The sequence below is a fragment of the Sphingobacterium zeae genome (assembly GCF_030818895.1).
Lineage (GTDB): Bacteria > Bacteroidota > Bacteroidia > Sphingobacteriales > Sphingobacteriaceae > Sphingobacterium > Sphingobacterium zeae.
In genome coordinates, this window is the sequence record NZ_JAUTBA010000001.1 from 5,075,089 (window position 1) to 5,190,431 (window position 115,343).

Here is a 115,343-nt window from a genome sequence, read left to right on the forward strand (position 1 = left end):
AAACCACTTTGGCGTATTACCAGGGAAAACTTGGTGCACGATCCCCATTTAATCAAACACATTTTCAAAAAAAAATAGAGGAACTAAAAGCGGGGCAGGGAGAAACCTATTTTGACATCGTTGCCGAAATCATCCGGTCTCACCACAAGATCACCTGGATCTATAAAGGACATCCCCATCACCAATCGGTCTATTTATAAAATCTAAACTTAACATGATGAAGCATCTGATCAAAATAACTTTTCTGCTTATTCTATTATCTCATCAGGTCACAGAGGCCAGTGAACGCCTTAAAGTAGCTGTTGCAGGACTCAACCACGACCATGTATTCTTGCTTCTAAATTTATATAAGGATAAGCAAGTGGATATTATTGGTATTGCTGAACCGAATGAAATCTTGTCCAACACAATACGGACGCAGTATAATCTGCCAAAGACTATCTTTTATAAGGATTTGCCCAGTTTATTGAAGCATATCAAGCCAGAAGCCGTGCTGGCTTACAATCCCACCGATGAGCATATCTATGTGGCAGAGGCCTGCCTCCCGCTTAAAATCCCTGTTATGGTGGAAAAACCTCTCGCAACCACTTTATACGATGCAAAACGGATCGCACACCTATCCAAACAGTTTGATACGCCCTTTTTGGTAAATTATGAAACGACGTGGTATAAAAGCAATCAGAAACTGAAGGATTTGGTGGACAAAGGTGAAGTTGGACAAATCACACGTATGCTTGTAAAAGACGGACATGAAGGTCCCAAGGAAATCGGATGCAGCGATTACTTTTTGGATTGGCTCACTGATCCGAAAAAAAATGGTGGGGGTGCAATCATGGATTTTGGCTGCTATGGTGCTAATCTCATGACCTGGCTCAAAAATGGGGAAAAACCAATTTCCGTCACAGCATTCACACAACAATTAAAACCGAAAGTCTATCCTAAGGTCGACGACAACGCCACTATTATTCTTAACTATCGAGATGGCAGTACAGGCATTATCCAAGCTTCCTGGGCTTGGCCATATAGTGTTAAAGACCTGCAGATCTTTGGTACAAAAGCCCAGCTCTACGCCAAAAACGATAAGGAGCTTCTAAAATACAAACAACAGAATGATCCACCGATGATGGTGCCGACAACAATTCCTTACTTTGAGCACCACATTGCTTACCTTGAACAGGTCTTAAAACATAAAATAATCCCGGAAAATGATCTCGGATCAATTCATAATAATGTCGTCGTAGTCGAGATTCTGGAAGCTGCAAAACGATCGGCCACAGAAGGAAAGACCATCGTTCTAAACTAAGCAAGGTCAGTAGACAGCTCATCTACCGACCTTGTGTGTACTATTCAATTAATAACCTGGGTTTTGATACATACGTGCCGGATCCAGCTTATATTCATCAAAAGGAATTGGATAGTATCGGTCTTTTGTGGATATATTGGAGATTTTAGCATTCCCGTAGTCAGCCTGGCTTTTGGTCTTAAAATAAGTCACCAGTTCCTGTGCATTGTAATTACGGATGAGATCAAACCAACGTTGGTTTTCAAATGCCAGTTCCACACGGCGTTCATGCAAGATGGCCTCTTTTAACGTTGGATATTTACTACGGTAGCTCGTATTCAGCATAGCCGTTGCATAAGATGGCAACCCCGCACGTTCACGTACTTGATCCAAAAGCGCGATAGCTTCGGCATCCTTACCCAGGTGATACTTCGCCTCGGCCAATAAGAGCATCACATCCGCGTAACGGATCAAGATCCAGTCGTTTCCGCCCCAACCATTGGTACCGGCAGCGTCACTATTATCTCTAAATTTGGTTACAAACCAATCGTTAACCTGGGTATTCGCGGCAAACTTTACCGAGAAGGCTTTTCGTATATCGTCTTGCTCATAGTCTTTAATCAAATCTAGTTTTGCTACCTCACCAGCACCTGTAGAATTGTAACGTGAATTGATCGTCTCCCCCCGCGCCTGGTAGTTACGGGCAATACTTGAACTATAGTTTTGATCTCCTTGTTTGTACTGAATCTGAAAAACAAGTTCTTTACAACTATTTTTCTTGGTCACATCGAAAACATCCGCATAGGGGATTTCGTTCAGTTTACCAAAAGTTCGCATTTGGTAGGCCGCATTGAGGTACTGCTCTGCTTTCGCAAAATTTTCTGCACTCCCCGACGTCTGCGTAGCGCCCAAAGTGAGGTATACTTGTCCCAAAATTGCATTCACGGCCGCTTTAGATGCTCTGCCGATAACGTAATCTTTTTGTGTATTGGGAAGATTGCTGGACAAAGCCTCGGTCAAATCTTTAATGATCTGCTCGTACACAATTGATTCTTTCTGCCGAACAGCCAATTCATTTGCTTGTTCTTTACTGGTCACCTGTACAGTAGATAATGGAATATCTCCGAATTTACGTACCAGATGGAAATATAATAATGCACGAACGAATTTCGCTTCCGCAATATAACGTCCTTTTAATTCTTCACTAGTAAAGGTCACATCGTCGACATGTGACAGAACCACATTACAGCGACTTATTGCCGCATACATAGCCGACCAATGTGTCTTGAGGTAGGTATTGCTAGGCAGCAACGAAAAGTCATTGAATTGGAAAGGCTCCCCGGCATTGGATTGATTGTCATTACGTCCTGAATTATCCGAACGTTCTTCGTTATATAATGTACTCGATTCCCCAAGTGTACTTCCCGAACGAAGGGACTGGTAAAGACCGTTAACCGCCAAGAGCACATCATTTTCTGACTTGAAATAATCATCGATTGTGACAGCATTGGGATTTTTCTGATTTAAGAAATCTTTGGTACATGAAGACAATGCCAACAAAACAAAGGGTAATATATATCTTTTTTTCATCCTGTTATTTTTTTATTTTTTACCAGTCCATGTAACCCAAGGGTGTTCATGGGACTGCATTTTACTATAATGAAGCTATTGCCATAGGTTTTTACTTAATATTTCCGCTGCACAAATAGCTCCTACACACTGCTATTAGAACGTTACTTTCACACCAAGGTTATACGATCGCACCAATGGATAAAGTCCATAATCCACACCTGGAGTTAAGTTGCCGCGTTGGTTATAATCCGGTTCCGGATTGTAGCCTTTATATTTAGAAATCGTAAATGGATTGTCCACTGTAGCGTAGACCCTTACACCAGAAAGTGTTAGTTTTTCTGCTAGGCTTTTGGGAAGATTATAACCCAAAGCAATATTTGTCATACGCAAGAATGAACCGTCCTGCAAATAAAAATCGGAAAGACGTGTACTGTTACTTTGCGTACCACCACGCGATGCACGGTATACTTTACCATTTCCCGGATTTTGCGCTGAACGATAACGTTGTGCCACATCTGCATATTGATTGCCGGAGCCTTCCATATTGTAGAGGTAATAATCATAGCCATCCAGCACTTTATTACCCTGAGAGCCATTAAATGATGCCCGTAGATCAAATGCCTTATAGCGTGCGTTAACGGCAAAGCCATAGGTGAAATTAGGATGCGGATTGCCGATCACCCGTTTATCGGCATCATTGACGATACCATTGCCGTCAACATCTTCAAAATAAAGATCTCCAGGTTGTAGCGGAGTTGTTGAAGCTGCGGAAGGTGCGACAGTTTTATAGTTTTCCTCCGTGGCAACACCCAAAACTTTAAAGCCGTAGAACATACCAATTGGACTTCCTTCTTGTGTAATATGCGTTAAGTAAGAGCGTTCAGCACCATTGGTCAAGATGGTAGAAGCTCCACCCAAATCCAACACTTTATTACGATTGACATTGATATTTCCGCTCAATCCCAATTCAAATTCATTTTTACGAATCAGTGTCGCATCAATCTGTAGATCAAAACCTTTATTCTGCACCTTCGAATTTGGCAGATTGGTCAAGATCGTCGTTGATCCAGATACAGCGGAGAGTGGCTGGTTGAATAATAAATTGAAGGAACGGCTCAGGTAGAAGTTGGTCATAATGTTGAGGCGGCCTTTTAACAAACCGAGATCCACGCCTGCGTTGTATTGCGAGGTTGATTCCCAGCCCAATTTTGGATCGAACAGATCACTTGCTGTATAGGAAGTCTCCACTTTATCGCCAAGAATAACTCCTGCTGGCGAGTTGACAACGGATAACGCGCGATAATCACCAATATTATTATTTCCACTACGTCCCCAGCTCGCTCTTAGTTTGACCGTTGACTGTTGTCCTAACCAATCTGTATAAAACTCCTCCTTGGATAGGGTCCAACCACCTGAAACCGATGGGAAGGTTCCCCATTTGTTATTTGGCCCGAAACGTGATGATCCATCGGTACGAATGGAAGCTGAAAGGAAATATTTGGAATCAAAGCTATAGCTTACACGGCTAAAATAAGACTGGAGCGTGGTGATGCGTTTGAACGTATCGTCTTTTAGCAATTGGAAATTAGAAGGGTCAGCCCCTTTATCCGTAATTTCCCCAATCGCATTATTATTAAAACCGTTGGCTCTCACACCTTGATAATCGTAATCTGTTCGTTGAGCTGAATAACCTAACAATGCGGATACCTGGTGTTTGCCGCCAAAGGTCTTGTTATAGTTCAACGTTGTTTCCAGCAATTTGTCCAATTCATTTTTTGTCTTGGCATCTGCATAGGCAGCAGAAATTGCCTGTGGTGAAAATGGTTTGTTGTTTCCGTCGGATATACTTGTCGGACGGAAATAATCATACTTCTCGTCGTAGGTAGACAATCCACCGTTCACCTTGAGATTTAGGCCATCCATAATGGAAAAATCAGCAAAAGCATTGTATAAACCCCGCTTTCCACGGCGATTGTTTTTAATCTCAGTGACATAAGCCAGTGGGTTTTCAGGATTCTGGATACCGTAATTGTTCGCCGAAAGATCAGCCATCAGATATTTAGCATAAGTCCCATCTTCATTATAAACCGGCAAAGTCGGCAGATAGATCAAAGCCGCCATGGATGGACTTCTATCGTAACGTCCGGTAGTTACCTCATTATTGTCGTTATACGTGAACGATACATTAGCGCCAACGGTCAGTCTTTTACTCACTTTGCTATCGATATTGGCGCGGAAATTAAAGACTTTCTGATCCGTTCCGAGCATGATCCCTTGTTGATTCTGATAAGACCCGCTTAGGAAATAGCGATTTTTTTCGTTACCGCCATAGGTAGATAGATTATGACGTTGGAAAGGTGCATTACGGTATAAGGCGTCCTGCCAATCCGTATCATATTTTGCTTTTTTTGCTGTGCCAGACGCAAAGTCATAGTAGTCTTCAGGAATACTTACTGAGCCGGCATTTCCAACATTGGCAATACGTGTTTTATTATCATCAAAGCGTCTACTGTCGCTCCAGGCGATCCCTTTCGTAGCCAGAAGGTCTTTATACGAATTGTTACGACCATCAATCAGGAGATCAATAAACTGTTCCGAATTTAGAACATCGATTTTCTTGGAAAGCTGACCAAAGCCCCCCAATACTTCGTAGTCCACATTACTTTTACCTTCCTTGCCACGCTTGGTCGTAATCAATACAACACCACCAGCGCCACGGGAACCATAGATCGCTGCAGAAGCGGCATCCTTTAAAACATCGATAGACTCAATATCATTGGGGTTGATATTGAGATTGTTCCCTGCTGGATAACCATCAATAACGTACAATGGATCCGAACCAGCATTAATCGATCCCATACCGCGAACACGCATTTTGGTGCCATCGTATGGGGCACCACTTGTCTGCATGACTTGTACGCCTGCTACCTTACCAACCAACGCCTGGGATAACTTTGGTGCGCTCAAATTGAGTTCTTCGGCCTTAACGCTGGCGATTGCGCCCGTGACATCCGACTTTCTGATCCGCTGATATCCGATAGAGATGGTCACCTCTTCCAGTGTGTTCTCGTCGGTATGTAAGGAAAAGATCTGCCCACTGGATTGGGTAACAGCTTGCACAAGTCTGCTATACCCAATAAAAGAAATACTGAGGTTATCACCCATTTCGGCCTCGATCTGAAAATTCCCTTTTTCGTCAGACTGAACAGATTTTTTACTTTTCGAATTTTGAACGGTTGCTCCTGCGACAGCATTTCCTTGGGCGTCGACGACACGGCCTTTAACGATCCCCTGTGCATACGTAAATTGTGACGTGGTTAGTGTGAGCGATTTGGCTTGAACAGCGGGTGAGCTCGCTGCAATGGCACATAACAACCAAAAGACATTGTTGGCTTTAAATTTCATAAGTAGCGCATTTGATTTATGGGTACAAGATTACAAATGCTATATGAAGGCAGGGTCAATAAAACATTAACAGTTTTTAACTAAACCGGGTTAGCACGCTATAAAAACTTAACAAAAGGATAACAAAAAACCTAAGATTTATTGCTTAGGCTTCCCACTAAAAGCACTATAAATCCATAAAATCAGAAGATATAAAGTAGCCGCAAAAAGAATATTGCCGATCAATTTTAGAGGTTCAAACTCATGGTATCCGACTTGCTCATTAAGATCAAGGCTATAGCCGCTTCCCTCTCTATAGAATATCCATGGAAATCCTACCGTTAAATTGCCATCGACATCCAGCTCATTGTGATAGAAACAAACTGTCATAATAGCAAAAATACCAATAGTACCAACAAGCACTTTGAATAATGCTGGCACTATTGATGTTTTACGTTGTTCAGGTTTTGCATGCATGATTAAATATAGCAATTCATTTTGATTGCATGTTATAATCACTATAGGTACCTTGGCATTGACTAGCTCGTTCTACACATTTTGATCGTCGTATTTTACAAGGTTGATCAAACTTAACATAGATTTATGCTGTATCCTTCCCATCATCTCCTTTCATGATAAGATGGATGCGGTCCTCTAAAACTCTTTTATGCCAAGCATCCAATAGCGATCTTGTTTTTCCGACAAGGTCTCCCCCCTCATTCGTCTCCATCATTTTCACCCACTCTTCTGCAAATTCCCCATATTCAACGATACTATTTTCGGACTGCGTATATTGGATCAAATATTCCATCGCAAATACATTAGCCCAACGGTCGGGGTGTATTGGATCACACATATACTCAGCAATGTCAATCTTATCAAATAGATTGTATGCTACCCCGCCAAGATATCTTTTATGGATGGCATCCATAACAATGAATTCGCCTATACATTACTATTATTCATATATATTGCTATTGGTATTCATTGCCCAGATTCTGTATATACAAGAGTCCAGATTCTGTATATCCCACGTGCTATTTACTGGCGAACTTTGGTATAAAATGATTGAGAAAAGTAAAAGCCTGTTAAGGTGAACCATTAATCGCAGCAGATAAATTGTCAATAACATGAGAGGAGATAAAATATACTATTGGACTTATAAAATCATACGATGCGGAATGATCCTATTCTGGCTCTATGTTGGCATGGACAAGATATGGATCCATGAAGCATTTGAGCTCTCTTTAGTTCAACAACCACTTATCGGTGACTTTGCTCCAATCCTTTCCTGGCTGATGCCACTGCTTGAGATCTTGCTGGCAATCTTGCTTTTCATGCCAAATAGGAAATTGGAATCTCTGGGCTGGAAACTTTCACTTCTATTGATTCTACTGTTTAGCATCTATATCGCATTGGGCGTAAATGGTATACTCAAAAATGCACCTTGCATGTGCAGCAGTTTTCTGACAAACGTTAATCGGATCACACATTTATGGATCAATGGTATTCTATTTATCGTGTCGCTTATTGCATTTTTTATCCGTACAAAGATTCTAAATAAAGGTATGCAATCAACTAAAAATAAATATTATATAAATAATCAGACTGTAGTTTCAGGAAAAAACTATGGTTAATTATAAACCCAAATTGTCGCAGACCAAGAAGTATTTAAAAAAGAAAAATAAAAGCGGTCTGCTGTACAGAAAGGAGGATAGTCATATGACTAGTATCTTCAATCGCAAAGGCTACATGATGTTAGCGATAGCCTTCGCAGTATGTTTCAATGGTGCAAAAGCTGTTGAAAAATTATCCGGCAAATCTTTTGCCAGCGTGATGCTTTACTTCCATGGCGATTCTTCGGATCCGTCACAAGTACAGGACGAGTCGAATTGGACCACTACACCCAACGGTCAAGATTGTAATGGAAACAGTAAAGCTTGTGCGCAAGAGGTCGATTCCAGTGATTTAACATCTACTGGACAATTGGATCCTGCCAAAATACAACTTGGTGCGCAAGAAAGCAGTCCTTCTTCCAACGATTATATTCCGACCAGGACAGGAGGTAGTAGCACAACGGCATTTAATCCGATCAACAGGGATTAATTTCTGATCTGCACATATTTTCACATTGAACGGCCCCATTTAGGGGCCGTATTGGTTATTTCGGATTCTGCGGCATGCCAGTTTCCAGTATAACATCATAAGGTAAAGGTAGGGCAAAACGATTTTCGTTGGGTTTGAGGGTATAAACCTGTCCGGCAACACTGCGTACAATCGAGATATTCCGCTCCTCGAGGTTCAGCCGCTTGATATCCATCCAGCGCAGCCCCCTAAACAGGAGTTCCTTCCGCCGCTCATTCAATACCAGCTCCAACGCACTCTTTGGGTCGCTAACCTCATAAGGTTGGAAACTGCCGCTTTTATATCGTGTCGATAGTAGTTTATTCAGCAACGCGATGCCATCTTTCACTTGCCCCGACCTTACAAGACTTTCTGCCTGCATCAGCATGACCTCATCCGTAGCAATGCCAGCAAAAAGTGCTTCTGCCGGATTGTAATTCCCCTTGAAGTTGATTATTCCGGCTCCATTATTCTTAAAATACAACACTTTTCGCAGATCGTTCCCAGCATAGGAATTGTATACCGTTGGATCCACAAATGCGCGCGATACAGCCAAATAGTTTACACTTAACTCTTGGTAGAAGTCAATTTCCTTATTGAATTTTTCAAATGGATAGGTGGCGTTTTGATTTACCTGTTTGTCGTCATTGAAGTCAATCAGCTCACTTCGGTTTTCCAGATAAAGCCTACTGTACTGACCGACCATTACATAACTTCTTTTGGACAGAAAATAACGGGCAAGCATACCGTAGACACTTGATTTTGCAGGTCTGTTCACATGTATAGTTTTGTTAGGTAATAGCTCCGCGGCTTGCAATAGGTCGGCTTCTACCCTTTCATAACATTGTTTAACGGAACTACGGACAGACTTTTTATTAAAGTCTGCCGATTCCCGAAGCACAATACCAAGGTCAGCGTCCGCGGTGGACTCATTATACGCTTTGGCGTATGTCCATAGTAAATTCAAATATTGGCTCGCCCGGAAGAACAATGCAGACCCCAGTACCTGATCGTATTGCTGGGCATTGTCGGCGGTACGGCCGATTTTCTTCAGTAAATCGATCACAAGATTGCTATTGTAAACGACTGTATACCCTTTTGCCCAGTCATTGTTGTAATAGTATTCGTCATTGTCCCAAATATAGTTTCGTCTGTATACTTCCTGCAGACTGTTGAACTGTGTTTCCGTGAGTGCGTAGTTGTCGGATGCCGCTTCGCTCATGGAGGATAAGCCGGCGTTCATACTTTGGGCGTTGTCCAATATACGTTGTAGATCTTCTAGGGTACGTGGTACCACCATAGAAGCATTCGCCTTTTCTTCCAGAAACTTTTTACAGGACGACGCCATGATAACCATCATAAGTCCTAGTAAAAACACATAGTATTTTATCTTTTTCATCGCTGATCGTTTAATAATCTAATTTTAATCCCAGTGCGTAATTTCTTGTAGGTGCTATGCGATAGGGAAATTCCGGATCAATGCGTTCCTTGTTTGCCCGCCATAAAATACCCAGGTTGGACACATTACCATATATCTGTAGCTGCACTGCTCTGTTGTTTATCTTTAGCGAATTCCGCCAGGAGAAGTTTATATATTCCAAACGGATATGGTCAGCTTTGACCACGTTGATATCCGCGCTGGCATAGAAACTGTCCGCACTGGATATGACCGGATAAAACAAGGCCGGTACGGCGGTTGTCAACTCGTCACCTTGCTTTTGCCACCTACGCTCAAAATCCGGATAAGCCGTACCTGTGGAAAATAAGGTCGTATAAGAGGTGACAGGTTTTCGAAAATAATAGTCGCCCGCATAACTGATATTAACCGAAAGGTCAAAAGAGCGCCATGCAAAAGTATTTGCGAGATTGCCAAATACCTGTGGTTTTGACGATCCGATAAAGGCCATACTTTCCGAATGCAGTGGATTCTTTGCAATACTGGCGCGGATTGCGCTATAATTTGCCGACGGTTCACCATCCAGTAGGCCCAAACCCTGGCCCTTACCGTCTACACCCATCCACTTATAAGCCGAAAGACCATTAAGCGGAAAGCCTTCCATCGGCGTGATCCCGTAACCATTACTAATGAATGTATTTAGCGTATTTGGAGTGGTTGAGTAATACTTTGTGGTTTTATTCTTATTAAAGCTGAGGGTCAGCCGTGATTTCCATTGGATCGCTCCATCAAGGTTAACCGTATTTAACGATAAATCCAAACCACGGCCATTCATGGCGGCGATATTTTTAGTAATTGTACTTTGGTATCCCCATGAGGTATAATCGTAATTGGATAAACCATATAAATCCCTTCCATTTTTATTATACCAGTCGATTGAGCCCGATATGCGGCGATTAAAAAACGCGTAATCCAGTCCGATGTTTAATGTACCTATTTTCTCCCAACGGAGCGACGGATCGTTTAGAGAAGTGATCATGATGATGGGCAGGTTTGAATTTCGATCGACCGACACGCTGCCCACGGGATCTTTCGTCTTACGGAGATCCACATTGCCACTGTAGCCGTAGGTGGCGCGCAATTTTAAGTGATCGATAAAATTCCTTTCAAGAAACTTCTCCTTACCCAGTTCCCAAAATAGTCCCATGGACCAGAGTGGCGACCATTTGTCATTGGTCGTAGCACCAAAAACATTGGCACCGTCTTTCCGGAACGAACCCGACACCCCATACTTATCGTGCCAGATATAACTTAGATTTGCATACTGCGAAACAAAGCGATTTACCTGTTTGAGAAAAGAAGGCGCGCCGACCACATTCATATTGATACTGGTCGGGTTGATGGGATAGGTATTGACATAGTCGACAGGAACTGTCAATAAAGGGTCTTCCGTATACCCATAGGCCGTTTGGCTATTTTCCTTGTATAAACGCTCGCGCATTTCAGCACCGATTACGCCGATTACCCGATGCTCCGGCCACGATTTATTCAGGTTCAGCTGCCCTCTTAATGTATAGGACGATCCTGTCCCATTGTTTGTGCGCAATATGCCTCCTTTAGGCACATTATATTTCACTGCTCCGGTATTCTTATCTACCTGCATATACTGATTGACCGTACGCCTTGCTATATAGCTGTCGCTATTATCCGATCCTGCGACCAACACTTGCTGCTGTTGGTACTGACCGGAGAAAGAAGCTGACAGGTACGAGGTCAGTTTATAGTTCAACGCCAGATTGCTATAGAGCTCCCGCAGTTTATTTGATGTCTGCGAGTTTGTATGGTCGGACAAGGGATAATAATTCCAGTCGAGAAAACCATTCGAATAGTTATTATCCAGATACAGTTTACGATATTCTCTTTCAAAAGGGATTTGCTCTCCTTCAGGCCCAAAGAAACTCAGGTAGGGCACTGCTTTGTTTGAATTAACAAAAGAGTTGAATGCCGGTTTGCCCGATCGCAATAACTGATCTGTAAACAACACCGACAGGTCTATCTGTAACTTCTCTGTCGGCCTAAAACTATTGTTGAGCTGTAGGTTGAGCTTTCTCGTCTTTGCTGCCAGTTCGGTACCTGCACGCGTATAGCCTAACCCAAAATTATACGAATTGCTTAAGCCGCCGCCACTGATATTTAAGGCATACTGTTGGGTAACCGCATCGGAAACAAAATTATCCATATAATTTTGAGCTCCATTTTGTGTTCTGTAGAAATTATCCCATTTCGTCGAATCCGCTATAGAAATCAAGCCTTTTGCCCTCCTATCCAACAGATCCACAAACGGTGTCATGGCCACATATTTCAAGGTATTGATATTAAAATTGTAATATCCCTTATCGTACAGCATCTTTTCAATATCCATGAAGGTACCATTGTCCACCCTATAAAGATTGGTATAGGCCGACCTTTCCTGCAACATGAAGGTGGAATTAAAAGATATACGCGCACTTTCGTTGATCCGTCCTTTTTTGGATGTGATGACAATGACTCCGTTGCCAGCACGTGCACCCCAAATCGCCGAGGCTGCTGCATCCTTTAAAATCGAAACCTGTTCGATGCTATTCGGATCGATATTGGCCATGTCGCCCTCGTAGATAAATCCGTCCAGCACAATGAGTGGATCGAGATTTCCATTGATCGTACTCAATCCCCGGATCGAAATGTTCAATTTATTGAGGTCCGTATTTTTAACAGGATTATTGTCATAGCGGAATGCAGGTACCACATTGCGCAAACGCTGCAGGATGTTTGTCCCTGTCTGTTCGTTCAAGGTCTTGTTGGAAACGACATCTACCGCTCCCGTTATTTCATTTGGTTTCAGTACCTGATAACCCGTATTGACAGTCGCCTCTTCCAGATAATTTTCCTGTTGCGCCAATAGGATGATCTGTTGTGTTAGAAGCTGCTTGGTTGCGACAATGGCCGTCTTATAGCCTACGTAGCTAAAGACCAATGAATCGGTGTCATCACTTACCTGTATAGAAAATTTCCCGCCAATCGAACTCGCTGCCTGGTTGTTTCTGCGCTGTTCTTTTATGGTAGCGCCCACAATGGGCGATTTATCCCGCTTAGCGAGAATGGTGCCCTTTACCCAAACTTTTTGCTGTGGTTTTGCTATGCCCATTAATAAAAAGGATAACAAAACCGATATTATATATTTTAACATGGTCGTTTATTCAATAGGTTTATAGAAAAATGGATACTCGAGCAGGTTTCTACTTTTACTGAGGATAAGTCCCTTCTCGGCCAACAGTGCTATCTTGCTGTCGGTATCCAAGTCATAGAAATTTGACGGCAGTAAAAGGTCCACTTTTGGAAGATCCTTTCCTTCGACCAAGACGGGTCTATCCAAAGTTGTACGCAAGAAATTCGCGATGCCAATGAGGTCTGCATTCTGCATGATCAGCGCAGAGCTTCCCTCTTCGATCGACTGCATTCGCATACCACCTTTGGACAAAATGCTTTTATTGGAAGGGTCAATTTTTAGGATATAGACATCCTGAAAATCAAATTTCAGTTTGACATCCACCCCAAAGTTATCGACCAATGCACGTCGAAACGCCTGGTTGATGCTGTAGTTGTCTACCGAGTCCCTGTTGAAATACTGATACCAGAAATAGGTATGCGGATCGTTCAGCAGTTTTTTAAATTTGTATGGCACCGAACTATGGAAGACATAGGTACCGTACACTTTATCTTTGAACACCTCCGGGAAAGCATGTTGATACATGGCTCTTACGGTAGTGTTTCCAGTCTGCAATAATGTCTGCCCGTTCTTATAGTGAACATTCGGATAAATGCTGTTGTAATTCACTTTATATCGCGCTATTGTCGAAGTGTAGGTCAACCCTACTGTATCGATCAATAAGGGCATTTCGACATGGTCGATCACCTTATTGAGGATATTTCTTTCACTTTCGAAAGGTAGTTTATCCGTCTTGAGCATAGCGCTAATATGCTGTTCGGACAGGCTCGCTGATGAGCTGGTTCCTATAAAAACACCGGCCTTGTTGATGATGGCTATACGCGGCAGTGTATTGTGCTCTATCAAAGCGGTAAAGACCGTATCATCCAGTATCGTTGGTAAGATCGGCGTATAGTTAAAATCAAACCTGTATTTTTCAAATCTCGTTTTTATACGCTTCGCTGTATCTTTATTACGCTTGCTATTTACGAGCAGAACGACGATATCATCTTTAAAGCGTTGCTGATAGAGCTCCATTTTGGGTATTCCCTCAATACAGGACGCGCACCCTGTGGACCAAAAATCCAATACAATCAGCTTGTTTTTATAGTCAGCAAGCTTTACAATATTTTTCTTTCCATCAAAATAATTAAGTTCTAATGGCATTTTCCATACAGCTTCGGGAATAGGATCACCGGGATTGAGCGCTGTGAGTCCATTGAGCCCATCGGCCCCGCTGTCCTTGCGGGGCGTCTGAGCTGATAAACTAAACATATGAAATACAGCAATGCAGGTAAAAAGCATTGTTGTATTCTTTAATACCTTTAATGAACAAATAATAGAATTAAAAAACATAAGAGCTAATACAATAAAAGCTCTTATGTTCTTCAATGCCTTTAAAAAACAAGATAAATAGGATTGAAAAACTAAGAGGAACACGATTACAAGAAATGTAATCTGTTTAACTGGAATATTGACTACCTTATCCAATAAGGCAGCGCAAAGATTGGCTCTTTTTGTCATCTGCTTATGGATTAGGTACTATTCTGCAATTCGGTTAAAAAAACTGTGGATCCTTAGCTTGGCTTCCAGATCGGCCGTAATGGCATCGGTAGGCTCTGCAAAGGTAAATGGCACCGCATCGATACCGATCTTGCGGAAATGCACCAGGAAATAAGCCATCAGCACACGGCACAGTTTCATCAAAACGGTATGCATTTGCTTTACGTCGGCAGCATCTGCCTGTGTGATGCCCTTTCTATAGTTTTCAAAGAGTTCCCACAGCCTTTCCTGACAATCATTTATTGTATGTTGGGACCAGAACTCCCGAATGGTATGTAATGGATCGTATCCATTGTCGTATATTTCATAACATGCTAGCTCAAAGGGCAGCAGATTGTTTGCGTGTTGGTTCATAATTTAGTTTCATCGAGTACGACAAACCTTTGGATGCTCGCTGAGATAAGGGCATAGCTTTCCCCTTCGCGATTTTTTCACGTTCAAAAGGCTTGTCATTGCACAGATCAAATGCGACCTATGCGAAATGGACAAATAAGATTAAAAGTCCGAAAAGCGCCGAGATACAATTTCAAGGCATAAATAGGGTTCATTATGGCGCTCCCTGTCGGAAAGAAGTAAATACCGACCTAACACAATATTGGATTGCAATTAAAACTGCAGGTAAAAAGTTTGGACTCAACGAAAATTTGCTTAATTTTAAGGTGCGAATTTTAAATCAAGCTGTAACATTGGCCAATATTACCTTTTAATGCAATTATATAAGTGTATAGGTCGGTGACAGGCGTATCAAGAGGGAAATTAACTGAACTGGGTTCAGCCGTCTTTTCATTTTAAGGAAAGTCAACACCTCCCCTTTTTATTGCTCTTTATAGCCTGTTTTTGATGGGGCGCAACCTATTCTGGTGCGCGGAATATGTTCTTTAAATGTGATTTGCGAGAATACCTCGACATCCTGTCTCTGATCGAATGCGGGCGATGGGTGGTGTTTGTTCGTTTCGTTCTCATAATCGTTTTGGTTTTTATGTGAACGAGTTCCAGAATAACGAAGGAATGAAACCTTGCCTTTCCCCACTCTTTCGCTAAAGCCCGTAAGCATTAGCTAGGCCTTAAGTAAACTTAAGGTGGTACCCGGAAGCGGCTACTCAGCAAGGCTCATTCCCGCGCGTATGCAAAGATACAATATTCGCAGGTAATGAGCTAACCTTACCGCCTCCTTCCCAGGTACCAAGTGGAAAGTTGGAGACTCGTCAATAATATCAAAGTGCTTAAAACACTTAATATTTTCAAGTTAACTCGATGCCCAATAATTAAAGGCATCAATAAAAAATCAGATAGCACATCAAAACTTAGCTATCACTAAGCAAATATAATTACTTAGTGATAGCTATGCAAATAATTTTAAAAAATTATGGGTGAAAAAATACCGAAAACTAAAATCGAGTGGGAAATTGTGAAATTGGTTAGAGAAATAAGGAATGCGAAAAACGTAAGTCAAGCGAAAGTTGCTAAAATGCTTGGAGTAACTTCAGGATATATAGGCCAAATCGAAATAGAAAACTCTCCCAGTATGTATACCTACGATCAATTAAACAAACTGGCAACAGGATTAGAATGTAGCCTAAAGGATTTTATGCCTGAAAAGCCTGTCATTATCTAGTAAGATAATAGCATCAAGATTGAGCAACGTCAGTAAAGTTTTTTCAGGACGAGAGAGTAAACGGAAATAAATAAAATGCTACCTTTTTCATAGTATAGCTAATCTAGTTTGATACTTAAATAGCTTATTAAATTAAATAAAAAAGTATAAGTGAAAAATATTTAAAGGCGTTGGTGATATATTTGTTTATCACCCCGACTACTTTAGTCGAGGCGATTCTATTTAGCCACTTTTTTTAGCCGAAAAATTTCTATATTTTCATTTCTCAATTAGAATTAACCGTGATAAAAGACGAAAGAATAAATAAGATATTTTTAATAGGAAATGGATTTGATTTAGCCCATAGATTGCCAACAAGATACATTGATTTTATAACCTGGTATTTAAAAGATTGTTGCTTTAAAGCAATTGAAAAAGGCTATTATAAAGATGACTGCTTGACAGTTAAGATCAATTTGGGAATTTTTCATAATGGAATACTGTCCGTGGAGAGGGAATTAGACAGATGTTTTGAATCAAAAGAAATCTGGGAATTTATAACAGTACATTCTCCTGGGTTAATTACATTTACTGGTGAGCATCGAGGTAGGTACGATCATAGTTGGACGATCAAGATCGATCCAGTTAATGAATTCAGCTCAAATTTATTCTTTAATTGCCGAAATGCCGACTGGAGTGGCATTGAGTATGAAATTAATAGAATAATGCTTAAGCAACAAGCGACTTTGGCTAAGTCTAGAACATTGATAATGATTGATAGAAAAACGGATGCCAGATATGTTGAAGCACTTAAAGAAATCAAACAATTAAATCTTTCGGTTTACCACTTAAAAGCGAAACTAATAGAATATTTAAAGCTCAATAATGAACCAGAAGAAAGTAAACATGAACTAATGTCAAATAAAAATCGGGTTGATTGGGGAAAAAAATATTATAAAAACGCTAATGGCCAAGTGTTTTGTGCCGACGTTCAATATTTTGGGAACAAGTGGGAGCTCAATAGAAATGTGCTATTTTTAAATTTTAATTATACTACTTATTTCGAAGACAAAATTGTCAAAAATTTAAAATCCGAGTTCAAGGACAATTTTACCTATTTTCAAACCATCTATATTCATGGCGATCTGAATCAACCAACCGATGAGATTGTATTTGGTGTAGGTGATGAGAACAAAGAAATCTATTCAGAAATAGAGTCCTTATATGATGATGACTGGCTCGTCCCGCTTAAATCATTTCATTATTTTAGAAATACAAAATATCAAGAATTGTTGGGATTCATTGGTAAGGGGGACTATGAAATTTATGTAATTGGTCATTCTTGTAGCACGACTGACAGAACCTTGTTAAATATGCTGTTTGAAAGTGACGCGTGTAAAAGAATCCATGTTTATCATTATAGTGGTATAGATTCCTATCTTACTTCAGCGTACAATATCGCACGTAATTTCAACGATAAGGTTAGGTTAAGAAGAGTATTACAACCATTTAACGAAAAATTATCAACAAAAAGCTAATAAGAGCGGTTAATCGTTTTTATTAGCTCTCTTCGCTTCTTTTACCCCTAAATGAAAGAGATGGATTAGTTAATCGGCCAATTTTATTTCATTCAGATTAAGCCGGTTCAGCCCAGGACGAAATGGTGAAGATTAAGGCTGAGAGTGGTAATGAGAGCGAGGAGACTATTGTGAAATTGAAAGGCGCTGGTTAGTCAGCGCCTTTACTCTGTATATGCAATATTTTTTAATAATTTAGTAATTACGATTTCTTTTCTTTTATTATTACTACTGTGTAATGGCCTTTCTCTTTAAAACAGACTTTCTCCATATCGATTTTTCTAACAGGTTTTTCCACCTTTGGTAAAATCGAATCTACGCGGGAAAGCGTCTTAGGGTTATATTTTACGACTTTAAATTTCACAGCTTCAATGCATGCTTTATTTTAGATAGAACGTTCGACTTCGTTAAATTGTTGTGGCAATAGCTTTTCTGCTTTACAGTTTTATCTTTTTTGATATCCGTTCTAGTTGTAAACATACTAATATTATTAGTATTCCCCAAATTTACTTCTATTTTATATAAATATTTATCAGAAATACGCTTCCATGTTAATATTTTATTATTTTCGGTGTATATCCAATCTAAATTATCTTCTACTGATCCTAAATCATTTAATAGGCTAAGTACAGAATCATGTCTATCTTCGATATTAACACTCATTGCCTTATTTACAAAGCCCCTCAGCTTTTGAGGAATATGCGGAAGGTATTTTGTTCTATCAGGAAATTTTCCAGATTCAATAGCGTTTTGTCGCTCTTCACTAGTTTTGTAAGAATAGAATTGATCGTTAAAAATTTTCTCTCCATTTAACAATCTATACAATGTAACCCCCGCAGAATATATGTCATAATGATAGGTTTTGTCAGCCATCTCATAAAACTCAGGCGGGATATGCTTTGAATATGCGCTATCTGGATTGGCATGTCCTAAGATGTTCATTGCCTTCGCTAACCCAAAGTCAGAAAGGTGTGCCTCATTAGAATTTGAAATGAGTACATTATCGGGTTTAACATCAAAATGTATAAGCCCTTTAGAATGAATATTATGAAGCCCCGATAGAAATTGTATTGAATAACGAATAATATCCCTAATCGAAAGATGTTCATGTTCACATAAACTTTTTAGCGATCCCTTTTCATAAAGAGGCATTGCTAAATAAACATACTGATCATCTGAACAACCGTAGAAGATTTTTACCACGTTCGCATGTGCTGAAGCGAATAGTATCTTGGTTTCTCTATAAAATTCTTTTTCATCAGTAAAATCTAATTTATTTATGCGCTTTATAACAATTTGTTCATCAAATTGATTATCGTGCGCAATAAATACCTGTGAATTCCTTCCTTCCTGACCAATCTCTTTCTTTAGTTCAAAGCTTAAATTGGTAGTATATTGTCCCAAAGCCATATTAGATACTTAGTGCACTTATTGCTGCCATTATACTTTCTCTATGCTCTAACTTAAGATCTTTCCAATCATCAATTCCTTCGAAATCCACATCTCCTTCGGCATAAGGCTTAAACTCATTTCTTGAAATTCCAAGATGAGATGCGATGTTGGATATTTGACCTATATAATATTTTTCAATAGTTGAGCTCGCAAATAATTCCTGTATTACACCTTCTATATATACACGCGGTATACTAACCTTTCTAGCATTTGATTCTGTGATTCTTATGCATGCGTAATTTACTTGGTACTCATTTATGATATCACTTAGTGTATTTCTAATAAATTTTAGTTGCTCAGGTGTTTGCATTGACTTCGGAGACTTTACAATATCAATCGTTTTTACTTCTACGCCATCATTCTCTAAGCTAACAATAGAAAAAAAAATTGTTGCTGGGGTAACTCTGATCCCAATTGATTTCTTTGCTTTCATATTAATAAGGTTAATTATCCGAATTTATGAAATAAAATTTAATAACAAATACGGTTTCCCTTATTCTTTATCTCTTGAGATGTTTCGCTCGATTACATAAAAAACGGTGGAAAGATCGGTTGTAATTCTAATGGCCTCATTGTTATATGTATAAAGGGGTTACTTAAAATAAAACGTGCAAAATCGAAAGGAATAAGTAAAAATACAGTCATCCATTCTCACCCGGAAATGAACGAAGAATTTCCTAGTGCCCAGGTAGCCCAGTTGGGTTCAAAAATTGGATTATCAGTAATTATAAGGTGCCTTCCTATCAAGGCAGAGGGGTTGGGAGATTGATTATAGATAAAATGCAAGAGATTTATATGGGCTTTCACATGCAGATGTTCATATAATAAAAAGTCATTTGTAAGGTTCGCAAGATTATATACACGACAATTTAGTCGAGGGAATGGACTGTCAGATACGAAAAATCATTAAGTCCAAAGGGACCTTAAGCTCCGAACAGGCACTAATGAAATTGATGTATCTGATCATAAACGATATCGCAAAAAAATGGACGATGCCAATGCATAACTGGGCTTTGACCATATCCCAACTTTACATTAGATTTGGGGATACATTCAAGCTGGAAAGAGGCTTTTAAGTTTTTAATCCAATGACAAAGTTGGTGTCACATTCCCCTTTATTTTACAACTTGGCATTATTATGCAGCTAAATTCCTACAAAATAATGATCCCACAGGAATATTATTTTTTAAGTTTTGTTCCTTTAGGAATATTTTATATATTTGCACTATAGTTCTTTGAAAGGCTTTTATAAGCAACGGTAATTAGCATCCAAACGTCTAAAGTATATACGACATATACAACCCTAACGGGAATTTGGGGAGCATCAGCTCATCATCACAAGAAGACACCAAGTTAAGGAAAGCACCCAGGACAGTCCTGCACACAATTCTTTTCGGAAGTTATTCTAATGAATTCTAAAAAAAATCAATAATACACTATGTATACGATAGGTAAATAGAAGCCTACCGCACTAGTTATTAGACCACGAGAGTAATCGAGTCGGTAGATGACAAGCCCATACTAAAGCATAGATCTGGCTCTATAAGCCTTTAAACTTTATGTAATAATGATTCAATCATGTTTTTATTTGATTGGAGCAGGATATTGTAGGAATGGAACAAACGAACAACGTTTATGGATTTAATTACCCCATTATAGATGAGCAGGCATAATGGTTTGCCGTATTTAAATTCTAACATAATGAGAAAAAACTGCTTTAAAAGCACAGATGATCTTGTACTAGGTATAAGAACCATCCTATCAAAGAACCGTTGTTCGTTTTCAGTTGAAGAACAAGTTCTTTTAGAAGATTGCATCACCAGATTAGAAGAGACAAAAGATACACCTTCTTCCGATCCGCAGGTCAAACTCGAAAATTTAAACGTGTTAATAACACTGATGAGAGTTTTTGCTGCAGCAAAACATTTAATTGATTTATTTTTCAACTAACATTCCTACATTTTTCACAAATTTTTACTACGATGGATATTGGTAATACTATAAGAGAACTAAGAAAAAAGAAGGGACTTAAACAAAATGAGCTCGCACAAAAAGCTCATTTAACTCAAGCGTACCTTTCTAAGATCGAAAACAATTCAAAGGAAGCTACTATCAGTTCACTTAAATCTATAGCTGAAAGCTTAGATATTCCTTTACCTATCCTCTTCTTCCGTTCAATGACTATTGAAGATATAGACCCGAATAAAAGAGAAGCTTTCGAAATATTACTACCTTCTATAAAAGGTATGGTGGACTCATTTATTTAAGATTATACAGGATGCTAGACGTTAAAATACTATTAAGGATATTAAATACGGATAACAATTCTATAGATTCCATACTTAGGAATATCGACCGTTATTATTATTTGAATTCGACTCCAAAGTTGGATAAACAAGGTAATCAATTATATGACAAATATAATCGCCCAAGATCAAGAGATATATACCCAGCGATTGGTAAATTAAAGGTAATTCAAAAATCTATACTGACTAAACTGTTATCTTGTATTAAACTACCTGACTACGCATTTGGCGGAGTAAAGAATAGAGATAATATTTTGAATGCAAAACGACATCAAGGCAATAAATTTTTCTTCAATACTGATTTAAGAGGATATTACCCTGGAATAACAAACAAACAGGTTTTTAATATGTTTGTTAAGTACAAATTCGCACCTTCCGTGGCACACAATTTGACAAAATTGACCACCTATAAAGGCATGTTGCCTCAAGGAACACATACGTCTCCCTACATTGCTAACCTTGTTTTTGCGGAGGCTGGTTCTAAATTACAAGAGTTTGCTAAAAACAATGGTTTGACCTTTACCACTTTTGTAGATGATTTGACCTTTTCTTCAAAGCAGGATTTTAAGCATCTTATACCAGAAATAATTGAAATTATCACTTCTAGCGGATTTAGAATCAGTCATAACAAAACGTTTTACCAAACAAATAACCCTAAGGTGACCCAAGTGATTGTAAAAAATAATTGCCTATGTCTTGATTCTTACTATCAAAAAAAAATAGACGGTTTCAATGAAACGGAGTTAATGACACCAAAAGCACTTGGTACTATCAATTATTTTGAACGCGTAAAAAAGATTGGGCGTACGAAAAAGAAGAAGATTTTTAATTTATAGAAACCGCGAGCTGTTACAATTTATGAGACTGTAACATGAACTGTGTCAATGGAATAATTCAATAAGATTATTTATATTCAATTATTCAAACGACACGGTCATGAAAGAAAAAGAATAAAATCATTACAGGCCGCACAGCGCACTAGATGATTTAATTCCCTAAGAGTTTGTTAACTTACAACTCACAAAGCCCGGAACTCCACTTTTGACTGTCTGAACAGCGGGCAGGACGTCAAGTGTCCATTTTATCGTCGCACTTCCAGTAAAAATAATATATTATTTACTTGAGAAATTTTATTACCTTAAGACAAGTCTATTGACTTAACAAAGTCATATATTTACTAAAAAAACATGCTATTACAGTTTTTATTTATTCTTGTAGCACTTTGCAGTTTAATTTTGATCTACTTCGGAAGTGGAAAAAATAAAGAAATAATCATATTCTTTATATGGCAAATCATCGTTGGTATTGCTGTTTTCAATGGCTACTTCCTTAAACATCCCATCTATTTTCCCATTTTAATGCTTATTACCCTGATAATTTCTTTTTGGACAATTAACAAACAGGATACCAACAAGATAAACAGCAACTATCTATTACTTATTAATGTACTTAGAATACCAGTGGAATATTTCCTTTTGCTACTCTATTTTAAAAAGAAGATTCCTGTTGAAATGACTTTTCTTGGGTGGAACTATGATATCTTTATAGGCTTTACCGCCTTGATTATTTTGCTGTATCTGTGGATTCTAAAAGGAAAACTACCTCGGAATATATTAATTTCATGGAATATCATAGGACTTTCATTTTTATTATTTATTGTATTTATTGCAGTTTTATCTTCTCCAATCCCTATCCAACAGTTTGGATTTGACGCACCCAATGTAGCAGTTTTAGAATTTCCATTTTATTTACTTCCAACTTGCATTGTGCCAATAGTTATGATGTCACATATTATTTTTATTAAAAAATTGTATAAAGAAAACCACCTTAATACCACACAAATGAACCCTAAAAAGTAAACTTTGATATTACGGTTTCCAAAAATATTTTATCATTAGACGATTTAACTGCCATTGTGAAAATATAATCATTTTCGATAAAGCAATCCTTAAATAAAAAACAGTCATTGTCCAGCTCTATATTATTGAAATTAGTCAATAATATATCGGTAATATATTTACCGCTAACTTTGTATAGTGCTTCTGTTCTGGTCCACTGTTGATGGAAGTGACGGTTCCAGTTTTCATTAATTAATATAGCATTAGCAACTTGGTGTGAATATATCATGTTGATCGAATCTTCATGAATAACTGCAGTGTATTGCAGGTCAATACCTATTGGATTATCTGACAGTGCAACGATCGTAATATTTTTCGAATGCGATATACTCAAATATAAATTACACCCACCTTTGTAAAGAACATGAAGCCTTTTACTGGAGGAAAACCTAATCAAATTTGCATCAAGATTATATTTATCAAACAATTTGAAACACAACACCTTACCGGATGCAGAGAGCAAAGTATCAGTCGGATTCTTGAAAGAGAAAATATCTAATTCCATCGGAAAAAAATCCTCAAATTTCTTGTACTCTTCCAAAATCAGATGGGAACTCTGTTCTCTGATGTCTAAATACATAATTGAGATCATATACACTTACATAGAACAAAAAGTTTCGTAGTCAATATATGGTGGATATTTGCTTTGATCAGTGCAGTTACAATAAAGACAATTTGGATCTTTTTTAATATTCAATTGCGAGAAGCTTATTGGTTTAGAATTCACTACCATAAGCTTCGAGGTCATGTTATCAAAACCAAGTATAATATTAATGGCTTCTGTCGCACAAAGTAAGCCTATTAACCCTGGTAATACTCCCATTACACCAGCTTCGGCACAGTTCGGTGCAAGTTCCTTGGGAGGAGGCGAAGGGAATAGACATCTATAACATGGTGCTGAATGATTATATGCAGGCCAATACGTAGTGAACTGACCTTCAAATAGAAAAACCGATCCATGAATATTTGGCTTTTTAAACTTTACACATGCATCATTAATTAAATATCTCGTTGTAAAATTGTCAGTTCCATCAATCAAAATGTCATATTCCGTAATTATTTCTTCGATATTTTCAGAATTTAACCTTTCATTATATGCATTAATTTTTATAGTCGGATTTAATTCTAATAATCTTGATTTAGCAGACTCCACCTTGGAACTGCCAACAGCAGCATCTGTATGAATAATTTGTCTTTGAAGGTTGGTTCTATCAACAACATCACTGTCGATTATTCCGATATTTCCAACACCAGCTGCTGCGAGATAAAATAATAAAGAAGATCCAATTCCACCTGCACCTACAACAAGCACACTGGATTTTAATAATTTTGCTTGCCCCTTTTCTCCTATTTCTGGAATAAGCATATTTCTCATATACCTTTGGCGGGCATCTTCGCTTAAAAAATGAGGAATTTCAAATGGGAAACCTGAATTCTTCCACTTCGCAAAACCTCCCTCAACTGATTTTACATTGGTATATCCAATATCAATGAGGTTTTTTGCTGCAAGCAATGAACGCTTCCCCGATTGGCACATAAGGAAAATCGAGCTGTTGATATCAGGCACAATATTACCAATTTTCATTTCTAACATTCCCTTGGTAATATGCATGGCTTGAGAAGGCAAGCCCGACTTCACTTCGTCGATTTCTCTAATATCTATTAATACGGCCCCCTTACTAAGCTCATCGATAACTTCCCTCACCTCAATTTCCGCTACCACGGATTTTAAAGAATCTAAATACTGATTTACTTGACTCATAATTATTTCATATTTGAATTAGCATGACACGAATAACATTGGTATGCCTTTTTGAATAATACTGAATTAATACCATGCTTAAGTTCAGGTTTAGGATAAGTGTTGATATTATTTCTGTATATCCTTATTTCATCAAGCATCTCTTTCCTCTTTTGATAAGAAGCTCGATAAGGCCACGCATTAAGAAGTTTTGACTTTTGTAATTCTAAATAATTTGTGATCATGTTCATCGTTTTTAAATTTTCGTCAAATTTCTCAAGCTCCTCAGCTGACCATTCCCCTTTCTGTTGTTCAATAGTCCAATCAATTTTTTTTAAATTGACATCAAATTTATAAATAGGACCCAGAATTTCTGGAAATTTGCCACCGATATCTGGAAGTGTTCCCGGGACAACCAATCTTTTGTCATAGGTCCTTAATATAGTTTCCATTTCCCTATTTGTAAAAGTGTTTAAAGGATCCTTATAATTTGTAAAAACAACCATTGGCATAAGTAGATTCCATACGGGGATAACCTTTAAATCTTGCAAATTATAGGATACAAAATCAGATGCTAACTTATGGGCAATTGGATCATTTAAATTGTCACCTCTTTTAAATCTTTTTTCAATCTGATTTACCAAAACAAAAAAGCCGTAAGCACGATCGTTATATCCATTTATTGTGTAAGCATCCCTAGCAATCCGATACGCTTCCGTTATCATGGCATTCAATTCTTTATTTTCAAAATCTTTTTCACCGTCTTCAATTCTAGAGAAAAGACCTATCCTATTATCTCCGTTGATCGTTTTAAAGTCAAAATTCTGGTCTAAATAATTGCTTACCAATGCTGTTATATAAAATGAATAGTATTGCATTAACAACCTGTAATTTTCAAGATCGTTAGACGATTTAAACTTTCCATTTTTATATGATTCCTCTGAACTATCAAAAGTTTTTTTAAAAATTTGAAGATAAATAGGAATACTATCTGTGATTTCCTTTGAATCAAAATTCAGTTTACGAAAATAGTCGGGTCTTATTCCACTTAAAAAATAGGATTGAACGTTAACATCTGATAATTCCTGTTCATCAGTTTTATTGCAATTTGAAAATCCAAGTGCAAGAAAAAATATACCTACATAAACAATTACTTTTTTCATCATATTACAATCTATAGATTAATCCAGTCATAATTTGGTTTTTGACCAGTCTTCCGAAATCTGTTTTTGTATTGCGTGTTGGATTAAACAGTACTGTGGTAAATAATTCCAGCCGATTTGAAAGATTGTATTCTATTAGGGCAGATAACTGCTGTGATTTATCATCTAAACAGTTAAGATAACGAACGAAAAAATTAAGCTTTCCAAATAGGTCATTTTGTCCAAATTGACTGAAAATGTAATTTTTTCTAATGAACTGCATTCCCGGATTAATTGCTCTTCCCATGTTGCGATTAGATAATTGCTCACTTATATCAAAATTATAATCTGACGCTTGATAAATCATTGTCCAATAACGATCTAACTGTGAGCGATTGTATCCTATACCGTTATGATAATATTCCAAATTTAATGTAGGACCAAAGTTGAATGTATAGGACATTCCAAATAACCCTTGCACATAAACGTGACTATTTTCCTCACCATTTACCATTTCGTAATTAATAATGTCTCTAATTTCAGGTGCCATCGGAATCTGCGAATAGAAGCGGTTTGGTTTATATTTCAAATTGGCATCTATCCAAAAAACAAGTGAATTTCCGACTGTCTTTTGACCATAGGTTCCAACTCCCCATCTCTTAGACTCATCTATTGAAAATATCAATCCATTTTGAAAAGAGCCTGAATAAAAGTCTACCTGTACACCGTATTGTCTTTTAAAATCGAAGTAAGGTGCCACATAGTACTTATCCTCACCTTTCCCCAAATTTGCGATTAAATTTATATTCAGATCTTTAGTTGCACTAAAAGCTATTTCGAAAAAATCTTTTGGAGCAATTTCCAGTTTTGGATTAATTGGATTAGTCTCTATAAAGAATAAATTACTAGGATTTGTAATCAATGAAGTTCCTATTGTCTTAAAATACCTACCTCCACTCAACTTGACTTTAGTTCCTAATTGAACGTCTGCTTTAAACTTTTGAAAGAAAAAATTATCGAGTACATATTCTTTGTTGATCTGATCATATTCTGTATTTAATCGCGGCTGAATATCTAATTTAATATTATCAATTTCAAATGAGATTAGCGGCCTGAAGTAAGCACCAAAATCTCCCCTGTCCAATTTGGCAACTCTATTTTCAAAATTAACAGTATGCTCATTTTCTCGAAATCTAAGATTTCGAGAAAATGTTAATACGTCCATTGAAAAGGAGGTCTTTACTTTACCAAAAATGGAGCGATTATTACCAACACTATCAATTTCCGGTTTTACTTCATCCTTTAAAACACCCTGTGAGTAAACAGTTGAACTCCCAAAATAAATTGAGACAAATATTAGAAAAAAAAGAACTTTACTCATAATTTCTATTTTTCAAACTTAGAAAAACTGATAGCCTTAAATTCAAAATCTGTGGACTCTAGAGTAGTAAAGTCATTCATATTTATATTATCTTTTATAATCGTCTTACTCACCATTTTCGTTGGAACACCACCCATTGAGACTGTTGAATACTCAAATGTTGCAACCTTGATTAATTTATCCGTTTTCCCATAATACTCAGCTTTTAAAGCGGTATGATCCACCTTATTAATCCAATACTTTATCTTAAAATACGACACAAAATTATTATTCGCCTCAAGATCAAATAGATAACAACTGATACCCTCCAACTTTGTCTCCTGTACATTAACAATCTTATAATCTATTGAGTAATTGGCATTCGCCACATCAGCGTTAGAAGCCGAACCTGAAAGTCTCTGTCTGCCAGATATAGCAATTGGCCTGTCTAGTCCCTTCTTGGTAAACCACATATTGTTATTCCTAATAAGCAGACGCTGGCCTTCAAATTTTTTGGGTGCCAGAAATGAAACCAGAACCAGCTGGTCTTTTGCAGTTGTCTTCGCATCTACATTTATTGCAATTTCATTCTCAAGCTTATTTTGTTTAAAATTTAAAACTTTGAGCTTCCAACTCACATTTTCCAGTTGGCCCGCCCTATGCAGATCTGCATCTTTTAGGATCTTTACATTGTCAATTTGTCCAAATACGATCTTTGAAAGAACGGAGATTGATAGTATTAATAATAGCTTTTTCATAATTGATTAATTAAACATGTTCAGACCCAATATTGAAGCAATCAATCCAGATATTAAGGTTATATATGCTCTGAATATATATCCTTCATATCGTTCAGTTGCTTCCTCATCTAATGATAGCTGCAATTTTGACCAGGTTCCAAAGGTTCCATACATGGTTAGACCAGTCATTGTCATAAGTAATAAAACCTTTAGTACAAGCATAATCTTAGCTGGGCCTACTAAGGGAGGGCCTAAAATGGTTAAGCCGATACCTGATATCCATAATAATGAAATGCCTGTATAAACACTATAAAAAACGCGAGTTCCTTGACCGATGATAAAGCGGAATGGAAACTGGCCTTTTTTTACACTGTCCCGCGCCGCTGGCCAATCAATTACAGCGCCCATATACACAGCCCCTACCCAAAGAATTGTTGCAATAAGATGGATATTTAGAAAGGCTATCCGCAGCACTTTAAACTTTTCATTAATTTCCATCATCCCCCTGCTCTAGATAAGAGTAATCGAACTGTATCATTGTTTTCCAACTTCGTATACAAACCATCTAAAACTCTAATATTCTCTTCTCCAATGAAGAAATTTAGATAGGGTCTTACATTTCCATTTTCATCCAGAATTCTGGATGAAAATGTTGGATATTTTGAATCTAAATAATCAACCAAATCACTAAGTCGATTCCCCTGAAATTGTATTAATTTTTCATTACCAACATAATGCGCTAATTGTGCTGGAAAATTTAAGGTCACAGTTGTAGTTTCCATACTAAGTAGTCTTTTAATTATTATACCTTAATGAATCTATTACCTTTTGTTTTACAATCCTTCTAGAAGCAATAAATGAAGACAATACACTGACAACCAAAAATATGACGAACGTAATAATCATTTGAGGTGGAGAAGGTAAAATTGCTATGGGAACTTCAATCGAAGCCACCGGAGGAATAAATGTTATATTCAGAACTAACAAAATAACTTTTACCACCATTAAAGCAATAACACCTAAAATCCCGCCGATAATCCCCATCATTAGGCCTTCTATACAAAATAATTTTACCACATTATTTTTTGTCATCCCAATGGCCCTTATGGTACCAATTTCTTTGGTCCTTTCATTTACGTTCATTTGCATCGTGTTTAACACTGTAAGCAGCACAATAACAGAAATAATTACTGTTAAAACTCTGAAAATTACACCAAACATGGTTTTAACCTTTTCATAAGAAGCCGACATTTTGTTCCAGGTTTGAGATTCAACTTTATATCCCTTTTTATCCAGCGCTTCTATAAGTCTTGATTGGACACTTTCAATATTATTTAAATCATCAATGGTTACCGCTATCCTCATAGCCCCGTCAGTATCATACAGCCGCTGTAAAAGGGATAGATTTGATAGCAAAAATTTGTCATTTGTTGCTGGATTACCTGTATTGAATATTTCTCCAATAACAATATCATTTGCATTAGCAATTCCGTCTTTGGTAGTAGTTAATAACGTCATTTGATCTCCTTTTTTAACCTTGAGATTTTTGGCCAATTGTTCTGAAATAGAAACTATCTCATCATTTTTTTCAGAAAGCTCAGCCAAATTAGGGTGATTCAAACGGCCATCAATATCCGTCTTGAAAAGAATTTTCTCATCTGCAGGAATAACACCTTCTGACAAAAATATAGTGGAAGACGTCCCATTACTTATCATTCCATTTATCGAAATTCTCGGAGTTGCGAGAGTCACACTGTTATCCGATCTAATGGTTTTTAAAATATCTTCCAATTCAGATTTGCTCCAAAGAAATTTCTCCGGATTCATTTTACCATCCGACTGGAATCCCACTTTTTCTATGCTGAAATGCCCCAATCTCTCATTTACTACAGCCTGTTCTTTTAACCGTGAAAAGATATTGGCCAACATTCCACCTATTGTGCCGAGTGCTGTAAATCCCAACGTGATAATCAATATCGTAACAATAGATCTTTTTCTATTTCTTTTTAAATTCCTAGATGCTAATTTTAAATAGTTCATATTTTAAGCTTTAAGTTCTCCGTCCTTTAATTCGATGGTGTAATCAACTTCCTTTATAATATTGGTATCATGTGTAGAAAAAATAAATGTGATCTTCTTCTCAACATTTAATCTTTTCATTAGTCCTATTATTTCCAGTGCAGTTGTACTATCCAAGGCAGAAGTTGGTTCATCTGCAATAATTATTTCTGGATCAGTAATCAATGCCCTAGCAATTGCCACTCGCTGTTTCTGCCCACCACTCAGTTCATTTGGTTTGTGGTCCATATAGTTGCCGAGCCCCAATTCTGTAAGAAGATTTTTAGCTTTAGAAATAACTACTCCTTTGTCATATGCTTTTCCTTGGATTTCTAATGGGAACATCACATTTTCCAATGCACTCAATACAGGTATTAAATTGAAATTTTGAAATATTATTCCAATTTTATTGGATCTAAAATGACTAATATCAGTGTCAGATAAATCACTGACTTCCCTACCGTTGTATTGAATCTTTCCTGAAGAAGGAAAATCAACAAATGAAAGGAGATTTAACAAAGAACTTTTCCCACTACCAGAGGGCCCAATAATGGCAATAAATTCGTCAGAATTAACAGTCCAATTAATATTCTTTAATGCGTGGACCGAATTTTTTCCGACAGCGTATGTTTTAGAAACATTTTGTAGATCGATGAGTTTTTTCTTCTCCATATTAATTATTGATTACATTGATTAGATCGTCATAACTTCCAAGTCCTCCTTGAACAGAAATTATACGCTTTACCTTTAAATTGTATTTTTTTATACTTTTATCCAGAAATTGAGCACGGCGCTTAAGCTCTTGCTTTGATGCGTCGGAATAAGAGTTAGCGGCCTGTCCTACAAAAACTCTTTTAAAAGGTCCATTCCACATTAATTCAGATTGTATAACAGTTTGATAAGAAGGAATATACGCAATAACCATATCATTTGCGTGGCGCCCCAGGTCCGCAGTATCGCCCCCCAAATAATAAATCTCCAGCTCCCCTTCTGCTAGGATGGTTTTACCACCAACTTCATTGACATTTATAGGTATTGGGTTTAGTGCTAAAGCATCAGGATTCAAATGGTGTTCGTTGGCCAAAGCTTCATCGATGACAGATTTCCCATTCTTACCAATTATTACATTTTGTGTTTCATACGCAGCTTCTCTAACTCCTGAGGCAATTGCAGAATGGGTATGACTTACAATAACACCAGAAATTTTTTGGCCTGGAAATTTTGATTTTGTGGCGTTCAACACACTCCTCGTCCAGAAATTGTTCAGCGTTGGTTCGAAGAGAAATATTCCTTTAGAGGTTTTAATCGCTACACTATATAAGCTATGATCCGGCCTGCCAATAATTTTGATATGTTCACCAACTGTCTGATTGGGAAGTCCATATGGTGTCAAATCATGATCTTCAAGTATCCAAGCACCATTGTTCAATGGCTGATCAAATAACAGTCCTTTATCAAACCATCTGTTATACCATTGTGAGTATATAAAGCCCATCCATCCATTTGGCGTATCATAGGGGACCGGGGACTGAATTCCTGAGATCTTAAAAATATCCTTAGGGAATATTGGATTTATTGAAATATCTGAAATTTGCTCCGATCTGAACATTCGACCACCTAAATAATAATGGAATTTCGTAGGAACGTTGAACCCATCTATGTCCCGCCAGTCAGAATATTGAATCTTATATTCAATATCACCTTTTAAAAAATCAGATTCCTTGATTGTACAATTTAATGGCAAATTAGATATTGGATCGAACTCGACAACATAGTATAGTCCTTGCACTATTGTGGGAATCGAAATCCTATTATCCTTAATTTCTTTGACGTTATTTTGCAATGCTAGCTTAGCCAGAAATAAAGGATTCGTCATTTGACAATTTTTTATCATTGCTTCAATTCTACTGGCATTCAGGGATTGAGGATATCTCATATTAAGAAAATAGGATTTAAAATCATATTCTCCGGAAATCATTCCTTCTTTATCATTAATAACTATATTAATACCTCCCGTCTGATAGCTGAAGGGCTGCTTAATTTCGAACTGAGTAAATTGGGCAGAAACCTGCCTATTATCCAGATTCGATTTTACCAAATAAGTGTAATTATTTGTGTTTATAGGATTTACATACAGTACAGATGGTTCATCCCATTCATAGGCTGCTCCGACAACTTTATAAGACATTGTAGTGACATCATTAACCATACGTTTCGATGACAGAGCCTTTAAAAAACTATCTAAATTTTCGACTTTCAGGGTTTCATTGTCCGCTTTTTTACAGCCAAAGGATAGAAAGCACATTATAATATTGAGGATAAGAAACCTGTAAGTCTTCATAAATAAATTAAATATTAAATTCTTCAAAAACTCTAAAGATGGATTTTGGGTATTCCACAGGGGTCAGTCTGTCGTTCATAAGACGCATAGCCATTGTACTTTGAGCCCCCCTAGCCACCAATTCATAGTCACCCGCAATATTTATTTTATAATATTCAAAACGCATTAATAATCGGCTGCTGCTTTTCGCTTCAAGAAACATCTTAATCACAACCCGGTCAAATGCAAATAGCTGAGAAATGTACTCAATCGAAAGATCCAAAGTGATCAAGGCCAATCCGGAATTTACTTCATCAATTATCTCGGGACAGTAATCATAGAGGAAATGTTCTCGACACTTCCCCTGCCATACAGCATAGTTAGCAAAGTAAATATTACCCACCACATTTGTTTCCTCAAAGGTGGTTATAAATTCATATTGATAATAACTCCTATCTGGAGAATAGATCATCGGCATAGCTATAATAACTTAATAAATGGATATTGAATTTGATTATGTTGGATCACCACCTGGACCGCTGTGTCATCTACCGCAGTTAAGTAGGAGCTTTTATCGACAAGCTCCTTTTCATCGGTTTCACCTGAATAAACCGAAAGAATATTATTATCCAATTTGAATTCGAGATCTTTATTTTGGAAATTTTTGATTAATTGCTCTTTATTCTCGGTACTGCAGATCAAGTTCCCATGCTTCGTCCCTCTCAGTTTATATTCAAGATCTGGCAACAAAAGGTTTACATCCCACAGTTTTTCGAATTGATGACCTTTAACTCTGGTAAGAACTAATTCTTTCCAATATTGAAGAATTTCATTCCTTTCGTTTGTCAAAACAACATCAATTACTGTATTTAATCCATCTTCATAAATTTCTCTAGTCTGAATGCGTACTTTGCCACTGATGAAAGGCTCTATAATATAAATTGATCTAACACCTGTCGGCAGTAATCTTTGCGATGGTCTGCAAGCTTGATGGCAATGTATGATAGCATCGTTTATTCCAGGATTGCCAAGTAAAAATTCCTGAGGGTATTTTTCATCAAACCAGAATTCATTTGTAAGTTCTGTAACTTCAGCAATAGAGTCCTTTGAATCAATATAACAGAACTCATTAATTTTTCGAAAAGGTCCAGTGTGAAAGAGCAGCGTGTCATAGAAGGCTTTTGAAACATTAAAGTTTAAAATATTTTTTCTTTCCTCCTCATACCACTTTTCATTTATTGCAATTGGTTCTTTATTACTTAAAATAACCTGAAAATTTTCAATTTCAAAATTAGAATCCTCTGAAAGGATAGTAACTAGGATCTGACCATGCGCAATTCTTGTTCCAACCACAGTCAATGAAAGACTTTTATCCGAGGGTATAAAAATTGGCTTATTTATCTTCAAATTTTCGAAACTCCATATGTTCTGGTCTTGATGAAGACATTTACCAATCTGTGCCATAGCCTCTAACGCCATCACAGTTGGAAAAATATATTGACCGTCTAAAACATGGTTTTTGAGATATGGATCCGACTGTAAATCTATCTTAATATTTGAGATAATTTCAACACTTGGCAAATGGTGTATAATATCATTAACAAATCTTCCTAAGAAAAGAGTCTTTCGTTTAAAGTTTAAAGTAGGCAAATTTCCATATCTACTGGATACAATGTAGCGTCCATTCTTTATTGATGTGTCAGAAATTAAGTTATCCAATATTCTCAAACCATTGCTAACCGGTATAGGCCATATACCTTTCTTTTTTAAATGACCGATACTATTTAGATCAACCCCCATTCCCACTTCATCCCAAATCGACCATTGAATGACCAAAGCCTTACATTTTTTGTGTTTTTCAGAAAATCCGTCTATCACTTTTGCAAATTGATCATTTGCCCAGGCATAATCAGCATTGCCTTCCATTCCGCTTTCCGAAATAATAGATCCAAAGCCTATCACAAGCTTAAGGTGTTTTGGATCCTTGATTCCAGAAATGATATTCTGGATGCCCTTTGTTTTTATTTCAGTCGTTCGATTGAAGTCTTCAAATGAAAGATCTTTTAATATTTTTGGCTTATTGATGCCAGCACCGAACAAGATTCCAACAGGATGTCCCCATTGCGTGTTTACATCTTCAAGTACATTTATTATTTTTTCCTTATCTAGAATATCCGCACTATAATATTTAAAAATAGTACCCATCGAACGCAGAGTTTCCAAATTGTCAAATAATTTAGAATCATTTGACGGATCACTTCGGCCAATGATAGCAAGTCTTAATTTATATTTATGAGAAAGAAACTTAGCTGACTCGAATGTTATTCCCTTACCTCCCCCTGCAATGATAATAATATCATTTACTTTTAAGAGATCAACATCTTGATTGGCAAATATTGGTTTATACTCAATTTCTGATTCAAATCTCTTAATACCCTCATATCGTACTTCTTTATATTTTGTACGAAAAATTATCTCGCTATATATTAACGAAAAGGCTTTTTCAGAATTTCCATTCTCAACCTCAATATCTATCGAGAAAACAGTCACCAAAGGAAATTCCTGTTTAAATGTTCTTAAAATTGGTTTCAGATCAAATTCTTTATAATCAAACTGAACCAAGGCTAAAAAGTCCCCTCTTTGAACCTGCGAAGTTTTCAGAAAGTCCAAAAATAAATTCATGTCCTGCACGGACTTATTATCGGACATAAATATTGATCCAATGCCAAGATTCTGTTTAAGACCGGCGACGAAAAATTTAAATCCTGCAATATGTTCCGAATTGCCTGTTACCATAACTTCATTTGAATTATGAGACACCGCGCTTCTCATAAGGCTCTTTTCAATTTGTATTCTATGAAATACATGTGTCCAGTTCGGGAGGCTTTCAAAATTAATCATGGAATGACTGGAAGAATACTTGGAATCTTTTCCCATGAGAATACAATTTACAAGGTCTTCAAGACAACCATCTTCATTTGCAATTAACGAAGCAGTTGTATATGTAGTTTGATCTTTTTCAAATGCTTTAACAGTCAAACTTATTATTTCGGAAATAGCCAATGAATTTATATGAAGGTCGGAAAGAATGCGGTCCTCATCCAAAATAGATTCCACAGGAATTTCTGATTTTATACTTATTTGTGATCTTAAGAAGGATTTTACGTCCAAGTTGCTTTTAATTAATTCAACTATTCCCTCGTTAGCATCGATTTCACTATTATTTAAAGTTGCCTTATTGCTCAATTCCAAAATATTATTGGAAATGCTGAAAAGTTCACAAGGATTTTTTAGAACATCTAACTCCCATTTATCTAAATCGAATTCTTTGTGAAATCTATTTGAAAATAGTTTCTCCAAATTTGGATTTTTGTTAGCTATAAATGTCACTGCTAAAATTTGTAAAAGGCCGCTGATAGAGTCAGCTCCGTAATCCATTGATAGAATATTTATGTGCTCTCCTTTCAAGGCAGAAGACAATGTTGATCCAGTTCCTACTTCGATGAAATAGTCAACCCGTTTACCTACTTCTAGAAAGGTTTGATAAAAACGGACTGGACTTATTATATGATCTTCTAAATATTCAACCAGATCGGTTTGTTCAGTGACCATCTCTCCAGTGACAGTTGAACACATTTTCCTTTTTGCCTTTTCCAATCTAACTTTCGCTACTGAATCCGCAAACTTTTTGGCAGCAAAACGCATACTTGGTGTATGGAAGGCGAAATTGGCTTTTACATATGTACATGCTAATCCATAACCTGATAAATATTGATGCACTTCATGGATCGCTTCTTCGCTGCCTGCCAGTACAAAGTTATCTATTCCATTATATCCGGAAATATAAACATTATATAAATGGGTACATTTGAGTATGTCTTCATAATTACCCCGAACGGCAAGCATTTTCCCTTTCGCCTCGGGACAGTTTGACATAATTTTACCCCGTATATAAGCGAGGCTAACTGCATCACTTTGACTTAAAACTCCTGTCCATGAAAGGCAGGCAATTTCACCCAAACTGTGACCGATTCCTATATCTGCCGATATGTTGAAAGACTCAAGGAATTTTGTGGATTCAATTATCTTTTGGACAATGACATGCTGGCTTGTTGAAACTTTATCCGCAAGTTCTTTATTAATGTTATTTTCAGCGATAGAGTCTTCGAAATGCTTAAAAATACCGTAGCTATCTCTAATTGGACTTCCCTGTCCCGGAAATAGAAATGCATTTGATAGTTTAGTCTTTGACCCATTGTAGAAAATATTTTGTTTATTATCAATAATCGTTTCATTAGCTGTTATATGTTTACTAATAAAGCTATCAATCTTATAAATCAAACTATCTACAGTATTTGCAACTATCGCTATTTTGCAATTTGATGAATAAGGTAGATTTTTAATTAACGAAGCTGAAAAATCAATAAATTCCGATCTCGACAATTGAGCTATTTTTAATTTATAACTTTCCAATTTTATTTTAAGTTCACGAATATTTGCGCCAGTAAAGCAAAATATTTCATCCGATAAACGTTGAGGCACATTGAATATATCCTTTTGGCTTGGATTTACTTTCAGATCATGATTAACATAGTCTTCCAAGGTAATATGAACATTTATTCCACCAAATCCGAAAGAAGAAACACCCGCTTTAAAAGTCTGATTTGGATCAAGGGTAATCGGTTGCTCCTTTATTAAAAGTGTGTCCTGGTTTTCTTCAAGAACAGGATGGTACCTATCGTATTTTTTAGAGGGTGGTATAATTTTCTTTTCAATCGAAAGGACGGTTTTTATCAAACCTGCAATTCCTGCTGCAGCCTTGGTATGCCCAATCAACTGTTTAATCGAACCTACACAAGCTGGATTGGGTGCATTATTTTCACGTAATTGATCAATAATTGCTTTTAGCTCTACATCATCACCTACTGATGTCCCTGTTCCATGGGCTTCAAACATGGACACCTCATTTATAGAATAACCGGCCATTGAATAAGCCCTTTTTAAAGCCAAAGATTGTGCTTCAACCTTAGGACGAGTAATCCCCCCCATTCCATCTGAAGAAATACCCCAACCTTTAATGGTAGCATAAACTTTGTATCCCATTTTCTTGGCGTATGATTCCCGCATTAAAACGATCATACCGCAGCCCTCCCCTGGCCAGAATCCTTGCGACTTTGACGAAAATACTTCCATCTCATTGGACGCTAACGCTCCATTTCTTGCGAACCCAATTAGTTCGAAAGCATCAATGCTTAAATCAACTCCGCCAGCAATTGCCACATCCAATCTACCATTTACTAATGCTTCGGAAGCATTCGCAACAGCTAGAAGCGAAGAAGAACAAGCTCCATCAATTGTATATCCCCCTCCTCTAAAATCATAATAATTACAGATTCTACCAGCTATTGTATTACTTAATCCACCAGCAAGCATATCGGCATCAGGAACTGGAAATGGAGATTTGTAATTTTCCTCAGTTTTCTCAAGGATCTCAATTATGCTCTGATTATCAAACGACAAGTCGCTTAGTGTTGAAGATAATACCTTTTTCAAATAAGGCCATCTTAATCTTAAAACATTTGCTCTTGTAAATTCTCCTGTGAGAGAATTGCCAATTATAACGCCTGTATGTTTGCGTGTTTCTTCGCAATTAAGATCTATTCCAGCATCCTTTAAAGCGCCAGTGGCAACATCTAAAGCCATCCAATGCGTCATATCAGTCTGATCGAATGTTGATTTAGCAATTTTATAGCCGAGTCTGTCAAAATTATACCCTTGAAGCACAGCTGCCATTGTAGAATAAGTGTAATCGTTTGCCGATTTATCGGCAGCATAATAATAATCGAGATCTAACCTATCCTTTGGAATTCTTCTGAATTGTTGTCTAAGATTTATTATGTTATCCCAAAACTCATTGATATTATTGGCGCCTGGATATCTACAGTCCATTCCAACAATTGCCACACCTTCGTTCTCTTTCATATATCTTTAGGTTGAACTTTAACTAATAATAGCCGCTTGGTTGAGCGCTACCCATTCTCTTATTTCTTCTAAGAATACCTGTAATGAGTGTTTTCCGTTAATAGTTGATTGGTTATTTAATTTTTGGTTTGCATTACACGCAAATTCCTGGCATTCTGCTGCGCTTTTCCCAGTGAGCAACCTCTCAGTTAAATCCAATTCATGTTTATTACCTGCAACGTCTCTGGTATGTGTTGCCAGAACAGAACCTTCTCCTAATCGGGGAGCGTGTTTACCTGCCAAGGCTATTAACTTTTCAATTTTATTTTTGTCAACGCCGCCTGCATAAGTTGCTGCCAGTCCCACACCGGCCCATATCGATCCTTGCCGCTCAGGGGAGAACTCAAAAATCATGTTTGCAATTAAATCAGGATTTCCCCCATTAACAAACCAGAAAGCTCTTCCCATTCCATTATCATAACATTCAATATAAAAGTCGTCAAATGTTAAGTCTTTTGGGATGAACTGTCTTTCAATCCCTTTTTGAGGTTTAAAATATGCGTAGTAAAATCCAATACCGTTCAAAATTAACAAGCCGCTCGTTGGGGATGCTCTTAATCTGAACGTCTCTATCGGACGATGATTAAACACTCCGCAAGCAATACCAGCTCCAATGTAAGACATGTATCGGTGATTTGCCCCCTCAGACTCCACAAATCTCCAAAACGAATTGCTTCGTAAAGGTGATAATAAATCCAACGTATATAACCCCATACCGATTCCTTCAGTAAAAAAACCTTGTAGTTCCCTACTGATCATGCTTTGGTGGATCAAGAGATCTGGATTATAGCCCGTTTCCAACGCTAAATTGTAGCCTGCTACAACCACTTTTGCTACGAGTTCTAACCTATCTTGACCCTGCTCACCAATAGCAAACTTTCTAGTTGAAAAATTTGCATCCTTTAACGGAAGAGCAAAGAGTGACTTCCGAATTATTTTTAGTTTTTCCTTCATAATTCAATTTTATGCTACATTCGCTTCATTCGAAATTTCTTTTGGTAATTCAGTTATCTGACCCTTTTGATAAGATTTTTTCTTTAAATCAATCATCCAGAAATAAATTCCCCTACAAATACATACAGCAAACAAGGAAAAGAAAAGGTTATAAACTATATGCAATTCAACGGTTATACCATATAAAATAGCCACTGCCATCCCAAAAATAATCTGATTTTTAACTTTAAAAGGAGTTGTACCTGGATCACTGATCATGTAAAATGTGAATAATAGAAATGCTACTCCTGACATTACACCCAATGCAGCTAAAGTAGAGGTATTGAAAATATAAGTTCGTACAACAGCCTGTAATGCGAAAGTGCCTAACCAAGCAAGAATTAATGGTAACTTTTTGGTAAACTTATAATTTAGAAAAGAACCCAAACATAGAATAATTGCAACAACAATCCAATCCCCATAACCACTTGTAATTTCGGTAAACTGATAAGGGGGGGCTGGTCCTACTTGTGGGAATACCAAAAATAGAATGGCGATACCCGTATTGGAAGGATTCAAAAAATGTTTATTTTTGCCATTAATATTAACCCTGAAAAGGTATTTAGAAAGAATTCCTACACATACACCGAAGATCAGAAAACCGAAATTAGCATTTGTAAATGTGAGCATTGAAACTGCCATTGCGGTAATATGTGCGGGGAGTAAAAAGATTATAAAATTTTTCATACCACCATAAAATGCAGGAACTTTTCCTTCTAGTTTCGCTGAAATATATTCAAAAATCAGGTCCAAAATATAAGCCGTTCCCAAAGCGATAAAAACATGTGCGTAAGACTGCTCAAAACCTAAATATAGATGTCCAAAAATATTAAGAACTGTAATGGCACTTGCGAACCTGATCAAAGCAGGTACTCTCAAATCAATTTTCTTTTTCATAGCTTTTAATAATTTAAGTATAATGTATGCCAGCCTTTTGTCAGATCCATTTTGGCATTTCGTTTTTGCCCCTTTGAGTCTCTCCAACTAAAGTCCACGGCATAAAGTTCATTCTGTGTGCCGCTTTTACCCAGCCCAAAATGGATTTCTGGACTATTTCTCGATGAATGACCATTCCCCCCATCAACAACTCGAATCATCTCGGTTCCATCTTTAAACTTAAGCCTAGCAATAGCTCCTATAGCCGGCATCGACTTATTTATAAGCCCTTCATTTGAGATTATTCTTTCATTTCCTTCTTGGAAATTTAGACGTAATGAAACAGCAAGAAAATCATTTTGATTTTTTGACCTATTCAAATTAAAATGGGAATCTTCCCATTGATTTACAGAGACAAAGTCTAACAATCCGTCTCGATTAGCATCTACTATACCAATACCTCGGGTAATTTCATTTTGGCCCATGCCAATTTCCTTAGCAAGATCGAAATATCTACCACTCTTTGACTTTACGAAAAATGGTATGTGAGCATCACCAGAAAGATCATCTCCAGGCTGAAGTACTGGCCAAAATTTTGGATTTGATAATAACTCATCATTAAGAGTTGCCGCCTCCTGCAGCTGTGGCCATCTATTAACTTTTCCTTTGACAAACCCAGTTGCTTGAATAGCTTCGGGAATACCGTCGTTGTTAAAATCGGCAAATCTCGAATCCCACCCCCAAGAGCTTCTGGACAATCCCAAAGATTCGCTACGATTTTCATAGGGAGCAATCCCTTTCTTCATTTTTTCGTTATCCTTATCATGGACAAAAACGAAATGACTCTCTTGCAATGCGAATTCATCTGCGATGTTACTTATATAGATATCAAAAAAACCATCATTGTTCATATCATAGAATTCAGCCCCCATGCCTTTGAAAGAATCATGACCCAAAGCGGCTGATTTTAAGGTAGTAAAATGCCTCTTCCCAAAAAGTTGGACAAATCTCACTTTTCCTTTTTCTGATTTATTCAACAAAAGCTTGTCTGGACCGAAGTCATTTGCAACATACAACTCAGGTAAGAGGTCTCCATTAATATCGCAAGCAGCTACTGCCAATGTCCAGTCATCTTGATTTGTCAATCCTGATAGTGCATCTTTGTCTTCAACAAAAATTGCATTACCATTTTCTGTTCCTTGCCATAGTAAAAAGCGGTTTTTTGCCCCATTTGATGCATTTGACATTCCGTGCTGCATAGTCTGATTATTGTCTTTTGAGTTAGCATCATATAAAGATGACCAATCAGGAAAATAATTACCAATTAAAACATCCATATGACCGTCTCCATCAAAATCAGCGATAGTTCCGGTGGTACTATTCCATTTTGTACGTTCAGCTAGTAGTTCAACTTCTCTAAATCCATCTAGTGTTCTATAAAGAATCATTGGCGAACGTCCCAAAAATAATACGAGAAGATCTTGCTTTCCATCTTCATTAAAATCATGCGATAAAACACCTGAAAAAATCATAGTCTCATCTAAATAAAGATCCTTTACTTTATATTCAAAGGGTAGATAAGGTGATTTATCCGCGACAGAAGTAATCATCAACTTATTAAATCTAGGGTCTATATAAGCAAGATCGTCGAATAATCCACTATTGGTAAAGTCGAAAAATGCGGATGATGCACCAACAGAAGATATCCATGTAGAAATTTTCTCATATTGAGGATGAACCTTTTGGACAAACACTTTTTCTCCATCTGGCACATGTAGTTTTGTCCTATCAAACGAAAATTGCTTGATCATCTCATTTTTTTCAGTAACTGCAAGAGTTGTCGGTTTAACAAATCCATAAATAGCGGCAATTACTGCTATAGCAAGGATTTTAGGCAAAAAATAGCTTTTATTCATAAATTTAAGTTAATGGTAATTATTAGGTGTATTATCAAATTTGGTAATAGAATAAATAATTTAAAGGTTAACATAGTCAGAATAGCTAATCAAGTGAACAGCTAATAAGACTTATAATGTTAAATTATTTACGATCTTAAACAAACTTTAACGGCTTAAAAGAAAATTCCAAAACAAACAGTTTGTGTATGGAAAGGGTACTAGCATGGATTGAACAATAAAATATTTAAAAAGGTTAATTATTGATTTATATTTTATATTACCCAAAGAGAAAAAAATAAAACCACATAATCAAATTTTAAGAGGTAACAAATCAGTTACAAAAAAATGAGAATATAAATTTATTGAATATGATTAGACTCACTTACAATATTTATATAACTAATCACACGATCATTAATTTGATAAAAATAAACATATATACATATTTTACAAGATATTATGAAGATATTTAAAATATCTAATATTTTCATAAACAATTATAACTTAGCAGATGAAAGAAAGAAATGTCTAATATAAATCCAAATCTGCAACATTTAGTAAATTTATGGCAAGAGCAAATTTGGACTTACAAAAAAAATATAATTTTTTTTGTTAAAAAATTTGAGAAAAATAAGCTTAAAAGCAATAAAAAGAGTTGAATTGATACAAAAAACAAAATAAAAACAGGCCCAAATTTTTCCCGTAAAAATATTAATGTAACTTATTATATTCCCTTATTCATCGGCGATAAATTGAGCTATCTATTCCAAGTCTTATCAACTTCGCCAATAAAGAAAAAATAAAAGCATTAGAAAACAGAAATATATTCAAAAATAACTGATTATGAATAATTTAAAAAAAAATGCCTTATAAAATATTGCTAACTACATATCTTTCTTAAATTACCGACACTGCATAGCATGATATTATTATTTTCAAAAACGCCTTCGATAAAAACTTCTAAAGTTGATTATATTTAAATGAGAAATTTAATTTTTTTTCAACTTTTCCGAAATTTTAGAATTTTAATTTCTATATTAGCTTCAACGATAAGCTAGGCTTCTTAATCTGAGGTGAAATTACTTTATTTTTTAACCTAAGAATTTTAATATAAAATTATCTCTAAAGAATAGCTTTTTATTGCAAAAATTAACATTTTTTTATGTACTTGATCTAGTAACCTTCGAGGTTCTGATTTCCAAACTAATTTTTACCATTTTTAGCCGTAATCCTTTTTATTAAAATATGACAATCGCCAACAATCAATTTGGATGGCATAGTAAATTTATTATTACCATAAGTGATTGCTGATTTAACAGATTGTATTGCAAGATTTATTAAGCAGCATTAAGCATAAACTTTAAATATGACTAAATTCAAGAAAATAAACTTGTCCAAATTTTTTCTATAAATTTTGAAAATCTACGTATCTAATAACACATATCTCGAAATTTGTAAGCTTTTATTATGAAAGAAAAACAGCTATTACTTCCAATAAGTTCATTTGCCGGTTTTTTTGCAATATGGCAAATACTTATTTACTTTAACGTTTTCCCAGAATATGCACTTCCCTCGCCTGCAACAGTTCTCGGAAGATTCAAGATGGAGTTTTCCTCCTTCAGGATATTTAATGATATTATTGTATCTCTTTGGAGAGTTGCGATAGGATTCTCCTTTTCAGCAATTTTAGCCATACCTTTAGGACTATGGATTGGAGAAAATAAAAAGTTGAAGATGGCTTTTATTCCATTCTTTAATTTTTTTAGATTTTTATCTCCCCTATCTTGGATTCCCTTTGCCATCCTTTGGTTTCATATAGGAGATAAACCAGCAATTTTTCTAATTTTCCTTTCTACATTTTTTCCTTTAATAATTTCAGTTATATCCGCACTTGCTACAATCCCTGACATTTATTTCCGTGTCGCCTCAGAGTACACTTTCAAAAAGAAAGAGGTGTTGTATAAAATTACACTTCCAGCTATAATGCCTCAATTAATTACCTCTTTAAGAGTTTGCTTTGGAATCAGCTGGGTTGTAATTATTGCAGCTGAGATGGTCGGATGCCAAGATGGTTTGGGGTACGGAATATGGGACGCCAGGAACGGATTAAGCTTAGACACGGCAATATGCTATATGATTGTTATTGGATTATTGGGCTTAGTTATGGACAGAGCGTTTGTATTGATAGCTAAAGCAAAATATTTAAAATGGGGCTATGGTAACAGATATGAATAAAATTCGAGTACAGCTTTCTAATGTATCACTAAAATACAATGAAATAGAAACTTTGATTAATTTCAATTTACAAGTTATTGATGGGGAATTTTTAGTTATACTTGGACCATCTGGCTGTGGAAAGACATCTATACTTAATCTAATTAGTGGATATTTAACCTATTCCTCTGGCTCGGTTGTAAAAAATGGGGCTGTGAAAACTGTGTTTCAACAAGGCAGTTTATTCCCTTGGTTAACGGTGTCTGAGAATATCGCTATAGCATTAAAGGAGAGGAAAGTTACTGCGGAAAACAAAGAACACCTAAATCAGATAATTGAGATGGTTAATTTGGGTCAATTTAAAGAACACTATCCTCATCAACTATCTGGCGGTATGAAACAAAGAGCTGAATTAGCAAGAGTTTTAATAGGTCATTCTGATATATTGTTGATGGACGAACCCTTTTCTTCTTTAGATTATCTGACTAGATTGGGGTTAAGAAGGGATCTACTCAATTTATTACAAAAGAGACCGAAGACGGTAATACTAGTCACTCATGATATTGAAGAAGCTGTGCATTTGGCAGATCGCATAATTATCCTATCGAAGCATCCAAGCAATATATTAAAAGAAATAAGGCTTAATTGCAAACATCCAAGAAAAAGTACTGACCCAAAAATGATTGATACAGTAGCAGACATTATGGAAATTCTGGGTATTAATAATTAGTTCTTCTTAAAGATCGTTGTAACATGAAAACAAAAGCTATAATATGGGGTATTGCCTTACTAACAATACTAACCATTCTAAGATTCTCTACTATTATGTTATCTGGCAAAAATTTACCATCTATGGGAGCTTCAGAAAAAAATGAAGTTATAAAAGTAGGTCACCTTCCAGTAACATGCCATTTAACTTGTCCTGTTTTGGATTATACCACGGAAACATCAAATTCTACCATAAGATTCAAATCCACAAAATTCTCAGATTTTCCAACAATCGCAAGCGCAATTCAAAGCAAGAATCTATTAGCTACCTTTATGGTTGCGCCGCTTGCGTTAAAATTAAAGGAAGATGGAGTGCCCATTAAGATATGCTATCTAGGACACAGAGATGGCTCGCAACTTGTAGTAAGTAAAGATTCAAAGTACTCAAATTTAAAGGATTTAAAAGGAAAAAAAATAGCGATTCCAAGTATGTATAGTAATCAACACTTTGTTTTAGTTGAGTTAATCCAGCAATTAGGTATGTCTAAAGACGATATTAATTTCGTGGCGTTACCTCCTCCCGATATGCCGACATCTTTAGCATCAGGCGCAATTGATGGTTTTTTTGTTGGCGAACCTTTTTGTGCAAAGGCGGAGATGGAAAAGATAGGTAGAGTACTATACATGGCAAGCGATATATGGCCACAATTTATATCGTGCGTATTAGTTGTTCACGAAGATTTAATAAATAGCAATCCGGAGGCTGTCAAGGAATTGGTAAGGGGAATTGCTGAATCTGGTGCTTGGGCAGAAACCCATCGGAAAGAAGCTTCTCAATTAGCTTCTCAATACTTTAAACAAGACGCTAAACTTTTAGAATATATATTAACATCCCGTCCTCAAAGAGTAAGTTATGTAAGGTTAAAACCCACAGAAGAAGAAGTACAAAAAATTTACGATATAGGACTTAAAATAGGTTTATTAAAAAAGAAAATTCCAATTTCAAGTGTATTAGACACCAAATTTATTCCAGAACAAGTTTTACCAGCTGATATAAAATATTCAGTAAAAAACTAAGACTATATGATTTCAATTACCTCATAACTGATGCATACTCGAGAAAAATTATCGGCTATTGCCCTCATCCCCAGCTGACTGCTCAAGGGGCAACTAAAGCTCTGCAAATGGCACTGAAGAAAAAACCGACTCTCAATATTCTCATTCAACATTGGGATCGAGGTATGCAGTACTGTTCCTTCGACTATATACTAAGGTTGAAAAAAGCGGGTGTAAAAATCAGCATGACAGAAATCGGAGATACCTATGAAAACGCTATTGCAGAAAGAATTAATGGTATATTAAAAACAGAATTTAAACTCAAAAGGGTATCTTCTTCAAGGAGTGAAGCCTTGTTGGAAGTGACTAAAAGTATAGAATCATATAATCATTTGCGTCCGCATATGAGTTGTGATTTTCTAGCACCTGCGGTAGCACATATAACAGATGTACCATTAATTAAGCGTTGGAAAAACTGTAGGAAAAAATACAAAAGTTTACAAAAAAACAATTAAATTCATAATATCAATTCACCCACCAAAACTGTAAAGTAAGAACCGTATTAGACCTAGTGTAAAGCTATTTCAGGACAAGACATATATGCTTTAAGATTTATTAACCTTAAAGGAATACTGAGTTATTAGCTTTGTCCAACTAAAACTGATTTTGTGAGCGAATTATTAATAGCATCATTGAAGCAGGGTGATCACTTTGCCATGGAACAGATTTTTAATCTGTATTGGGAAGCCATATTTGATGCAGCTTTTAAGAAAATAGGTGACGAAAATATTGCTCAGGACATTACCCAGGAAATCTTCATTTCGCTGTGGGAAAATCGCGAACAGGTCATCATATCTGGCGGTTTGGCAGCCTACCTACATGGTGCAGTGAAATTTAAAGTCATCAACCATTTTCGGAGTACAACGGTTAAAGATGGTCGTAAAGCCGAATTAGCATCTTTAATGAAGCAGCAATATGCAGATTCAGCGGATGACCCGCTGATCCTTAAAGATGCACAGCAAAAAGTTGAAGAAGCTTTAACGCAACTTCCTGAACGTATGCGACTGGTCGTTACCATGCGCCGAAAGCAAGAAAAATCGATCAAAGAAATTGCCAGCGAGCTGGATGTCTCCGTACAAACTGTCAAGAACCAAATTACCTCGGCGATGAAACTTCTCAAAAAAAGCCTTTCTTAGCCACTTATCCCATTTTTTCTGCGTGTTAACGATAAATTAATATACTCCTAACATTTCTCGCTAGTACCATTTCCCATTTGAAGTGACATGTATTCAAATGATGGAAGAAAAAGCAAAGCAGCTACTGCAAAAATATTTAAACGGCGAGGCTAACGACAATGAAATCAAACAAATTGAGGATTGGTATGCTCGACTGGATAATGCGGACAAAAAAATCCCACAGGAACGCAAAGCTGCGCTGCGCGAACAATTATTGACCAATATCCAGTCCGGTATTTCAAAAAAGGAAAGTAAACGACCTTCCCGGCTGTATTCACCTGTATTCAAAATAGCAGCCGCTATTTTAATGATTGCTTTCATAGGACTTCTTTATTGGAAAGTAAATAATCAACCTATCACAGCATCTGCGCAGATCGTCACAACAACCCTTGCAGGGGAACATAAAAAGATTGTCTTGGCAGATGGTTCGGAAATTATCCTCGAACCATCTTCAAAAATCAGCTATCCAAGTAAATTCAAGGGCAATATCCGTGAAATAGTGCTTACTGAGGGGGAAGCCTTCTTTGACATTGCCCACGACGAGAAGCATCCATTTCAGGTACAGCTTGCATCGAAGCTAGCAGTTAAAGTATTAGGAACCTCTTTTCGGATAAAAGCTTATCAGGCTTCCGATCAAGTCGAAGTCACCGTCGCTACGGGTAAGGTTGCTGTGGAGCAAAATGATAAGATCCTCGGCATATTAACCAAAAACCAAAGTCTACGCTACGATAAAGAGACCAAACAATCATCGCGCAACCTAGTAGAAAAAAATACAGCCGTAGCCATTGCGTTTGATGGAACACCACTTAAGGAGGTGGTAGAAAGACTGGAATATGTCTACAACATCGAAATTATCTTAAAAGACACTTCACTTTCGCCTTTAAAAACAACAGCCACATTCAATAGCACACAAAATCCGGCAGAAATACTGGATATCATCTGCAGCCTACATCACCTCAAGTACAGTACGATTGAAAAGGATAAAATATTTAAAGTCCACAAATAATGTCTAAAAATTTACCTAAAACATCTTAGTCACCATGCGTAATTCATTACCTAATCATTACAAAAAAATGAAAACACCTGCATTCAAAAGAGAATTCTCTTTTTATCGGATCATGAAGTATCCCTGCATCGCATTTTCGATTACTTCGGTATTCTGCAGTTCATTGATGGCCTCCCCAAGCATGGCCCAACGTTTGGACAAAAGCAGCGTAAACATCAACATAAGCAAGGGCGAAAAACTCGATGTGATCCTTCACAAAATCGAGCGTCTCTCGGGTCTTCACTTTGTTTACAATCCCGATCTATTGCAAGAACGTAACACAGTCTTAAGCGGCAATTTTAAAACCGAACCCGTTCGTTCTCTCCTGAATAAACTTGGAATCAGTGCGGTGGAAAAAGAGGACTATGTGATCCTGAACACGCAATCGAATATTAAGGCAGATCGTATCGTTACAGGTTTTGTAAGAGATACACTGGGAGCTGCCATCGCAGGTGTATCTGTAAAAGTAGTGGGTACGCAGGTTGGGACCACAACAGATATAAAAGGTGCATTCCGAATCGAAGCAGGACAGCAAGCTGTACTTTCCTTTTCGATGGTCGGATTCCATTCCAAGGAAGTCGCAATTGGCGAAAATGAAGTTATTAATGTAACGCTAAGCGAAGAACGTTCGACCTTATCCGAAGTTGTTGTCGTAGGCTATGGAACGCAGAAAAAAGAGACATTAACAGGTGCTGTCAGCTTGGTATCACTCGATAAATTATCGTCCAGATCTGTTAACAGTGTTGGCGAAGTATTGGCCGGTAAATCGCCAGGTGTTATTGTTACGAATGAAGGTGGTGACCCAACTGCTTCACCCCGTATCAATATCCGCGGTGCTGGTGGTATCAATGGTGAAAGTGTACTCTATGTTATTGATGGTTCCATTTTCCTAGGCACCCCACAGCTCAATCCGAACGATATCGAATCCATTTCGGTCCTCAAAGATGCATCGGCAGCAATCTATGGAGCGAGAGCTTCTGGTGGTGTGGTATTGATCACCACTAAAAAAGGGAAAAAAGGACAGATGCAAATTAGCGTTGATGCCAAGTTAGGGCAACAAAGTGCTTGGCGAAAATTACAGCCGCTAAATGCCGAACAACGGGCACAAGTGGCTGCAACAGCGGCCAAAAATGGCGGAACGACCATCCTACCTGCTTTTGATCCGACCAAATATCCCGAGGGCCTAGTGACCAAAACAAACTGGATGGATGAAGTTTTTAGAAATGCGACACTACAGGATTACAATGCTGCAATTAATGGCGGTAGCGAAAAGTCTAACTTTTACCTGAGTTTTAATTACCGCAACGCCGAGGGTATTGTATTGAATACCAAAACCAAACGCTATAATTTCCGGATAAATTCAGAACATCAACTTACGCCTTGGTTGAAAGTTGGTGAAAACTTATCCTACAGCAGTACCAATGGAAATGGCGCGAACACCAGCAGCGACTATACAGGAGCGTTATTGTCTGCCATCTATTATCCAACCAATGGAACTCCTTACAATGCCGATGGGAGCTTTGCTGGTCTACCGGGTCCTTTCCCGGGCGATTACGGTGATATCATTAATCCTGTTGCCGAACTCATGCGCATCGACATCAACAATCCCATCAATGTTCTTGTTGTCAACCCTTATGCGAGCATCCAATTGGCAAAAGGCCTAACATTCAGATCCAACTTAAGTATTACTAAATCAAATGCTCGATACAAAAGTTTTACACCACGACGTCCTGAAATAGGTAAACCGGTTTTGAGCAATAGTCTAGTTGAACGAGCAGATGATGCAAATGATATTCTTGCAGAACAAGTTTTAAATTACAAAACGTCATTTGACAAACATCAACTTGACCTCACCGGCGGATATACCTTTCAAAAGACAAAAAGTACCAGCCTATACGCTTCAGGATCCGGATTTGATGATGAATCTAAACAATACCGCTATTTAGGAAATGCCAATACCTCCCAACCTTCGGAAAGCGGATTGAATGCCACAGCAATATCCTCGCTATTCTTACGAGCAAACTACAGTTATAACGACAAGTATTTACTATCGTTGATTGGTAGACGAGATGGTTCATCCATGTTGACAAAAGAAAATAGATTTAAAAACTACGCTTCTGCATCAGCAGGATGGGTGATCAGCAAAGAAGAGTTTTTAAAATCAGCAACTTGGTTAGATCAATTAAAATTACGCGGTAGTTATGGTATTTTAGGTAATCTTGCCAGCCTGTCGCCGGCGGCTGTAAACCCGCTACTCGCCATTACCCAAAGCTATTTTGGTCAAACACCCACCTTACAAAAAGGATATGTTCAAACTATTCTAGCGAACAAGAATCTGACTTGGGCTGAAAGTAAACAGACGAATATAGGTTTAGATCTGGGAATCTTCAACCATTTTAACTTGGTAGCCGATTACTTTATTAAAGAAACAAATAAAATGATCTTGACGAGATCGCTTCCAGGCACAGCGGGCCTAAATAGTCAAACGATCAACGCGGGTTTAGTCAATGACAGGGGAATTGAGCTGGGATTGACGTACAATAGCTCAAAAAACGCTGACTTTAGCTATTCCATCAATGCGACCTTGACCAAATTGAACAATAAAGTTAAAGAATTGGATGCGGGTTTATCCACAATAGCGGTGCCTACAAATTTCAGGAATGAATTGGCTCCGCTCTCTATTACCGTCGGTCAACCGCTCTACAGCTACTATGTGCTCAAAACAGATGGTATCTTCCAGAGCCAGGCCGAAGCTGATAATTACAAAAATGCCAATGGACAAAAAATTCAGCCGAATGCAAAAGCAGGTGATTTTAAATTTGTAGACATCGATGGCAATGGTTCAATCGGCTCTGAAGATCGTTATTTTGCGGGCAGTGCATACCCGGATTTCTCCTATGGATTGAGCTTTAATGCAAATTATAAGGATTTTGATTTCAATATTTTTGCTCAGGGCGTTCAAGGCAACAAGCTTTTCAACGCGATCAAAAGAACAACATATAGTGCAAGTGGCCCTTCTTACAATAAGTTAACGGGTATTTTGGACGCTTGGTCTCCAGAAAATCCAAATGGTAAAGTGCCCATCATCTCCACTTCAGATGCAAATGGCAATTTCAATGCGTCCGATTTTTACATCGAAAATGGTTCTTACCTCCGCATTCGTAACGTTACACTAGGCTATACCTTACCAAAATCAATTGCGAACAAATTTAAGATGGGCAACGTACGCGTTTATGCAACGGCCAACAACCTATTTACGATTACGAAATATACAGGTTTTGACCCCGAAATTGGAATGGATAACAATGGTCTTGACGTGGGACGTTACCCACAAGCCAGAAGCTTTATTGTTGGTTTAAATGTCAATTTTTAATCTTAAAAAATGCCGATGATGTATACTCATCAGCTATTAAAAAAATAAAACGATGAAAACAAATATCAAATACCTTGCAATAGCTGCATTAGCATTTTTTGCATCGTGCAACAAACAGTTAGATATAATGCCAGAGGGCTCCCCGTCTGCACAGAATTTCTGGAAAACGGAACAAGACGCGATCAAAGCAGAAGCCGGGATGTACGAAAAGTATAATGAAGAGGATTATTACGGTCGTGGGATGTTTTGGTTTATTAATGCCAGTGACGACATGGTGACGGGACGTAACAAGCCCGAAGCCGACAATATCAAAAACTTCAACCGCAATTACATCGGCGGTGGTTATACCGAATCGCAATGGAGCATGCGTTATGCGATTATAAAAAGGGCCAACGATATTATTATCCATGTTCCCAATATCAGCATGGATGAAGCGCGAAAAAAACAGATCATTGGCGATGCCTATTTCAATGCAGGTCTGGTTTATTTTCAATTGGCGGCAAACTATGGTAACGACAAGGCAGGTGTGCCTATTGTTACACCTGAAACAGATGCTTCCGTTCCGGTAGCCAGAGCCAACAACGTTAACGAAAACTACGATTACATCATTTCACTGTTATTAAAAGCGGCCGACAACCTTCCTTATTTTTCTGAAATGAAGGATACCGATTACGGTAAAGCCCACAAAACAGCAGCATGGGCCTATTTATCAAAAGTATATCTGTACAAAAAGGATTATACCAATGCAGCGAAGTACGCGGATATGGTGATCAGTTCGGGCAAACATGAATTATTGACCAACTTTGTGGATGTGTTTAAAGCTGCCAACAACTGGTCCAAAGAATATATCTGGTCGGTGGTCTGTACGCCAAATGGTGGCGGTACTGGCTGGGGAAGCAAACTTCCCGGTGTGATGTTGACCAATAAAGCCTGGGGAATCTACAATGGCTGGGGCTACTATCTACCGACAAAAGAACTTTACGATTCTTTTGAATCTGGAGATCTACGCCGTGAAGCAACCATCTTAAAACCGGGGGACAAATTCCAGTTTTTTGGCGCAGAACGTACATTTGCAAAAGATGGTGGCGCGACTTCAAACTATCAGTTTAAAAAGTACATGGAACCGTTTTCATACGCTAACCCAATTCCAACACACGTCAATCCAAATGGTGACAACGGAACTACAGACCTCAATGTACCCTTGATGCGTTATGCCGAAGTATTATTAATTAAAGCTGAGGCCGCCATTAATTTAAATGGGGCTGGCGCAGGGGATACCGAATTAAATAAAATCCGGAAAAGAGCAGGCTTGCTGGCAAAAAGCGGAATGACCCTTGTAGACCTTAAACGCGAGCGCCGCAATGAGCTTGCGGGGGAATGGGCAGACCGTCACCGCGATTTGGTGAGATGGGGCGATGCGCAAGCGACCTATGCCAAACCTTTACACGATTTCGACGGTGCTGTCATTTGGCCGGCTAGAAATTTCAATCCGCAAGTACATGATGTATGGGCAGTTCCACAACGCGAGATCGACAACAGTGCTGGTGTCATTAAACAAAATGCAGGATGGTAAAAAACACTAAATTCATGTGGCTGCTATTTGCAGGCCTAAGCATTCAGTCGGTTTCTGCCCAGCAGAAACTGACTGCCAATGCAGGACATAGTCATAATGATTACAAACAGCAAATCCCGCTATTGGAGGCTTACTATGCAGGAATGGGATCAATAGAAGCAGACGTCTTCTATCGCGACGGAGAGCTTTACGTTGCCCATGAAAGCAGCGAAATCAAAGCAGGGAAAACATTAAAAAAATTATACATCGATCCCTTGGTTACTTTCTTCAAGGAAAATGGCAATAGGCCCTATGCTAAGCCTGAGCAAACATTACAGCTGGTAATCGATATCAAGGAAAACTACGAACAGGTATTGGCTAAATTATTGGCAGATTTGAAGGGCAACGAATCTATATTCGACCAGCAGAAAAATCCTTCCGCCATTAAAATTGTCGTCAGCGGTGAAATCCCGCCGCCGGAAAAGTTCGACAATTATCCATCGATGATTTATTTTGATGGCCGGCCGGAAAAAGATTATACGCCGGCACAGCTCAAACATATTGGGATGATCAGCCAGGATATAAAACAGTATTCTGTTTGGAATGGTAAAGGTACGCCTACCCCACCCGACCTTGAAAAGATGAAATCTGTGATAGACAAAGCGCATAAATTGGGCAAACCCTTTCGTTTCTGGGCAACCAAAGACAGTCCCAACAGCTGGAAGGAGCTTGGCCACATGGGGGTAGACTGGATCAATACAGACCATCCTACGGCGCTAAAGAGTTTCTATTTAAACAGCGCTAAAGTCGAATACGCAAATCCAAATGCCTACGTTCCCTATCAGCCAACCTATAAAAATGATGGTGCAACGAGCAAGGTCAAGAACGTTATTTTACTCATTGGTGATGGCATGGGCTTGGCCCAAATACAAGCTGGTTTAAGTGCCAATTTTGGTCAGTCCAATATCATCAACATGAAACATATTGGTCTTTCACGCACCGAAGCATCCAATTCGGATTTTACCGACTCCGCTGCGGGCGGGACAGCTTTGGCGACAGGGCACAAAACAAATAATAGGTACATCGGTGTGGACGCCAATGGCCAACCAATCAGTTCGATTCCAGACACACTGGCTCAGCATGGGATCAAAAGCGGTATAATCAGTGCCGGAGATATTACCGATGCTACCCCTGCGGCATTTTATGCGCACCAGATCGACCGGACTATGTCGGAGGAAATTGCAGCAGATTTCAAAAATAGTCATGTGGATATTTTAGTGGGTTCGCGTCGCGAAAGCTTTATTAAAAACAAGGATAACACGCTGATGAAGCAACTGGCGGCAAAAGGTTATCAGCTTCAGCAAAATTTAGATGATTTCGAAAAAGCGACATCGGGCAAGCAGCTGGTGCTCCTGGCGGATTCTGCGACACGAAGAATACTCGATGGACGAGGAGAAATGTTAAAAACTTCGCTCTCAAAAACGATTGAGCTTTTGTCTAAAAATGATAAGGGCTTCTTTATCATGGCCGAGGGTGCACAAATTGACTATGGAGCCCATGCCAACGATCTCCCCTATGTTGTTACCGAGCAGCATGACTTTGATCGGCTTGTCGGGGAAGCCCTAAAATTTGCTGACCAAGATGGTGAAACACTCGTCATTGTCACTGCAGATCACGAAACTGGTGGACTTTCCCTATTGGATGCCAATTATAAAAAAGGAACGATAAGAGGAAATTTCAGCAGCGATGACCACACCAACATTATGGTACCTGTCTTTGCTTATGGTCCAGGCGCACAGCATTTTATTGGTATCTACAACAATACAGCAGTTTTTAAAAAGATTATCCAGGCCTATCAGTTGAAATAATCAATTTGAAGCCTTCATACAACGCAAAACCCCTCGGTATAAACACCGAGGGGTTTCATTTTTATAGTTGATCAATTTAAATCTTCGCCTCGCCCCGGATCGCATGCTTAGAACAGCGACTTTGAAAGCTATTGCGCTTTAATGTTCAGTTTATGGTGATTAAATTGCTTGGCACTTATCTGCCAACCAGTTCTTTTCCTCCGCATTAAGATGCGTTGATAACTGATCAAAAACCCATTGATTATAATTATTCAACCAGGCAATATGTTTCTTATCCAATAAGGATTTCTCGATCAAATCAGTTGCGATATAACATATCGTTAATGTCTCAAAGTCCAAGAAGTCTCCAAATTCGGAAGAACCTGCTTTACGGGTCAATACTAAGTTTTCAATACGGATCCCATGTTTGCCTACACGGTACAATCCAGGCTCTATTGAAGTAATCATGCCAGGTTCAACCGCAACATCGATTGCCGCCGGGTTAAACACCTGAGGCCCTTCATGCACATTCAGAAAAAAGCCTACCCCATGTCCGGTACCATGCCCATAGTTGCGTAACGTTTCCCACAATGGGCGACGGGTAATTGCATCGATCTGATAGCCGCGCGTTCCAGTCGGAAAAATGGCCTGAGAGCCTTCTATCGTTCCTTTGAGCACCAATGTATAATCTCCTTTCTCCTCTTGGGTCGCAGCACCCAGGGTTACTACCCGTGTAATATCGGTTGTGCCCGTTTGATATTGCCCTCCAGAATCCACCAATAGCAAACCCTTAGGCTGTAAGATATAGTTTGATTTTTCATTCGCCGAATAGTGCGGTAGCGCACCATGGTCCAAATATCCTGCAATTGTGGTAAAAGAGACGTCAACAAAGCCCTCTTGACTTTCGCGCAACTCGCGCAATTTATCTGCGATAGATAATTCGGAAAGTTCACCGGAAGAAACATTTTCTTCCAGCCACTTAAAGAAACGCGTCAGCGCTACCCCGTCTTTTACAAACGTATGTCGATTATTTTCAATTTCAACTGTATTCTTAATAGCTTTTAAACTCGTCGAAGGATTCGTTTTCTCAACAATTTTAACCTGTTTAGGTACGCTGTCGAAAACGGCAAAACAGGTACGTTTGGGATCAATAAGAATTGAAGCCACATCCAATGCTGAAATCGCTTTAAAGACATCTTCATAGGGCGCCACACGCACACCATAACCTTTCAGTTGCTCCGTCGCCTGAGCGCTTAGCTTCGATGGTTCGATATAAAGTATAGTATCTTCGGTTGTGATCAGTACAAAGCCCAAAACAACAGGGTTACAGGGCACATCCTGACCACGGATGTTTAATAACCAGGCCAGGTCATCCAAAGATGAGATCAGATGAGCTTCCGTTCTATTCTTTTTCATCTCCGCACGAACAGCTTCAATTTTAGAAACCGTTGATTGTCCCGTAATATTTTCATCCAGCAGGTAGGCCTGTGCCTTAGGCAGCGCTGGACGTCCTTCCCATAAGGAAGACAGCAGATCAACATGACCATCTACTGTAATCTCCAAAGGCTCCAAAGTATGCTGAACAGATTGGGCCACCAATAAAGAAGCGAGATTGCCGTCAAAAGCAACTTTAGCGCCAGCACCCAGCTGCTCGCCCAACCAATCAGCGTACTCCGCGGCTCCCTGTGCTTTCAATTTCACCAGTTCAAAACCTGTTCCTGCCAACTGCTCTGCCGCCTGAACAAAGTAGCGCGAATCTGTCCATAGACCAGCAAAATCCTGCGTGATAGCCAAAGTGCCTGCGGATCCTGTAAACCCCGATGCCCACGCTATACATTTGTAACGTTCTGGTAAATATTCACTAATATGAGGGTCTGATGACGGGATAATATAGCCGTCGATTCCCTGAACCTTCATCGCCTCACGAATAGCAGCTAATTTTTCGATATGCTTCATGTCGTTTATACAATTTTACGCAAGTTAGGATTTTTTAGGGGCGAATGCCTAACTTTAAGCCAAATAAAACAAACGAATGCAGCGAACGTTTTCCCCTAAAAATAAGGCAGCGTTCAAGTCATCATGATAAATCCGACGAAATATCCATGATTGCCAGCACGAATGTAGATAACCGTGTTTGGTCGAATCTAATTCAGGATATGAGGATATACCATAGGACAATAAAAAAATAGGATATATGAACCAATTTGTGCTAAGTACGATAGCTTTTTCCACTTACGCGTTAACGACCGTTACCACTCCACTATTTGCACAGGATCTTCGCAGTAAAGTCCAGGATGCTTTTACACAGTTTCAAAATCAGGAAAGCCTCAGGAATGGTTTGAGCTCATTGATCGTTTTCGATGGAAAAACAGGACAAACGGTATTCGCAGCAAATGAAAATATCGGATTGGCAACCGCCTCCACTATGAAGGTAATCACTTCGGCCACGGCATTGGACTTCCTGGGCAAGAATTTTCAGTTCAAAACAACCCTATATTATACCGGTGAAATCGACGAAAACGGAGTGTTAAACGGAAATATTATTGTGACAGGCACGGGTGACCCCACCCTTGGCAGCGCCCGCTACCCAGAGACTCAAGCAACAACAATACTGAACAAGTGGCTTGCAGCAATCCAAAATGCCTGTATCAAAAGTATAAATGGCGCCATCATCGCAGATGACAGGCTTTATAATGGGAACCAGCTTCCGGGCGGATGGATATGGACCGATATGGGGAACTATTACGGTGCAGGAATTTCGTCACTCAATTGGTGTGAAAACGCTTTTGGCGTAAATTTCAGTCCAAGCAATAAGATTGGCGCCAAAGCGGAGATCCTGAGCTATACTAAGCATGTTCCCTACCTGGAAATTATCAACGAAACAACTACGGGTAAAGCTGGAAGTGGCGACAATGTATACGCCTATGCCGCTCCCTATTCAACCAAGATATTTGTGCGCGGCACCTATGGACAGGACCTCAAGAAAACTATCGAGCTCTCTTCGCCCGATCCTGCTTATGATCTCGCTTATCAATTAAATGAAGTACTAAGTAACAACGGTATTCCCGCCAGCGAACTACCAGCTACCGGAACCAAAATGGATTCAGTCGATGTTTCAAAAAAACAAACCCTGGATATCCACCTTTCCCCAACCTTAGACAAAATTGTCTACTGGTTTAACCAAAAGAGCATCAACCTCTACGGAGAAGCCTTATTAAAGGCAATCGCGTATACGACAGCGGGTAAAACCGGGACTGATGAAGGGGCGTATTATATACAGAAATATTGGAATGCCAAACTAGGCATAAAATCCAGTGAACTCAATAACATGGATGGCTCTGGTTTATCACCTCAAAATAGGGTGACCACATCTGCCATGAATAAGATCATGCAGTATGCCCAAAAGCAAAGTTGGTATCCTGCTTTTTACGAAAGTCTTCCCACCTATAACAATATGAAGATGAAAAGCGGAACAATCGGCGGCGTACTTGGTTATACAGGTGTGCATACCAATAAGTCAGGACAGTCGTTTACTTATACATTGCTGGTCAACAACTATTCGGGATCGGCTTCTGTTATGCGGCAGCAGATGTTTAAATTACTGGATGTCCTGAAGTAACATATTATTGTCTAATAATAATAAGATATTGGTAAAAATTTTCAATTATCAAAAAGAATGATAGATTTGTAGCCTTAAATTAATAAAATCGTAATGAGTAACACTAATCGTAAACAGGCAGCATTAAATTACCACTCCATGGGTAGACCTGGTAAAATAGCTGTTGTTCCGACCAAACCAACAAATTCGCAAAGAGACTTATCGTTAGCATATTCTCCTGGTGTAGCGGAGCCATGTTTGGCTATTGCTGAGAACAAAGAAGATGCATATAAATATACCGCAAAAGGAAACCTTGTTGCCGTTATCAGTAATGGTACAGCAGTATTGGGTTTAGGCGATATCGGTGCCCAAGCTGGTAAACCAGTTATGGAAGGTAAAGGTTTATTATTCAAAATTTTTGCCGACATTGATGTATTTGACATTGAAGTGGACACCAAAAATGTGGATGAGTTCGTCAACATTGTCAAAGCATTGGAACCTACTTTTGGAGGTATCAACCTGGAAGATATCAAAGCACCGGAGTGTTTTGAAATCGAACGCCGTTTAAAAGAAGAAATGAACATCCCTGTGATGCACGATGATCAACATGGTACGGCAATCATCTCAGGTGCAGCATTGATCAACGCCTGTGAAATTATCGGTAAAGATATTTCAAAAGTAAAAATCGTCGTCAATGGTGCTGGAGCAGCTGCAATGTCATGTACGGCAATGTATATTTCAGTTGGTGCTAGCAAAGAAAATATCGTCATGCTGGATAGCAAAGGTGTCATCCGTAAAGATAGGGAAAATCTGGATGGTATGAAGGCACAATATGCAACAGATCGCGATATCCGTACGCTGGCAGATGCTGTAAAAGATTCGGATGTATTTATCGGTCTATCGGCAGCAGACGTCATGTCGGCAGAAATGTTGTTATCGATGGCTCCAAACCCAATTGTATTGGCGATGGCAAATCCAAATCCTGAGATTGCTTACGATTTGGCCATGGCGACACGCAACGATATCATCATGGGTACGGGTCGTTCAGACTATCCTAACCAAGTAAACAATGTATTGGGGTTCCCATATATCTTCCGAGGTGCGTTGGACGTACGTGCAACTTCTATCAATGAAGAAATGAAAATTGCGGCAGTACGTGCGATTGCTGATTTGGCGAAACAACCCGTTCCGGAAGAAGTTAATCAGGCTTACAACACCAATAACTTAAAATTCTCAGAAGAGTATATTATTCCAAAACCTACAGATCCACGTTTGATCACGGAAGTTTCTATGGCTGTTGCGAAAGCCGCTATCGCATCAGGTGTAGCAAAGACCGTAATAGAAGATTGGGATCAATACAGCGATGCGCTACGTAAACGCCTGGGTAAGGACGATGCCATCATGCGTAACCTGACCATGGCAGCGAAAAGGGATCCGAAGCGCGTTGTTTTTGCGGAAGCAGACAATTACAAAACACTGCGCGCGGCACAGATTGTCAAAGAAGAGGGCATCGCGGTTCCTATTCTTTTGGGCCGAAAAGATAAAATCGAACGCCTAATTAAAGAATATGCTTTTGAATTGGATGGTCTCGAAATCATCGACCCCGTTGCTGAAGTAGATGGTGAAACAGAGCGTTCCAAGAAATTTATCGAGCATCTGTACATCAAAAGACAACGCCGTGGTATATCGAAATATGATGCCCGTAAGTTGATGTATGACCGCAACTATTTTGGAGCCTCTTTAGTGGAATTTGGCGAAGCTGATACATTAATTTCTGGGATGACCAAAAATTACGCGAATACGATTCGTCCGGCATTGCATGTGATCGGGGCTAAACCAGGAAGTCGCGTAGCAGGAATGTATATGATGTTGACCAAAAAAGGGCCAATTTTTATGGGAGATACGACGGTGAATGAAGATCCAACTGCACAAGAATTGGCCGACATTACGCTGTTACTGGATAAAGCCGTAAAGCGCATGAATATCCAACCACGTATCGCTTTATTGTCGTATTCTAACTTTGGCTCGAGTGAAGGAAAAACGCCTACAAAAGTGAGAGCTGCAGCACAGATTCTACACGATCAGTATCCTGATATCATTGCTGAGGGTGATTTACAAGCAAACTTCGCGTTAAATAGTGAAATGCTGACAGCAAACTTCCCGTTCAGCTATTTAAATGGGAAATCAGCAAATACACTTGTGTTCCCTAATCTAGAATCGGGCAATATTGCGTATAAATTATTGCAAGAAGTTGGTGAAGCGGAAGCTGTAGGCCCGATTCTTTTGGGTATGAACAAACCAATCCACGTATTACAATTGGATAGCTCTGTACGCGAAATCGTCAATATGGTCACCATTGCCGTCGTAGACGTACAGACACATCTTAAAAATTTATAGAATAGCTTAAAATCTTCCTATATTCGTATACTATGTACGAATATTTCAATGGAAAATTAACATATAAAGCCCCCACTCACGTTGTTATCGATGTGAGTGGGATTGGTTATTATGTCCACATCTCTCTTTATACCTTTTCTCAAATCAAAGATCAGGAAAACTGCAAATTATTCATTTCACTTCAAGTTCGGGAAGATTCTCATACACTTTATGGCTTTGCAACTGAAGGTGAGAAAAAACTATTTGAAAATTTGATCTCTGTTTCCGGTATTGGTCCCAATACAGGCCGTATGATCCTCTCGTCAAACACACCGGATGAGATCCAGTCTGCCATTGTTAATGGGCAGGTCGCACTGATTCAAAAGATTAAGGGAATTGGTCCTAAGACAGCACAACGTCTTATCTTGGAACTTCAGGATAAATTAAAGAAACAGGGATTCGAAGCTTTGGCAACATCTATTCAGTCCCAATCCATACCGGACGAAGCGCTATCCGCACTTGTTATGCTCGGGTTCAACAAAGCCGCGGCAGAGAAAGTATTAAATACCATTCTAAAAACAGACAGCAATCTTTCTGTAGAGGATATGATCAAATTAGCACTGAAACGACTTTAAACAATGGAATTTTGCGTTCAAGGACAAGAAATATTAACATTTGCCTGATGCGAAAGCGCTAATATTCTCTTAACTTTGAACAGCGTATTAGTGCTTTTTCATTTCATGCAGGTTGAGACATGACATGTACTGTAGCTTTCTGGGCAAGCAAAGCATGTTTGGAAGTATAGTCCTCATAGCAAATGCATGATTATTTTTTTACACAGATTTTTATGGCAGAGGATTTACAAATAGCTAAAGGTAGCAAAGAAGAACAATATCAAAATTTACTTCCTCAGATTGAAGGATTATTGACTGGCGAATCCAATCAAATCGCCAATCTGGCCAACATAGCCGCCGCGCTGAAGGAACAGTTCAATTTTTTCTGGGTTGGATTCTATCTTATAGATGCAGATGAGCTGGTATTAGGTCCATTTCAGGGACCCGTTGCATGCACGCGTATCAAGAAAGGTCGTGGTGTGTGCGGGGGAGCTTGGGCACAAGAAAAAACATTGATTGTTCCTGATGTGGAGCAATTTCCGGGACACATTGCCTGTAGCTCACTATCGCGATCCGAAATCGTGCTACCCGTTTTTAAACAGGGACAGATTATCGGTGTGCTGGACGTTGACAGCAGTGAATTAAATAGTTTTGATGAAGTCGATAAGAAATATCTCACGCAGATTCTCGAACTTTTAGACAGTAAATAGATAAACGCCACAACCAACGAATGAAATAGCATAAGTATCGGAGTAGATTTGAAAAACAAACCGTATACTTACGCTATTTTTTTACAATTTAAGCAATCGACACCTGTTAATAAAAAAAAACATCTGATCGATACCTAAAAACCAAATCCGAGCTGTAAAGTAAAACGGTGCAGGTCATATTTTTTATCTATTTGTGTTCTTCCATACCAGATATCAATTTCTGGTAAGCTTGCTGAGGGTTGTGTATACGTGTCCTTTCGGCTATAGTGTTGATACCGATATCCTGTTGCCAATGACCAATATTTCGCCGAATTATTAAATTTAAAGCGCCAACCCAGCTGTGGGTTTATCAGCAAGCCGCCCTGATATTCATATTTTAAATTGTTCTCGACTGCATTTTTATTCAAGGAAGTAAAACTATAGCCTAAATCCAATCCTGCGAAAAAACTACGCTTTCTGTCAGGAAATTCTACATAATTTACTTTGGCTGAGAGTGGTAAAAACCATTTTGATCCTTCATTGTTTACAGGATACCTATCCACCCCTGTATTTAAACCCAGAGCGATATTTTCATGGAGCTGCACCCCATGGAATGTATGTAGGCCAAATCCAGATTCGAGAAAAGCAGGGCCATAAGTAATAACCGAAAATTCATTATGATTTGTATATTTTTTTGTTTGGGCATCAACAGTTAAATACCCGAGAAGAGCCAAAATGGCAATCGAAAGTCTTTTCATATCAGAATAATGAAGCTCTTGAAATCGTTTTTTATTTGGAACCAATAATAGGAATAATGCTCAATTCCTTCAGTTTGGCTTTATTGCTATAATCATATTGATGTACACCTTTTTCTGCAACAACGATTAGTGATTTTGATCCGGCGATCACATCTATGCTCGTCAGTTCTTTTTTAGTTTCGAGAAGCTTATTGCCTATTTGGCTGACATCACTGGCATCGAATGACTTCAATCCGAATTTTCCTTCACAAACATATAAGGTTTGGTCTGAGAGCGCCAAGCCATGGGGATTCTCCAACGTGAAGGTATTTTTTAACATCGGTTTTGTCAGGTCTTGGATGTCGATAACTTCCAATAGATTCTGCTGTCCACCACATACTACGCCAGCCCGCAAAGTTACAAAGGCATATTTCTCGTTAACTACCACAGGATCACAAGCACGAATATGCGAATAACGCGACAGCTCTACGGGAGCCGATGCTGTGGTGATATCATAAATCACCATGCCTGTATTGGACCCTATAAATAGGCTGTTTTTAAAAGGAAAAATTGTTTCGATACCAGGGCCTATCTTTATGTCCTTTACATAGGCAGGTTGACTTGCATTCTGTACATTAAAAAGGTGTAATGTCGTTTGATCTACAGCATATAAATGTTTATTAGCAATGGTAAATCGCGCCATAGATCCGCCCTGCCCCGATCCCGAATTGGTCTCGTAATAAACATTATCTTTTCGGTCATAGGGTGAATATTTATCTTTTTGGCTATAGCTTACAAGACTATCTCGGTATCCTGTAATGATGCGATCTGTAGTATTATTGATGTAATCCATTTCAAGCAAGACCTTAAACACATCCTTATTTCGTGTCAATAACTTGGGTGACGCTGGATTTTCCAGATCGAAGGTCAACAGATCTGTAAAACTATCAGCATACAGCTTTCCATCCAGAACCGCAAGATCCACATTTCCAGGAATACTTAAGAACGCCACCGCCAGAGGTTTTGACGGATCTACATTATTAAAGATATGGATACCTTTCCCTGGTTCATTGATTAACAAATAATCTTGATAAAGATAGATCTTTCCAGCTTGAACAATAGCGGTAGGGCCGCTTACGGGATTCGCTTTAGCCCGTATACTTTCCATTGTTTCAAATATTGGCACGCGAGCCAGATACATTCCCTTACTTTCGATCTTATCACAGCTCGCAAGCGCTATACAACTCAATAAGATAATCCAAATTCTTTTCATAAAATATAACTATGAGGTCAATTAAGTTTATAATCTCTATAGTTAACGATATACTTATGAATTCGCTACAAACAATCTATATTTTTTTTCTACCTGGATAGTTTGCTTTTCCGGATCAATCTTCTATAAATGACATTCCCAGACTTTAACGAGTTTGTCATCGCTCACACTAAAGAAATATTTCCCATCTTCAGACCATACTCCCGCATTTACAGATAAATGATGGCCATCCTGCATTTTCTCTCGACTCATATTTTTCAATAAGGCAAAGTCATCTGCTGACCAGAATTTTAACGATTTATCCCGACTGACGGTTGTAAAAATCGGCGCTTTAGGATGGGGATATATACCGTATACGGTAAAAAGATGAGGTACAAAGGAAAAATTACTCGTCAATTGATTTGGGTCTGAAATCACCAATTGTGCATCCCGTCCACCACTTAGCAATTTATTATCGATAAAAGCCAAAGACGTGGCGGGCATACTATGCAATTTTGAATTAGTAATCATATGAAAGTCGGCACTGTCCAATAGATAAACTTGTCCATCTTTATCGGCCAAAGCTATTCTTCCAAGTCCTTCATCGATTGCAATTGCCCGAATTGTTGTCGGGGATATACGTTTTTCGTAAATATTTTTATAGGTCTCCAAATTAACGACATACAATGTCCCTTCTTCACCCGCTGCCAGCAGTTCATTTTTCCAAGGCATATGGACCAATGAAAAGATCGCTTTGGCGCTTAGTTGTATGCTTGCGACAAGCTTTTGCTCCTCTACATGTACAAAAAGCAGCTTACCTTCGCGCAACGCGATGGCCAGAATCGGTGTTCCCGCTATCATCCGTAAAGCGTAAACCGATGAACTAACCGCACATAGAATGCGTTTAAACGCATTACTCTCCACGTCCCATTCAACAACGCCTTTATCGTTACCACCTGTAAAAAAGGTATTTGCATCATAACCTTTCTCAACACAGAAAATAGGGTTCTGATGTCCTGGTAACGTCGATTTCAATGTAATATCCATAGTTATTTCGCTAAAACTCCTTCTCTATCCAGATCGCATAGTTCATATCCATTTTATATGCAATAGGATTAAATTTTCCGCCGACCGAACTGTGGATCCAGTAAAGATCAATACAGCAATACGTATTGTTAGCCCGTAGAAACAAGAAGTGCAGTATATCCACAAATATACTGCACTTCTGAGATTCTTTTGTCATCTTAGCTTAAAGCCTGCTGACCACTTTTGATTTTGTTCAACGGCAATCCCATTGCCCAAACACCTATTGATGTCTGCTTTCTAGGTTTTTCGCAATTGTTTCTAAAGAAAATCCTTTTTCCCGCAACAATACGATCAAATGAAACAATAAGTCTGAAGTCTCGTTGATAAAATCAGTATCAGTTTCGGTCAAAGCTGCAATGACTGTTTCAACCGCTTCCTCACCCACCTTTTGGGCAATCTTATTGATCCCACGAGAACGCAGACGGTTAACATAAGATTCGTCTGACGGATGCGCATACCGATTGTTAACAATGCGCTCTAGCTCCAACAGAAAATTTTGATTAAAATCTGTACTGAAACAACTTCTGCTCCCAGTGTGACAAGTAGGCCCCATTGGGTCTGCTTTAATTAAAACGGTATCTTTATCGCAATCAATATGAATGCTTTTTACATTCAAAAAGTTACCACTGTCTTCACCCTTTGTCCAAAGGCGATTTTTGCTTCGGGAGAAAAACGTGACACGTTTCTCTGCTTGAGTCTTCTGCCAAGCTTCCTCATTCATATAGCCCAACATCAAGACTTCCAACGTTTGGAAGTCCTGCACAATCACTGGAACAAGGCCGTCACTTTTTGCAAAATCTAACATGATTTTAGTATTTCAATTTTTAATTATTTTCGAAGAGCCATGAGCTCTCGTTTAATTTCTCAGGACTTTATTCAGCAAGTCTATGACGTACTGCTCTTTGATTATTAGTCTTCAATCCTGTTTTCTATCGTACGACAATTCCATTTTGCTGCAACGTAGCTTTAAGATCCGGAATCAATATTTCGCCATAGTGGAAGACAGAAGCCGCCAAAGCAGCATCTACATTAGCGTGTTGAAAAACATCCACAAAATGCTGTTGATTACCGGCACCGCCAGAAGCTATAAGCGGAATATGAATCTGATCATTTATGGTTTTTAAGAAGCCATTATCAAAGCCATTTTTTGTACCATCATGATCCATCGATGTGAGCAAAATCTCTCCTGCCCCTCGCTCCTGTGCCTCCATGATCCATTCCGATGTATTCAACTCGGTCTTTATACGTCCACCGCTCAAGTACACAAAATTTTGTCCTTCAATAGATCGGGTATCTACTGCTACTACGACGAATTGTGCGCCAAAAGCAGCTGCCATTTCATTAATCAAAGCCGGATTACGTACCGCGGCTGAATTGATGGAAATCTTATCAGCACCCGCATTTAATAAAATTTCCGCATCTTTAATTTCATTGATCCCCCCCCCGATTGTAAAAGGAATATTGACTTGACGTGCGACTGCTTTGACTAAATCAATCGTTGTTTTACGTCTTTCATGGGTCGCTGTAATATCCAGGAAAACGAGTTCATCAGCTCCCTGTTGAGAATACTCATAGGCTAGCTCAACAGGATCACCCGCATCACGCAAGTCTACGAAATTGACGCCTTTTACAGTTCGCCCATCTTTAACATCTAAACACGGAATAATACGTTTTGCAAGCATGCTAAAATCTGATTAACGATTTTAAATTCCAATCTTTGATTTCATCGATCGAGATTCTATTTTCATAGATTGCCTTTCCAACAACTACAGATTCTACTCCACCCAATTCCTGAAGTTTCTGAATATCATCCATTGAACTGATTCCACCAGAAGCAATGAGCTTGATAATTGGAGAATGGCTCAACAACTTTTGGTACAATTCAACACCAGCACCGCCCAATTTACCATCTTTACTAATATCGGTACATAAGAACCTAAAGAATCCCAATACCAAACATTTATCGATATACTCGATCAGTTTAATTGGCGAGCTTTCCAACCAGCCCGAATATTTAATAACCTCATCCAATACGTCAATTGCTATTACAATGTGATCCGCATACTTCACTTTCCCTTCGTTCAAGGTAGCCAGTTCCTCCAGGAAAGAAGGATTTGTAATCGCCTGTGTTCCCACAATGACACGGTAAACACCCGCATCGACCAGTTCCTTTACCTTTTCTATACTTCTAACACCACCTCCATATTGAATTTTCATTTCTGTTTTCTGGATGATATCAAATAGGTAGGCCTGATTGCTGAAGTCTCCTTTTGCTCCGTTTAAATCAATGATATGAACCAACTCAGTACCATTTGCATGATAGTTTTCGATCTGCTCTTCTAAGCTGATTGCATACGTTGTGACGTCGTCATAGTTGCCTTCTCTCAGGCGGACAACCTTTTTGTCCAAAACGTCTATTGCTGGAATGATATACATAGTTGAATGTTTTTAGTCAATTTAAATAGTTGAAAAATTGAGCAATAATTGCTCACCTGCTTTCCCGGATTTCTCGGGGTGAAATTGTACACCAAAGAAATTGTCTTTGGAAATTGCCGCTGAAAAGGGCTGCCCATAGACACATTTTGCAGCGGTATACCTGTCATCGAATTCAATGAAATACGAGTGGACAAAATAAAAATAAGTCTGATTTTGAATGTGCGCAAATAAAGGATTATTTGCTTGTACAGCAACGCTATTCCACCCCATATGTGGGACTTTGCCAGCCATTTTGCTATCAAAATGAAGAGTTTTCAAAGGAATTAACTTTAACATTTCTGCATTTCCCTCTTCTGAAAAGTCAGTTAGCAATTGCATTCCTACACAAATACCCAACACCGGCTTACGAAGCGCTTTGATAGCTGGTACGAGTCCCGACTCCTGCAATTTATCCATCGCTGCCCCCGCATGCCCGACTCCTGGGATGATAATCCGATCGTACTGATCGATCTCCTCCGCCGTATTGATCATCCCATAGGAGAGTCCTACCCGATCTAACGCCGCTGTTAAGGAAAAAATATTCCCTGCACCATAATTAATAATTCCTATCATTTTACAATACTCCCTTCGTACTTGGCAACTGCATGTGATCAGCATCGCGTCTCACTGCTTTCTTGATGGATTTAGCAAATGCTTTAAAGATTGCTTCGATCTTGTGATGCTCATTTTCGCCTTCTGCTTTTATATTTAAATTCGATCGCGAAGCGTCCGAAAACGATTTAAAGAAATGGAAAAACATCTCTGTAGGCATATCTCCAATTTTTTCCCGTTTAAATGCGGCATCCCATACAATCCAGTTTCGACCACCGAAATCCAATGCAACCTGAGCCAAACAATCATCCATCGGCAATGTATACGAATAACGTTCAATACCCCGCTTATCACCAAGGGCTTTTAAAAATACCTCCCCCAAAGCGATACCTGTATCTTCTATCGTATGATGTTCGTCTATATGCAGATCCCCTTTTGCTTTTATCGTCAAGTCTAATGCCCCATGCCGAGCCAATTGATCCAACATATGGTCAAAAAATGGCAATCCTGTATCAATGTCAGACTTACCTGAACCATCCAAGTTCAAATGAATGAAAATATCTGTTTCATTAGTCTTACGATGATGTTCGGCGGTACGCGTGCCCAATTTAAGAAATTCATATACGGTCTTCCAATCTGTTGTTTCTAAAGCTATAACAGTTGAATCGATCGCTAAGTTTTCCAATGCACCTAATTGATCATTGGCGCGGAGCCAGATTGCCTTAGCCCCAAGATTTTGTGCCAGTTTAACATCGTTTACACGATCACCAATAACAAAAGACTGGCTCAAATCATATCTTGATGCATCAAAATAATCCCCCAACATGCCTATCCCCGGTTTACGCGTGTCCGCATTTTCATGTGGAAAAGTTTTATCGATATGCTCTTTGGCAAATACCACCCCTTCTCCTGCAAACGTATTGAGCACAAAATGATGGACTGGCCAGAAATTCTCTTCCGGATGGGAAGAAGTTCCTAAACCATCTTGGTTCGAAACCAAGATCAATTCGAAATCCAGTTCCTTTGCGATACGTGGCAGATACTGCAAGGCACCGGGATAGAATTTTAATTTGGCAAAAGAATCGATTTGTTCATCTTCTGGTTCCAAAATTAATGTTCCGTCTCGGTCTATAAACAGTACACGTTTTAAGTTATCAGGCATAGTATTATTTATTGATTTGATTAAGTTTTTCTAATAATGTTTGATTTTCAGCCGGTGTGCCAACCGTGATCCGCAAACATCCCTCACATAATTCGACTTTAGATCGATCCCTCACGATGATTCCATATTGAACCAAGTAATCGTAAACTTCCCGAGGTTGATCCATTTTGACCAAAATAAAGTTAGCATCGGAAGGTGTGATATGCTGTACATAATCCAGTTCAAGCAGTTCGCGCACGATTTTTTCGCGCTCAGCTACGGTTTCTTTTATCCAGTCATTGACTTGATCCACCTGATCTAAAGCTTCCAGTACAATATCTTGTGTGGCCTGGTTAATGTTATATGGAGGTTTAATTTTATTATAAACAGCGATTACCTCTTTACTCGCAAAAGCCATACCCAAGCGTAAGGCGGCTAAGCCCCAGGCTTTGGACAATGTCTGCAACACAACTAAATTGGGATATTCTGCCAATTCTTGTGTAAATGATTTTACAGCGGAAAAATTGATATAAGCTTCGTCCACAATCACCAGCCCCTGAAAATTATTCAGGATCGTTTCAATGTCCTGACGACGGATTGAGTTTCCGGTTGGGTTATTCGGAGAACAGATAAAAATCAATTTCGTATGGGCGTCTATTGCATTGGCAATACCCTCCAAATCCAATTGATAATCTGCGGTGAGGTTGACTTTCCTGCAGGCTACATCATTGATGTTGGCAGAAACTTCATACATACCATAGGTTGGTGGAACTAAAATCACATTATCCACACCTGGCGTACAAAAAGCACGATATAAAATATCAATTGCTTCATCGCTTCCATTTCCCAAAAAGATATTTTCTGCGGGTACGCCTTTTATTTTAGAAAGCTTTGCTTTGAGTTGATGTTGGAGAGGGTCTGGGTATCGGTTGTAATCATGGCTTAGTGGGGATCCAAAAGGATTTTCATTGGCATCGATCAATATAGATGCCTCCCCTTTAAATTCATCTCTTGCGGATGAATAAGGTACGAGCTTCTTAATATTTTCCCGTAATAGGTTGTTTAAGTTGAATGGATTATCCATTATAAAAAAATTAGAGCCGTAAACTTAGATAAATTGTTCATCATATGCAATATAATAAGCAATTATTCATCGGAGCGCTTATTTATACTGAAAACCATTTCCCCTCTATCGAAAGCTCTGTATTGGGGAATACCGACCTCGCTTCTTCCAATAGTGGATTTAAATCTCTATATCGTGCTGAGTAATGCCCCAAAAGTAATTTTTTGGCATGAGTTTCTTTCGCTATCTCGCCAGCTTCAAAGGCTGTTGTATGAAATGTCTCTTTAGCACGATCCACCATATCATGCAAGAATGTAGACTCATGATACATGAGATTTGCCTTCTGAACAAAAGGGAGATAGTCTGCTGTACGTACCGTATCCGAACAATAGACATAGCTGCGCGAACGTGGTGCGGGGAGACTTAAATCATCTGCAGCATATACTTTGCCGCTTTCGTCGACATAATCCATCCCCTTTTTTATCATAGGATAATAAACGGTCGGAATATTTAAGGCCTGTACCACATCGGCAAGTAAAGTTCGTGCCCGCGGCCCCTCATCAAAGCGAAATCCCGTACAGGCAATCCGATGTCTCAGCGGGAATGTACTTACCTTTAATGTCCTATTCTCAAAAATAACACCCGGCGCGTCAGGTGAAATTGGATGAAAAACAAGATTATAGCGTAAAACTGTTTCAGAATGTAGAAACTGTAAGTCTAAAATTTCTTTTAACGCGGCAGGGCCATACAGATGGAGATCACTTTTTCTGCCGACAAGGTGCATGGATGACAGCAAACCCACCAGGCCCAAATAATGATCTCCATGTAGATGGCTAATAAATATATGTCCGATACGATTGCTCTTGATACCATATCTGCTGAGCTGCATCTGTGTGCCTTCTCCGCAATCGATCAAAAACAATTGCTCATTAAAGTTCAACACCTGGCTGGTCGGATGACGATCAAACATGGGCGTTGCCGAGCTATTTCCTAATATCAGAACTTCAAACTTCATATTAATCCTCAATCGCCCCCCGATACGCAGATTCCAGTTCGTGTGCAAAGATTAAATCCTCGGCAACCTTCAATGATGGTGCAATCTTTAGCGATTTATCTAAATGTGATACACGAACCATATCCATTAATGTAGGACAAAGATTCACCAGAATAAATATGCCACCAACCGATTGACACAACCGATGTGCGAGTACCCCTAACCGGATGCCAACTTCGTCTGTTTTTTTAACATGAATCATATCCAGCACAATATTTCGTTGTCCAATCGTATTCCGCAACAAAAACTCTCCTTTGAGTTTAGCTGCATTATCCGCATCTATCACATCGACATGTGGTTCTATGACAATATAGCGATCGTGTTTATCAATGGTATACTTCATGAGCTGATCTCCTTTATTTGAGGATACAATGTACTAATAATTTAGCGTTTTTAAGGCGTTTGCCACATTTCTTTCTACCCGTTCAAGCACATTTTCCTGTTCTGGGTAAACAAACTTTTCTCCGACAATATGTTCATATAGTTCAATATAACGTTCAGAAATGGAAGCTACAATTTCATCCGTCATTTCCGGAACAGTTTGTCCGTCTTTTCCTTGAAAACCGTTTTCGATCAACCATTTCCTTACAAACTCTTTCGATAGTTGCTTTTGTGGCTCATTTTGATCTTGGCGTTCTTGATAACCTTCGGCATAAAAATAACGCGAAGAATCCGGTGTATGAATTTCGTCAATCAACACGATTTGACCATCCTTTTTACCAAACTCATACTTCGTATCCACCAATATTAAACCGCGTTGTGCTGCAATTTCAGTTCCTCTTTGGAATAAAGCTTTTGTATATTGCTCGAGCTGAACATAGTCCTCCTCACTTACGATGCCCTTATTCAAAATATCAGCACGTGAGATGTCCTCATCGTGGCCGACCGCAGCTTTAGTTGTCGGCGTAATAATAGGTTCCGGCAACTTGTCGTTTTCCTTTAACCCTTCTGGCAATGATTCACCACAAACTTCACGTTTACCTGCCGCATATTCACGCCAGGCATGGCCGGATAAATAACCACGGATAACCATTTCCACTTTAAACGGCTCACACATTTGCCCAATTGTCACACTTGGGTCCGGAACAGATACCACCCAGTTTGGAATAATATCAGCAGTAGCCTTTAAAAATTTGGCTGCAATTTGATTCAGAACTTGCCCTTTATACGGAATAGGACGAGGAAGCACCACATCGAATGCTGAAATACGGTCGGAAGCTACCATTGCCAAATACGTATTGGCAATCGTATACACATCACGCACCTTTCCTCTGTAAAAAGCAGTCTGGTTTTCAAAATTGAAATTTGTTTCTTTTATAGCATTCATGTTCAAAGTAAAATACACCTGTAAATAATTATTATAATCTGCGAATGGCGCCTTTATGCCAGGCAGGATCATACCGCATTTATTTTATGAGCTCGCTGTACTCATTTGTTTCTAGCGGGAAAACAATACCTTTCTTTCGGCATCAGCCTATTAAATGTCGCCATATGCTTCTAATATGCGACGCACCAATTTATGGCGCACCACATCTCCGCCGCTGAGGTGAACAATATCTATCCCTTCGATATTGTCTAATAAGCGAATCGCCGTTGACAATCCCGACTGATTTTTCTTCGGCAAATCCACTTGTGTCATATCACCAGTAACAATAAATTTGGCCGTAGGCCCCATCCGCGTTAAAAACATCTTCAACTGCATATCTGTTGCATTCTGAGCTTCATCCAAAATGACAAAACAGTTGTCGAGCGTACGTCCCCGCATAAACGCCAATGGTGCCACCTCGATGGTGCGGTTTTCCAAATAACCTTTGAGTTTTTCGGCAGGAATCATATCGTCCAAGGCATCATAAAGGGGCCTCAAATAGGGATCTACTTTTTCCTTTAGATCGCCTGGAAGAAATCCCAGATTTTCTCCCGCTTCAACAGCTGGCCGCGTCAAAATGATTCTTTTAATTTCTTTATTCCGGAGTGCCCTAACAGCCAAAGCAACGGCAGTATAGGTTTTTCCCGTTCCTGCCGGTCCGATAGCAAATAAGATATCATTTTTGGAAATACTCTCTACCATCTTCCGCTGGTTGGGGGTACGTGCACGTACAATCAGACCATTAGGCCCATATACGATTGGTTCGGATCCAAAAGCAGCATTCTTGGAAGCGAGTTCCTTTTCCTGTTGAGCGGCAGAACCTGCACTTGCTCCCAGCAGATTTTCAAAATCCAACAAGGTAATGTTGTTAAATTTCTCCAAATGGGCCACAACTTCCTGAAAAGAGTGTTCAAACAGGTCCAATTCCTTCGCATCTCCTAGCACTTTCATTTCACTTCCGCGAGCTACAATCCGCAGTTTAGGGAATTGCTTCTTCAAATAATCGAAGTGCTCATTGTCTGCTCCCCACAATACGGGCAAATTCAGACCATCTAATGCAATTAGTAATTCGTTCAAATTTTATCTATTTAGAATTAATTAGATTGTAGCCATTACACAATATCATTCCTGTATAACACTATTCAAAATTAACGTATTCTAACGAAACCACCAAGAATATAGCGCGTACAAACAACGCGAATAAGAATGCGTATCTGGAGGGCAATGTCTATGGTGCAAACATGTCAATATACGTGAAATTTACGCTATGTCGGTGTATATCAACCGAAAAAAAAAGATAATCAAAATAAGTTCTCCAATTAGCTTTACAAATCACCTGATAAATAGTAATTTTGTTCTCTATTTGGATAAATTACGGGGTATATTTTACGGGAATTCGACAGCAATTCAATCTAGGATTTAGATTATAATGGCAGTAATTACATTAACAACAGACTTAGGACATAAAGATTTTTATCAAGCGGCGCTAAAAGGGAGTCTTTTAACGCAGTTATCTGATGCCAATATTGTTGATATTACTCATGAGATCCCAGCATTTAATATTCCTCGAGCCGCATTTGTATTGGGCAATGCTTATCACTATTTCCCGAAAGGAACTGTCCACATCATCGGGATCAACACCTTATTTCATGAAGAATCCAGGTATATCGGCATGAAATATAATGATCACTATTTCGTTGGAGCCGACAACGGTATCTTCAGTCTATTGTTGAATGGCAATGAACCACAAGAACTCTACGAACTCAACTTAATGCAGGATTTGCGGTATCTACATTTTCCATTAGCAGACATTCTATCTAAATCTGCCTGTCACATCGCCAAAGGGGGAAAACTAAAAGATGTCGGAACGCCAATGCAACAGCTGATTGAAAAAATGACCTTGCAGCCCATCTTTGATAAAGATATGATCAGAGGCAATGTCATTTATGTGGATGCCTTTGGCAATGCCATCACCAACATCTCCAAAGATTTATTCAATAAGGTACAGAAAGGCCGGCATTTTGTACTCTACTTCAAACGCAATGAGACCATCACCAACCTTTCCTGGCACTACAATGAAGTAGGCGAAGGAGAAAAACTGTGCTTATTCGGCATTTCCAACTATCTCGAAATCGCCATCAATAAAGGCAATGCAAGCCAGCTCCTTGGACTTCATGACGATGACTCCAACGTAATTCGCATAGAATTTAAAGATTCGGTATTATAGAACAATTAGCTAGCGTCAACCCGCGGTCATCGTTACTGGTAATCGCTTCGCTACCTGTTCGCACTTGCTTCGCCCCTTATTCGGGGCCGCTCCACGCTGCGCCCACTGACTGTCCACCTTGGGCCCACTGATTAGGTGGACAATCAGTGGGCCCAAGGTGGACCCAAGTTGGACAGGCGGTAGACAATTCCCGAACAAAGGGCGAATAGATGGCGAACGAAGGGCGAAGTGAGCTACGACCGGATTACTGCACGATAATAAAACAAAATCTTACCGCAAACGTTAGTTTTAAATTCGATATTTGATTATACAAATTGTTCAACATACATGAGATCTATAAAACTCCTTTTTCTGCTCACAATGCTATCCGGCTTCCTGAAACAAGTCAACGCTCAAACCAATCCAGATTCCAGCGCTTATGAAGTACAGCGGAGCCATGTAAACGAGCTACTCAATGCCAGGCAACAAAAGTTCGGTGCTTATGACACCAGTCTTACCAAAAAAACGGGCCTTTTTGGTCTATTTAAATCAAAAGGAGATATGCAAAAGAGTATCGATATCCTTAAAGATATTGTGATTACCGATAATAATATCTTTCTCGAAACACAAAAACTCCTTAAAATCAAAGATTTTGAGAAAGATAAATTTCAGCAGCTGGCAACAGATTATGACAAACAGGTATCTGCTTATATCGGCACCATAAGCAAGCTTCAGAAAGAAAACGAAAAATTACGTAGCCAAGTTGACAAAACATCAGGTAACGGAGGTTTAGGCAATATTCTCCTTTATATTGCTTTACTTGTGATCGGGGTCTTAGGTTATCTACTCTACACGGCCAAAGCTAAACAAACCGTGCAAAGCAAGCCTTTGCAAAACGACAAAGTATAGAATAGAATAGGCAAATACCAGTTTCAACATAATAGCCGACAAGTCAAATTAGCCCCTAGGTTATCAAAAAGTCAGCTTACTAGTAAAAATTGACTATAGTATGATAGCAAATTCCTTTTAATCTCGTTACATTTGTCCTCGCAACAAAATTTGAAGTAGCGGATATGGCAAGAGGATTCAACAGCGGTAATAAACAAGAAGAGGATCTACCAAAACCAAAATTGAATAAGGAGCTCCTATTGAGAGCTGCAAAATTATTGACCTATTTAAAACCTTATCGGTTTAAATTTGGAATAGGCATGTTTTTCTTGGTATTATCCAGTCTAGCCATGTTGGCGTTCCCAGCACTGCTTGGGGCTATGATCGATGCTGCTCAAGGGAAGCAAAAATATCTCTGGCTTCCTCCAGAAGTATATTATATCGGTGGCATTGCATTTATTATATTATCTTTTCTATCGGTCGTTTCTTTTTTTCGCATCCGTATTTTTGTTGAAATCGCAGAACGTACATTGGCTGCCCTCCGCAAGGATACTTATCTAAAACTGATTTCATTACCGATCGAATTTTTTGCCAACCGCCGAGTTGGCGAATTAAACAGCCGTCTGTCTGCAGATCTTTCGCAGATCCAGGATACCTTGACCACCACACTAGCTGAAATCCTAAGGCAGTTGATCAGCCTTTGTTTTGGTGTTTTCCTATTGGTTTGGGTATCGCCCAAACTTGCTCTCATGAACCTTTGTATTTTACCGATCATCGTTGTGGCGGCCATTATCTTTGGAAAATTTATCCGTGAACTATCCAGACAGGCCCAAGACAAAATGGCTGAATCAAACAGTATCGTTCAGGAGACTTTATTAGGCATCAGCAATGTGAAGGCTTTTGTTAACGAATATTTCGAGTTTAACCGTTATAGCAGACAGATGGATTCTGTCGTCAAACTTGCCGTTAAAGGTGCAACCTTTCGGGGTGCATTTGCTTCATTTATCATCTTCTGTATTTTTGGAGCAGTAATCGCTGTTATATGGTATGGAGCTGCACTAGTTGCTATCCACGAAATGACTGTCGGCGACCTGACGACCTACATCCTATATTCGATGTTTGTTGCAGGATCCATGGGCAGTTTTCCTGAACTCTACGCCAATATCCAACGCTCCTTAGGGGCAAGTGAACGCATTTTGGAAATTCTGGATGAGCCTCAAGAAAACCTCAATGTGAAACCGACTTGTAAAGAAGTTCACGAAATAATGACCGGCAAACTAAGCTTCAATCATGTTTCCTTTGCCTACCCAAGTCGTCCCGATATTGAAATTCTAAAAGACATCAATTTTACAGCCAATGCTGGAGATAAAATTGCCATAGTTGGACCAAGTGGAACAGGAAAATCAACAATCGCTTCATTGATCTTACAATTCTACACGGTCAATACAGGTGAAGTCTGCTACGACGACAGACCAGCATCCGATTTTGAATTATGCGATATCCGTAATCAGGTCGCTATTGTACCCCAGGATGTATTGCTGTTTGGAGGTACTATCCGCGAAAATATTGCGTATGGCAAACTCGATGCCTCAGAAGATGAAATTATAGCCGCTGCTAAACGTGCCAATGCACATCAATTTATCTTAAATTTCCCGGAAGGCTATAACACCCTCGTTGGGGAACGTGGCGTAAAACTCTCTGGCGGGCAACGCCAGCGTATTGCCATTGCCCGCGCACTGTTAAAAGACCCTGCCATTCTTATCTTAGATGAGGCCACTTCGTCACTAGATTCAGCGTCTGAGCGCCAGGTACAAGAGGCATTGGAAGAATTAATGCGCGGACGTACTTCGATTATCATTGCGCATAGATTATCTACTATTATCGATGCCGATAAAATTATCGTTGTCGAGAACGGCATCGTATCGGAAAGCGGCACCCACTTTGAGCTGCTTCAAAAAGAAAGTGGGCTCTATCAACACCTCTACAACCTCCAGTCGAAGCAGCAAAAGATTGATATGTAAAATTTTGTTAATTATTGATTCTTTTTAAACAAAATCACCCTGTGATTGTTCATTTGGTATCATACTTGATTATCATTTGAATATATAACAAAATAGAAGAATTATGAAAAATAGCAAAAATGGATTAGTGGCATTTGCTTTGGTAGGATTGGCTGCGGGAGCTGCTGCATGGTACCTTTTAGGAACTGATGACGGAAAAAAACAATTAGATCGTGCAAATGATGGCATTAAGAGCTTAACTAAGTCATTGAAAGATCTTTCTAAGAAAGAAGCTAAAAAGGCGCAAAAATTAGCCAATAAAGCTTCGTCTGAATTAGATAACTTAAAATCGAAAGCTCAGGCTGCTTTCAGCAAGGCCACAGAAGATGCGGATGCACTAAAAAACAAGGCGAAAGAAGCTGGCAGAGAAGCTTTGGAACACGCCAACGGTGCAGCTCAAAACTTGGCAGGCAAAATCGATGATACAACTGATGCTGCGAAGTCAAAAATTTCTAACGTATAAGTAAAAATAACGTCTTTTTTAGGAATTGATGTTGTTGCTCACTATCGCGGTTAAAATACATTTGTATCTTTGCTGCATATGACGCTGATGCAACAAGTAAAAACCTTAGTTCTTAAAGACATCATTCTGGAATGGCGTTCAAAATATGCTATTAACGGAATTCTACTATATGTCGTATCAACTGTTTTCGTCTGCTATCAAGCATTTAAATCAGTTGATACGACTACTTGGAATGCATTATTTTGGATCATTATGCTCTTCGCTTCGATCAATGCAATCAACAAAAGCTTCGTCCAAGAAAACCCCAATCGGCAATTCTACTACTACATGCTGGTTGACCCAAGAGCGATTATTTTAGCAAAAATTATCTACAATACCATGGTGATGACACTGCTGGCGACCATCGCCTATTTTGTGTATTCAACCATATTCAAAAACCCCATTGGCGACCCGACACTCTACTTCTTATCGGTCATGCTCGGAAGCATTAGCTTTTCAACTGTATTTACCATGATTTCTGGAATTAGCGCTAAAGCAGGAAACAACAGCACGCTAATGGCAATACTTAGTTTCCCGGCAATTATCCCCTTATTGATCGTATTAATAAAACTATCACGCAATGCTATTGAAGGTTTGGAAAGAGCTTCAAGCAGCAAAGAAATAATCGTATTACTCGCAATTAATGTAATCACCATCACTATTTCTTTGTTGTTATTTCCGTACCTTTGGCGAGATTAAATATGAGCATTGAAGACAAATTAAATTCAATATAACCATGAGAAAAAAATGGTGGAAAGTATTAGCGGTATTGATTATCTGTGGTGTTATTATCAATGGACTTTTAGGTCCTGTTCCCCGCCTATTTATCCTACATGAAAGCATACGTAATGTCTATTTTCATGTTCCGATGTGGTTTGCTATGATTTCGATGTATTTGGTTTCTGTGGTATACAGCATTAAATACCTCAACACCGGAAAACAAGCCTATGATTTAATGGCTATAGAGGCTGTAAATACGGGTATCACATTCTGCTTTTTGGGACTTGCGACGGGTATGTTATGGGCAAATATCACCTGGGGTGAACCGTGGCCAAACGACCCGAAACTAAATGGCTCTGCGATCGCAACATTGATGTATCTCGCATACCTTGTTCTCCGCAATGCATTGGAAGAAGAACAAAAAAGAGCGAAGATTTCTGCAGTATACAATATTTTTGCCTTTCCGATTATCATTGTACTTATCTATATCTTACCTAAACTAACAGATTCCCTACACCCAGGTAGTGGTGGGAATGGGACATTTGCTGATCTTCAGATGAGTAACGAGCTACGCCCGACGTTCTACAGTTCTGTCATTGGATGGATTTTAATAGCGACCTGGATCTGTACAATGCGCTATAGAATGCGTTTATTAGAGAGAAAGCAAGAATTAGGCGCATAAGTATCAAAGATTTGTATCCATAAAACACATGTTATGTTGCGCATAAAAATAGGCAACAACTCGAATAATAATTTATAGCAATAGAAATGAAAAAAATAGCATTGTCAATCGTCTTACTCATGTTATCGACCCTGAGTACATTTGCGCAAGAAGATGTCGATATGGCGACCGGATTGCGTAGCGAAGGAAAAATCTACGTCGTAGTATTGGTCATGTTGGTCATTTTTCTGGGCTTGGCTTTCTTCCTTTTTCTGCTTGACCGTCGCATTAGCAAATTGGAAAAAAAGAATACATAGTAGCTATCTATCAAGATCATGATTATTAGTCAGTTTAGGAATTATTCACCCATTAATATTGTATTTCTATCGCTCGTAGGCTTTGTGCTATGTTTAGGGATTTTTTTGCACCTTCCGGATAAACTTGACTCTGTAATTTTTGAACCGGCATTAGGCAATTTATTGGGAGAAAACAACTTAATCAACCTTTCTCCTGCCACCAATGTTTTTATCACGCTGATCTTGACGATCTTCCAGGCGACAATACTCAATCGCATTACAAGCCATTTTAACTTACTCGGGAAACCGAGCTTTCTGGTCGCTTTGATGTATATGACATTGGCCAGCTTGTTTTTACCATTTTTGGTGCTGTCTCCAACGCTGATCTGTAATTTTATTTCGATATGGATGTTAAGCAAGTTGCTCTCCCTCTATCGGCAGACGGATGTTAAAGCCGAAATGTTTGATCTGGGTATGATTGTAGGCATCGGAAGCTTGGTTTACTTTCCATTCTTGAGTATGTTTGGCTTATTATGGATAGGCCTACTCATTTTCAGGCCGTTCAACTGGCGCGAATGGATCACCCCACTCCTTGGCTTGGCCACGGTGTATTTTATCTTGGCGGTAATCTATCTTTGGATGGGCAAAATGCAGCAGTTTTATACGATTTGGCTGCCGTTTACGTACAAATTTCCTACGGCTATCCGTATTCAATTGGTCGACTATCTGGTACTCGTGCCGGTCTTTTTTACTTTAATACTCTTCTTAATGGTCTTAAAAGATAACTTTTTTAAAAGTGTCGTGCATATCCGCAAGTCATTTCAATTATTGTTCTTTATGTTATGCCTGGCGGTAGTGTCGTTCTACTGGAATAAAAAACTAACAGAAGCCCATTTTTTACTTTGTGCACCTTCTATCGCCATCTATATGGCTTATTATTTCACTTATGCCAAAAAGAAATGGTTTTTTGAGGTCGTATACGCCATTATAACACTCACTATAATCTACTTTCAGTTTTTCTAAGCCACTGTACAATAAGCGTTTAACCTTTTTTAACAAAATCGGCTTAACAAGCTCGCAAAAATTGAATAGTTTTGTATGCGATTAAAAGCAAAAAACATTTAATATCAGAGTCAAATAACTCGAAAATTTCACTAAAACTAAATAAACATTAGTTTCTCAATTTTATAGATTGACCATGCAGAAACGCTTTACAAGCTCTCTAAAAAATAAATCACTCCAACTGTTGTTAGCAGGGGGAATTTTAGCTAGTTCTACTACCGCATTTGCCCAAAAAACGACATCCGCATCACCCTACTCTCAATTTGGACTTGGTCAGATGCGAGAGGATTTATTGCCACAATATAGAGGTATGGGGGGGGTGAATACTGCTATTCGAAGAATCAATGGCGTATACAACACCAACCCGAGCAATCCTGCATCTTACTCTGCCACACAGTTCACCACCTTTGATGCTGGTCTATATGGCAATTACACGCAATTAAATTCGACAACCAGATCAGATAACACGGCTGACTTTGCCTTTAGCCACATCACCATGACTTTCCCCATGAAACGATTCGGAGGGATCAGTTTGGGTATTCTTCCCTACTCCGATATTGGTTATCGGACATCTTCAACGGGAACTTCAAATGCGGATCCTTACACAAAAGTTTTCACCGGCGAAGGTGGTTTAACAAAAGCCTATGCTGGTTGGGGGGTACGCATCGTGAAAGGCCTGAGTATCGGTGCCAACATGTCTTATCTATTTGGAACCTTAAATGATTATAGCCGTGTAGAATTTCTCCCTTCATCGGGAGCATTGAATACCCAGCAACAGAATAAACGCGAAATACAAGGTATTATCTTTGATTATGGTTTACAATACGAGCAACCATTAAATAAGGAATATTCGCTGACCTTTGGTTACTCCGGTTCATTGAATAATGATATTAAAGAGAGAACAACAATATTTAATACAAGAACTACCCCTTCTTCCGATCCGGACAACCAAAATATCCCGTTGGACAGTACCTTTATTTCTGACCGCAGTAGCAGACATTTGACCCTTCCACTGAAGCATAATGTCGGTATCACGCTTGCGCGTAGCAACCGCTGGTTAGTTGGTGCTGATTTTAAATACGCAGATTGGTCGAGATTTCAGACTAGAAAAGGAGAAAATGAGCTTCGCAAGAATTACGGCGTAGCGATTGGCGGTCAAATTACCCCCGATGTCACTTCGCTTAGGTATTTGAACCGAGTAGATTATCGGCTTGGATTTAGATATAACCAAACACAATATTTCCTAAGTAACCAAAATATCAACGATATGGCTGTTACTGTTGGTGTTGGTTTTCCATTTGCAAGAAATCAATTTTCGGGAGCTTTCTCTAAAATAAACTTTTCGGCAGAATTTGGGCAAATGGGCAAAATCAGCAATAGCCTCTTACGTGAACGTTATATTAACTTTAATATAGGCTTTACCTTAAATGACCGCTGGTTTAGAAGAACACAATTTGATTAATCCGATGGTACGCAAGACATTTGCTTCAACCATAATCCAAAATATATCGCCCCTAGTAATCGTATCTTTACTAGGGGCGCTCTCATTGACCTCGTGTGAACCTGATTTAAAAGAGGTCGACCGGATTGCCAACATGAAAAAGGAAGAGGCGGTCGACATCTCACGTCATGTAGACATCATCTACAGTGATTCGACTCGGGTAAAAGCCAATCTTACAGCGCCAGAAATGCGTATCAAACACGATAGTACCGAAGTATATGAATTTCCCAAAAGCATAAAAATCATCTTTTATGATGACAATTTAAAGGAAACTCAGCGCATCACCTCCGACCACGCCATCCGTAGGGAAAAAGAAAAGACGACCACTTTCACAAAAAATGTTGTAGTAACGATGGCTGACGGATCTATCATCAAAACTGAAGAAATCATCTATGACGAAAGTCAAGTTGATAGCAACAGCAACAGGATATTTTATAATCACGTTCCGATAACGGCTTTCTTTCGCGATAATCGGGGTAACTTACAGGGGTCATCATTTACTTCTGATAAAGATTTCAAACATGTCAATATAGCAAATGCCACTGGCTACACCATTATTACCAACAACAATCTATTCCCTTCTTTGGGAAAATAATCGGGTTCAACCCTAGCCTATCGATCGTTTGATTGTACAATTAACTCTTTTATAACGAATCTATTAAACAAAAAAGAAAGAAAAAACTCCAGTTTATACAATTATTTTTCAAATTTGTTTTGCTACATTCAGGAAAATATTCCATTTTTTTTTATAAAAATTGTATCTTGCACCGCATTTTGCTATGCTATGCATAAATTAACGAAATACAAGTATTTACACAATATAAACACAATAAGCAGACTATGGGATTAATGGGCTTTTTGCGTAACAAAGCGGGTGTCATCTTGACCGCAGCTATGGCTATCGCAATTTTAGCATTTTTACTAGGCGATGTCGTTCGGGGAGGAGCTCCTTTTTGGGCGAGACATCAAAATCGTGTAGGGGAAGTCAACGGAACTGAAATTGAATATCCTGCGTTCAATCAACAAGTTGAACAAACAGAAGAAATGTTCAAACAACAAATGGGAGGTGCAGTAACTCCTCAAATGAGAACATACGCTGTTCAACAAGTGTGGAATCAATTTTTGTCAAGAGAGATCTTGAAAAAAGAGATTGAAAAAATCGGTTTGACTGTCGGTAAAGAAGAGTTAAATGATTTAGTAAAAGGGCCAAATCCTTCACCTCAAATCGTTCAAGCTTTTACTAACCCACAAACGGGACAGTTTGACCATAGTCAATTGATGACCTTCTTAGGACAGGTAAATAATAATCCTGCTGTCTACGACCAATGGAATACCTTACTTGAAGGCGTCAGAGATGAACGTTTAAGCAGCAAATATGGCGAGTTGCTTTCCAATAGCGTATACGTTACTTCATTGGAAGCAAACGAAGAATACCAAGAGCGCAATAAATTGGCAAACTTCAAATACATTCTTTTGGATTATGCTTCTGTCAAAGACGCAGATGCTAAATTGACGGATGCTGATTACCAAGAATATTATGATGAACATAAAAACATGTTCAAAACGCAAGAGGAAACTCGTGCAATTCAATATGTAACTGTAGATGCAAAACCTCTTGCTAAAGATTCTTTGGCGGTAAAAGAGACCATCAACAAATTGAAACAGGATTTAATTGTTGCCAAAGACGACTCTTTGTTTGCTTCGATCAATTCAGACAACAAATATCCGTTCACGTATGTGAAAAAAGGACAGTTGAGCCCTTCTTTAGATTCCGTTGTATTCAATGTGGCTGCTGGCACGACAGTCGGACCTTTTTTAAACAACAATGCGTATGAAATTGCAAAAGTTGTTTCTACGACCGTAAGTCCTGACTCCGTAAAAGCTTCTCATATCTTATTGGATCCTGCAGCTGAAGGTGGCGTTGATAAAGCCTTGGCGAAAGCAGATTCTATCAAAGGATTGATTCAAAAAGGAGACAATTTTGCTGCTTTAGCCGTTCAGTTCAGCAAAGATCCCGAAAGCAAAACAAATGGTGGCGAACTAGGGACATTCACAAGAGGTCGTATGGTTCCTGAGTTTGAGAATGCCGTATTCGAAGGAAAAACGGGTGATATCAAAGTTGTAAAATCTCAATTTGGCGTGCATGTCATTAAAATTGAGAAACAATCAGGTAGCTCAAAATATGCGAAAGTTGCCATCATTGATAAAGTGATCAGCAGTGGAAAAGAAACGTTGAACAATGCGCATAGCAAAGCAACAGCATTCTTATCTGCCGCTACAGCACAGAACTTTGCTCAAGAAGCCAAAAAACTTGGTCTGGAAGCAAAAACAGCTTCACGCGTAACAGCGATGGACAATGTATTAGATGGTAATGAAGCGCCGCGTGATTTAATTAAATGGGCTTTTGATGCTAAAAAAGGTGATATCTCGGACAAAGTATTTGAGACTGAAACTTCTTACATCTTAGCAAGTTTGGTTGATATACAACCTAAAGGAACGCTTTCTTTGGAAGCCGTTAAAAAAGATATCGAGCCTGCAGTAAGAAATATGGTTAAAGCGAAGATTTTGAAAGAGAAATTTGGCAAAGCTTTAGCAGGTGCATCTTCTATCGATCAGGTTGCTCAAAAAGTGGGTAAATCAGCTATTCACGTTGAGAATGTTGTCTTCGCAAACCCAGTTATCCCTGGCGTTGCATTGGAAAACAAGGTTGTAGGAACAGTTTTTGGACTTCAACCAAACAAACCTTCCAAAGCGATTGAAGGAAGTACAGGTGTATATGTAGTACAGGTAAACGGCTTTACCAATCCTGCCGCTATTTCCGATATCAATGGACAAAAGAAACAAATGCTTGCAGCTAAAGCACAACGCGCTTGGGGATCTATTTTCCGTGCATTACAAGACAAAGCTGAAATCATTGACAATAGAGTGAAATTCTTTTAAAAGATTTTTAAGTAAATTTGTAGCCGGACGAATTATCGTCCGGCTTTTTTTTGATGTAATATGGATATTCAAACAAATATTGTCAACAAAGTTGCGCAAAGTGGGTTAGTCACAGTCGACTTGGCCAACTATCATCCTCAAGCAGACAATGTGGTATATGATATTAAGGATAATCTCTTCCATGGCTTGATCCTTAAAGAAAAGGATTTCCGCGAGTTCATTAAGACAAACGACTGGTCGCAATACGCGGATAAACATGTAGCCATTACTTGTAGTGCAGATGCCATTGTGCCCACCTGGGCTTACATGTTATTGGCCAATAAATTGGAACCGTATGCAGCAACAATCATCTTCGGAGACGCGGATGAACTATTACGTATGCAGTATGCTGCGGCTATTGAACAGATTGACATGGAACAATTTCGGGATCAGCGTGTCGTTGTAAAGGGCTGTGGCGACACCTTTATTCCAGAATCCATATTTGTGCTGTTTACGGTAAAACTTAGCAAGGTGGCAAAAAGCATTATGTATGGTGAGCCTTGTTCTACCGTACCTGTATTTAAACGAGTACAGCCTAAGTAATCCAATCACACCGATCTATAAGTCATTGTCTATGAACGTCTCATTTAATGCCAAAAGTTAAATTTATTTGAATGAAATTAACATTTCTTTTTCAAACAAATTTCGTAAACTTACCTATATGAAACTTATATCGACTTTGCTCTTTTACTTATCCGTGGTAGTAAGTACTGCTTTTGCTCAAGAATTACCGCATCTTAAAGAATCTGCGTTTAAAGGCGGTGAGAAATTAAAGTATAAACTCCGCTATGGTTTTATTTCCGCCGCAACTGGAACATTAACTGTTGAAGATACAAAGGATGGAACTGGAAACCCTTCCTTTCATTTATATGCTGCAGGTAAGACAGCAGGTGCCTTTGCGATATATACGGTACGCAATGAATACAATTCGTATATTAACAGTAAAACATTTTTACCCTATTATTATACCGAAAACATTCGCGAAGGAGGGTACAGAAGAAATGATAAGGTACGCTTTAACCAAGCGACAAATACCGTTGTCGGTAATAAAGGAACATTTAATTCGAAGGTTGATCAGACTTTTGACTTGCTTTCCTCCTACTATTTTGCGCGCAACCTGGATCTGTCAACGGTTAAACCGGGGGAATCTTTTAAGCTGACTTATTTTCTGAATGATGAGATTGCGACCTTAGGCATACAATATATTGGAATAGAAAAGATAAAAACAGAATTAGGCACATTAGAATGCCTCAAATTCAGTCCCGAAATCAAACCGGGACGGATATTTAAAAAAAATAGCAAGCTTTATTTGTGGGTAACCAATGATGGCAACCGTATTCCGGTCAAAGCCAATGTAGATATTTTAATCGGTTCAGTAACATTAGAATTACTGGAAGCAAGTGGATTAAAGTACAAATTGGGACAACGAGCAAGCTACTCAAAATAATTAGAATGATTGAAGTAGGAAATGTATTGGTACACGAAGATCTCATCAACAATGACTTTGTGTGCAATTTGTCAAAGTGCAAAGGAATCTGTTGTATAGAAGGCGACTCAGGCGCGCCTTTATTGGAAAGTGAAAAGGCCATCTTGGAGGAGATTTATCCTAAAGTAAAGCCCTATATGACAGCGAAAGGTATTGAAGCGATTGAGGAGCAAGGCAAATATGTGATTGATGTCGATGGTGATCTGACGACTACCTGTGTCGATGGCAATAAAGAGTGCGCCTATGTGACCTGGGAAAATGGCATTACAAAATGTGCTATTGAAAAAGCTTACGAACTTGGCGAGATCCATTGGCGTAAACCTGTATCATGTCACCTATACCCTATACGGACAACACATTATCCCGAATTTGACGTGCTTCACTATGACCGTTGGCATATCTGTAAAGATGCCTGTTCATTCGGTAAAGAATTGCAGGTCCCTGTATTTAAGTTTTTAAAAGATCCACTGATCCGCACCTACGGTGAGGAATGGTACAAAAATCTGGAGAGAGCAGCCGAAGAGTTGTCATAAAATCACTATCTTTAAGCTTTACTATTTTGGTATTTCACCCTAATTCATGTCAAAATTAAGAGAGATTCAACGTCCTATTGTCCATGAACTTGAAGCTTTTGAGAAAAAATTCAAAGCTTCGATGAAAAGCTCCGTCCCCTTGTTGGATCGCATCACACAATACTTGATCAAACGTAAAGGCAAACAAATGCGGCCGATGTTTGTGTTCTTTTCAGCGGGCATATGTAACGGAATTAATGAATCCACATACCGAGGTGCTGCTCTTGTGGAGTTGTTGCACACGGCCTCTTTGGTACACGACGATGTGGTGGACAATGCCTACGAACGTCGTGGTTTTTTTTCGATCAATGCACTATGGAAAAATAAAATTGCTGTTTTGGTGGGTGATTTTCTATTGTCAAGAGGTTTACTCCTTTCTGTAAAACATCAGGATTATCACTTACTCAAAATTGTCTCTGAAGCTGTTGAACAGATGAGCGAAGGGGAATTGCTTCAGATCGAAAAGGCCCGTAAACTGGATATTGAAGAGTCTATTTATTTTGAAGTGATCCGAAAAAAAACGGCCTCCCTAATCGCTTCTTGCTGTGCTTGCGGAGCAGCTTCGTCAAATGCAGATCAGGGAACAGTAAATAAACTTCATCAATTTGGTGAAAAAATTGGAATTGCATTCCAGATCAAAGACGATTTGTTTGACTTTGGTTTAGATGACGTCGGCAAACCGCTCGGCAATGATATCAAAGAGAAGAAAATAACTTTACCGCTTATTTATGCATTACATCAAGTTACTGCAAGCGAAAAACGAAGAATCATTAATTTAGTTAAAAACCACAATGAGGATGCTCAAAAAGTTGCTGAAGTCATTGATTTTGTGCGCAAGAGTGGTGGGTTAGCATACGCGACAAATAAGATGCTGGAATACCAACAAGATGCATTTCGAATATTGGAAGACTTTCCAGACAGCGAATACAAAGCCGGATTGGAACAATTGGTAAAATACACAACAGAAAGAAAAAAATAAAATGAGTCACGAATTAATGTTTTTTGGTGGGTTCCTCATCTTTATTGCACTGATGCTTGCAATAGATCTTGGGTTATTTTCTAAAGGCGACAAACCTGTCAGCCTGAAGATGGCGAGTATTATGAGTGCCATTTGGGTCTTATTCTCTTTAGGCTTCTATTGGCTGCTACGTCACTATGGATTTGAACTGCACAATATCCATGATTTGAATCACCTCCAAGAGGTCATCGCCAAGCACCACCACGATATTAAAATTATTCCCGGCGATCTAGCGGCCAGTCTCGATGTCTATAATAAGAATCTTGGCCTGGAATATCTTACCGGTTATGTTGTGGAATACGCCTTGTCAGTAGATAATATCTTTGTGATGGTCTTACTGTTTACCTCTTTCGGTATTCCAGAGCGTTATTATCATAAAGTTTTGGTTTGGGGTATTTTGGGCGCAATCATTATGCGTTTCCTATTTATATTCCTTGGTGCCACCCTTATTGCTAAGTTTGGCTGGATTCTTTATGTTTTTGGCGCTTTCCTAGTCTTTACAGGTGTCAAAATGTTTATTAACCGCAACCAGGAAGAGGAAGTCGATCCACAGAATCACCCAGTCGTTAAATTCGCTTCCCGCTACTTTAAAGTAACTCCGAAATTAGATGGTGGGCACTTTTTCCATGTCGAGAACGGTGTAAAATACATGACTCCGCTCTTTCTTGTATTGCTGGTGATTGAATTTACCGATCTTATTTTCGCAGTGGATTCTATTCCTGCGATTTTCTCCGTTACCAAAGACCCCTACGTCGTATTTTTTTCGAACATTTTTGCGATTCTAGGCTTACGGTCAATGTTTTTCCTATTGGTCAATATCATACACAAGTTCCAATACCTCAAAGTAGGTTTAGCCTTTTTACTGGTCTTCATTGGACTAAAGATGCTGCTACACCATTGGTTGGCTGAAGTTGGCTTTACGACAACACATTCACTGATTGTGATTATCGGTATCCTCGCTTTAAGCATTATTGCTTCGCTGCTTTTTCCAAAAAAGTCCTCCATCACGGATTAGGCGAAACAGACTGAAAAACTATGCTAATCGTTGTAAAATGTTGCAGCAATGGCCAGCACATGATAGACTAAACACGATATAATGGTCAGAATGAAAATTCTGACCATTTCTATTGAACCTGAGGAAACTGTCATCATTTCTTTGCCTAGCAGTACATTAAGATAGAAATTAAAGATTTTTCAGCACAATTATTTTACAGAGGAATTGATCTTACTCAATTTTATTTATTTATTTTAGCACCACATTAAATTAACAACATACTAACTATGAATTGGAATAAAACGATTGTACTAGCCGCTTCACTTTTTGCAGCGTCTTTCCAAGTACAAGCACAAGACAATTTGATCAATGCGCTAAAAGCAAATCAAAATGACAATAGCAAATCTGGATTTACCTTTACTGAAGTCATTAATCTAGGCAATACATCCATCAAAAATCAAGGTTCATCAGGTACTTGTTGGTCTTATTCAGGTAATTCTTTTCTAGAGTCTGAGATGATTCGTATGGGTAAAAAACCAGTTGAAATATCCCAGATTTACACTGCGCGGAACACATACTTAGACAAAGCACGTACCTATGTACGCCTTCATGGTGGATTGTCTTTGGGCGAGGGCGGTCAATTTCATGATGTTTTGAACTCCTTTCGTAAATACGGGACAATGCCACAATCTGCGTATACAGGTCTCCACTACGGCACTACCCGTAACAACTTTGGCGAAATGACTTCTATGTTGGACGCTATGTTGGGGGCAGTAGTGAAGGGCAAAACATTGACACCAAACTGGGAGAAAGCCTATACCGCTGCCATGGATTCTTACCTTGGAGAGGTTCCTGAGAAATTTGACTATAACGGTAAATCCTACACACCACGTACCTTTGCAGATCAGGTAATCGGTATCAATCCAGACGACTATGTCGGTATTGCTTCCGTAACCGATCATCCGTATTACAGCCAGTTCGTATTGCTGATTCCAGACAACTGGTCATTCGACCGTTTTTACAACGTTAAAATGAACGATTTAACGGATATCATTGACAACGCTTTACAAAAGGGTTATACCGTGGCTTGGGCAACTGACGTGTCTGAAAAAGGTTTCTCCTGGAAAAACGGGGTTGCTTATGTACCTGAAAAACCTTTCGAGGAAATGACAGAGCAAGAGAAATCAACCATGTTCGTGGGTCCTAAACCGGAATTAAAAGTTACAGCCGAAGAAAGACAAAAAGCTTTTGACAACTGGCAAACAACTGATGACCATGGTATGCACATTGTCGGTCTTGTGAAAGATCAAAACGGAAAAGAATATTACATCGTTAAAAATTCTTGGGGCACAACAAATGACTACCACGGTTACTTATATGCCACAAAAGAATTTGTACGTTATAAAACAACTTCTTTGATGTTACACAAAGACGGCCTAACAAAAGATTTAAAGGCTAAGATAAATATCAAATAGACGATTTATCAATCCGCAAAAACACCTCTGAAATTAAAACATCGGAGGTGTTTTTGTTTTCAGATTAATTTGATAACTTAAGCATAATTATGAATCTTTTGTTGAGTGAGTATGAGAAGTATAATCGCATTGTGCCTTACGATTTTATTCGGGAATTTGGCTCATGCCCAGACTAAGGGTGTGAAATTTATAAATGGATTGAGTTGGAAACAAGTAAAGGAGCGCGCAGAAGCCGAAAACAAATTTATCTTAATGGAGCTATTTGCGACCTGGTGTGGTCCATGCCAATACATGAGTAATGAAATCTTTCCGCTAGAACAGGTTGGGCAGCCCATCAATCAAAACTTTATGAGTGTTAGGGTACAAATGGATTCCACAGAATCTGATAATACCAACGTCAAAAAATGGTATGCCGATGCGCGTGCTATTTCCAATGAATACAATATTCAATCGTTTCCCACATTTCTTATTTTTAATCCCAATGGACAAGCTGTACACCGCATTGTTGGAGCAAGCGATGCGCCTGAATTTGTCGGCCATGTAATGGATGGGCTAAATCCCGAAACACAGTATTACACCCTGTTAAAAAAATTCGATAAAAGACCGCAGGATATCTACACGGCAAAGCAGATGCTAAAAGCAGCGAATATCGCCTACGATGAAAACACTGCGCGCAAGGCGGAAAATACATTAGCAAATTCATTAGGAACAGATGAGTTGTTCAAAAAGGAGAACGTGCATATTCTATTGGCTGCAGCAAAATTTACCAATTCGAAAGCTTTTAATCTGATCCGGAACAATAAAGAAAAAATTGATATCCTATTGGAGTCACCCGGTATTGCCAACCGTACGCTGGCAAATGTTGTTGTCAACGAATTATTCCAGATTAAAATAGATGCCAAGCACGAACCTAATTGGGATAGTTATCAAAATGAACTGACAGCAAAATATCCGGACATCGATTTCGTTCCGATGTTCAAGAAGATTAGAGCACACTATTACCTTCAGGTGAAAAATTATGTGGCGATGAAAAATACCATTAATGATTATCTTTCATCAGAAGATTTTACGCCACATCAATTAAACACTTTTGCCTGGACTATCTTTAACAACAGCAGCGATCCGGCCTGTATCGAATCCGCACTAAGCTGGAGCAAAAAATCGATCATTGAAGATCCGAGCAGCGCATTCTTGGACACCTACTCCAATCTACTCTACAAAAAAGGTGAAAAAGAAAAAGCGATAAAGTGGCAAAATAAAGCCGTGGAAATGGCCAGTGAGGACGATCGTCCAATCTATCAAGAGACGCTTGAAAAGATGATCAAAGGAATAAAAACTTGGGAAAACTAAATGAAAACATAAGCGGCTATCCTGATTGTCAATAAAAAAAAAAGTCCCGATCCTTAATTGGATCGGGACTTTTACATAGCTATAGACCTCATATTGAAGCTTCAAGCTGTTGGGCTACTTTAATGCCTTTATTCCCATGTTCCAAAGCGCAAAAGCATACTTATCCACCGTACTATTGATCAGAACATCTGTAGACCTTCCAGCACCATGACCCGCTTTGGTCTCAATACGGATCAATACAGGATTATCACACGCTTGCTTTGCCTGCAGCTCCGAAGCAAACTTATAGGAATGCGCCGGCACCACACGATCATCATGATCTCCGGTTAAGACCATTGTTGCCGGGTAACAAACGCCAGATTTCACATTATGCACCGGAGAATACGCTTTCAGATAATCAAACATTTCTTTGCTATCACTGACCGTACCATAATCATAGGACCAACCTGCGCCCGCCGTGAAAGTATGGTAACGCAACATATCCAAAACACCAACCTCTGGAAGAGCCACTTTGGCAATTTTGGGATCGATTGTCATTGTCGCCCCAACAAGCAAGCCACCATTGGATCCCCCGTTTAAAGCGGTATACTCCGGTGATGTATACCCATTCTCCTGCAGGTAACGGGCTGCTGCAATAAAATCATGAAAGACATTCAATTTGTTGAACTGCCTGCCGCCATCATGCCATTTCTGACCATATTCGCCGCCTCCACGGAGATTCGGAACAGCATAAACACCACCATTTGCTAACCACACCGCAACGGAAGTACTGAAGCCAGGGGTTAAGCTGATATTAAAGCCGCCATAACCATACACAATCGTCGGGTTTTTACCGTTCAGAGCGATCCCCTTTTTGTAGGTAATAATCATCGGAACTTTTGTGCCGTCTTTCGATGTGTAGAACACCTGTTTGGATTCATACTGATCCGAGTCAAACTTTACTTTAGGCTTGATATAAAGTGTAGAGCTTCCAGAATTTACGTCAAACTTATAGCTCGAAGACGGTGTAATGTAATTTGAAAAACCAAAATAGATCTCTTTTTCTGTCTTTTTACCCGAAAAGCCACTCGCTGTACCAATGCCAGGCAATTCTATTTGTCGGATCTTCTTACCGGTATAATCGTATTGGATCACGACAGAAACGGCATCCTTCAGATAATTTGCAAAAAGATATCCCCCTCCAGTACTGATCGAAAGGACATTTTCAGTCTCCGGAATAACATCCTTCCAGTTCTCCTTTGCAGGATTCTTCAAATCCACTTTAACCAAACGGTTGTTGGCAGCCTTATAATTTGTCTCCAATAAGAAACTGTCCCCAATATTGTCAACGACACCTGTATTGGCATCAAAATGGTCCTGCAAGCAAACAATTTTGCTATTCGGCTGCTTAAGATCCTGATAATACAGTTCATTTCCCGTCGTCGTATTTGCTGCGGAGATAATTAGGTACCGTTGATCATCTGTCAATGAAGCTCCTACATAACGCCTTGGTGTTGCAGAACCTCCAAAAATCAATTTATCGTCAGACTGTGCGGTGTTGAGTTTATGGTAAAATAATTTATGTTGGTCTGTTTTTTCAGAAAGCTCAGACCCCTTTGGCTTATCGTAGCTTGAATAATAAAACCCGTCATTTCCTTTCCAAGCGATACCGGAAAATTTAACATCTACGAGGGGATCCCCCACAGGTGACTTATCTTTGGCATTCAGTACAATGACTTTCCGCCAGTCCGATCCGCCTTCAGAAATAGAATAGGCGATCAGGCTACCATCTTTAGAAAATGAAACGTCCGCTAATGAAGTCGATCCATCTTTCGAAAAGGTATTTGGATCCAAGAAAACTTCCTCTGTCCCTTTCTCCCCTAGTTTACGATAAAGCACCGCATGCTGCTGTAAGCCATTATTTTTAAAAAAATAAGTATAGCCACCTTCCTTAAAAGGTGTTCCTATTTTTTCATAATTCCATATTTCTGTTAATTGATCTTTCAGTTTTGTGCGGAACGGGATTGCATTCAAATAGTCAAATGTGACCTTATTCTCAGCCTCTACCCAGGTTTTTGTTTCCGCTGAACGATCATCTTCCAGCCAGCGATAGGGGTCCGCAATCTTTTCTCCCCAAAATTCATCCACAACGGTTCCTTTCGTTGTCGTGGGATATGTTAACCGTTGTCCATAACCAGTTGTCGCTGTACCTGCCATACCTATCATCATGAGGATAAGACCAAAATTTTTCTTTTTCATAAAATCGTATACTTGTTTCAACTAACCTAAGTTCAATTCACCTAGTATCTGAATATTTGAGTTGAATATAAACAAATTTATCGACCTCCTATGCTTCTCAGCCTGTATTTATCTTGGAAAGCTTACCTTAAAAAGCGCAAATTTATCCTTACCCGACGACCAAAATATGGTGCTTAAAGTGCTACAACGAGATCGCTGTCCGATTATCAGCGATAGCGCAATCGAGAAAACATCCAACAGCAGTTGCAAATTTCTTCGCAGCATATTTCTAGGACAGCCGAAATTTCTTTAGATTTATTTAAATCTTGATTTACTAAAACCATGTTCAAAAAAATCATATATCTTTTAGTAGGAATTTCCATGCTGCAAACGGGTGTCAGCAATGGTCAGCAACTACCGGTGGACCAACAGTATAGAGCCACTCCTACCAAGATCAACAATCTTGTGCACACCAAGCTGGATGTGCGTTTTGACTATACAAATCAATTCCTCCATGGAAAAGAGTGGGTTACATTGCAACGCCATTTTTACCCGACAGACTCCCTTCGCCTCGACGCAAAAGGAATGGATATCAAACAGGTGTCTTTGGTTAATGATCAGCAGCTGGTTCCATTAAAATACAACTATGATAACAACTCGCTTTTGATCAAGCTCGACCGCAAGTATCTCGCAAAAGAAAAGTACACGATATACCTCGATTATACTGCAAAGCCTAACTTATTAAAAGCACAGGGAAGTGCAGCAATCAATGATGCAAAAGGACTTTATTTTATCAATCCTGATGAGCGTACGCCAAATAAGCCGCGCCAGATATGGACACAAGGCGAAACAGAAGCGTCTTCAGCATGGTTTCCAACCATCGACCGTCCAAATCAAAAGACCACGGCCGAAATCTCCATGACTGTCCTTGATAACTATGTGAGTTTATCGAATGGAGCATTGATTAACCAACAGAAGAATCAGGATGGTACACGCACGGATACCTGGAAAATGGATCTACCACATGCCCCCTACTTGTTTATGATGGCCGTTGGCGATTTCAAAATCTATGCCGATAAGTACAATAATATCCCTGTTGACTATTACCTAGAGCCGAAATATGCGCCTTATGCGAAGGATATTTTTGGGAAGACGCCGGCCATGATGGACTTTTATAGCAAAACACTGGGTGTCCCTTACCCATGGAATAAATATGCACAGATCGTCTGCCGTGATTATGTTTCAGGTGCGATGGAAAACACCAGTGCAACATTGCACGGTGAACATGTACAAAAGACGAGACGTGAATTGTTGGACGATAATCAGGAGGGAACGATTGCACACGAACTGTTTCACCAGTGGTTTGGCGATTTGGTCACAGCAGAATCTTGGTCCAATCTGACCATGAATGAATCTTTCGCCACTTTCGGCGAGGTTATCTGGCGTGAACACGACGGAGGTAAAGATCGTGGCGATAAATCGAGGTTTGAAAAACTCCAGTCTTACCTTAACACGACTAAACATGGAAAGAGCCCAGCTTTAGCACGCTATTATTATCACGATAAAGAAGATATGTTCGATAACATCAGCTATGCGAAAGGATCATTGATTCTGTATGCCCTAAAGGCGCAGATGGGGGACGAAGCATTCTATCAATCGCTAAAAAAATATTTGACAGACAATTCTTTTAAGACCGGCGAACCGCAACAGCTGCGTCTCGCTATGGAAGAGGTGACCGGAAAAGACTGGGCTCCATATTTCAATCAATGGTATTACCAAGGTGGGCATCCAATGTTAAAAATCACGACAAGAACGGGAGAGAACAGTGTCATACTGAACGTAGCCCAAATTCAAGATTCTAGCGTGCAGACATTCCAGCTTCCTTTGACCGTCGATATCTATACAAAAAATGGGAAGATCAGACAGACCTTTCAACTCAACAAGCGGAATGCCCAATTTATGATTCCGTTACCTGCTGCTGTTGAATTTATCGATATTGATCCCGAAAAAGTGCTCGTTGGCCAAATTGAAATCGATAAGTCAGCTGCCGACTATCGGTATCAATATGAGTATGCACCTTCCTTTGCCAACCGCGTCGGCGCGATTGCCTACGCCTCAAAAAATCCGGCGAATACCATCAGCCAGCAAATCTTAACTGAAGCTTTAAAGGATACCGATCCCGACCTTGCTGCAACAGCAATTCAAGGTCTCGATCTAAGCAATCCCGCAGTCCGCAAATCAACAGAAAAAACAATCTCGACACTTGCAGAGAAATCCGAAGCCTCTGTTATCCGTGCCTCTGCGATCCAAAAGCTCGCGCAGACAAAAGATAAAAAATACAAAAGTCTAATATTGAATGCTGTAAACGACAAATCCTATATGGTTATCGCAAGTTCGATCATGGCGATAAAAAGTGCTTATCCCGATCAACTTCAGCAGTCTTTAAAGCGCATTGATCCCGATGCCATGGATTATCTAAAGGCGCTCATCACCGAATTATCTAAATCATAGCAAAATATATAATGGAGGCGAATTTTGTATTCGGCTCCATTTTTTTTAGTTTTGGCCACATGTCAACAAGAACAAAAATTTATTTTGCCTCCGACTTTCATCTTGGATCGTATCCCTTGGAACGCTCACGGGAAAGGGAGCTGCAAATTATACAGTGGCTAGACCAGATCAAAACAGATGCTGCACAGCTCTATCTTGTTGGTGATATTTTTGATTTCTGGTTTGAATATACCACGGTTGTCCCGAAAGGCTATATCCGCTTTTTGGGTAAATTAGCCGAAATTTCGGATCTTGGCATTCCCATTACTTTATTTAAAGGAAACCACGATATGTGGATGTTTGATTACCTCAAAAAGGAATTAAATGTTCGGATCATCGACAATGAGCTGGAGTTAGAGCTCAACGGAAAACACGTTTATATTCACCACGGCGATGGATTAGGTTCGGGAGATTACAAATACAAGATACTCAAGAAAGTATTTCGGAGCCGTTTCTGCCAATGGTTATTTGCACGTTTACATCCAAATCTTGGCATTGGAATCGCGACACGCTGGTCAAAACATAGCAGGCTTTCGAATAATGAGGACGAAAAGTTTTTGGGCGAAGACAAAGAATGGCTAATTGGCTATGCGAAGGAAGTTGAGTCCATACAGCATCACGACTATTATATTTTTGGACATCGACATCTGCCCTATGATATTAAGCTGAATCCCAATAGCCGCATCATAAATTTGGGCGAATGGATAAACTACCATACCTACGCAGTATGGGATGGTGAAAATTTACGTTTGGAGAAATGGGTGGGCAGATCTTAATTTCATTATCGGATTGCCTCCATGGCTATCACTCTCTTTCGGGGGAAAGCACTTCAAAATTGGAGCAGCTTAGTCAAAAGATCACCGTGAAAAGAAATAGCCTATTAATCGAACAGGACAAAACGCAAAAAGACATCTATTTTTTGGCCTCGGGTTTAGCACGGGTTTATTACGAGACGCCCAAACGTCAGATTACCCTTGATTTTGTTTCCCCCGGAGGAACACTTATTTCCATGAATAGTTATGTGCATGATACCCCAGGTTACGAAAACATCGATCTGCTGGAGGACAGTGTAGTCTATCGCATCAACCAGCAACAGCTTTTTGAGCTCTACGAAAGTGATATCGCGATTGCCAACTGGGGGAGAAAGATGGCTGAACTCGAATTTATAAAAGCCGAGCACCGCACAATGGCGAAGCTTTTTAATACTGCGCAGGAGCGTTATGCAGAACTCCTTCAAAAATACCCCCAATATATCCAGCGCATCAAACTGGGGTACATCGCCTCCTATCTCGGTGTTAGTCAAGTTACTTTAAGTCGGATTCGCGCGAATATTCATACAAATTTTTAACATTTGTAAAAACTATTATCGCCCAAAAGAAGGAACTTTGTCTGTAAACAAAGAAAAGGGTATGAACTGGATATTTTTAATATTGGGTGGATTATGTGAAATTGGTTTCACCACCTGTTTGGGTAAAGCGAAAGATGCAACCGGGACTGGACAATGGCTCTGGTATGGGGCCTTTGTGGTCTTCCTTTTTGCGAGTATGGGCTTATTGATCAAAGCTACACAGACACTTCCGCTGGGTACCGCTTATGCTGTTTGGACGGGGATCGGTGCCGTAGGAACAGTTTTAATGGGAATCATTTTCTTCAAGGAGCCAGCAGATTTCTGGCGCATATTCTTTATTTTCACACTCATTGCCTCTATTGTGGGACTAAAAGCAGTTTCCTCTCATTAATAGCCGGCTAGGTAGTTTAAAAGCAACAAAATTTCCTTACTTTTGTACACTCAATAGTAACCTAGGGCATACATTCCTAGAAGAAGCATTTTTGAAATATGTTAGATAAATTACAAGCGATAAAGGAAAGATGGGAAGAAGTGGAAGCTGAATTGAGCAACCCTGAAACCATGCAAGATATGAAACGTTTTGCCAAATTGAATAAAGAATACAAAGATTTGGGCAAGATTGTGGATCAGTACCATATTTACAGAAATATGGTCAGTAATATTGACACCAATAAGGACATCATCATGAACGAGAAGGATCAAGAACTTCGTGAGATGGCTAAAGAGGAATTGGATCTTTTATACGTAGCAAAAGAAGAAAAAGAAGAAGAAATTCGCTTAATGTTGATTCCAAAGGATCCTGAAGACGCGAAAAACGCCATTATCGAAATTCGTGGTGGATCGGGCGGTGATGAAGCAGCTTTATTTGCTGGCGACCTCTATCGCATGTACACACGTTATTTTGAGACCAAAGGCTGGCGTAATGAGGTCATGGATGTTACCGAAGGAACTTCTGGCGGTTATAAGGAGGTAATATTAAAGGTAATCGGTGAAGACGTTTATGGACAACTGAAATACGAATCAGGTGTACACCGCGTACAACGCGTTCCAGATACGGAAACGCAAGGTCGGGTACATACGTCCGCAGCGTCGGTAGCAGTTCTTCCTGAGGCGGAAGATGTAGATGTTGAAATTAATCCTGGTGACATTGAATTACAGACGTCCCGTTCGGGCGGTGCCGGTGGACAGAACGTCAACAAGGTAGAAACAAAAGTACAATTAACGCATAAACCGACGGGTATCGTTGTTGTTTGTCAGGTCGAACGTTCCCAATTAGCCAACCGTGAGTTAGCGATGGAGATGTTGCGTAACAAACTTTACGAGCTTGAGCTGAACAAAAAGAACGGCGACATCGCCGCAAAAAGAAAAACATTGGTATCAACAGGAGACCGTTCGGCAAAGATCCGTACCTATAATTACCCACAAGGTCGCGTAACAGAGCACCGTATCGGAATGACCATGTACAACTTGCCGGCAATTATGGACGGTGATATTCAAGGAATTATCGATGCACTGCAATTTGCGGAGAATGCAGAGAAGATGAAAGACGGTCAAGTAGATTAGTTTTTTTTTCAAAAAATCTTTGCAGATACGTAAACAAACGCTATATTTGCACACCTTCTGAGGAGAAGGGTTGAGGTCTGGTAGTTCAGCTGGTTAGAATACATGCCTGTCACGCATGGGGTCGCGGGTTCGAGTCCCGTCCAGACCGCTTCAAAAGAGAAAGCAATCTCTTACGTTCTTTAACAAAATAAGTTTTTAAGATTTTTAGGTCTGGTAGTTCAGCTGGTTAGAATACATGCCTGTCACGCATGGGGTCGCGGGTTCGAGTCCCGTCCAGACCGCCAAAAATTGTTAAAAACAATCTTTAAGATTTTAGGTCTGGTAGTTCAGCTGGTTAGAATACATGCCTGTCACGCATGGGGTCGCGGGTTCGAGTCCCGTCCAGACCGCTAAAATTTTAAAAACACATTGTTGGTCTGGTAGTTCAGCTGGTTAGAATACATGCCTGTCACGCATGGGGTCGCGGGTTCGAGTCCCGTCCAGACCGCCAACAAAAAAGCATCATTTATAATTAAGTGATGCTTTTTTTTTGCTTTAATAAGCCAACTTCTACTTTTTTAATTCGTATTGACAAGCATCCGCAGAGTCGTCCAGTTTTGAGAAGCTGCGGCGAATCTCCCAATTGTGTTGCGCTGACAAAAGCTATATACTGTGCGAATAAAAAAGCCGGTATGCTGTCGTTGCAGCATACCGGCCGGTACACATCAAGTTATCTATTTACTCCGCTATCACCATAAATTCAGCACATGATGCATAATCATCCCCCCGTTGTGCGTTAAGTCCTGTAAAACGGATATAACGTCCCTTAACAGGCTGCTCAAATCGAACCGTTTTTAGTTTTTTATTCCGTTCAAAAGATCCCGACATCACATCTTCCCAGTTCTTCCCATCTTTACTCACCTGAATTTTGTAATCCTTAATATCACCATTCGGTCCATCCTGTCTTGGCAGGAAAGTGAAGCCCTTAATTGTTTTGCTACTTCCAGCGTCAAAATCAACCCAATGTGGATACTGTGCTACGGTAACCGAATACATCGTATGCCAAATCGAGGAAGGATCTCCATCCAATAGGTTCTTGGCATCACCTTCACCAGTTTCCTCACTTGAAGCAAAGACCACTTCCATTGGAATAGTCTCGATTTTTGTGTATTGCTGTGTTACCTTTAATTTCTCATTATGCTGATACCAAGCGGTTAGGGTACCACCGGCCCGTAAATCAAAAGGTGCTTTGTAGACACTTGCTTTTGCGTTGTTCAAACGGTACAATACAGGCTCACTTTTATTTCCTGCCAGCATGGAAACCTCACCATTGGAACTTCTCACGATTGAAATTGGCGCATCTCCTGCAGTCGCTACCTGAACCTTCTCCATCATATCATTGTTCTGAATCGGACGGATAATAAAGCCTATAGACGTAGGCATCGCTTTCACGCGGTCTCTTTCCAACGGCGGCCCTTGTCCGCAGCTGTTGCCACCAAGCCCTGTTACGGCTGCATCAAGATGAACGTGTACCGCCCGAACTCTTTGGTAATTGATAAGGGTGCGGAGCAAAGGTCAACTCAAGCTCACTATAGTCCAAAGCGGATGTTGATAAATGCTCTTTCGCAACAAAAACAACTCCCTGTCCGGCATTATTTGTCAATGCTGTCCAACGCACATCCTCATTGTTGCTCATATTTTGTGGATTAGGCCATGGCACGAACTGATCTTTTACGGTGCTTTTGTGCCATTCAATAAATTGTGCTGTTTTCCGATCAGCATAATTGTTGATCGGTCCACGTCCATAATAACTATAGTTGCTGTATTCAGCAGGCAGTTGCAAAGAATAGCCGAGCCGCGCTAAAACCACACTCGTATTATTGGATGTAATACGCGAAGATAATTCTATGGAGCCATCCTTATAGATTGTCCAGATCTGATTGCTTGTAAATTTAAAGTCGTCCTCACCAAAAGGCTTATCTGTATGCTCTTTAAGGGTGTAGGTTCCCGAAGTTCCCCCCAACAAAGACGCACCATAAGGGGCTTGCGATTCAACCGTAAACGCCAATACAACTGTTCCATCTTTCTTGGTATAACTGTTTGAAGACAAAACCTTATGTTGCAGGTTATGCAATCCTTTTTCAAACCATTGTTGGTAAGCCCAGTTGTCATTGTCAACCGGAGCACGTAGTGCATCCAATTTTGGTCCTTCGCCATCGCGGATAACGTGTTTACCGGCATATGTTAGATTATATATCGAGCCTGTTTTATTATCAAACTTCGCGATAAACTGATCTCCCTTCACCACCTGCAAATCACCTTCTTTGGAAAGTACCGGAGCTCCACCTTTTGCAACAGATGAAATCAGCGGTTTCCTTTCAGCAGCTTTAACAAAAAGCTGTTCCTCCATCTGGACAAAACCTTTTGTTGCCCATGGCCTATCTTCTTGGAGTATAAACTGCACTTTCACAAAATATTCCGACCCCGCATCTAACTGCGCATAATTTATCGGCAATGTAAGCTGCTTGCGTTGGCGCGCTGTCGGCAAATCCGCTGTGCTGATCGTGCCTTTGCTATTTGTTACTTCTACACCGTCTTTGAATAACGACCACTGTACCTGATAATCGGATAGATCCTTAAAATAATTTTTATTAAATAGTTCAATTTTACCCTGCTGCATATCAACAGCCTTTACGCCCGCATTTTGGTACACTTTCTTTACCTCATAATACTGCGGTTTAGGTCTCATATCGGCAAAGATCAACCCGTTGTTAACAAAGGTGCCGTCATTGGGTTTATCTCCAAAATCACCACCATAGGCCAGGAAGCGTTCTCCGGTCTTTTTATCATAATAGTACATGGCCTGATCGATCCAATCCCATATGGCGCCGCCCATAAAGAAGTTGGTCGATTCGATGGCTTCCCAATAATCAATTAAGTTACCAACAGCATTCCCCATGGAATGTGAATATTCAGAGATATGGTAGGGATATTTTAATTTATACGTCCCCTTTACAGCACCTCTGACCCAGTCAATCGAGGGATATTGGTTGGACCCCATATCTACGATTGCATTGTTACGTTCGTATTGAACAGGTCTTGATGTATCAATTTTCTTGATGGCCTGATAGGCTGCTACAAAATTATCGCCGGGACCAGCTTCGTTTCCTAAAGACCAGATGACGACAGCCGGATGGTTAATGGTCGAATGCACCATTTCAATATTACGGGCCACATGTGCATTCTTCCATTCAGGAACATGCGAGAGAGATTCTTTGCCATAATAATACTCATGACTTTCAATATTGGCTTCATCCTCCAGATAAATTCCATATTTGTCGCATAGGTAATACCAATACGCAGGTTCAGGATAATGCGAATTACGAACGTGGTTGATATTGGCCCTTTTCATCAACTTTACCTCAGCTTCCATCTGTTCTCTCGTCACCACTTTCCCATGCTCCGGGTTAGTCTCGTGCCGGTTGACCCCTTTTAGCTTAACTGTTTTGCCGTTGATATAATAATAACGGCCAGCTAGCCCAAATTCATCATCCTCCGCTTGGGTATCTTTAATTTCAACCTTTCTAAATCCAACATAGGTGGAAACAGTCTCAACAGTTTTGTTGTTCTTATCCTTCAACTCAGCCACCAAAGTATACCGATACGGTAACTCTGCCGACCATTTATTCGGATGTTTAACATTCAGTGTCGCGGCTACGCTATTAGAAGCCTGACTGCCCAGGGTAGGAACAAGTGTAGATGCTTCGGTTTGGTCTACAAGCGTATTTTCGTCACTATATAGCTTATTCTTATAAAGTGAATACACTAGTTTATAGCCCTCGGCCTGCTTGCTGCTAAGATTGCGTATCGTGCTGGTAATTTTCAACGAACCATTTTCGTAGTTGCTATCCAAATCTGGAATAGCTGCCAGATCACGAATCTGCACTTTTGGCGTAGAAGTCAGGGAAACATCGCGAAATATACCGGGCAGCCTGAACATATCCTGAGCTTCCAAAAAGGAAGCATCGGAACTACGATAAACTTCAACAGCCAACACATTTTCAGCACCCTTTTTTAAGTAAGGTGAGATGTTAAAAGACGCAACATTTCTTGAATTTTTAGAAAAACCGACATATTTGCCATTGATCCATAGGTAGAAAAAAGAATCCACCCCATCAAAATTGATAAATACCTCGCGGCCGTCCCAGTCGGTAGGGACTGTAAAATTGCGTCGATAAGATCCAACTTCATTACGATAAACATAGGTCGTCCAATCCGCCGCTGGTGTACGCATTACACCACCTTTCCAATCGCCGACCTTTACCTGATGATGAAAGATAACTCGCTGGTTGGTATAAATAGGCACGCCATACTTTAAGCTTCCATCTTTTTGTATACCAAAAATATTCCAGCTCATGGGCACAGGCACCGATTCCCAGCCACCAACATCATATGTAGGATGATAAAAATCCTTTGGCCGCTCCTCCGGAGTCTTCACCCAGTTGAATTTCCAGGATCCATTGAGCGAAATCCAATAGTTACTGTGCTCGGGAAGTACTTTTCTTGCACTTTGCACGTTTTTAAAAGAATAGAACGAAGCATGTGGCAGTTCTTTATTCAATGATAATAGTTGGGGCGATTCCCATTCATTCCCTTTTGGAGACTGTGATGCTCCATACTGAAAACCGTCGATAGCAGATGTGGTGGTCTGCCCTATCGTGAAACTTGTGTTCAGAGATAGCAAGGAGGCTAGAATCGTCGAAAAAATAAGAGATGTTCTTAACATAATGTCGTTGAGCAATTTAGACTAGGAAACCAAATGTAACTTCATTTTATAGTAATAACAAGCAGATTATGAAAGCACTCGATTGCGAAACTTTTTCGATACAATCGAAGATCCTTTTGCTCACTTTCGTGTGCTTCAACAGTCGAGGAAAGTTCTTCTGGCGGATATGCTGCAAAGCGAATAACAACATCAAAAAAAGATCCCAAGAAAAACTTGCCGCGCTGAGAAATAGACTGCACTATTCCAATAAAAAACAAATGCTTTCGGTTATCAGGAATAAGCAGTATTTTTGGATAGATTTCGCTTTAAACAAATAAAAATTGGCGTTTGAAATTATTTCGAATAATTTTATTTTTCAAAGGGTTACAATTTAAGCATTAAGGTATTAATAGGTGAGTAAATTCAGTAAATCAGTCCTGCTAGAAAATGATGAGCAAATCATTGAAGGCATCAAAGACGGCAACAGCTTCGCGATAGATGCTATCTATAAGCGTTATTATCCGTCTATAAGCCATATGATCTTGCAAAATAATGGAAGGGAGGATGAAGCGAAAGATATCTTTCAAGAAGCTGTCATTGTGCTCTACGATAAAGTTTCCAAAGGGAACTTTGAGCTCAGCAGCAAACTTAAAACATATCTCTACTCGATTTGCAGAAGGCTTTGGCTTAAGCAACTCAATCGTGCTGGTTTTGGCAATAGTGACATTCGCGGTTATGAAGATTCCTTGTTTGAGGAAGAAGATCTACACAACAGCATCAAGAACTTGAAAAAAAGTTCGACCAAATGGAGCTTGCCTTAGAGAAAATGGGAGAACCCTGTAAGACAATCTTACACGATTTCTACATCTTGAACCATTCGATGCAGGATATCTGTGAAAAATTTGGTTATACCAATACAGATAATGCCAAGACTCAGAAGTATAAATGCCTGCAACGGCTGAAAAAAATATTTTTTTCAACAGATTAAAATTTGAGTAACACCATGGGAACAATGAATCAAAAAGAATTTTTCGAATTAGCAGATCAATATCTTCGCGGCGAATTATCGACCGAGGAACAGGCTGCATTTGAATCTTTCTGCGCTGAACACCCCTCCTATGCTGCCCAATTACAACAACACCGCGAATTTGTTGCCCATATGAAAGAAACTAACCATCGTCTAGATTTTAAAAATGCATTGGCACAATCAGCAAAAGAATACCATAAAACCCAAAGTAAAACGACCAAGGTCGTACCAATGAAGCAATCAACGGTGATTTCACTTTGGGAACGTATCAAAGCCAGTTCTTTGGTCGCTGCAGTAGTCGCGGTATTTGCGGTATTTGGCACATTATGGTTGAGCGGTTATTACAGCACCCTCGAAAAGGCTTCTTCCGATTACAGTGCATTGCGTAGAGACATGAACAATGTCAAAAAGAACGTCAATGCCCACAATGCTGCAATCAAAGATATCAACGACAAAAAATCAGTAAAAGGTACGGAGAGCCAATTTGGCGCAACAGGCTTTATGTTGACAACAGATGGTTATGTTGTCACTAATTACCACGTCGTTAGTGGTGCCGATTCGATTTATTTGCAAAATAATAAAGGCGAATCCTATAAAGCACAAATCGTACATACTGATCCAAGCAAAGACTTGGCTATTTTGTACATCGCTGATAAGAACTTTAAGAAAGTTAAAAGCTTACCGTACACATTCAAAACATCAACTTCAGATCTTGGGGAAGATATCTACACCATCGGCTTTCCCCGAGATGAAGCCGTATATGGTCAGGGATATTTAAGTTCATCAACAGGTTATGCCGGTGATACGATTGCATATCAGATATCCGTACCGGTTAATCCAGGTAATAGTGGCGGTCCTGTATTGGATAGCAGAGGTAACGTTATTGGTATTATTTCTGGAAAGCAACGCGGAATTGATGGTGCAGCCTTTGCTATCAAAACAAAATCAATCTTGAATGCTTTAGCGGACATTCCAACGGATTCTTTGGTTACGGGTCTTAAGATCAACAAAAAGAACAGTTTGGCAGGTTTACCAAGAACAGAACAAATCAAGAAAATGCAAGACTATATCTACATGGTTAAAGTCTATTAAGCTGCATTTATAACCCATAAAAAAAGGCAACGTTGAAAAACGTTGCCTTTTTTTATGGGTTATTTCGAACCCCTCAACCTACAGATTTGGTTGCGGCGTTGTTCTCAAATATGGTTTGACCTCTTTATATCCTTTCGGGAATTTCGCCGGGATGTCTTCAGTCTTTATCGCTGGAACAACAATAACATCTTCGCCATGCTTCCAATCTGCAGGTGTAGCTACTTGATAATCTGCGGTTAACTGCAACGAATCAATAACCCGTAAAATTTCATCAAAATTACGACCTGTTGAGGCCGGATATGTCAAGGTCAATTTAATCTTTTTATCAGGGCCTATAATGAATACCGAACGCACAGTACTTGTTGCAGAAGCATTCGGATGGATCATATCGTATAATTCGGATACATGATGATCTTCATCGGCGATAACCGGGAAATTCACTTCTGTATTTTGTGTCTCATTGATATCCTTGATCCAGTTTAAGTGATCGTTTACATTATCTACACTCAGCGCAATCGCCTTTACACCCCTTTTGTCAAATTCAGATTTTAACTTTGCTGTACGCCCCAACTCTGTGGTACATACCGGTGTATAATCTGACGGGTGCGAAAAGAAAACGACCCAGCTATCTTTAATATAATCGTGAAAGTCTATTTCACCAATGGTAGTTTGCGCTTTAAAATTTGGCGCTTCATCTCCTAATCTTAAACTCATAATCTTATTTTTTTAAAGGTGTTTACATTCTATAGTCTACAAATATAGTAGATTAAATTTAGCAAACAAGTAATTCTTCATTTTTTTAAATTAATATGAAAAAACTACGCTCATCTCATCTACCGTGTATATATGCAGTATATGTTTTATCTGGGTTGTGGCATGTCTTGAACTGATGATGTGCACTCAAAATCAGTGGAAATTCTACGATTTCATTATCCGTTCGCATTAGGCTTAAAAGCACAAAAAGTTAATCGCGCAATTACTATGCTTGCATAATATATATTTTGTATATTTGAGTATAGCTTTACTTTGAGCTTCTAAACGGATGATGTGTTGAGAAAAACGCTTTGAAAGCAAACCTTATGAGATAACTAGTTATCGGCTCGGTAAATGATAAACCAAAAATAGGAATACCATGAATTTTGAATTAAGCGAAGAACATAAAATGATCCGCGATGCAGCGCGGGAATTCGCCCAGGAACTAAAGGCTGGGGCAATAGAACGCGATGAATCCGCTAAATTTCCCACCGATTTTGTCAAACAGATGGGCGAACTTGGATTTATGGGTATCATGACTCCGGAAATTTATGGCGGAGCTGGTATGGATACGTTAGCCTACGTGCTCGTACTGGAAGAAATTGCCAAAATTGATGCCTCTGCGGCCGTTATTGTCTCCGCTCACAATTCCCTAGTATTATATGGACTTAATGCTTTTGGGACGGAAGAACAGAAACAAAAATACCTGGTTCCATTAGCAAAGGGGGAGAAATTGGGTGCATTTGCGCTATCCGAACCCGAAGCCGGTTCTGACGCCTCGTCACAACATACAACTGCAGAAGATAAAGGGGATCATTATTTACTAAATGGCACAAAAAACTGGATCACGAATGGGGGGCATGCAGATATCTATCTTGTCATTGCACAGACACATCCTGAAAAAGGTCATAAAGGAATCAATGTATTGATCGTCGAAAAAGGACTGCCTGGATTTACCGTTGGCCCGAAAGAAAACAAATTGGGTATCCGCAGTTCGGATACGCACTCACTCCTATTTTCCGATGTTCAGGTTCCGAAAGAAAACCGTATCGGAGAAGATGGCTTCGGATTTAAATTTGCGATGAAAACACTCGATGGCGGTCGTATTGGCATCGCTGCGCAGGCCTTGGGAATAGCTGCTGGCGCCTATGACCTTGCTTTGGCTTACTCAAAAGAGCGAAAGACCTTTGGAAAGCCGATTTCCGAACATCAGGCCATACAATTTAAATTGGCCGATATGGAGGTCGAGATCGAGGCCGCCCGGCTTTTGACATATAAAGCTGCCTGGACTAAAGATCAAGGACTTCCTTACGGTAAGGAAGCAGCAATGGCCAAATTACATGCGTCTGAAGTTGCCATGAAACACACGGTGGAAGCTGTACAGATCCACGGTGGCTATGGGTACGTAAAAGAATATCATGTTGAAAGGTTAATGCGCGACGCAAAAATCACGCAAATCTATGAAGGGACCTCTGAGATTCAACGTCTGGTGATCGCGCGCGAGATCTTGCGGTAGCATTCCGTTAAAAATCCCTTAATAAACGGGAGCTGCCAGTTTAATAACTGACAGCTCCCATTTATTTTCTCTGCTAAGCGCAGTATCGTTCATATCACAACTCGAAGTTTCTATAGCACTTCAATACTACATGAACTTAGCAGACACTTCGCTGCCCTAGTGTATAGTTTTCAATTTATCATCAATCATGGCTAAATACTGGTAATCCTGAAAGGCAAAGCTCGCCGTTTCAGCCATGGCTAGATTCAAAATTAACTTTGCTTTACGAAGCAGATTTTCCTGGCTGCCATCCGTAGCATTCAACCCATCAAATAATAGCGTTAGCGCCAGTGGATGTAATTGTTGTGCATCCAGGTCATTTTTTGCATAAGCTGTGAGCTCAGCCTCGGAAATACTCAAATAAAAACTCCGATCCTTTTCAAAAAACTTCTGATAGGCTTCGGCAAACTGGGCCGGATCTTCTGGTTCAGCAAAAGCATCGTAACCATCAATCCATATCCGCAGAAACTTGCCGATGTCCTCCACCCAGCGTACCATCAAATCTCTTTTAAAACTTATTCCCATCGTATAGATCTATTATCGAATCTGACCGTTGCCACGGACAATCCATTTTTCTGTTACCAACTTTTCCAATGCAAATGGCCCCCGTGCATGCAATTTTTGAGTAGAAATTCCTATTTCAGCGCCAAGTCCAAATTCTCCGCCATCTGTAAAGCGTGTCGACGCATTGGCATACACCGCAGCGGCATCCACTGTATTTAAAAACTGTTCAATATGAAGTTCATTGGAAGAGACGATGCACTCCGAATGTTTGGAAGAATATTTTCCAATATGTTCCAGCGCTTCATCCAAACCGTCAACGGTTTTTACCGAACATTTCAAATCTAAAAATTCCCTTCCAAAATCCGCCTCTTCTGCTCGCTTTAAATTTGAAAAATTCTCATTTTTTAGTACCTGATAGGTAGTAGCGTCAGCAAACACTTCAACTTGAGCCTCTTCGAGATACGGAGCCAGTTTAACTAAAAATTCCGTTACAACATCCTTATCGATCAAAACTGTATCTAAGGAGTTACAGACAGAAGGTCTAGAAATTTTAGCATTCGCGACAATCCTCGCTGCCATATCCAAATCTGCGGTACTGTCGACATACGTATGGCATACTCCTGCCCCTGTCTCAATCACAGGTACCTTGGCGTTTTCCCGCACAAAATTGATTAATGACTGCGACCCACGTGGGATGATAATATCCACATAAGACGTCGCTTCCAACAATTCCGAAACATGTTTTCTATCGACAGGCAACAGTTGTACAATAGTTGTTGCAATACCATGCTGTTCCAAGATATCGTGAATAACTTTCAAAAGCGCTTCATTGGTATGTAATGCATCGGAACCACCCCGCAATAAGCAAACATTGCCCGACTGAATACATAAAGCAGCAACATCAATAGTCACATTAGGCCGCGATTCATAAATCACCCCAACAACGCCAAGCGGAACAGTGATCTTTTCTATTTCCAATCCATTGGGTAATTGCTTTTTCAATAATAACTGATCTGTTGGGTCCGCCAACTGTGCTATCTGCTTAACACTATCGGCCAAACCTTTTAGGCGATCACTGTTGAGCAAGAGACGGTCTTTTTTTGGATCTTCATCAGACATGCGGTCCAAATCACTTTTATTGGCCTGTAATATAACCGACTCCTGTTCGACAAGCGCATCTGCAATAGCATTTAAAAGCGTTATTTTGGTTTCAGGTGCTAGCTTCTGCAACAAATTTTTAGCTTTGGATGCTGCCTGAAGTTGTTCTATAATGGATTTACTCATAACAAGACGATATCATTTGCGTGTGCAATTTCTATATTTTTTTTACTGGACTGAGATAAAGCGGATGAATCCATTTTTGCCCGGGCAACGGCCACGGTTAAGCCTTCTAGATTGACAATATTTAACACTTCTCCCTTTTCAAAATGCTCGACGATGCGTGTAACACCGACGGCCAGTAGACTTTTGTGCTTCAATAACGCTTCCTCTGCTCCGCGGTCAACCATCAATTCTCCTTTAATTAAACTCCCGCTCGCAAGCCACTTCTTGCGGGAAGAAATCTTCTTACTTTGCGCCAGACACAAGGTACCAGTCTCATGTTTCACTGCTTTCTGGATGGCATCCTCAGTTTGCATGCTAAAAATCACAACAGCAATCCCCATCTGATTGGCTAATCGGGCAAAATTCAATTTCGAGGTCATTCCACCCAATCCAACGGACGACTTATCTTTTCTCGCTAAACCTAAAATATCCCTATCAATAGTTTCGATTTGGGGTATAATTTTGTTGTTTGCATCCAACACGCCGGGTACGGAAGTGCTAAATAGCAATTTTTCAGCCCCAAAACCAACGGCAATTAACGTGGCCAGTTCATCATTATCTGAAAATTTCAGTTCCTTATTACTCACCACATCATTTTCATTGGCGATGGGAATAACGTTGTTCCGCCACAATTCCTCATAGGTATTTTTCAATTGCAGAAATTGATCCCGGTTTGAAAAATGATGTCGCTCACATAAACTTTGCGCCAACGAAATTTTAAACGGTCTGAAGTAGGTTGAATACGTATTAATCAATATGGGGTTACCGATGGCGGCAGCAGCTTTACGTTGCGATAATGTTCCTGTATAACTGGGTAGAAAACGTTTACCGGCGGCAACAGCACCCGAAGAGACCAAGACAATATTGTATTTCTTTTGTAAGGAAGCAATTTGTCTAGCGATCTCCAAAACAATACGTTCATCAACTTCTCCCTCTTTCGTGGTAATAGAAGCCGATCCAAATTTGACAACAAGAATTGGCTTTTTCATTTTCTAGTATGCTTTAGTTTAGATTTGAGCACTAATTTACTGAGAAGAATTTGATTTTCGCAAAATATGTTAACAATTGAACAAGATAATTTTACAGAAAAAAAACCACTTCACCCGCAAAAAATAGGCACCTGAAAACAAAAGCCCTTTAGAAGGAGAACCGTTCTTCATAAAGCTTCTCGAGGGAGAACATTTCATCACGGTATTTGGCAGCTTCCAAGAAATCCATTTCTTTCGCGGCTTTATCCATTTTTTTACGCACGTTATCAATCGCTTTTTTCAAATCTTTTTCACTGAGATACTGCATGACAGGATCAGCTGCAACAGCCTGCGATGGATCCGGCTCGACATAAATTTTAGGTTCAATACCGGAGAAATCGGCGACAGAAGTCTGCTCCAATATTTCCTCTCTAGTTTTGCCGACTGTACGCGGAGTAATGCCATGTTCCTGGTTATATTTCATCTGTTTGTCTCGGCGTCGATTGGTTTCATCGATCGTCACACGCATACTGTCGGTCATTTTGTCTGCATACATAATAACCCGACCTTTATCATTCCGGGCAGCACGACCGATCGTCTGAATAAGCGAACGTTCAGAACGCAAAAAACCTTCCTTATCCGCATCGAGAATAGCAACCAGTGTAACCTCCGGTAAATCAAGTCCCTCACGCAATAAGTTCACGCCGACCAAAATATCAAATTCACCTAATCGAAGGCCGCGTAAGATCTCTACCCGCTCCAAGGTTTTAATTTCCGAATGTATATAACGGACTTTTAAGTTCAGCTTGGTCATATATTTGGAAAGTTCTTCCGCCATACGTTTCGTCAAGGTAGTTGCCAGCACACGCCCTCCTTCTTTGATGGTCTTATCCACCTCTTCCAAGAAATCATCGACTTGATTGATCGCTGGCCTCACTTCAATAATCGGATCTAGAAGCCCCGTAGGACGAATCACCTGTTCAACCACCACGCCTTCTGTCTGTTGCAGTTCATAATCACCAGGGGTAGCTGACACATAAATTGTCTGGTTTGTCAAGGATTCAAACTCCGGAAAGTTTAAGGGTCTGTTATCCAAAGCCGCAGGCAATCTAAACCCATGTTCTACCAAGGAAACTTTTCGCGATCGGTCGCCACCATACATCGCACGTAATTGTGGTAAGGTCACGTGACTCTCATCAATGACCAACAGGTAATCTTCCGGAAAATAATCCAGCAAACAGAAAGGACGCATCCCCGGTTGTCTACCATCAAAAAAGCGGGAATAATTTTCAATCCCCGAACAATAGCCCAGTTCACGCATCATTTCCAGATCATAATTGACCCGCTCCTCTAAACGCTTCGCCTCCAGCATTAAGCCCTCGTCTTCCAGTTGCGTTTTCCGTTGCATCAATTCATCTTGAATGGCCCAAATCGATTCTTTAAATTTTTCCTTCGGCGTAACGAAAAGATTTGCCGGAAAAAGGGCTAAATCTTCCATTTTATGGAGCGTTTTACCAGATACAGGATCTATCTCACTCAATTCATCAATTTCATCCCCAAAGAAGGACACACGAATTGCAAAATCCAGATACGCTGGATAAATATCCACAGTATCTCCTTTAACGCGAAATGTACCACGTTTAAACTCTGTTGTTGTGCGTGAATATAAAATTTCAACTAATTTATGCAGAAAAGCATTTCTCGTAACCGTCATTCCTACGCCGAATCGAAAGATAGAACGGGAGAAATCTTCCGGATTTCCCATACCGTAGATACAAGACACTGAAGAAACCACAACGACATCACGACGCCCCGACATCAAAGCGGAAGTGGTGGCCAAGCGCAACTTTTCAATTTCTTCGTTAATCGCCAAATCCTTCTCGATGTAAGTGTTTGTAGAAGCAATAAAAGCTTCGGGCTGATAATAATCGTAATAGGATACAAAATAGTTGACTGAATTATTGGGGAAGAACTGCTTGAATTCACCATACAATTGAGCCGCCAAAGTTTTATTATGGCTTAAAATCAATGTTGGCTTTTGCGTTTCCTGAATCACATTGGCCACCGTAAAGGTCTTACCCGATCCCGTCACCCCCAAAAGCGTTTGATATTGCTCTGCCTGCTCTACTCCAGCAACCAATTGCCGAATTGCTTCTGGCTGATCGCCGGTCGGCTTATACTCTGATGTCAATTCAAATTTCATATACTTCCTATTTCTTAAACTAAACTATCTCGGCCTTTTCCAGCAAACATTGCACCAGTAATAGTTTGAGCGGCAAGCACAAAACTGTTCTTTTTAAACCGATGATTTTAAATCTGCAAACAGGACGTTTTTCGAGATGCGATCCAGGCCAA

The 115,343-nt window shown here is 39.3% G+C and carries 96 protein-coding genes, 4 tRNA genes and 2 pseudogenes (1 of these 102 running past the window's edge); 54 read left to right on the forward strand and 48 right to left on the reverse strand.

Translation table 11 applies throughout. From position 1 onward, the window contains the following. Nucleotides 1-200, forward strand: partial view of a barstar family protein gene (locus QE382_RS21280; RefSeq protein ID WP_307187669.1) — the end only. The gene continues 448 nt to the left of window position 1, outside the view; only the last 200 of its 648 coding nucleotides appear in the window; its start codon lies beyond the left edge, outside the window; its stop codon occupies nt 198-200. A gap of 14 nt (nt 201-214) precedes the next feature. Beyond that, a complete protein-coding gene (locus QE382_RS21285) occupies nt 215-1,303 on the forward strand; it encodes a Gfo/Idh/MocA family protein (RefSeq protein ID WP_307187670.1) in 1,089 nt (362 codons plus the stop codon). 48 nt (nt 1,304-1,351) lie between these two features. Here the strand turns inward: QE382_RS21285 and QE382_RS21290 are convergent, their stop codons facing one another. The 4 genes from QE382_RS21290 to QE382_RS21305 form a co-directional block, all read right to left on the reverse strand. Beyond that, nucleotides 1,352-2,872 carry a RagB/SusD family nutrient uptake outer membrane protein gene (locus QE382_RS21290; RefSeq protein WP_307187671.1) on the reverse strand — a complete coding sequence of 507 codons (1,521 nt, stop codon included), beginning with the start codon at nt 2,870-2,872 and terminating at the stop codon, nt 1,352-1,354. A gap of 135 nt (nt 2,873-3,007) precedes the next feature. Then, a complete protein-coding gene (locus tag QE382_RS21295) occupies nt 3,008-6,259 on the reverse strand; it encodes a SusC/RagA family TonB-linked outer membrane protein (protein ID WP_307187672.1) in 3,252 nt (1,083 codons plus the stop codon). A gap of 138 nt (nt 6,260-6,397) precedes the next feature. Further along, on the reverse strand, nt 6,398-6,715 hold the full coding sequence (locus QE382_RS21300; RefSeq protein ID WP_307187673.1) for a hypothetical protein: 318 nt from the start codon (nt 6,713-6,715) through the stop codon (nt 6,398-6,400). A 124-nt stretch (nt 6,716-6,839) separates the two neighbouring features. Further along, on the reverse strand, nt 6,840-7,169 hold the full coding sequence (locus QE382_RS21305; protein ID WP_307187674.1) for a hypothetical protein: 330 nt from the start codon (nt 7,167-7,169) through the stop codon (nt 6,840-6,842). A 199-nt stretch (nt 7,170-7,368) separates the two neighbouring features. Between QE382_RS21305 and QE382_RS21310 the strand changes: the two genes are divergently transcribed. Both QE382_RS21310 and QE382_RS21315 read left to right on the forward strand, forming a co-directional pair. Then, on the forward strand, nt 7,369-7,875 hold the full coding sequence (locus QE382_RS21310) for a MauE/DoxX family redox-associated membrane protein (protein WP_307187675.1): 507 nt from the start codon (nt 7,369-7,371) through the stop codon (nt 7,873-7,875). Continuing rightward, nucleotides 7,868-8,344, forward strand: a complete 477-nt coding sequence (locus tag QE382_RS21315; RefSeq protein WP_307187676.1) for a hypothetical protein — start codon at nt 7,868-7,870, stop codon at nt 8,342-8,344. The genes QE382_RS21310 and QE382_RS21315 overlap by 8 nt, the downstream gene beginning before the upstream one ends. 55 nt (nt 8,345-8,399) lie before the next feature. Here QE382_RS21315 and QE382_RS21320 read toward each other — a convergent pair whose 3' ends face one another. The 4 genes from QE382_RS21320 to QE382_RS21335 all read right to left on the reverse strand — a co-directional run bounded on the left by QE382_RS21320 (nt 8,400) and on the right by QE382_RS21335 (nt 14,919). After that, entirely contained in the window at nt 8,400-9,761 is a 1,362-nt protein-coding gene (locus QE382_RS21320) for a RagB/SusD family nutrient uptake outer membrane protein (RefSeq protein ID WP_307187677.1), read from the reverse strand. A gap of 10 nt (nt 9,762-9,771) precedes the next feature. Continuing rightward, nucleotides 9,772-12,942 (reverse strand): SusC/RagA family TonB-linked outer membrane protein, encoded by a 3,171-nt coding sequence (locus tag QE382_RS21325; RefSeq protein ID WP_307187678.1) that lies wholly within the window; start codon nt 12,940-12,942, stop codon nt 9,772-9,774. Nucleotides 12,943-12,990: 48 nt separating this feature from the next. Further along, on the reverse strand, nt 12,991-14,277 hold the full coding sequence (locus tag QE382_RS21330; protein WP_307187679.1) for a TlpA family protein disulfide reductase: 1,287 nt from the start codon (nt 14,275-14,277) through the stop codon (nt 12,991-12,993). A gap of 267 nt (nt 14,278-14,544) precedes the next feature. Next, complete coding sequence (locus QE382_RS21335; RefSeq protein WP_307187680.1) at nt 14,545-14,919, reverse strand: hypothetical protein; 375 nt, start codon at nt 14,917-14,919, stop codon at nt 14,545-14,547. A gap of 1,012 nt (nt 14,920-15,931) precedes the next feature. Between QE382_RS21335 and QE382_RS21340 the strand changes: the two genes are divergently transcribed. Beyond that, entirely contained in the window at nt 15,932-16,180 is a 249-nt protein-coding gene (locus tag QE382_RS21340; RefSeq protein ID WP_307187681.1) for a helix-turn-helix domain-containing protein, read from the forward strand. A 281-nt stretch (nt 16,181-16,461) separates the two neighbouring features. After that, on the forward strand, nt 16,462-17,697 hold the full coding sequence (locus tag QE382_RS21345) for an AbiH family protein (RefSeq protein WP_307187682.1): 1,236 nt from the start codon (nt 16,462-16,464) through the stop codon (nt 17,695-17,697). A gap of 399 nt (nt 17,698-18,096) precedes the next feature. On the opposite strand, the gene QE382_RS21350 is transcribed toward QE382_RS21345, so the two are convergent. Both QE382_RS21350 and QE382_RS21355 read right to left on the reverse strand, forming a co-directional pair. Next, on the reverse strand, nt 18,097-19,146 hold the full coding sequence (locus QE382_RS21350) for a serine/threonine-protein kinase (protein WP_307187683.1): 1,050 nt from the start codon (nt 19,144-19,146) through the stop codon (nt 18,097-18,099). 1 nt (nt 19,147) lies between these two features. Further along, nucleotides 19,148-19,621 (reverse strand): hypothetical protein, encoded by a 474-nt coding sequence (locus QE382_RS21355; protein WP_307187684.1) that lies wholly within the window; start codon nt 19,619-19,621, stop codon nt 19,148-19,150. A 407-nt stretch (nt 19,622-20,028) separates the two neighbouring features. Between QE382_RS21355 and QE382_RS23650 the strand changes: the two are divergent. The 5 genes and pseudogenes from QE382_RS23650 to QE382_RS21375 form a co-directional block, all read left to right on the forward strand. Next, nucleotides 20,029-20,264, forward strand: a pseudogene (locus QE382_RS23650) (transposase); the annotation flags it as partial. A gap of 625 nt (nt 20,265-20,889) precedes the next feature. Then, on the forward strand, nt 20,890-21,138 hold the full coding sequence (locus QE382_RS21360) for a hypothetical protein (protein ID WP_307187685.1): 249 nt from the start codon (nt 20,890-20,892) through the stop codon (nt 21,136-21,138). A 32-nt stretch (nt 21,139-21,170) separates the two neighbouring features. Next, a complete protein-coding gene (locus QE382_RS21365; RefSeq protein ID WP_307187686.1) occupies nt 21,171-21,455 on the forward strand; it encodes a helix-turn-helix domain-containing protein in 285 nt (94 codons plus the stop codon). A gap of 11 nt (nt 21,456-21,466) precedes the next feature. Continuing rightward, the gene (locus QE382_RS21370; protein WP_307187687.1) at nt 21,467-22,330 is read left to right on the forward strand and encodes a reverse transcriptase family protein; all 864 of its coding nucleotides are present in this window, start codon (nt 21,467-21,469) and stop codon (nt 22,328-22,330) included. 351 nt (nt 22,331-22,681) lie between these two features. Further along, nucleotides 22,682-23,353: a DUF8737 domain-containing protein gene (locus QE382_RS21375; protein WP_307187688.1), complete on the forward strand. Its 672-nt coding sequence runs from the start codon at nt 22,682-22,684 to the stop codon at nt 23,351-23,353. On the opposite strand, the gene QE382_RS21380 is transcribed toward QE382_RS21375, so the two are convergent. From QE382_RS21380 to QE382_RS21450, 15 genes are read right to left on the reverse strand one after another with little or no spacing between them, the layout of a single operon-like run. Then, a complete protein-coding gene (locus QE382_RS21380) occupies nt 23,343-23,972 on the reverse strand; it encodes a 4'-phosphopantetheinyl transferase family protein (protein WP_307187689.1) in 630 nt (209 codons plus the stop codon). The two genes, QE382_RS21375 and QE382_RS21380, sit on opposite strands and share 11 nt — an antisense overlap. Nucleotides 23,973-23,990: 18 nt before the next feature. Next, nucleotides 23,991-25,154 (reverse strand): molybdopterin-synthase adenylyltransferase MoeB, encoded by a 1,164-nt coding sequence (gene moeB, locus QE382_RS21385; RefSeq protein WP_307187690.1) that lies wholly within the window; start codon nt 25,152-25,154, stop codon nt 23,991-23,993. Nucleotides 25,155-25,156: 2 nt separating this feature from the next. Beyond that, entirely contained in the window at nt 25,157-26,299 is a 1,143-nt protein-coding gene (locus tag QE382_RS21390; protein ID WP_307187691.1) for a hypothetical protein, read from the reverse strand. A gap of 1 nt (nt 26,300) precedes the next feature. Next, the gene (locus tag QE382_RS21395; RefSeq protein WP_307187692.1) at nt 26,301-27,656 is read right to left on the reverse strand and encodes a hypothetical protein; all 1,356 of its coding nucleotides are present in this window, start codon (nt 27,654-27,656) and stop codon (nt 26,301-26,303) included. A 5-nt stretch (nt 27,657-27,661) separates the two neighbouring features. After that, nucleotides 27,662-28,393: an outer membrane lipoprotein-sorting protein gene (locus tag QE382_RS21400; RefSeq protein ID WP_307187693.1), complete on the reverse strand. Its 732-nt coding sequence runs from the start codon at nt 28,391-28,393 to the stop codon at nt 27,662-27,664. Between the two features lie 6 nt (nt 28,394-28,399). Further along, on the reverse strand, nt 28,400-28,876 hold the full coding sequence (locus QE382_RS21405) for a hypothetical protein (RefSeq protein ID WP_307187694.1): 477 nt from the start codon (nt 28,874-28,876) through the stop codon (nt 28,400-28,402). Beyond that, entirely contained in the window at nt 28,873-29,157 is a 285-nt protein-coding gene (locus QE382_RS21410) for a ubiquitin family protein (RefSeq protein WP_307187695.1), read from the reverse strand. The genes QE382_RS21405 and QE382_RS21410 overlap by 4 nt, the downstream gene beginning before the upstream one ends. 13 nt (nt 29,158-29,170) lie before the next feature. After that, nucleotides 29,171-30,415 carry an ABC transporter permease gene (locus QE382_RS21415; RefSeq protein ID WP_307187696.1) on the reverse strand — a complete coding sequence of 415 codons (1,245 nt, stop codon included), beginning with the start codon at nt 30,413-30,415 and terminating at the stop codon, nt 29,171-29,173. 3 nt (nt 30,416-30,418) lie between these two features. Continuing rightward, nucleotides 30,419-31,105: an ABC transporter ATP-binding protein gene (locus QE382_RS21420; RefSeq protein WP_307187697.1), complete on the reverse strand. Its 687-nt coding sequence runs from the start codon at nt 31,103-31,105 to the stop codon at nt 30,419-30,421. A gap of 1 nt (nt 31,106) precedes the next feature. Continuing rightward, nucleotides 31,107-32,801, reverse strand: coding sequence for a hypothetical protein (locus QE382_RS21425; protein WP_307187698.1), 1,695 nt, complete (start codon nt 32,799-32,801; stop codon nt 31,107-31,109). Next, complete coding sequence (locus QE382_RS21430) at nt 32,782-33,231, reverse strand: acyl-CoA thioesterase (RefSeq protein WP_307187699.1); 450 nt, start codon at nt 33,229-33,231, stop codon at nt 32,782-32,784. The genes QE382_RS21425 and QE382_RS21430 overlap by 20 nt, the downstream gene beginning before the upstream one ends. Before the next feature lie 2 nt (nt 33,232-33,233). Beyond that, on the reverse strand, nt 33,234-38,735 hold the full coding sequence (locus QE382_RS21435) for an SDR family NAD(P)-dependent oxidoreductase (protein WP_307187700.1): 5,502 nt from the start codon (nt 38,733-38,735) through the stop codon (nt 33,234-33,236). A gap of 18 nt (nt 38,736-38,753) precedes the next feature. Beyond that, nucleotides 38,754-39,728 (reverse strand): DUF1702 family protein, encoded by a 975-nt coding sequence (locus QE382_RS21440; RefSeq protein ID WP_307187701.1) that lies wholly within the window; start codon nt 39,726-39,728, stop codon nt 38,754-38,756. Nucleotides 39,729-39,737: 9 nt separating this feature from the next. After that, nucleotides 39,738-40,664 (reverse strand): hypothetical protein, encoded by a 927-nt coding sequence (locus QE382_RS21445; RefSeq protein WP_307187702.1) that lies wholly within the window; start codon nt 40,662-40,664, stop codon nt 39,738-39,740. Nucleotides 40,665-40,669: 5 nt separating this feature from the next. After that, nucleotides 40,670-42,559, reverse strand: a complete 1,890-nt coding sequence (locus tag QE382_RS21450) for a CRTAC1 family protein (RefSeq protein ID WP_307187703.1) — start codon at nt 42,557-42,559, stop codon at nt 40,670-40,672. Nucleotides 42,560-44,008: 1,449 nt separating this feature from the next. Between QE382_RS21450 and QE382_RS21455 the strand changes: the two genes are divergently transcribed. From QE382_RS21455 to QE382_RS21495, 9 genes are all read left to right on the forward strand, one after another. Beyond that, nucleotides 44,009-44,776: an ABC transporter permease gene (locus tag QE382_RS21455; RefSeq protein ID WP_307187704.1), complete on the forward strand. Its 768-nt coding sequence runs from the start codon at nt 44,009-44,011 to the stop codon at nt 44,774-44,776. Then, nucleotides 44,757-45,485, forward strand: coding sequence for an ABC transporter ATP-binding protein (locus QE382_RS21460; RefSeq protein ID WP_307187705.1), 729 nt, complete (start codon nt 44,757-44,759; stop codon nt 45,483-45,485). The genes QE382_RS21455 and QE382_RS21460 overlap by 20 nt, the downstream gene beginning before the upstream one ends. Nucleotides 45,486-45,508: 23 nt before the next feature. Then, nucleotides 45,509-46,540 (forward strand): ABC transporter substrate-binding protein, encoded by a 1,032-nt coding sequence (locus tag QE382_RS21465; RefSeq protein ID WP_307187706.1) that lies wholly within the window; start codon nt 45,509-45,511, stop codon nt 46,538-46,540. A gap of 23 nt (nt 46,541-46,563) precedes the next feature. Then, nucleotides 46,564-47,034 (forward strand): integrase core domain-containing protein, encoded by a 471-nt coding sequence (locus QE382_RS21470; protein ID WP_307188049.1) that lies wholly within the window; start codon nt 46,564-46,566, stop codon nt 47,032-47,034. Nucleotides 47,035-47,187: 153 nt separating this feature from the next. Further along, complete coding sequence (locus tag QE382_RS21475) at nt 47,188-47,715, forward strand: RNA polymerase sigma factor (protein ID WP_307187707.1); 528 nt, start codon at nt 47,188-47,190, stop codon at nt 47,713-47,715. A 97-nt stretch (nt 47,716-47,812) separates the two neighbouring features. Further along, the gene (locus QE382_RS21480; RefSeq protein ID WP_307187708.1) at nt 47,813-48,760 is read left to right on the forward strand and encodes a FecR family protein; all 948 of its coding nucleotides are present in this window, start codon (nt 47,813-47,815) and stop codon (nt 48,758-48,760) included. A 67-nt stretch (nt 48,761-48,827) separates the two neighbouring features. Then, entirely contained in the window at nt 48,828-52,172 is a 3,345-nt protein-coding gene (locus tag QE382_RS21485) for a SusC/RagA family TonB-linked outer membrane protein (protein WP_307187709.1), read from the forward strand. 52 nt (nt 52,173-52,224) lie between these two features. Further along, on the forward strand, nt 52,225-53,745 hold the full coding sequence (locus tag QE382_RS21490) for a RagB/SusD family nutrient uptake outer membrane protein (RefSeq protein ID WP_307187710.1): 1,521 nt from the start codon (nt 52,225-52,227) through the stop codon (nt 53,743-53,745). Continuing rightward, nucleotides 53,739-55,592, forward strand: a complete 1,854-nt coding sequence (locus QE382_RS21495; protein ID WP_307187711.1) for an alkaline phosphatase — start codon at nt 53,739-53,741, stop codon at nt 55,590-55,592. The genes QE382_RS21490 and QE382_RS21495 overlap by 7 nt, the downstream gene beginning before the upstream one ends. 159 nt (nt 55,593-55,751) lie before the next feature. Here QE382_RS21495 and QE382_RS21500 read toward each other — a convergent pair whose 3' ends face one another. Continuing rightward, on the reverse strand, nt 55,752-57,527 hold the full coding sequence (locus QE382_RS21500; RefSeq protein WP_307187712.1) for an aminopeptidase P family protein: 1,776 nt from the start codon (nt 57,525-57,527) through the stop codon (nt 55,752-55,754). A gap of 238 nt (nt 57,528-57,765) precedes the next feature. Here QE382_RS21500 and dacB point away from each other — a divergent pair, with 238 nt between their 5' ends. From dacB to msrC, 4 genes are all read left to right on the forward strand, one after another. Further along, complete coding sequence (gene dacB, locus QE382_RS21505; RefSeq protein WP_307187713.1) at nt 57,766-59,190, forward strand: D-alanyl-D-alanine carboxypeptidase/D-alanyl-D-alanine endopeptidase; 1,425 nt, start codon at nt 57,766-57,768, stop codon at nt 59,188-59,190. Nucleotides 59,191-59,283: 93 nt separating this feature from the next. After that, nucleotides 59,284-61,566, forward strand: coding sequence for an NADP-dependent malic enzyme (locus tag QE382_RS21510; RefSeq protein ID WP_307187714.1), 2,283 nt, complete (start codon nt 59,284-59,286; stop codon nt 61,564-61,566). 32 nt (nt 61,567-61,598) lie between these two features. Further along, on the forward strand, nt 61,599-62,180 hold the full coding sequence (ruvA, locus tag QE382_RS21515) for a Holliday junction branch migration protein RuvA (protein WP_293939479.1): 582 nt from the start codon (nt 61,599-61,601) through the stop codon (nt 62,178-62,180). A 212-nt stretch (nt 62,181-62,392) separates the two neighbouring features. Then, nucleotides 62,393-62,869 carry a free L-methionine (R)-S-oxide reductase MsrC gene (gene msrC / locus QE382_RS21520; protein WP_307187715.1) on the forward strand — a complete coding sequence of 159 codons (477 nt, stop codon included), beginning with the start codon at nt 62,393-62,395 and terminating at the stop codon, nt 62,867-62,869. Between the two features lie 134 nt (nt 62,870-63,003). Here the strand turns inward: msrC and QE382_RS21525 are convergent, their stop codons facing one another. The 14 genes from QE382_RS21525 to QE382_RS21590 all read right to left on the reverse strand — a co-directional run bounded on the left by QE382_RS21525 (nt 63,004) and on the right by QE382_RS21590 (nt 74,651). Beyond that, the gene (locus QE382_RS21525; RefSeq protein WP_307187716.1) at nt 63,004-63,606 is read right to left on the reverse strand and encodes a hypothetical protein; all 603 of its coding nucleotides are present in this window, start codon (nt 63,604-63,606) and stop codon (nt 63,004-63,006) included. A 31-nt stretch (nt 63,607-63,637) separates the two neighbouring features. Further along, nucleotides 63,638-64,858, reverse strand: coding sequence for an LVIVD repeat-containing protein (locus tag QE382_RS21530; protein ID WP_307187717.1), 1,221 nt, complete (start codon nt 64,856-64,858; stop codon nt 63,638-63,640). A gap of 123 nt (nt 64,859-64,981) precedes the next feature. Beyond that, complete coding sequence (locus QE382_RS21535; RefSeq protein WP_307187718.1) at nt 64,982-65,884, reverse strand: WD40 repeat domain-containing protein; 903 nt, start codon at nt 65,882-65,884, stop codon at nt 64,982-64,984. Nucleotides 65,885-65,894: 10 nt separating this feature from the next. Continuing rightward, a complete protein-coding gene (locus tag QE382_RS21540) occupies nt 65,895-66,080 on the reverse strand; it encodes a hypothetical protein (protein WP_307187719.1) in 186 nt (61 codons plus the stop codon). Between the two features lie 63 nt (nt 66,081-66,143). Further along, nucleotides 66,144-66,728, reverse strand: coding sequence for a bifunctional phosphoribosyl-AMP cyclohydrolase/phosphoribosyl-ATP diphosphatase HisIE (gene hisIE, locus QE382_RS21545; RefSeq protein ID WP_307187720.1), 585 nt, complete (start codon nt 66,726-66,728; stop codon nt 66,144-66,146). Between the two features lie 124 nt (nt 66,729-66,852). Then, nucleotides 66,853-67,605, reverse strand: a complete 753-nt coding sequence (gene hisF / locus QE382_RS21550; RefSeq protein ID WP_307187721.1) for an imidazole glycerol phosphate synthase subunit HisF — start codon at nt 67,603-67,605, stop codon at nt 66,853-66,855. Between the two features lies 1 nt (nt 67,606). After that, nucleotides 67,607-68,359, reverse strand: coding sequence for a 1-(5-phosphoribosyl)-5-[(5-phosphoribosylamino)methylideneamino]imidazole-4-carboxamide isomerase (locus QE382_RS21555; protein ID WP_293879509.1), 753 nt, complete (start codon nt 68,357-68,359; stop codon nt 67,607-67,609). Between the two features lie 21 nt (nt 68,360-68,380). Then, a complete protein-coding gene (gene hisH, locus QE382_RS21560) occupies nt 68,381-68,971 on the reverse strand; it encodes an imidazole glycerol phosphate synthase subunit HisH (protein WP_293939458.1) in 591 nt (196 codons plus the stop codon). A 1-nt stretch (nt 68,972) separates the two neighbouring features. Continuing rightward, complete coding sequence (gene hisB / locus QE382_RS21565) at nt 68,973-70,112, reverse strand: bifunctional histidinol-phosphatase/imidazoleglycerol-phosphate dehydratase HisB (protein ID WP_307187722.1); 1,140 nt, start codon at nt 70,110-70,112, stop codon at nt 68,973-68,975. A gap of 4 nt (nt 70,113-70,116) precedes the next feature. After that, nucleotides 70,117-71,175 (reverse strand): histidinol-phosphate transaminase, encoded by a 1,059-nt coding sequence (gene hisC, locus QE382_RS21570; protein ID WP_307187723.1) that lies wholly within the window; start codon nt 71,173-71,175, stop codon nt 70,117-70,119. 82 nt (nt 71,176-71,257) lie between these two features. Beyond that, nucleotides 71,258-72,169, reverse strand: a complete 912-nt coding sequence (locus tag QE382_RS21575) for a ribonuclease Z (protein ID WP_307187724.1) — start codon at nt 72,167-72,169, stop codon at nt 71,258-71,260. 1 nt (nt 72,170) lies between these two features. After that, complete coding sequence (locus tag QE382_RS21580; protein ID WP_307187725.1) at nt 72,171-72,551, reverse strand: STAS domain-containing protein; 381 nt, start codon at nt 72,549-72,551, stop codon at nt 72,171-72,173. A 33-nt stretch (nt 72,552-72,584) separates the two neighbouring features. Then, nucleotides 72,585-73,535, reverse strand: coding sequence for a phosphoribosylaminoimidazolesuccinocarboxamide synthase (locus QE382_RS21585; protein ID WP_307188050.1), 951 nt, complete (start codon nt 73,533-73,535; stop codon nt 72,585-72,587). 150 nt (nt 73,536-73,685) lie between these two features. After that, nucleotides 73,686-74,651 carry a PhoH family protein gene (locus QE382_RS21590; RefSeq protein WP_307187726.1) on the reverse strand — a complete coding sequence of 322 codons (966 nt, stop codon included), beginning with the start codon at nt 74,649-74,651 and terminating at the stop codon, nt 73,686-73,688. A 352-nt stretch (nt 74,652-75,003) separates the two neighbouring features. On the opposite strand from QE382_RS21590, the gene QE382_RS21595 reads away from it, so the two are divergent. The 18 genes from QE382_RS21595 to QE382_RS21680 all read left to right on the forward strand — a co-directional run bounded on the left by QE382_RS21595 (nt 75,004) and on the right by QE382_RS21680 (nt 93,344). Next, the gene (locus tag QE382_RS21595) at nt 75,004-75,801 is read left to right on the forward strand and encodes an SAM hydrolase/SAM-dependent halogenase family protein (RefSeq protein WP_307187727.1); all 798 of its coding nucleotides are present in this window, start codon (nt 75,004-75,006) and stop codon (nt 75,799-75,801) included. A gap of 327 nt (nt 75,802-76,128) precedes the next feature. Further along, on the forward strand, nt 76,129-76,689 hold the full coding sequence (locus tag QE382_RS21600; protein WP_307187728.1) for a hypothetical protein: 561 nt from the start codon (nt 76,129-76,131) through the stop codon (nt 76,687-76,689). A 164-nt stretch (nt 76,690-76,853) separates the two neighbouring features. Continuing rightward, the gene (locus tag QE382_RS21605; RefSeq protein ID WP_307187729.1) at nt 76,854-78,689 is read left to right on the forward strand and encodes an ABC transporter ATP-binding protein; all 1,836 of its coding nucleotides are present in this window, start codon (nt 76,854-76,856) and stop codon (nt 78,687-78,689) included. Nucleotides 78,690-78,792: 103 nt separating this feature from the next. Beyond that, the gene (locus QE382_RS21610) at nt 78,793-79,191 is read left to right on the forward strand and encodes a hypothetical protein (protein ID WP_307187730.1); all 399 of its coding nucleotides are present in this window, start codon (nt 78,793-78,795) and stop codon (nt 79,189-79,191) included. Nucleotides 79,192-79,269: 78 nt separating this feature from the next. Further along, entirely contained in the window at nt 79,270-79,929 is a 660-nt protein-coding gene (locus QE382_RS21615) for a heme exporter protein CcmB (protein ID WP_307187731.1), read from the forward strand. A gap of 37 nt (nt 79,930-79,966) precedes the next feature. Continuing rightward, a complete protein-coding gene (ccsA, locus tag QE382_RS21620; RefSeq protein WP_307187732.1) occupies nt 79,967-80,632 on the forward strand; it encodes a cytochrome c biogenesis protein CcsA in 666 nt (221 codons plus the stop codon). Nucleotides 80,633-80,718: 86 nt separating this feature from the next. Then, a complete protein-coding gene (locus tag QE382_RS21625; RefSeq protein ID WP_307187733.1) occupies nt 80,719-80,928 on the forward strand; it encodes a CcmD family protein in 210 nt (69 codons plus the stop codon). 18 nt (nt 80,929-80,946) lie between these two features. Then, nucleotides 80,947-81,930 (forward strand): DUF6427 family protein, encoded by a 984-nt coding sequence (locus QE382_RS21630; RefSeq protein ID WP_307187734.1) that lies wholly within the window; start codon nt 80,947-80,949, stop codon nt 81,928-81,930. A 175-nt stretch (nt 81,931-82,105) separates the two neighbouring features. Then, a complete protein-coding gene (gene bamG / locus QE382_RS21635) occupies nt 82,106-83,431 on the forward strand; it encodes a BamG family beta-barrel-assembly machinery protein (RefSeq protein WP_307187735.1) in 1,326 nt (441 codons plus the stop codon). Beyond that, nucleotides 83,397-84,065 carry an LPS export ABC transporter periplasmic protein LptC gene (lptC, locus tag QE382_RS21640; protein WP_293879497.1) on the forward strand — a complete coding sequence of 223 codons (669 nt, stop codon included), beginning with the start codon at nt 83,397-83,399 and terminating at the stop codon, nt 84,063-84,065. Before bamG ends, lptC begins: the two co-directional genes overlap by 35 nt. A gap of 245 nt (nt 84,066-84,310) precedes the next feature. Further along, complete coding sequence (locus QE382_RS21645; protein ID WP_307187736.1) at nt 84,311-86,410, forward strand: peptidylprolyl isomerase; 2,100 nt, start codon at nt 84,311-84,313, stop codon at nt 86,408-86,410. Between the two features lie 60 nt (nt 86,411-86,470). Beyond that, nucleotides 86,471-86,992 (forward strand): DUF2480 family protein, encoded by a 522-nt coding sequence (locus QE382_RS21650; protein WP_307187737.1) that lies wholly within the window; start codon nt 86,471-86,473, stop codon nt 86,990-86,992. A gap of 118 nt (nt 86,993-87,110) precedes the next feature. After that, complete coding sequence (locus tag QE382_RS21655; protein ID WP_209578725.1) at nt 87,111-87,896, forward strand: DUF3108 domain-containing protein; 786 nt, start codon at nt 87,111-87,113, stop codon at nt 87,894-87,896. 5 nt (nt 87,897-87,901) lie between these two features. Continuing rightward, the gene (locus QE382_RS21660) at nt 87,902-88,468 is read left to right on the forward strand and encodes a DUF3109 family protein (protein WP_307187738.1); all 567 of its coding nucleotides are present in this window, start codon (nt 87,902-87,904) and stop codon (nt 88,466-88,468) included. Nucleotides 88,469-88,514: 46 nt separating this feature from the next. Beyond that, on the forward strand, nt 88,515-89,486 hold the full coding sequence (locus QE382_RS21665; RefSeq protein WP_307187739.1) for a polyprenyl synthetase family protein: 972 nt from the start codon (nt 88,515-88,517) through the stop codon (nt 89,484-89,486). Between the two features lies 1 nt (nt 89,487). Next, the gene (locus QE382_RS21670; protein ID WP_307187740.1) at nt 89,488-90,540 is read left to right on the forward strand and encodes a TerC family protein; all 1,053 of its coding nucleotides are present in this window, start codon (nt 89,488-89,490) and stop codon (nt 90,538-90,540) included. A 266-nt stretch (nt 90,541-90,806) separates the two neighbouring features. Next, nucleotides 90,807-91,994 (forward strand): C1 family peptidase, encoded by a 1,188-nt coding sequence (locus tag QE382_RS21675; RefSeq protein WP_293956258.1) that lies wholly within the window; start codon nt 90,807-90,809, stop codon nt 91,992-91,994. Between the two features lie 111 nt (nt 91,995-92,105). After that, nucleotides 92,106-93,344, forward strand: a complete 1,239-nt coding sequence (locus QE382_RS21680; RefSeq protein ID WP_307187741.1) for a thioredoxin family protein — start codon at nt 92,106-92,108, stop codon at nt 93,342-93,344. Nucleotides 93,345-93,458: 114 nt separating this feature from the next. On the opposite strand, the gene QE382_RS21685 is transcribed toward QE382_RS21680, so the two are convergent. Beyond that, a complete protein-coding gene (locus QE382_RS21685) occupies nt 93,459-95,582 on the reverse strand; it encodes a prolyl oligopeptidase family serine peptidase (protein WP_307187742.1) in 2,124 nt (707 codons plus the stop codon). Nucleotides 95,583-95,903: 321 nt separating this feature from the next. On the opposite strand from QE382_RS21685, the gene QE382_RS21690 reads away from it, so the two are divergent. The 9 genes from QE382_RS21690 (at nt 95,904) to QE382_RS21730 (ending at nt 101,512) form a co-directional block, all read left to right on the forward strand. After that, nucleotides 95,904-98,072 (forward strand): M1 family aminopeptidase, encoded by a 2,169-nt coding sequence (locus QE382_RS21690; protein WP_307187743.1) that lies wholly within the window; start codon nt 95,904-95,906, stop codon nt 98,070-98,072. Between the two features lie 59 nt (nt 98,073-98,131). Beyond that, nucleotides 98,132-98,887 (forward strand): UDP-2,3-diacylglucosamine diphosphatase, encoded by a 756-nt coding sequence (locus QE382_RS21695; RefSeq protein ID WP_293879487.1) that lies wholly within the window; start codon nt 98,132-98,134, stop codon nt 98,885-98,887. Further along, nucleotides 98,869-99,459 (forward strand): Crp/Fnr family transcriptional regulator, encoded by a 591-nt coding sequence (locus QE382_RS21700; protein ID WP_293879486.1) that lies wholly within the window; start codon nt 98,869-98,871, stop codon nt 99,457-99,459. The genes QE382_RS21695 and QE382_RS21700 overlap by 19 nt, the downstream gene beginning before the upstream one ends. A 61-nt stretch (nt 99,460-99,520) precedes the next feature. Next, entirely contained in the window at nt 99,521-99,850 is a 330-nt protein-coding gene (locus QE382_RS21705; protein ID WP_293956252.1) for a DMT family transporter, read from the forward strand. 98 nt (nt 99,851-99,948) lie between these two features. Next, complete coding sequence (gene prfA, locus QE382_RS21710) at nt 99,949-101,022, forward strand: peptide chain release factor 1 (protein WP_293956251.1); 1,074 nt, start codon at nt 99,949-99,951, stop codon at nt 101,020-101,022. A 74-nt stretch (nt 101,023-101,096) separates the two neighbouring features. Continuing rightward, nucleotides 101,097-101,170, forward strand: a tRNA-Asp gene (locus tag QE382_RS21715). A gap of 59 nt (nt 101,171-101,229) precedes the next feature. Then, nucleotides 101,230-101,306: transfer RNA gene (locus QE382_RS21720), tRNA-Asp, on the forward strand. 31 nt (nt 101,307-101,337) lie between these two features. Beyond that, nucleotides 101,338-101,411 (forward strand) — tRNA-Asp (locus QE382_RS21725). 24 nt (nt 101,412-101,435) lie between these two features. Continuing rightward, nucleotides 101,436-101,512 (forward strand) — tRNA-Asp (locus QE382_RS21730). A 227-nt stretch (nt 101,513-101,739) separates the two neighbouring features. On the opposite strand, the gene QE382_RS21735 is transcribed toward QE382_RS21730, so the two are convergent. After that, nucleotides 101,740-102,573 (reverse strand): discoidin domain-containing protein, encoded by an 834-nt coding sequence (locus tag QE382_RS21735; RefSeq protein WP_307187744.1) that lies wholly within the window; start codon nt 102,571-102,573, stop codon nt 101,740-101,742. Then, nucleotides 102,518-105,787 (reverse strand): glycoside hydrolase family 2 TIM barrel-domain containing protein, encoded by a 3,270-nt coding sequence (locus QE382_RS21740; protein WP_307187745.1) that lies wholly within the window; start codon nt 105,785-105,787, stop codon nt 102,518-102,520. Before QE382_RS21740 ends, QE382_RS21735 begins: the two co-directional genes overlap by 56 nt. Before the next feature lie 392 nt (nt 105,788-106,179). Here QE382_RS21740 and QE382_RS21745 point away from each other — a divergent pair. Both QE382_RS21745 and QE382_RS21750 read left to right on the forward strand, forming a co-directional pair. After that, nucleotides 106,180-106,754, forward strand: a pseudogene (locus tag QE382_RS21745) (RNA polymerase sigma factor). Nucleotides 106,755-106,778: 24 nt separating this feature from the next. Then, nucleotides 106,779-107,885, forward strand: coding sequence for a S1 family peptidase (locus tag QE382_RS21750; RefSeq protein WP_307187747.1), 1,107 nt, complete (start codon nt 106,779-106,781; stop codon nt 107,883-107,885). Nucleotides 107,886-107,963: 78 nt separating this feature from the next. Here QE382_RS21750 and QE382_RS21755 read toward each other — a convergent pair whose 3' ends face one another. Beyond that, the gene (locus QE382_RS21755) at nt 107,964-108,599 is read right to left on the reverse strand and encodes a peroxiredoxin (RefSeq protein ID WP_307187748.1); all 636 of its coding nucleotides are present in this window, start codon (nt 108,597-108,599) and stop codon (nt 107,964-107,966) included. A 418-nt stretch (nt 108,600-109,017) separates the two neighbouring features. Here QE382_RS21755 and QE382_RS21760 point away from each other — a divergent pair, with 418 nt between their 5' ends. Beyond that, nucleotides 109,018-110,154, forward strand: a complete 1,137-nt coding sequence (locus QE382_RS21760; protein WP_307187749.1) for an acyl-CoA dehydrogenase — start codon at nt 109,018-109,020, stop codon at nt 110,152-110,154. Between the two features lie 156 nt (nt 110,155-110,310). Here QE382_RS21760 and QE382_RS21765 read toward each other — a convergent pair whose 3' ends face one another. From QE382_RS21765 to uvrB, 4 genes are all read right to left on the reverse strand, one after another. Continuing rightward, entirely contained in the window at nt 110,311-110,718 is a 408-nt protein-coding gene (locus QE382_RS21765) for a hypothetical protein (RefSeq protein WP_307187750.1), read from the reverse strand. Nucleotides 110,719-110,730: 12 nt separating this feature from the next. Beyond that, nucleotides 110,731-111,981 (reverse strand): glutamate-5-semialdehyde dehydrogenase, encoded by a 1,251-nt coding sequence (locus QE382_RS21770; RefSeq protein WP_307187751.1) that lies wholly within the window; start codon nt 111,979-111,981, stop codon nt 110,731-110,733. Beyond that, nucleotides 111,978-113,009, reverse strand: a complete 1,032-nt coding sequence (proB, locus tag QE382_RS21775) for a glutamate 5-kinase (protein WP_307187752.1) — start codon at nt 113,007-113,009, stop codon at nt 111,978-111,980. Before proB ends, QE382_RS21770 begins: the two co-directional genes overlap by 4 nt. 148 nt (nt 113,010-113,157) lie before the next feature. Beyond that, nucleotides 113,158-115,191, reverse strand: a complete 2,034-nt coding sequence (uvrB, locus tag QE382_RS21780) for an excinuclease ABC subunit UvrB (protein ID WP_307187753.1) — start codon at nt 115,189-115,191, stop codon at nt 113,158-113,160. Nucleotides 115,192-115,343: the final 152 nt, after the last annotated feature.

Bases quoted from the DNA above. Each gene is read 5' to 3' on its own strand.
- QE382_RS21355 (WP_307187684.1), bottom strand. From the start codon at position 19,621: ATGAAAGCAAAGAAATCAATTGGGATCAGAGTTACCCCAGCAACAATT.
- QE382_RS21675 (WP_293956258.1), top strand. From the start codon at position 90,807: ATGAATTGGAATAAAACGATTGTACTAGCCGCTTCACTTTTTGCAGCG.
- hisB (WP_307187722.1), bottom strand. From the start codon at position 70,112: ATGCCTGATAACTTAAAACGTGTACTGTTTATAGACCGAGACGGAACA.
- proB (WP_307187752.1), bottom strand. From the start codon at position 113,009: ATGAAAAAGCCAATTCTTGTTGTCAAATTTGGATCGGCTTCTATTACC.
- QE382_RS21490 (WP_307187710.1), top strand. From the start codon at position 52,225: ATGAAAACAAATATCAAATACCTTGCAATAGCTGCATTAGCATTTTTT.
- QE382_RS21630 (WP_307187734.1), top strand. From the start codon at position 80,947: ATGATTATTAGTCAGTTTAGGAATTATTCACCCATTAATATTGTATTT.
- QE382_RS21485 (WP_307187709.1), top strand. From the start codon at position 48,828: ATGAAAACACCTGCATTCAAAAGAGAATTCTCTTTTTATCGGATCATG.
- QE382_RS21390 (WP_307187691.1), bottom strand. From the start codon at position 26,299: ATGATGAAAAAAGTAATTGTTTATGTAGGTATATTTTTTCTTGCACTT.
- QE382_RS21290 (WP_307187671.1), bottom strand. From the start codon at position 2,872: ATGAAAAAAAGATATATATTACCCTTTGTTTTGTTGGCATTGTCTTCA.
- QE382_RS21330 (WP_307187679.1), bottom strand. From the start codon at position 14,277: ATGTTTAGTTTATCAGCTCAGACGCCCCGCAAGGACAGCGGGGCCGAT.
- QE382_RS21400 (WP_307187693.1), bottom strand. From the start codon at position 28,393: ATGAAAAAGCTATTATTAATACTATCAATCTCCGTTCTTTCAAAGATC.
- dacB (WP_307187713.1), top strand. From the start codon at position 57,766: ATGAACCAATTTGTGCTAAGTACGATAGCTTTTTCCACTTACGCGTTA.
- QE382_RS21655 (WP_209578725.1), top strand. From the start codon at position 87,111: ATGAAACTTATATCGACTTTGCTCTTTTACTTATCCGTGGTAGTAAGT.
- ruvA (WP_293939479.1), top strand. From the start codon at position 61,599: ATGTACGAATATTTCAATGGAAAATTAACATATAAAGCCCCCACTCAC.
- QE382_RS21740 (WP_307187745.1), bottom strand. From the start codon at position 105,787: ATGTTAAGAACATCTCTTATTTTTTCGACGATTCTAGCCTCCTTGCTA.
- QE382_RS21575 (WP_307187724.1), bottom strand. From the start codon at position 72,169: ATGAAGTTTGAAGTTCTGATATTAGGAAATAGCTCGGCAACGCCCATG.
- QE382_RS21585 (WP_307188050.1), bottom strand. From the start codon at position 73,535: ATGAATGCTATAAAAGAAACAAATTTCAATTTTGAAAACCAGACTGCT.
- QE382_RS21305 (WP_307187674.1), bottom strand. From the start codon at position 7,169: ATGGATGCCATCCATAAAAGATATCTTGGCGGGGTAGCATACAATCTA.
- QE382_RS21540 (WP_307187719.1), bottom strand. From the start codon at position 66,080: ATGACAAAAGAATCTCAGAAGTGCAGTATATTTGTGGATATACTGCAC.
- uvrB (WP_307187753.1), bottom strand. From the start codon at position 115,191: ATGAAATTTGAATTGACATCAGAGTATAAGCCGACCGGCGATCAGCCA.
- QE382_RS21435 (WP_307187700.1), bottom strand. From the start codon at position 38,735: ATGAAAGAGAACGAAGGTGTGGCAATTGTTGGAATGGACTGTAGATAT.
- moeB (WP_307187690.1), bottom strand. From the start codon at position 25,154: ATGAGTCAAGTAAATCAGTATTTAGATTCTTTAAAATCCGTGGTAGCG.
- QE382_RS21580 (WP_307187725.1), bottom strand. From the start codon at position 72,551: ATGAAGTATACCATTGATAAACACGATCGCTATATTGTCATAGAACCA.
- hisF (WP_307187721.1), bottom strand. From the start codon at position 67,605: ATGCTTGCAAAACGTATTATTCCGTGTTTAGATGTTAAAGATGGGCGA.
- msrC (WP_307187715.1), top strand. From the start codon at position 62,393: ATGGCAGAGGATTTACAAATAGCTAAAGGTAGCAAAGAAGAACAATAT.
- hisIE (WP_307187720.1), bottom strand. From the start codon at position 66,728: ATGTTAGATTTTGCAAAAAGTGACGGCCTTGTTCCAGTGATTGTGCAG.
- QE382_RS21315 (WP_307187676.1), top strand. From the start codon at position 7,868: ATGGTTAATTATAAACCCAAATTGTCGCAGACCAAGAAGTATTTAAAA.
- QE382_RS21760 (WP_307187749.1), top strand. From the start codon at position 109,018: ATGAATTTTGAATTAAGCGAAGAACATAAAATGATCCGCGATGCAGCG.
- QE382_RS21535 (WP_307187718.1), bottom strand. From the start codon at position 65,884: ATGGATATTACATTGAAATCGACGTTACCAGGACATCAGAACCCTATT.
- QE382_RS21645 (WP_307187736.1), top strand. From the start codon at position 84,311: ATGGGATTAATGGGCTTTTTGCGTAACAAAGCGGGTGTCATCTTGACC.
- QE382_RS21335 (WP_307187680.1), bottom strand. From the start codon at position 14,919: ATGAACCAACACGCAAACAATCTGCTGCCCTTTGAGCTAGCATGTTAT.
- QE382_RS21605 (WP_307187729.1), top strand. From the start codon at position 76,854: ATGGCAAGAGGATTCAACAGCGGTAATAAACAAGAAGAGGATCTACCA.
- QE382_RS21530 (WP_307187717.1), bottom strand. From the start codon at position 64,858: ATGAAAAGAATTTGGATTATCTTATTGAGTTGTATAGCGCTTGCGAGC.
- QE382_RS21650 (WP_307187737.1), top strand. From the start codon at position 86,471: ATGGATATTCAAACAAATATTGTCAACAAAGTTGCGCAAAGTGGGTTA.
- QE382_RS21340 (WP_307187681.1), top strand. From the start codon at position 15,932: ATGGGTGAAAAAATACCGAAAACTAAAATCGAGTGGGAAATTGTGAAA.
- QE382_RS21755 (WP_307187748.1), bottom strand. From the start codon at position 108,599: ATGAGTTTAAGATTAGGAGATGAAGCGCCAAATTTTAAAGCGCAAACT.
- QE382_RS21380 (WP_307187689.1), bottom strand. From the start codon at position 23,972: ATGTATTTAGACATCAGAGAACAGAGTTCCCATCTGATTTTGGAAGAG.
- QE382_RS21450 (WP_307187703.1), bottom strand. From the start codon at position 42,559: ATGAATAAAAGCTATTTTTTGCCTAAAATCCTTGCTATAGCAGTAATT.
- QE382_RS21625 (WP_307187733.1), top strand. From the start codon at position 80,719: ATGAAAAAAATAGCATTGTCAATCGTCTTACTCATGTTATCGACCCTG.
- QE382_RS21440 (WP_307187701.1), bottom strand. From the start codon at position 39,728: ATGAAGGAAAAACTAAAAATAATTCGGAAGTCACTCTTTGCTCTTCCG.
- QE382_RS21750 (WP_307187747.1), top strand. From the start codon at position 106,779: ATGAATCAAAAAGAATTTTTCGAATTAGCAGATCAATATCTTCGCGGC.
- QE382_RS21705 (WP_293956252.1), top strand. From the start codon at position 99,521: ATGAACTGGATATTTTTAATATTGGGTGGATTATGTGAAATTGGTTTC.
- QE382_RS21405 (WP_307187694.1), bottom strand. From the start codon at position 28,876: ATGATGGAAATTAATGAAAAGTTTAAAGTGCTGCGGATAGCCTTTCTA.
- QE382_RS21310 (WP_307187675.1), top strand. From the start codon at position 7,369: ATGAGAGGAGATAAAATATACTATTGGACTTATAAAATCATACGATGC.
- QE382_RS21670 (WP_307187740.1), top strand. From the start codon at position 89,488: ATGAGTCACGAATTAATGTTTTTTGGTGGGTTCCTCATCTTTATTGCA.
- hisC (WP_307187723.1), bottom strand. From the start codon at position 71,175: ATGGATAATCCATTCAACTTAAACAACCTATTACGGGAAAATATTAAG.
- lptC (WP_293879497.1), top strand. From the start codon at position 83,397: ATGACCGCTGGTTTAGAAGAACACAATTTGATTAATCCGATGGTACGC.
- QE382_RS21415 (WP_307187696.1), bottom strand. From the start codon at position 30,415: ATGAACTATTTAAAATTAGCATCTAGGAATTTAAAAAGAAATAGAAAA.
- QE382_RS21700 (WP_293879486.1), top strand. From the start codon at position 98,869: ATGGGTGGGCAGATCTTAATTTCATTATCGGATTGCCTCCATGGCTAT.
- bamG (WP_307187735.1), top strand. From the start codon at position 82,106: ATGCAGAAACGCTTTACAAGCTCTCTAAAAAATAAATCACTCCAACTG.
- QE382_RS21350 (WP_307187683.1), bottom strand. From the start codon at position 19,146: ATGGCTTTGGGACAATATACTACCAATTTAAGCTTTGAACTAAAGAAA.
- QE382_RS21500 (WP_307187712.1), bottom strand. From the start codon at position 57,527: ATGAAGCATATCGAAAAATTAGCTGCTATTCGTGAGGCGATGAAGGTT.
- QE382_RS21765 (WP_307187750.1), bottom strand. From the start codon at position 110,718: ATGGGAATAAGTTTTAAAAGAGATTTGATGGTACGCTGGGTGGAGGAC.
- QE382_RS21615 (WP_307187731.1), top strand. From the start codon at position 79,270: ATGACGCTGATGCAACAAGTAAAAACCTTAGTTCTTAAAGACATCATT.
- QE382_RS21510 (WP_307187714.1), top strand. From the start codon at position 59,284: ATGAGTAACACTAATCGTAAACAGGCAGCATTAAATTACCACTCCATG.
- QE382_RS21445 (WP_307187702.1), bottom strand. From the start codon at position 40,664: ATGAAAAAGAAAATTGATTTGAGAGTACCTGCTTTGATCAGGTTCGCA.
- QE382_RS21370 (WP_307187687.1), top strand. From the start codon at position 21,467: ATGCTAGACGTTAAAATACTATTAAGGATATTAAATACGGATAACAAT.
- QE382_RS21420 (WP_307187697.1), bottom strand. From the start codon at position 31,105: ATGGAGAAGAAAAAACTCATCGATCTACAAAATGTTTCTAAAACATAC.
- hisH (WP_293939458.1), bottom strand. From the start codon at position 68,971: ATGATAGGAATTATTAATTATGGTGCAGGGAATATTTTTTCCTTAACA.
- QE382_RS21555 (WP_293879509.1), bottom strand. From the start codon at position 68,359: ATGTATATCATTCCAGCAATAGACGTTTTGGACAAAAAGGTTGTCCGC.
- QE382_RS21600 (WP_307187728.1), top strand. From the start codon at position 76,129: ATGAGATCTATAAAACTCCTTTTTCTGCTCACAATGCTATCCGGCTTC.
- QE382_RS21660 (WP_307187738.1), top strand. From the start codon at position 87,902: ATGATTGAAGTAGGAAATGTATTGGTACACGAAGATCTCATCAACAAT.
- QE382_RS21375 (WP_307187688.1), top strand. From the start codon at position 22,682: ATGCTATTACAGTTTTTATTTATTCTTGTAGCACTTTGCAGTTTAATT.
- QE382_RS21430 (WP_307187699.1), bottom strand. From the start codon at position 33,231: ATGCCGATGATCTATTCTCCAGATAGGAGTTATTATCAATATGAATTT.
- QE382_RS21320 (WP_307187677.1), bottom strand. From the start codon at position 9,761: ATGAAAAAGATAAAATACTATGTGTTTTTACTAGGACTTATGATGGTT.
- QE382_RS21455 (WP_307187704.1), top strand. From the start codon at position 44,009: ATGAAAGAAAAACAGCTATTACTTCCAATAAGTTCATTTGCCGGTTTT.
- QE382_RS21300 (WP_307187673.1), bottom strand. From the start codon at position 6,715: ATGCATGCAAAACCTGAACAACGTAAAACATCAATAGTGCCAGCATTA.
- QE382_RS21460 (WP_307187705.1), top strand. From the start codon at position 44,757: ATGGTAACAGATATGAATAAAATTCGAGTACAGCTTTCTAATGTATCA.
- QE382_RS21295 (WP_307187672.1), bottom strand. From the start codon at position 6,259: ATGAAATTTAAAGCCAACAATGTCTTTTGGTTGTTATGTGCCATTGCA.
- QE382_RS21610 (WP_307187730.1), top strand. From the start codon at position 78,793: ATGAAAAATAGCAAAAATGGATTAGTGGCATTTGCTTTGGTAGGATTG.
- QE382_RS21690 (WP_307187743.1), top strand. From the start codon at position 95,904: ATGTTCAAAAAAATCATATATCTTTTAGTAGGAATTTCCATGCTGCAA.
- QE382_RS21685 (WP_307187742.1), bottom strand. From the start codon at position 95,582: ATGAAAAAGAAAAATTTTGGTCTTATCCTCATGATGATAGGTATGGCA.
- QE382_RS21365 (WP_307187686.1), top strand. From the start codon at position 21,171: ATGGATATTGGTAATACTATAAGAGAACTAAGAAAAAAGAAGGGACTT.
- ccsA (WP_307187732.1), top strand. From the start codon at position 79,967: ATGAGAAAAAAATGGTGGAAAGTATTAGCGGTATTGATTATCTGTGGT.
- QE382_RS21680 (WP_307187741.1), top strand. From the start codon at position 92,106: ATGAGAAGTATAATCGCATTGTGCCTTACGATTTTATTCGGGAATTTG.
- QE382_RS21665 (WP_307187739.1), top strand. From the start codon at position 88,515: ATGTCAAAATTAAGAGAGATTCAACGTCCTATTGTCCATGAACTTGAA.
- QE382_RS21325 (WP_307187678.1), bottom strand. From the start codon at position 12,942: ATGGGCATAGCAAAACCACAGCAAAAAGTTTGGGTAAAGGGCACCATT.
- QE382_RS21480 (WP_307187708.1), top strand. From the start codon at position 47,813: ATGATGGAAGAAAAAGCAAAGCAGCTACTGCAAAAATATTTAAACGGC.
- QE382_RS21495 (WP_307187711.1), top strand. From the start codon at position 53,739: ATGGTAAAAAACACTAAATTCATGTGGCTGCTATTTGCAGGCCTAAGC.
- QE382_RS21360 (WP_307187685.1), top strand. From the start codon at position 20,890: ATGAGAAAAAACTGCTTTAAAAGCACAGATGATCTTGTACTAGGTATA.
- QE382_RS21525 (WP_307187716.1), bottom strand. From the start codon at position 63,606: ATGAAAAGACTTTCGATTGCCATTTTGGCTCTTCTCGGGTATTTAACT.
- prfA (WP_293956251.1), top strand. From the start codon at position 99,949: ATGTTAGATAAATTACAAGCGATAAAGGAAAGATGGGAAGAAGTGGAA.
- QE382_RS21395 (WP_307187692.1), bottom strand. From the start codon at position 27,656: ATGAGTAAAGTTCTTTTTTTTCTAATATTTGTCTCAATTTATTTTGGG.
- QE382_RS21410 (WP_307187695.1), bottom strand. From the start codon at position 29,157: ATGGAAACTACAACTGTGACCTTAAATTTTCCAGCACAATTAGCGCAT.
- QE382_RS21285 (WP_307187670.1), top strand. From the start codon at position 215: ATGATGAAGCATCTGATCAAAATAACTTTTCTGCTTATTCTATTATCT.
- QE382_RS21595 (WP_307187727.1), top strand. From the start codon at position 75,004: ATGGCAGTAATTACATTAACAACAGACTTAGGACATAAAGATTTTTAT.
- QE382_RS21770 (WP_307187751.1), bottom strand. From the start codon at position 111,981: ATGAGTAAATCCATTATAGAACAACTTCAGGCAGCATCCAAAGCTAAA.
- QE382_RS21695 (WP_293879487.1), top strand. From the start codon at position 98,132: ATGTCAACAAGAACAAAAATTTATTTTGCCTCCGACTTTCATCTTGGA.
- QE382_RS21465 (WP_307187706.1), top strand. From the start codon at position 45,509: ATGAAAACAAAAGCTATAATATGGGGTATTGCCTTACTAACAATACTA.